This is a genomic window from Methylorubrum aminovorans (genome assembly GCF_022179725.1).
GTDB classification, from domain to species: domain Bacteria; phylum Pseudomonadota; class Alphaproteobacteria; order Rhizobiales; family Beijerinckiaceae; genus Methylobacterium; species Methylobacterium aminovorans.
The window spans coordinates 1-113,766 of the sequence record NZ_BPRC01000015.1 but is presented as its reverse complement, the minus strand read 5'-3'; the positions used below and the strand labels follow the sequence as shown (position 1 = coordinate 113,766).

General features: G+C 69.9%; 98 protein-coding genes, 1 tRNA gene and 1 pseudogene (1 of these 100 only partly in view). 60 read left to right on the top strand and 40 right to left on the bottom strand.

The features are described 5' to 3' along the window. The 3 genes from urtC to urtA form a co-directional block, all read right to left on the bottom strand. Positions 1 to 373: the start of an urea ABC transporter permease subunit UrtC gene (gene urtC / locus MFF24_RS18960; protein WP_238226399.1), read on the bottom strand. 809 nt of this gene lie to the left of the window's left edge; 373 of the gene's 1,182 nt are visible here — the first part of the coding sequence; the start codon lies at positions 371 to 373; the stop codon falls past the left edge of the window. A gap of 12 nt (positions 374 to 385) precedes the next feature. Further along, complete coding sequence (gene urtB / locus MFF24_RS18955) at positions 386 to 1,312, bottom strand: urea ABC transporter permease subunit UrtB (protein ID WP_108941173.1); 927 nt, start codon at positions 1,310 to 1,312, stop codon at positions 386 to 388. A gap of 109 nt (positions 1,313 to 1,421) precedes the next feature. Then, positions 1,422 to 2,690, bottom strand: a complete 1,269-nt coding sequence (gene urtA, locus MFF24_RS18950; RefSeq protein ID WP_238226397.1) for an urea ABC transporter substrate-binding protein — start codon at positions 2,688 to 2,690, stop codon at positions 1,422 to 1,424. Between the two features lie 444 nt (positions 2,691 to 3,134). Between urtA and MFF24_RS18945 the strand changes: the two genes are divergently transcribed. From MFF24_RS18945 to MFF24_RS18925, 5 genes are all read left to right on the top strand, one after another. Next, positions 3,135 to 6,386 (top strand): ATP-binding protein, encoded by a 3,252-nt coding sequence (locus MFF24_RS18945; RefSeq protein ID WP_238226414.1) that lies wholly within the window; start codon positions 3,135 to 3,137, stop codon positions 6,384 to 6,386. Then, complete coding sequence (locus MFF24_RS18940; protein ID WP_108941176.1) at positions 6,379 to 7,284, top strand: response regulator transcription factor; 906 nt, start codon at positions 6,379 to 6,381, stop codon at positions 7,282 to 7,284. Before MFF24_RS18945 ends, MFF24_RS18940 begins: the two co-directional genes overlap by 8 nt. Positions 7,285 to 7,602: 318 nt before the next feature. Next, positions 7,603 to 8,403, top strand: coding sequence for an invasion associated locus B family protein (locus MFF24_RS18935; protein ID WP_108941177.1), 801 nt, complete (start codon positions 7,603 to 7,605; stop codon positions 8,401 to 8,403). 531 nt (positions 8,404 to 8,934) lie between these two features. Beyond that, entirely contained in the window at positions 8,935 to 9,693 is a 759-nt protein-coding gene (gene cobF, locus MFF24_RS18930; protein WP_238226395.1) for a precorrin-6A synthase (deacetylating), read from the top strand. Between the two features lie 221 nt (positions 9,694 to 9,914). After that, positions 9,915 to 11,240: a COG3904 family protein gene (locus MFF24_RS18925; protein ID WP_238226393.1), complete on the top strand. Its 1,326-nt coding sequence runs from the start codon at positions 9,915 to 9,917 to the stop codon at positions 11,238 to 11,240. A 19-nt stretch (positions 11,241 to 11,259) separates the two neighbouring features. Here MFF24_RS18925 and MFF24_RS18920 read toward each other — a convergent pair whose 3' ends face one another. After that, positions 11,260 to 11,829, bottom strand: a complete 570-nt coding sequence (locus tag MFF24_RS18920; RefSeq protein WP_238226391.1) for a hypothetical protein — start codon at positions 11,827 to 11,829, stop codon at positions 11,260 to 11,262. Between the two features lie 359 nt (positions 11,830 to 12,188). Between MFF24_RS18920 and MFF24_RS18915 the strand changes: the two genes are divergently transcribed. From MFF24_RS18915 to MFF24_RS18905, 3 genes are all read left to right on the top strand, one after another. Continuing rightward, positions 12,189 to 12,866, top strand: coding sequence for a division plane positioning ATPase MipZ (locus MFF24_RS18915; protein ID WP_238226389.1), 678 nt, complete (start codon positions 12,189 to 12,191; stop codon positions 12,864 to 12,866). After that, the gene (locus MFF24_RS18910; protein WP_238226387.1) at positions 12,850 to 13,206 is read left to right on the top strand and encodes a ribbon-helix-helix domain-containing protein; all 357 of its coding nucleotides are present in this window, start codon (positions 12,850 to 12,852) and stop codon (positions 13,204 to 13,206) included. The genes MFF24_RS18915 and MFF24_RS18910 overlap by 17 nt, the downstream gene beginning before the upstream one ends. Before the next feature lie 440 nt (positions 13,207 to 13,646). Beyond that, positions 13,647 to 15,083, top strand: coding sequence for a septal ring lytic transglycosylase RlpA family protein (locus MFF24_RS18905; protein WP_238226385.1), 1,437 nt, complete (start codon positions 13,647 to 13,649; stop codon positions 15,081 to 15,083). A 51-nt stretch (positions 15,084 to 15,134) separates the two neighbouring features. Here MFF24_RS18905 and MFF24_RS18900 read toward each other — a convergent pair whose 3' ends face one another. Together MFF24_RS18900 and MFF24_RS18895 are read right to left on the bottom strand one after the other, a co-directional pair. Next, positions 15,135 to 17,033, bottom strand: coding sequence for an aq_1923 C-terminal domain (locus MFF24_RS18900; protein WP_238226382.1), 1,899 nt, complete (start codon positions 17,031 to 17,033; stop codon positions 15,135 to 15,137). A 137-nt stretch (positions 17,034 to 17,170) separates the two neighbouring features. Next, entirely contained in the window at positions 17,171 to 17,497 is a 327-nt protein-coding gene (locus MFF24_RS18895; RefSeq protein ID WP_108941183.1) for a HesB/IscA family protein, read from the bottom strand. Positions 17,498 to 17,624: 127 nt separating this feature from the next. On the opposite strand from MFF24_RS18895, the gene MFF24_RS18890 reads away from it, so the two are divergent. Continuing rightward, positions 17,625 to 18,878 carry a deoxyguanosinetriphosphate triphosphohydrolase gene (locus tag MFF24_RS18890; protein WP_238226380.1) on the top strand — a complete coding sequence of 418 codons (1,254 nt, stop codon included), beginning with the start codon at positions 17,625 to 17,627 and terminating at the stop codon, positions 18,876 to 18,878. A gap of 27 nt (positions 18,879 to 18,905) precedes the next feature. On the opposite strand, the gene MFF24_RS18885 is transcribed toward MFF24_RS18890, so the two are convergent. Continuing rightward, on the bottom strand, positions 18,906 to 19,421 hold the full coding sequence (locus MFF24_RS18885; RefSeq protein ID WP_238226378.1) for a hypothetical protein: 516 nt from the start codon (positions 19,419 to 19,421) through the stop codon (positions 18,906 to 18,908). Between the two features lie 140 nt (positions 19,422 to 19,561). On the opposite strand from MFF24_RS18885, the gene MFF24_RS18880 reads away from it, so the two are divergent. From MFF24_RS18880 to tatC, 7 genes are all read left to right on the top strand, one after another. Continuing rightward, a complete protein-coding gene (locus tag MFF24_RS18880) occupies positions 19,562 to 20,023 on the top strand; it encodes an acyl-CoA thioesterase (RefSeq protein ID WP_238226376.1) in 462 nt (153 codons plus the stop codon). A gap of 91 nt (positions 20,024 to 20,114) precedes the next feature. Then, complete coding sequence (gene argS, locus MFF24_RS18875) at positions 20,115 to 21,884, top strand: arginine--tRNA ligase (protein WP_238226374.1); 1,770 nt, start codon at positions 20,115 to 20,117, stop codon at positions 21,882 to 21,884. Between the two features lie 29 nt (positions 21,885 to 21,913). Next, positions 21,914 to 23,365, top strand: a complete 1,452-nt coding sequence (locus tag MFF24_RS18870) for an SPOR domain-containing protein (protein WP_238226371.1) — start codon at positions 21,914 to 21,916, stop codon at positions 23,363 to 23,365. A 244-nt stretch (positions 23,366 to 23,609) separates the two neighbouring features. After that, a complete protein-coding gene (nagZ, locus tag MFF24_RS18865) occupies positions 23,610 to 24,623 on the top strand; it encodes a beta-N-acetylhexosaminidase (RefSeq protein ID WP_238226369.1) in 1,014 nt (337 codons plus the stop codon). A 265-nt stretch (positions 24,624 to 24,888) separates the two neighbouring features. After that, positions 24,889 to 25,203 (top strand): twin-arginine translocase TatA/TatE family subunit, encoded by a 315-nt coding sequence (locus MFF24_RS18860; protein WP_238226366.1) that lies wholly within the window; start codon positions 24,889 to 24,891, stop codon positions 25,201 to 25,203. A gap of 118 nt (positions 25,204 to 25,321) precedes the next feature. After that, a complete protein-coding gene (gene tatB, locus MFF24_RS18855) occupies positions 25,322 to 25,783 on the top strand; it encodes a Sec-independent protein translocase protein TatB (protein ID WP_238226364.1) in 462 nt (153 codons plus the stop codon). Further along, a complete protein-coding gene (gene tatC, locus MFF24_RS18850) occupies positions 25,780 to 26,580 on the top strand; it encodes a twin-arginine translocase subunit TatC (protein ID WP_108941192.1) in 801 nt (266 codons plus the stop codon). The genes tatB and tatC overlap by 4 nt, the downstream gene beginning before the upstream one ends. 72 nt (positions 26,581 to 26,652) lie before the next feature. Here tatC and MFF24_RS18845 read toward each other — a convergent pair whose 3' ends face one another. Further along, the gene (locus tag MFF24_RS18845; protein WP_238226361.1) at positions 26,653 to 27,828 is read right to left on the bottom strand and encodes an MFS transporter; all 1,176 of its coding nucleotides are present in this window, start codon (positions 27,826 to 27,828) and stop codon (positions 26,653 to 26,655) included. Between the two features lie 424 nt (positions 27,829 to 28,252). On the opposite strand from MFF24_RS18845, the gene msuE reads away from it, so the two are divergent. The 10 genes from msuE to MFF24_RS18795 all read left to right on the top strand — a co-directional run bounded on the left by msuE (position 28,253) and on the right by MFF24_RS18795 (position 37,662). Then, positions 28,253 to 28,840, top strand: coding sequence for an FMN reductase (gene msuE / locus MFF24_RS18840; protein WP_108941194.1), 588 nt, complete (start codon positions 28,253 to 28,255; stop codon positions 28,838 to 28,840). 8 nt (positions 28,841 to 28,848) lie between these two features. Further along, the gene (locus tag MFF24_RS18835) at positions 28,849 to 29,826 is read left to right on the top strand and encodes an aliphatic sulfonate ABC transporter substrate-binding protein (protein WP_238226359.1); all 978 of its coding nucleotides are present in this window, start codon (positions 28,849 to 28,851) and stop codon (positions 29,824 to 29,826) included. A gap of 8 nt (positions 29,827 to 29,834) precedes the next feature. After that, positions 29,835 to 30,680 carry an ABC transporter permease subunit gene (locus MFF24_RS18830; RefSeq protein WP_238226357.1) on the top strand — a complete coding sequence of 282 codons (846 nt, stop codon included), beginning with the start codon at positions 29,835 to 29,837 and terminating at the stop codon, positions 30,678 to 30,680. 24 nt (positions 30,681 to 30,704) lie between these two features. Next, on the top strand, positions 30,705 to 31,475 hold the full coding sequence (locus MFF24_RS18825; protein WP_238226355.1) for an ATP-binding cassette domain-containing protein: 771 nt from the start codon (positions 30,705 to 30,707) through the stop codon (positions 31,473 to 31,475). 29 nt (positions 31,476 to 31,504) lie between these two features. Further along, positions 31,505 to 32,680 (top strand): FMNH2-dependent alkanesulfonate monooxygenase, encoded by a 1,176-nt coding sequence (gene ssuD / locus MFF24_RS18820; protein WP_238226353.1) that lies wholly within the window; start codon positions 31,505 to 31,507, stop codon positions 32,678 to 32,680. Between the two features lie 16 nt (positions 32,681 to 32,696). Then, positions 32,697 to 33,686, top strand: a complete 990-nt coding sequence (locus MFF24_RS18815) for a sulfonate ABC transporter substrate-binding protein (protein ID WP_238226351.1) — start codon at positions 32,697 to 32,699, stop codon at positions 33,684 to 33,686. 126 nt (positions 33,687 to 33,812) lie between these two features. Continuing rightward, entirely contained in the window at positions 33,813 to 34,775 is a 963-nt protein-coding gene (locus MFF24_RS18810) for an aliphatic sulfonate ABC transporter substrate-binding protein (protein WP_238226349.1), read from the top strand. 39 nt (positions 34,776 to 34,814) lie between these two features. After that, positions 34,815 to 36,197 (top strand): FAD/NAD(P)-binding protein, encoded by a 1,383-nt coding sequence (locus tag MFF24_RS18805; protein WP_238226347.1) that lies wholly within the window; start codon positions 34,815 to 34,817, stop codon positions 36,195 to 36,197. Positions 36,198 to 36,516: 319 nt separating this feature from the next. After that, positions 36,517 to 36,726 carry a hypothetical protein gene (locus tag MFF24_RS18800; RefSeq protein WP_108941202.1) on the top strand — a complete coding sequence of 70 codons (210 nt, stop codon included), beginning with the start codon at positions 36,517 to 36,519 and terminating at the stop codon, positions 36,724 to 36,726. Between the two features lie 237 nt (positions 36,727 to 36,963). Beyond that, on the top strand, positions 36,964 to 37,662 hold the full coding sequence (locus MFF24_RS18795) for a DUF2147 domain-containing protein (protein WP_108941203.1): 699 nt from the start codon (positions 36,964 to 36,966) through the stop codon (positions 37,660 to 37,662). Between the two features lie 246 nt (positions 37,663 to 37,908). Here MFF24_RS18795 and MFF24_RS18790 read toward each other — a convergent pair whose 3' ends face one another. Continuing rightward, on the bottom strand, positions 37,909 to 39,069 hold the full coding sequence (locus MFF24_RS18790) for a zinc-binding metallopeptidase family protein (protein WP_238226345.1): 1,161 nt from the start codon (positions 39,067 to 39,069) through the stop codon (positions 37,909 to 37,911). A 323-nt stretch (positions 39,070 to 39,392) separates the two neighbouring features. Between MFF24_RS18790 and MFF24_RS18785 the strand changes: the two genes are divergently transcribed. Genes MFF24_RS18785 through MFF24_RS18775 form a run of 3 tightly spaced genes read left to right on the top strand, consistent with a single transcriptional unit; the run spans position 39,393 to position 46,170 of the window. Next, positions 39,393 to 42,677: a transglutaminase family protein gene (locus MFF24_RS18785; RefSeq protein WP_238226343.1), complete on the top strand. Its 3,285-nt coding sequence runs from the start codon at positions 39,393 to 39,395 to the stop codon at positions 42,675 to 42,677. Further along, positions 42,674 to 45,277, top strand: coding sequence for a circularly permuted type 2 ATP-grasp protein (locus tag MFF24_RS18780; RefSeq protein ID WP_238226341.1), 2,604 nt, complete (start codon positions 42,674 to 42,676; stop codon positions 45,275 to 45,277). The genes MFF24_RS18785 and MFF24_RS18780 overlap by 4 nt, the downstream gene beginning before the upstream one ends. Then, positions 45,274 to 46,170, top strand: coding sequence for a transglutaminase family protein (locus MFF24_RS18775; RefSeq protein WP_238226340.1), 897 nt, complete (start codon positions 45,274 to 45,276; stop codon positions 46,168 to 46,170). The genes MFF24_RS18780 and MFF24_RS18775 overlap by 4 nt, the downstream gene beginning before the upstream one ends. A gap of 10 nt (positions 46,171 to 46,180) precedes the next feature. On the opposite strand, the gene MFF24_RS18770 is transcribed toward MFF24_RS18775, so the two are convergent. Together MFF24_RS18770 and MFF24_RS18765 are read right to left on the bottom strand one after the other, a co-directional pair. Next, on the bottom strand, positions 46,181 to 47,347 hold the full coding sequence (locus MFF24_RS18770; protein WP_238226411.1) for a multidrug effflux MFS transporter: 1,167 nt from the start codon (positions 47,345 to 47,347) through the stop codon (positions 46,181 to 46,183). Between the two features lie 324 nt (positions 47,348 to 47,671). Beyond that, positions 47,672 to 48,271 carry a hypothetical protein gene (locus MFF24_RS18765; RefSeq protein WP_238226338.1) on the bottom strand — a complete coding sequence of 200 codons (600 nt, stop codon included), beginning with the start codon at positions 48,269 to 48,271 and terminating at the stop codon, positions 47,672 to 47,674. Positions 48,272 to 48,487: 216 nt separating this feature from the next. Here MFF24_RS18765 and MFF24_RS18760 point away from each other — a divergent pair, with 216 nt between their 5' ends. Together MFF24_RS18760 and adh are read left to right on the top strand one after the other, a co-directional pair. After that, entirely contained in the window at positions 48,488 to 50,350 is a 1,863-nt protein-coding gene (locus MFF24_RS18760; RefSeq protein WP_238226336.1) for a serine hydrolase, read from the top strand. A gap of 209 nt (positions 50,351 to 50,559) precedes the next feature. Then, entirely contained in the window at positions 50,560 to 52,083 is a 1,524-nt protein-coding gene (gene adh / locus MFF24_RS18755) for an aldehyde dehydrogenase (protein WP_108941209.1), read from the top strand. Between the two features lie 121 nt (positions 52,084 to 52,204). Here adh and MFF24_RS18750 read toward each other — a convergent pair whose 3' ends face one another. Next, positions 52,205 to 53,293: a substrate-binding domain-containing protein gene (locus MFF24_RS18750; protein WP_238226334.1), complete on the bottom strand. Its 1,089-nt coding sequence runs from the start codon at positions 53,291 to 53,293 to the stop codon at positions 52,205 to 52,207. Between the two features lie 117 nt (positions 53,294 to 53,410). Between MFF24_RS18750 and MFF24_RS18745 the strand changes: the two genes are divergently transcribed. Next, entirely contained in the window at positions 53,411 to 54,226 is an 816-nt protein-coding gene (locus MFF24_RS18745) for a recombinase family protein (protein ID WP_238226332.1), read from the top strand. 39 nt (positions 54,227 to 54,265) lie between these two features. Further along, complete coding sequence (locus tag MFF24_RS18740) at positions 54,266 to 54,574, top strand: hypothetical protein (protein ID WP_238226329.1); 309 nt, start codon at positions 54,266 to 54,268, stop codon at positions 54,572 to 54,574. A 42-nt stretch (positions 54,575 to 54,616) separates the two neighbouring features. Here MFF24_RS18740 and MFF24_RS18735 read toward each other — a convergent pair whose 3' ends face one another. Genes MFF24_RS18735 through MFF24_RS18725 form a run of 3 tightly spaced genes read right to left on the bottom strand, consistent with a single transcriptional unit; the run spans position 54,617 to position 57,697 of the window. Then, positions 54,617 to 55,903, bottom strand: a complete 1,287-nt coding sequence (locus MFF24_RS18735; RefSeq protein WP_238226327.1) for a type III PLP-dependent enzyme — start codon at positions 55,901 to 55,903, stop codon at positions 54,617 to 54,619. Beyond that, entirely contained in the window at positions 55,900 to 57,426 is a 1,527-nt protein-coding gene (locus MFF24_RS18730; protein WP_238226325.1) for an AMP-binding protein, read from the bottom strand. Before MFF24_RS18730 ends, MFF24_RS18735 begins: the two co-directional genes overlap by 4 nt. A 19-nt stretch (positions 57,427 to 57,445) precedes the next feature. Continuing rightward, a complete protein-coding gene (locus tag MFF24_RS18725) occupies positions 57,446 to 57,697 on the bottom strand; it encodes an acyl carrier protein (protein WP_096486293.1) in 252 nt (83 codons plus the stop codon). 354 nt (positions 57,698 to 58,051) lie between these two features. Between MFF24_RS18725 and MFF24_RS18720 the strand changes: the two genes are divergently transcribed. Further along, complete coding sequence (locus MFF24_RS18720) at positions 58,052 to 58,573, top strand: DoxX family protein (protein WP_238226323.1); 522 nt, start codon at positions 58,052 to 58,054, stop codon at positions 58,571 to 58,573. On the opposite strand, the gene MFF24_RS18715 is transcribed toward MFF24_RS18720, so the two are convergent. Then, positions 58,530 to 60,074 (bottom strand): MFS transporter, encoded by a 1,545-nt coding sequence (locus tag MFF24_RS18715; protein WP_238226409.1) that lies wholly within the window; start codon positions 60,072 to 60,074, stop codon positions 58,530 to 58,532. The genes MFF24_RS18720 and MFF24_RS18715 overlap by 44 nt on opposite strands. Positions 60,075 to 60,365: 291 nt before the next feature. Between MFF24_RS18715 and MFF24_RS18710 the strand changes: the two genes are divergently transcribed. Next, entirely contained in the window at positions 60,366 to 61,253 is an 888-nt protein-coding gene (locus tag MFF24_RS18710) for a DUF3313 domain-containing protein (RefSeq protein WP_108941216.1), read from the top strand. A 68-nt stretch (positions 61,254 to 61,321) separates the two neighbouring features. On the opposite strand, the gene MFF24_RS18705 is transcribed toward MFF24_RS18710, so the two are convergent. The 14 genes from MFF24_RS18705 to croR all read right to left on the bottom strand — a co-directional run bounded on the left by MFF24_RS18705 (position 61,322) and on the right by croR (position 77,382). Beyond that, positions 61,322 to 63,127 (bottom strand): adenine deaminase, encoded by a 1,806-nt coding sequence (locus MFF24_RS18705; RefSeq protein ID WP_238226321.1) that lies wholly within the window; start codon positions 63,125 to 63,127, stop codon positions 61,322 to 61,324. 87 nt (positions 63,128 to 63,214) lie between these two features. Beyond that, a complete protein-coding gene (locus tag MFF24_RS18700; RefSeq protein ID WP_108941217.1) occupies positions 63,215 to 63,931 on the bottom strand; it encodes an RlmE family RNA methyltransferase in 717 nt (238 codons plus the stop codon). Positions 63,932 to 64,053: 122 nt separating this feature from the next. Continuing rightward, the gene (locus tag MFF24_RS18695; protein ID WP_108941218.1) at positions 64,054 to 65,181 is read right to left on the bottom strand and encodes a Ppx/GppA phosphatase family protein; all 1,128 of its coding nucleotides are present in this window, start codon (positions 65,179 to 65,181) and stop codon (positions 64,054 to 64,056) included. 147 nt (positions 65,182 to 65,328) lie between these two features. Further along, positions 65,329 to 66,501 carry a glycosyltransferase family 2 protein gene (locus MFF24_RS18690; protein ID WP_238226318.1) on the bottom strand — a complete coding sequence of 391 codons (1,173 nt, stop codon included), beginning with the start codon at positions 66,499 to 66,501 and terminating at the stop codon, positions 65,329 to 65,331. Beyond that, positions 66,498 to 67,310, bottom strand: a complete 813-nt coding sequence (locus MFF24_RS18685) for a lysophospholipid acyltransferase family protein (protein WP_238226316.1) — start codon at positions 67,308 to 67,310, stop codon at positions 66,498 to 66,500. Before MFF24_RS18685 ends, MFF24_RS18690 begins: the two co-directional genes overlap by 4 nt. Before the next feature lie 11 nt (positions 67,311 to 67,321). Next, positions 67,322 to 68,860: a phytoene desaturase family protein gene (locus tag MFF24_RS18680; RefSeq protein WP_166060095.1), complete on the bottom strand. Its 1,539-nt coding sequence runs from the start codon at positions 68,858 to 68,860 to the stop codon at positions 67,322 to 67,324. Between the two features lie 69 nt (positions 68,861 to 68,929). After that, entirely contained in the window at positions 68,930 to 69,817 is an 888-nt protein-coding gene (locus tag MFF24_RS18675; protein ID WP_166060096.1) for a type 1 glutamine amidotransferase, read from the bottom strand. Between the two features lie 99 nt (positions 69,818 to 69,916). Next, positions 69,917 to 71,128, bottom strand: coding sequence for an ABC transporter permease (locus tag MFF24_RS18670; RefSeq protein ID WP_166060097.1), 1,212 nt, complete (start codon positions 71,126 to 71,128; stop codon positions 69,917 to 69,919). After that, on the bottom strand, positions 71,125 to 72,090 hold the full coding sequence (locus MFF24_RS18665) for an ABC transporter ATP-binding protein (protein WP_373322720.1): 966 nt from the start codon (positions 72,088 to 72,090) through the stop codon (positions 71,125 to 71,127). The genes MFF24_RS18670 and MFF24_RS18665 overlap by 4 nt, the downstream gene beginning before the upstream one ends. A gap of 10 nt (positions 72,091 to 72,100) precedes the next feature. Continuing rightward, positions 72,101 to 72,529 (bottom strand): DUF2141 domain-containing protein, encoded by a 429-nt coding sequence (locus tag MFF24_RS18660; protein ID WP_238226314.1) that lies wholly within the window; start codon positions 72,527 to 72,529, stop codon positions 72,101 to 72,103. Beyond that, entirely contained in the window at positions 72,529 to 74,121 is a 1,593-nt protein-coding gene (crtI, locus tag MFF24_RS18655) for a phytoene desaturase family protein (RefSeq protein WP_166060100.1), read from the bottom strand. Before crtI ends, MFF24_RS18660 begins: the two co-directional genes overlap by 1 nt. A 207-nt stretch (positions 74,122 to 74,328) precedes the next feature. Next, a complete protein-coding gene (locus MFF24_RS18650; RefSeq protein ID WP_108941227.1) occupies positions 74,329 to 75,831 on the bottom strand; it encodes a helicase HerA domain-containing protein in 1,503 nt (500 codons plus the stop codon). A gap of 112 nt (positions 75,832 to 75,943) precedes the next feature. Next, positions 75,944 to 76,759 carry a TrmH family RNA methyltransferase gene (locus MFF24_RS18645; RefSeq protein ID WP_238226312.1) on the bottom strand — a complete coding sequence of 272 codons (816 nt, stop codon included), beginning with the start codon at positions 76,757 to 76,759 and terminating at the stop codon, positions 75,944 to 75,946. A gap of 149 nt (positions 76,760 to 76,908) precedes the next feature. Further along, positions 76,909 to 77,382 (bottom strand): 3-hydroxybutyryl-CoA dehydratase, encoded by a 474-nt coding sequence (gene croR, locus MFF24_RS18640; RefSeq protein ID WP_056203233.1) that lies wholly within the window; start codon positions 77,380 to 77,382, stop codon positions 76,909 to 76,911. Between the two features lie 218 nt (positions 77,383 to 77,600). Between croR and MFF24_RS18635 the strand changes: the two genes are divergently transcribed. The 6 genes from MFF24_RS18635 to MFF24_RS18610 all read left to right on the top strand — a co-directional run bounded on the left by MFF24_RS18635 (position 77,601) and on the right by MFF24_RS18610 (position 81,626). Further along, positions 77,601 to 78,221 (top strand): cation efflux transmembrane domain-containing protein, encoded by a 621-nt coding sequence (locus MFF24_RS18635; protein ID WP_238226310.1) that lies wholly within the window; start codon positions 77,601 to 77,603, stop codon positions 78,219 to 78,221. 35 nt (positions 78,222 to 78,256) lie between these two features. After that, a complete protein-coding gene (locus tag MFF24_RS18630; RefSeq protein WP_238226307.1) occupies positions 78,257 to 79,105 on the top strand; it encodes a metallophosphoesterase in 849 nt (282 codons plus the stop codon). 96 nt (positions 79,106 to 79,201) lie between these two features. After that, positions 79,202 to 79,423: a hypothetical protein gene (locus MFF24_RS18625; protein WP_108941230.1), complete on the top strand. Its 222-nt coding sequence runs from the start codon at positions 79,202 to 79,204 to the stop codon at positions 79,421 to 79,423. Positions 79,424 to 79,547: 124 nt separating this feature from the next. Next, complete coding sequence (locus MFF24_RS18620) at positions 79,548 to 80,690, top strand: dienelactone hydrolase family protein (protein WP_238226305.1); 1,143 nt, start codon at positions 79,548 to 79,550, stop codon at positions 80,688 to 80,690. Positions 80,691 to 80,733: 43 nt separating this feature from the next. Continuing rightward, positions 80,734 to 81,345, top strand: coding sequence for a glutathione S-transferase (locus MFF24_RS18615; RefSeq protein WP_238226303.1), 612 nt, complete (start codon positions 80,734 to 80,736; stop codon positions 81,343 to 81,345). 68 nt (positions 81,346 to 81,413) lie between these two features. Then, positions 81,414 to 81,626, top strand: coding sequence for a hypothetical protein (locus tag MFF24_RS18610; protein WP_238226301.1), 213 nt, complete (start codon positions 81,414 to 81,416; stop codon positions 81,624 to 81,626). A 234-nt stretch (positions 81,627 to 81,860) separates the two neighbouring features. Here MFF24_RS18610 and MFF24_RS18605 read toward each other — a convergent pair whose 3' ends face one another. Continuing rightward, complete coding sequence (locus MFF24_RS18605) at positions 81,861 to 83,054, bottom strand: amidinotransferase (RefSeq protein WP_108941234.1); 1,194 nt, start codon at positions 83,052 to 83,054, stop codon at positions 81,861 to 81,863. Positions 83,055 to 83,265: 211 nt separating this feature from the next. On the opposite strand from MFF24_RS18605, the gene MFF24_RS18600 reads away from it, so the two are divergent. The 6 genes from MFF24_RS18600 (at position 83,266) to MFF24_RS18575 (ending at position 89,615) form a co-directional block, all read left to right on the top strand. Then, positions 83,266 to 84,399, top strand: a complete 1,134-nt coding sequence (locus tag MFF24_RS18600; protein ID WP_238226298.1) for an HpnL family protein — start codon at positions 83,266 to 83,268, stop codon at positions 84,397 to 84,399. After that, the gene (locus MFF24_RS18595) at positions 84,390 to 85,010 is read left to right on the top strand and encodes an MlaC/ttg2D family ABC transporter substrate-binding protein (protein ID WP_238226296.1); all 621 of its coding nucleotides are present in this window, start codon (positions 84,390 to 84,392) and stop codon (positions 85,008 to 85,010) included. The genes MFF24_RS18600 and MFF24_RS18595 overlap by 10 nt, the downstream gene beginning before the upstream one ends. A gap of 174 nt (positions 85,011 to 85,184) precedes the next feature. Further along, positions 85,185 to 86,381 carry a bacteriohopanetetrol glucosamine biosynthesis glycosyltransferase HpnI gene (gene hpnI, locus MFF24_RS18590; RefSeq protein ID WP_238226294.1) on the top strand — a complete coding sequence of 399 codons (1,197 nt, stop codon included), beginning with the start codon at positions 85,185 to 85,187 and terminating at the stop codon, positions 86,379 to 86,381. A gap of 52 nt (positions 86,382 to 86,433) precedes the next feature. Continuing rightward, on the top strand, positions 86,434 to 87,858 hold the full coding sequence (gene hpnJ / locus MFF24_RS18585) for a hopanoid biosynthesis associated radical SAM protein HpnJ (RefSeq protein WP_108941238.1): 1,425 nt from the start codon (positions 86,434 to 86,436) through the stop codon (positions 87,856 to 87,858). Positions 87,859 to 87,983: 125 nt separating this feature from the next. After that, complete coding sequence (hpnK, locus tag MFF24_RS18580; protein WP_238226292.1) at positions 87,984 to 88,826, top strand: hopanoid biosynthesis-associated protein HpnK; 843 nt, start codon at positions 87,984 to 87,986, stop codon at positions 88,824 to 88,826. Positions 88,827 to 89,099: 273 nt separating this feature from the next. After that, positions 89,100 to 89,615: a hypothetical protein gene (locus tag MFF24_RS18575; RefSeq protein ID WP_238226290.1), complete on the top strand. Its 516-nt coding sequence runs from the start codon at positions 89,100 to 89,102 to the stop codon at positions 89,613 to 89,615. Positions 89,616 to 89,637: 22 nt separating this feature from the next. Here the strand turns inward: MFF24_RS18575 and hpnN are convergent, their stop codons facing one another. Then, positions 89,638 to 92,286 carry a hopanoid transporter HpnN gene (gene hpnN, locus MFF24_RS18570; RefSeq protein WP_238226288.1) on the bottom strand — a complete coding sequence of 883 codons (2,649 nt, stop codon included), beginning with the start codon at positions 92,284 to 92,286 and terminating at the stop codon, positions 89,638 to 89,640. Between the two features lie 796 nt (positions 92,287 to 93,082). Between hpnN and hpnH the strand changes: the two genes are divergently transcribed. Then, positions 93,083 to 94,246 (top strand): adenosyl-hopene transferase HpnH, encoded by a 1,164-nt coding sequence (gene hpnH / locus MFF24_RS18565; RefSeq protein WP_108941242.1) that lies wholly within the window; start codon positions 93,083 to 93,085, stop codon positions 94,244 to 94,246. Positions 94,247 to 94,340: 94 nt separating this feature from the next. Here hpnH and MFF24_RS18560 read toward each other — a convergent pair whose 3' ends face one another. Together MFF24_RS18560 and MFF24_RS18555 are read right to left on the bottom strand one after the other, a co-directional pair. After that, complete coding sequence (locus MFF24_RS18560) at positions 94,341 to 95,018, bottom strand: phosphorylase (protein WP_238226286.1); 678 nt, start codon at positions 95,016 to 95,018, stop codon at positions 94,341 to 94,343. A gap of 30 nt (positions 95,019 to 95,048) precedes the next feature. After that, positions 95,049 to 96,215, bottom strand: coding sequence for a polysaccharide biosynthesis/export family protein (locus MFF24_RS18555; RefSeq protein ID WP_238226284.1), 1,167 nt, complete (start codon positions 96,213 to 96,215; stop codon positions 95,049 to 95,051). A 315-nt stretch (positions 96,216 to 96,530) separates the two neighbouring features. On the opposite strand from MFF24_RS18555, the gene MFF24_RS18550 reads away from it, so the two are divergent. The 4 genes from MFF24_RS18550 (at position 96,531) to rpmF (ending at position 99,409) form a co-directional block, all read left to right on the top strand. Beyond that, positions 96,531 to 97,073 (top strand): gluconokinase, encoded by a 543-nt coding sequence (locus MFF24_RS18550; protein WP_238226282.1) that lies wholly within the window; start codon positions 96,531 to 96,533, stop codon positions 97,071 to 97,073. Between the two features lie 11 nt (positions 97,074 to 97,084). After that, positions 97,085 to 97,888, top strand: coding sequence for a Cof-type HAD-IIB family hydrolase (locus MFF24_RS18545; protein WP_238226279.1), 804 nt, complete (start codon positions 97,085 to 97,087; stop codon positions 97,886 to 97,888). 250 nt (positions 97,889 to 98,138) lie between these two features. Then, complete coding sequence (locus MFF24_RS18540; RefSeq protein ID WP_238226277.1) at positions 98,139 to 99,038, top strand: transglycosylase SLT domain-containing protein; 900 nt, start codon at positions 98,139 to 98,141, stop codon at positions 99,036 to 99,038. A gap of 182 nt (positions 99,039 to 99,220) precedes the next feature. Further along, positions 99,221 to 99,409, top strand: a complete 189-nt coding sequence (gene rpmF / locus MFF24_RS18535; protein WP_003601373.1) for a 50S ribosomal protein L32 — start codon at positions 99,221 to 99,223, stop codon at positions 99,407 to 99,409. Positions 99,410 to 100,015: 606 nt separating this feature from the next. Here the strand turns inward: rpmF and phaR are convergent. Next, positions 100,016 to 100,630: a polyhydroxyalkanoate synthesis repressor PhaR gene (phaR, locus tag MFF24_RS18530; protein ID WP_238226274.1), complete on the bottom strand. Its 615-nt coding sequence runs from the start codon at positions 100,628 to 100,630 to the stop codon at positions 100,016 to 100,018. A 332-nt stretch (positions 100,631 to 100,962) separates the two neighbouring features. Here phaR and MFF24_RS18525 point away from each other — a divergent pair, with 332 nt between their 5' ends. The 3 genes from MFF24_RS18525 (at position 100,963) to MFF24_RS18515 (ending at position 104,257) form a co-directional block, all read left to right on the top strand. After that, entirely contained in the window at positions 100,963 to 102,147 is a 1,185-nt protein-coding gene (locus tag MFF24_RS18525; protein ID WP_108941250.1) for an acetyl-CoA C-acetyltransferase, read from the top strand. A gap of 275 nt (positions 102,148 to 102,422) precedes the next feature. Then, on the top strand, positions 102,423 to 103,151 hold the full coding sequence (gene phbB, locus MFF24_RS18520; RefSeq protein ID WP_108941251.1) for an acetoacetyl-CoA reductase: 729 nt from the start codon (positions 102,423 to 102,425) through the stop codon (positions 103,149 to 103,151). Positions 103,152 to 103,303: 152 nt separating this feature from the next. Further along, on the top strand, positions 103,304 to 104,257 hold the full coding sequence (locus MFF24_RS18515; protein ID WP_238226272.1) for a lipid A biosynthesis lauroyl acyltransferase: 954 nt from the start codon (positions 103,304 to 103,306) through the stop codon (positions 104,255 to 104,257). A gap of 169 nt (positions 104,258 to 104,426) precedes the next feature. Here the strand turns inward: MFF24_RS18515 and MFF24_RS18510 are convergent, their stop codons facing one another. The 3 genes from MFF24_RS18510 to MFF24_RS18500 form a co-directional block, all read right to left on the bottom strand. Next, positions 104,427 to 105,686 (bottom strand): aminopeptidase, encoded by a 1,260-nt coding sequence (locus MFF24_RS18510; RefSeq protein WP_238226270.1) that lies wholly within the window; start codon positions 105,684 to 105,686, stop codon positions 104,427 to 104,429. Between the two features lie 72 nt (positions 105,687 to 105,758). Further along, on the bottom strand, positions 105,759 to 106,052 hold the full coding sequence (locus tag MFF24_RS18505; protein WP_108941254.1) for a DUF2218 domain-containing protein: 294 nt from the start codon (positions 106,050 to 106,052) through the stop codon (positions 105,759 to 105,761). Between the two features lie 386 nt (positions 106,053 to 106,438). After that, positions 106,439 to 107,893 (bottom strand): FAD-binding oxidoreductase, encoded by a 1,455-nt coding sequence (locus MFF24_RS18500; RefSeq protein ID WP_238226268.1) that lies wholly within the window; start codon positions 107,891 to 107,893, stop codon positions 106,439 to 106,441. Positions 107,894 to 108,189: 296 nt separating this feature from the next. Between MFF24_RS18500 and MFF24_RS18495 the strand changes: the two genes are divergently transcribed. The 4 genes and pseudogenes from MFF24_RS18495 to MFF24_RS18480 form a co-directional block, all read left to right on the top strand. Next, entirely contained in the window at positions 108,190 to 108,885 is a 696-nt protein-coding gene (locus MFF24_RS18495; protein WP_238226266.1) for a fumarylacetoacetate hydrolase family protein, read from the top strand. A gap of 38 nt (positions 108,886 to 108,923) precedes the next feature. Beyond that, positions 108,924 to 109,400 (top strand): NUDIX domain-containing protein, encoded by a 477-nt coding sequence (locus MFF24_RS18490; RefSeq protein WP_238226264.1) that lies wholly within the window; start codon positions 108,924 to 108,926, stop codon positions 109,398 to 109,400. 117 nt (positions 109,401 to 109,517) lie between these two features. Then, positions 109,518 to 109,592, top strand: a tRNA-Gly gene (locus tag MFF24_RS18485). 698 nt (positions 109,593 to 110,290) lie between these two features. Next, positions 110,291 to 110,583, top strand: a pseudogene (locus MFF24_RS18480) (IS5/IS1182 family transposase); the annotation flags it as partial. Between the two features lie 452 nt (positions 110,584 to 111,035). Here MFF24_RS18480 and glf read toward each other — a convergent pair. Both glf and MFF24_RS18470 read right to left on the bottom strand, forming a co-directional pair. Further along, positions 111,036 to 112,199 carry a UDP-galactopyranose mutase gene (gene glf / locus MFF24_RS18475; protein WP_238226262.1) on the bottom strand — a complete coding sequence of 388 codons (1,164 nt, stop codon included), beginning with the start codon at positions 112,197 to 112,199 and terminating at the stop codon, positions 111,036 to 111,038. Positions 112,200 to 112,232: 33 nt separating this feature from the next. After that, the gene (locus tag MFF24_RS18470) at positions 112,233 to 112,580 is read right to left on the bottom strand and encodes a glycosyltransferase family protein (protein ID WP_238226260.1); all 348 of its coding nucleotides are present in this window, start codon (positions 112,578 to 112,580) and stop codon (positions 112,233 to 112,235) included. 250 nt (positions 112,581 to 112,830) lie between these two features. On the opposite strand from MFF24_RS18470, the gene MFF24_RS18465 reads away from it, so the two are divergent. Then, the gene (locus tag MFF24_RS18465) at positions 112,831 to 113,457 is read left to right on the top strand and encodes a glutathione S-transferase family protein (RefSeq protein ID WP_166060154.1); all 627 of its coding nucleotides are present in this window, start codon (positions 112,831 to 112,833) and stop codon (positions 113,455 to 113,457) included. The last annotated feature ends 309 nt before the right edge of the window (positions 113,458 to 113,766 follow it).

The following is a 113,766-nucleotide window of genomic DNA, read 5'->3' as shown; positions in this document are numbered from 1 at the left end:
TGATCTGGTTCCAGTCCATGAAGTCGGGGATGCCCGGCGTCGACTGGATCTTCGTGTTCTCGACGCTGGACGCTTCCAGCTTCAAGTACATCGCCATGCAGTAGCCGCCCAGCCCGAAGAACACGCCCTGGCCCAGCGAGAGGATGCCGGCATAGCCCCAGCAGATGACGAGGCCGAGCGCGACGAAGGCGTAGGTGAGATACTTGCCGACCAGGTTGAGGCGGAAGCCGTCGAGCATGAGCGGCAGGACGATCAGGATCACGCCGGCCAGCAGCGCGAGGCTGACCCACTCGACCGGCTTCATGAAGGGGTTGTCGTTGACGGTGACCGCCTTCGACAGGGATTGCATCGGACTTGTCTTCTGGCTCGTCATCTGGCGCGCTCCTCAGCGACGGACCTTGAGGGTGAACAGGCCCTGCGGCCGCAGCATCAGGATTCCCACCACCGCGAGCAGGGTGAGCACCTTGGCCATCGAGCCGGAGAGGAAGAATTCGAGGGTCGACTGGGTCTGCGAGATCGAGAAGGCCGAGGCGATGGTGCCGAGCAGGCTCGCCGCGCCCCCAAAAACCACGATCAAGAAGGTGTCGACGATGTAGAGCTGGCCCGAGGTCGGCCCCGTGGAGCCGATCATCGTGAAGGCCGAGCCGGCGATGCCGGCGATGCCGCAGCCGAGACCGAAGGTGGTGCGGTCGACCTTCTCGGTATCGATGCCGACCGCGCCCGCCATCGGGCGGTTGCTCATCACGGCGCGGATCTGCGCGCCGAAGCGTGAGCGGTACATCAGCACCGCGACGCCGAGCGTGATGAATGTGGTGACCGCGATCACGAACAGGCCGTTGATCTGCACCTCGATCGAATCGGTGACGGGGATCGAGCCCATCATCCACGAGGGCAGTTCGACGCCGACCTCGCGCGGGCCGAAGATGGTGCGGTAGGCCTGCTGCAGGATCAGCGAGAGGCCCCAGGTCGCGAGCAGCGTATCCAGCGGGCGCCTGTAGAGGTGGCGGATCAGCGCCCATTCCACCAGCATCCCCATCGCACCGGACGCCAGGAAGGCCAACGCCATGGCGACGAAGAAATAGGCGCCGAAGAGCGAGGGCAGATAGGTCTGGAAGAAGCTCGAGCAGAGATAGGTGACGTAGGCGCCCAGGATCATGAACTCGCCGTGGGCCATGTTGATGACGCCCATCTGGCCGAAGATGATCGCCAGTCCCAGCGCCATCAGGACGTAGACGGAAAACAGGATCAGGCCGGCAAAGCCCTGCATCACGAAGATCGAGCTGAGGTCTGCGAGCGAATAGTCGCCGAACATGGTGGTGGTCCCCGGCGGAATTTTCTGGGAGGGCGCAGCAAGTGTCGGGCCACGCCCGTCTTTCGCGGTCGTCCCCTCCCGCCAGGGGAGGGGACCGGAGCGTCCGCGACTACTGGTAGCCCTTCGGGAAGGGGTTCGGCTCGATCAGCTCGGGGCTCTCGTAGACCACCTCGAACTGACCGGTCGGCAGGGCCTTGGCGACGCGGGTCTTCGACCAGAGGTGATGGTTCGGGTGGATCTTCACGTAGCCTTCGGGCGCCTCCTTGAACTCGATCTCGGCGGACGCCGCGGCGACCTTGTCGACATCGAAGGAACCGGCCTTCTCCACCGCCATCTTCCACAGGAACGGCCCGAGATAGGCGGCCTGGGTCACGTCGCCGATGACGGTCTTGTCGCCCCACATCTTCTTGAAGGCGGCGACGAACTTCTCGTTGTTCGGGTTCTTCAGCGATTGGAAGTACTTCATGCAGGAATAGGCGCCGGCGATGTTGTCGCCGCCGATACCGTCGATCTCGTCCTCGGTGACCGAGATCGTCAGCAGGGTCTGCTTGTTGAGGTCGATGCCGGCCGCCTTGAGCTGCTTGTAGAAGGCGACGTTCGAGCCGCCGACCACGTCGGCGAAGATCACATCGGGTTTCTTGAGCTTGATCTTGTTGATGACCGAGTTGAACTGGGTGTGGCCGAGCGGGAAGTATTCCTCACCCGAGACCGTGCCCTTGAGCACGTTCTCGATGTGCTTGCGGGCGATCTTGTTCGAGGTGCGCGGCCAGATGTAATCCGAGCCGACCATGAAGAACGACTTGGCGCCCTTCTCCTTGGCCACCCAATCGAGCGAGGCGAGGATCTGCTGCGTCGCCTCCTGGCCGGTATAGATGACGTTCTTCGACTGCTCCAGGCCCTCGTAGAAGGTCGGATAGTACAGGAGACCGTTATACTGCTCGAACACCGGCAGCGCCGCCTTGCGCGAGGCCGAGGTCCAGCAGCCCATCACCGCGGCGCAGTGATCGTTGACGAGGAGCTTCTTGGCCTTCTCGGCAAACGTCGGCCAGTCGGAGGCGCCGTCCTCCTGGATCACCTTGATCTTGCGGCCGAGCACGCCGCCCATCTCGTTGATCTGGGCGATGGCGAGCTTCTCGGCCTGGATCGAGCCGGTCTCGGAGATCGCCATGGTACCGGTGGCCGAGTGCAGGATGCCGACCGTGACCTCCGTGTCGGTCACCGCGAGCCCGGTCGTGTTGACGGCGGAGGTCGGAGCGGCGGCGAACGCCCCTCGCGGCATCATCGCCAGGGCGGGAAGGCCCGCCAGCCCCATGAGAAGCTTGCGCCGCAGGGCCGATTCCAGGCCCCTCTCGCGATCCTTGCCCTTATCGTCCGCCATCGTGCCTGAACCCCTGATCTGGCGTCGGCGCGGCTCTGCCGGTCGGCGGCCGTGCTCGAACAGGGCTTGAGGCTAGGCTTGATGATGCGGCGCACCCATACGCTGTTTTGCGTATGTCCGCCGGGCAGCCCGGGCCGTAGCGTGACGCTCTCGATTCCGTGAGCATCGACGTTTAGGGATGTCTCGTGCCGCGCACCGAGAGACAGGGCCGGCCTATCCGTTGCGAGCCGGTGATCCGCTCATCGTGAGGACGGCCCCCTGAGCGCCCGGTCCATCATCCCGATCCGCCGCGACTACAACCGCCTCGTCGCCGACGAGACGATGGAAGACTACGCCCTGCGTTTCACCGCCAAGAAGGCGCGGCGCTGGTCCCCCTTCCGCATCGCGCAGACGGCGCTCGGCTCGCTGTCGTTCCTGGCGCTGGAGGCGATCGGCGGCACGCTGGTGCTGGCGACCGGCTTCACCAACACGTTCGCCGCCGTGCTCGTCGTCGGGCTCATCATCTTCGCCACCGCCGCGCCGATCACGATCTACGCCGCGCGCTACGGGGTCGATATCGATCTCCTCACCCGCGGGGCGGGCTTCGGCTATCTCGGCTCGACGATCACCTCGCTGATCTATGCCGGCTTCACCTTCCTGTTCTTCGCCATCGAGGCGGCGATCATGGCGCTGGCGCTGCAGCTCTGCTTCGGCCTGCCGCTCTGGATCGGCTACATCGTCAGTGCGGGGGCGGTGATCCCGCTCGTCGTCTACGGCATCCGCCTGATCAGCCGCTTCCAGCTCTGGACCCAGCCGCTCTGGATCGGCCTCAACCTGCTGCCGCTCGTCTGCATCTGGCTCTCGGGCCCGGTGCCGTTCGAGGCCTTCACCGGCTATCCCGGCCTGGAGGCCGCGGGCGCGGGCTTCGACCTGCGCCTGTTCGGGCTCGCCTCCGGCATCCTGCTGGCGCTGCTGGCCCAGGTCGGCGAGCAGGTCGACTTCCTGCGCTTCATGCCGCCGCCGCAAGAGACCTCCGGCGGCAAGGGCGACTGGCGCTGGTGGACCGGGGTGCTCTCGGCCGGCGCCGGCTGGATCGTGCCGGGGATGCTGAAGATCCTGCTCGGCGCCTTCCTCACGGTGCTGGCGCTCGGCCACGGCGTCTCGCCGGAGCGCGCCGCCGAGCCGACGCAGATGTACGCCGTCGCCTTCGGCTACGTCTCGGCCTCGCCCGGCGTCGCGCTGGCGCTGACCGGCCTGTTCGTGGTGATCTCGCAGCTCAAGATCAACGTGACCAACGCCTATGCCGGCTCGATCGCGTGGTCGAACTTCTTCTCGCGCCTCACCCACAGCCATCCGGGGCGGGTGGTCTGGCTGGTGTTCAACGTCGCCATCGCGCTGCTGCTGATGGAACTCGGCATCGACAAGACCATCGAGAGCACCCTGCCGCTCTATGCCTGCGTGGTCTCGGCCTGGGTCGGGGCGCTGGCGGCGGACCTGGCCGTCAACAAGCCGCTCGGCCTCTCGCCGCCGGGCATCGAGTTCAAGCGGGCGCATCTCTACGCGATCAACCCGGTCGGCACCGGGGCGATGGTGCTCTCGCTCGTCGCCGGCGGCCTGATCCATGCCGGCCTGTGCGGGCCAGCGCTCCAGCCCTTCGCGCCGATGCTGGCGCTCGCCACCGCCTTTGCCGCGGCCCCCGCCATCGCTTGGGCGACCGGGGGCAGGCGCTATCTTGCCCGTGAACCGCAGACGGCCTGGGTCCGGCCGGAGATCACCTGCCGGGTCTGCGAGCACCCGTTCGAGGCCGAGGACATGGCCCATTGCCCGGCCTATTCCGGGCCGATCTGCTCGCTCTGCTGCTCGCTCGATGCCCGCTGCGGCGACCTGTGCAAGCCGCACGGGCGCCTGGAGAACCAAGCGCGCGAGACCCTTGCCCGCGTCCTGCCCGCCCGCACCGCCGCCTGGATCGGCGCGCCGCTCGGCCGCTACCTCGCCCTGATGCTGACGCTCGTCACGGTGATCGGGCTGATCCTGGCCATCGTCCATGCCGGCGCCGCCGCCGGGCATCCGGAGCACGCGGAGACGCTGCAGGCCGCGCTCACCAGCCTGTTCTTCATCCTGATCGTCATCCTCGGCGTGGTGGCGTGGCTGTTCGTGCTGGCGCAGGAGAGCCGCCGGGTGGCGCAAGAGGAGACAGCCCGCCAGACCGCCCTCTACGAGGCCGAGATCGCCGCCCACAAGGTCACCGACGCCAAGCTGCAGCAGGCCAAGGAGACGGCGGAGGCCGCCAATCTCGCCAAGAGCCGCTACGTCGTCGGCATCAGCCACGAGCTGCGCACGCCGCTCAACGCCGTGCTCGGCTACGCGCAGTTGCTGGAGGGCGATCCCGGCATTCCGGAGCCGCGCCGCAACGGCATCCGGGTGATCCGCCGCAGCGCGCAGCATCTCTCCGGCCTGATCGACGGGTTGCTCGACATCTCGCGCATGGAGGCCGGGCGGCTCCAGACCCACCGCAACGAGATCCGGCTCGCCGACTTCCTGACCCAGATCGTCGACATGGTGCGCCTGCAGGCGGAGGGCGCGGGCCTCAGCTTCCGCTTCACGAGGCCCGAGATCCTGCCGGCTGTGGTGGCGACGGACGAGAAGCGCCTGCGCCAGATCCTGCTCAACCTCCTCTCCAATGCCATCAAGTTCACGGCCCAGGGCGAGGTCGCGCTGGAGATGACCTATCGCGGCCAGGTCGCGGTCTTCACGATCCGCGACACCGGGCTCGGCATCCCGGAGGCCGATCTCGGCCGGATCTTCGAGCCGTTCGAGCGCGGCTCGATGCCCGCTGCCCGCGCCGCGCCGGGCACCGGACTCGGGCTCACCATCGCGGGTCTCTTGGCGCAGGTGATGGGCGGCGAGATCACCGTCGAGAGCCGGGTCGGGGAGGGCACCTGCTTCCGGGTGCGGCTGATGCTGGCCTCGGTGAACCGACCGGCGCCCGCGGCGATGCCGGCCCCGGCGGCGGTGACCCGGCCCGCCTTGGCCGAGCCCGGCCGCACCATCCTCATCGCCGACGACGACCCGGCGCACCGCGCCCTGATGCGCGAGATCCTGGAACCCCTCGGCTTTACGGTGGCCGAGGCGCCGGACGGCCCCGCCTGCCTTGCCCTGGCGCGGGAATGCGAGCCGGCGCTGGTCCTGCTCGACATCGCCATGCCGGGCATGACCGGCTGGGAGGTGGCGCGGACGTTGCGTGAGACCGGCTTCACCGCCCGGATCGCGATGATGTCGGCCAACGTCCACGAGATCAGCCCGATCCGCGGGGCGGACGCGCCGCACGACGACATCATTGCCAAGCCGTTCGACATGCAGGATCTTTTGGAGAGGATCACGGGGCTTCTCGGCACCGCCCGTCCGCTGCCCGGCCCGGAAGCCCACCCGATCGTACCGCCCGGCCATGCTGCCGACGCACCGGCGGGCGAGAACCCGGCGGGAGACGCCCCGAACGGAGCGGCCGCGAGCGGCGCGATGGTGCCGGCGGAGCACATCGCCGCCTTGCTGCGACTCGGCCGCATCGGCCACGTGCGCGGTATCGAGGCCAAGCTCACCGAACTGGAGAGCGATGCGGCCGTGCCGGCCGCCTTCGTCGCGCGGATGCGGGGACTGGTAGCCGCCTACGACATGCGCCGCTACGTCGGCGTGCTGGAGGGGCTGGCCCGCGATGCCTGAGGCGCAGCGCGACATCGTCCTCGTCGTCGATGATTCCCCCGACACCCTCAGCTTCCTCACGGAGGCGATCGAGCGCTCGGGCGCCACCGTGCTGGTGGCGGTGGGCGGCGACCTCGCCCTCGACCTCGTCGAGGAAATCACCCCCGACATCATCCTGCTCGATGCGGTGATGCCGGGCATGGACGGGTTCGAGACCTGCCGCCGCCTCAAGGCCAAGGGCCGGCTCGCCCACGTCCCCGTCATCTTCATGACCGGCCTGTCCGAGACCGAGCACATCGTGAAGGGGCTGGAAGCGGGCGGGATCGACTACGTCACCAAGCCGATCGCCCCCGACGAGATCCTCGCGCGCATCCGCGTGCATCTGGCCAATGCCCGCTCGGCCCAGAGCGCGCGGGCCGCGCTCGACACCGCAGGGCGCACGCTGTTCGCCGTGGACGCCGCCGGCTCGGTCCTGTGGTGCACGCCGCAGGCCGCGCGGGTGCTGGCCGTGCTCGGCGAGCCCGAACCGTTGAGCCTGCCGCCGAGCGGGCGCGACTGGCTGCGCAAATGCCTCGCCGGCAGCACCACCGCGCCGTTGGCCCTCACCGATGCGGAGGGACGCGCCCATGCGCTCAGCTTCATCGGCCGCACCGGCCCTGAAATTCTGCTGCGGCTGTCGGGCGATCCCACGGCCGCCGGCCTGGAGCGCCTGCGCGAGCACCTGCCGATCACCGGCCGCGAGGCGGAGGTGCTGCTCTGGCTCTCCCGCGGCAAGTCGAGCCGCGACATCGGCGAGATCTTGGGTCTCAGTCCTCGCACGGTGACGAAGCACCTGGAGGGCATCTACGCCAAGCTCGGCGTCGAGAACCGCACCGCGGCCTCGGCGGTCGCGGCGCGGCACCTGCGCGATTTGGATTGAACGCTCTCGTCGCTCGTCGGGCGATCATCGTTCAGCGAATTGAGCAAACGACTTGAGGCATCGCATGCAGGGGTGTACGGCGCAGGCGTCATGCCTTCGCCGCATTCCACGGGGAAGCAGGCCGCCGTCTCGTTCGGGCAGGGATCGTTCTGCAATCGTGCTGCGCCCGAGGCAGCGCACGGTGATCCGGCGCACCGCGCCAGGAAGGCCGCGCCTCGGACCGACCGGCCGGGCCTGCCATCCCGCGGGGCTGCGGCGGCCCGAGTGAGCACTGCGTCAGAGATTTACGCGCCATCCGTTGAAGGGGTCATAACGCCGATGTTCCTTGCCAAGTCTTCCATGGCCAAGCCTTCCGCGCGCCCGCTGCGCGTGGCCGCGTTCCTCGCCATGGCGGGGCTGGGCGCCGGCCTGGGCGGGACCGCCTTCGCCCAGGCGAAGAAGCCGGCCGCCCCGACCCCGGCTCCCGCGCAGGCCCAGCCTGCGGCCCCCGCCCAGCAGCAGGCGCAAGGCGCCGGCCCGCAGCTCATCAACGTGAAGTCCGAGCCGAGCCAGGCCGATTGGACCAAGGTCTGCGGCAAGGATCAGGGCTCCGGCACCGATGTCTGCTACACCACCCGCGACTTCGTGTCGGATTCCGGCCAGCCGGTGCTCGCGGTCGCGCTCTACGACATGAAGAACGCCGCTACGAAGCAGGAGGTGAAGGTCGTCCGCTTCCTGCTGCCGCTCGGCCTGATGCTGGCCCCCGGCATGCGCTTCGACGTCGACGGTAAGGAAGTGACGGGCGGCAAGTTCGCGGTCTGCTTCCCGAACGGCTGTTTCGCCGAGGCCGGCGGCGTCTCGAACGAGCTGCTGAACGGCTTCAAGAAGGGCACCACCCTCAATGTCCGGGTCCAGAACCAGACCCAGCGCGAGGTGGTGTTCGCGGTGCCGCTCGCCGGCTTCGGCAAGGCCTTCGACGGCCCGGCCATCGACCCGAAGGTGCTGGAGGAGCAGCAGAAGAAGCTCCAGTCCGAGATGGAGAAGCGCAGCGAAGAGATGCGCAAGAAGCTGGAGCAGCAGGGCTCGGCCGGCGCCGCCCCGGCTCCCGCCGCTCCGGCCGCCAACGCCGCGCCGAAGTAAGCCGTCCGCGCGAACCGTCTTCAGAAAAGAGCCCCGCCGTGGTCGCCACGGCGGGGCTCTTCATTTTTGCGCATTATGTCTGCGGAGGTCAGGCCGTTGGGGCCTGCAACCATGGACGGCTCTCCGCGTTCAGCATGTCCGAGATCATCCGGGCGGCAACAGTCAACGGCCAAGTTGTCGTTAAGGATGTTTCGTCCGCTTGTCGGTGGGATTGCGTGAGCAACGGTGACGAAACGCACCGCGCAATCCCCCTGCACAAGGTTAGGGGTTATTTAACGGATCGAGGCGGCCACGAAGGAGCCGCGACGGAGTTCAGGCGATGAGCCAGCGCATCGAAGACATCAAGTTCATGGCGACGATGACCTTCGTCACCCTTTTCGGCACCTGCCTGACGGCGCTGGTCGGCTGACGCTCGTTCGATCCGGACGCTCCCCTTATGACCCGGATCCGTTAAGAAGCCGCTTCCCTCTCTTCCTCCGCGGGATTCTGCGGGGATGTCGCCGGGACCGACCCCAGCCGGAAGCGTGAACCTTGCGACACATCCACGTCATCGGCATCGGAACCGGCAATCCGGAGCACCTGACGATTCAGGGCATCCGCGCGCTGCAGGCGACCGACGCCGTCTTCGCCCTCGACAAGGGGGAGGCCAAGGCCGGGCTCCTCACCCTGCGCCGGCAGATCTGCGACCGCTACATCGAGGGCCGGCCCTACCGCTTCATCGAGGCGTCCGACCCCGAGCGCGACCGCCGGCCCGCGGATTACGGCGTGGCGGTGGACGATTGGCACGCTGCCCGCGCGGCCCTCTACGAAGGGCTGATCGTCGAGCATCTGCGCGAGGACGAGCGCGGCGCCTTCCTCGTCTGGGGCGACCCCTCCCTCTACGACAGCACCCTGCGCATCTTGGAGCGCGTGCTCGCCCGCGGGCGTGTCGGCTTCACCCACGACGTCGTTCCCGGCATCACCTCCGTGCAGGCGCTCGCCGCCGCCCACCGCGTCCCGCTCCACCGGATCGGCGAGCCGGTGCAGATCACCACCGGCCGCCGGCTGCGCGACGGTTTGGGCGACGTGCCCGGCGCCACCGTGGTGATGCTCGACGGCGACCCGCGCTTCGAGGGGCTCGACCCGGATCTGACGATCCACTGGGGCGCCTATCTCGGCACGCCGGACGAACTGCTCGTCGCCGGCCGGCTCGGCGACGTGGCGGACGACATCCGCCGGGTGCGCGCGGAGGCTCGCGCCCGCCACGGCTGGATCATGGACATCTATCTGCTGCTGAGACCGGCGGCCTGAGCCCGCGACCGGGTCGCTTTCGCACTGCGGCATGGTGTCAGGGCGAGGGAGCGCCTCCCACGACGAGCCTGTCTCAGGCCGTTTTCTTCCGTCGCGTCTCCGCACGCTGGCAAGAGCATCTCCGCCCGCATTTTGTCCCTGGCAGGGGCCTTGCTTCGCCGCTCCCGCGAGGGACACTTCGAGGGTCGAACGAAGTTCCGACCATCCTTTGGGGGCGAGATATGGCGGCTGGCTCGCGGCGGGCCGTGCGCGGTGTGGCTTGCGCTTCGATCGGGCTGGCCGCCGCGCTGCTGGTGGGGGTCCTGTTTTCGGGACAGGCGGGTCCGCGCGGAGCCCTCGATCCGGCCGACGTTGCACGCGTCACCCACGCCGCTCCCCAGGCACCCGCGCCGGAGGAGCGGCCGACCCGCATCCGACTCGGGCCAAAGGGGCGCGACGTGCGCCTGTCGGGCGAATTGACCGAAGGGGCCGCCGAACGTCTCGCCCGGCTCCTCGACACCCATCGCGGGATCGAGCGCATCCATCTCACCAGCGAGGGCGGCTTGGTCGATGAGGGCGCGGCCATCGGCGCGCTGATCGCGGCGCACGGCCTCGTCACCTACGTGCCGGATTACTGCGTCTCCGCCTGCACCCTGGCGTTCGTGCGCGGACGCGAGCGTCTCGTCCGGGCGGATGCGCGGCTCGGCTTCCATGCCCCCTACGAGACCGACCCGGTCGGCGTCGAGATCGCGGTCGACAGTGCCCCCGAGCGCGCCGCCTATCTCGCCGCAGGCGTTCGGGCCGAGTTCGTCGATGCCGCGCTCGAAGTCCGCCCGGACGATCTGATGATTCCCGGCACCGACATCCTGGTGGAGGCCGGTGTCGCCACAGGCATCGTTGATGCCGACCGCTTCCCCGATTCCAGTCTGGACGACAGCGCCGACCCGGACCGGGCCCGAGCCGTGGTGCTGTACGACGTGCCGCTGCTCGACGCGGTGGAGGCGGGCGCACCCGGGACGATCGCGCCAATCGCTGCGTGGTATCTTGACGGCTACCACAGGGGCCGCCCGGAAGGGGAGGCGGTGGACGGCGTCCGCCGCATGGCCGCCCATGCCCTGGCGCGAAGCCTCGGCGAGGCCGATCCGGAGACGCTGGTCGAACTCGGCCGGATGATCGTTCGGGCGATGCAACGCTCGCACCCGGGCAGGACACGCGTCTGCGCGGCGGCCAGGGACGGGGCGGGAGCCGTGTTGGCCCGGCTGCGGCTCGACCGAACGCAGCTCGCCACCGGCCGGATGATCCTGTCGCGCGCGCTCGGATTGCGGGCTGCCGATGAGACGGAGGCTCCTGGGGACGCGCGCGGAGAGGATCGGGTCGGGTCCGTTGAGGTCCAAGCGACGTCGGCGGGACCGATCCGGAGACGCGGCTGCACGGCCCTGCGAAAAGCCTTCGCGGTCGCCCTGGCCCGGCCTGTGCCCGAGGCGGCCCAGGCCCTGCGCCCGCTCCTGTTCCCTGCAGCGCCGGCCCGTGATCGCCCGGCGCTGGAAGCCTCCGCGCTGCCGCAATGATCGCTTGAGGCCTGCAGCCTCAATGCATCTGCCGTTCTCCGGTGCCGCGAAGGCGGCGGGCGAGTTCGTGACCGATCTCGACGGCCACCTCGTCGACGAGGCGGGCCAGCGGCGGATTGCGCAGGCCTGCGACCAGTCCCTTCATTGCGGCCGCATGGTCGGCGAGACGGTTGGCCTGCCGCTGGGCTTGGTCCCCCTCCGAGCCTACGGGGCGCCGCTCCTCCGTCAAATCGAAGGCGAGCCCCTGCGTCGTGCGCGCGCCCGTATCGGGATCGCGGCGGCATCGCCCCATCAGGCGCAGCCAGCGCGCACCGCCGGGCCCTGGGCGCGTGCGGAACTCCGCCTCGAAGGGTCGGCCATCCTCTCCCGCCGCCCGTAGCACGCTCTCCAGGCGGACGGCGTCCTCGGCCTCCACCGCCGCCAGCGCCAGCGTCAGCGGCGCTCCCGCCGCAGCATCGTCGGGCACCGCCAGCAGCCGCGCCAGGATCGGCGATAGGGCAAGCCGGTCGGAACCCGGATCGTGGGCCCAGGCCCCCAGGCAGGCGGAACTCGCGAAAGCGGAAGGAAGGTCAGGTTCGAAAGCCGGCATCTCGGAACTCGGCACGACGTCTCCAGGCACGAACGGCCGCAACCGGCGGCTCGACAGCGAGCCGCGGCTTCACTCGACCAGGGCGGCGCTTGCAGCGAAGTCGGATCACAAAGGCAACCTCAGGTGATTTTCTGCGCCGCATCGCCCTTAAGGTATGTTAATCGCCCTAGGCCCGACGCGTAAAGAGCTGAGGTAGCATTAAAAGATTAAACCAACTTCAGGTGAACAAAGCGCGCAGATCGCGGGCGCCCATCCTTTAACGGCCGGTTAACCATGATCGGCGAAATCCGGGATCTGGGCATCCCGGCATCACAGGACCGGACAGCCTGCAAAAAACCGAAAACGGTGGGGTGGCCGGCATGAAAGCGATCACGTTCGTCACGCAGAAGGGAGGCAGCGGCAAGAGCACCCTGTGCATCTCGCTCGCGGTCGCGGCGCAGGAAGCCGGACACGCCGTCTGCATCCTGGAAATGGACCGGCAGGCCACGATCACCGACTGGCTCGACCACCGCACCGCCGACGGCCCCGAGGTGGCGCAGATCGACGCCACGCAGATGGACCTCGTGATGGAGCGGCTCGCCGAATCCTCCTACGACTACGTGTTCATCGATACCCCCGGCGTCGATTCCAACGGCACGCTCTCGGCGATCCGCGCAGCGGATCTCTGCATCATTCCCTGCCGGCCGACCCCCGCCGACCTGCGCGCTTTCAAGCCGACGCTCGCCGCCGTCTACCGCCTGGAGAAGAAGTTCGCCTTCGTCCTGAACCAGACCCCGCCGCGCTCCTACCGCATCCGCGACGCCGCCGACGGGCTCGCGGTGCTCGGCATCCTGCCCGACGTCAACATCGTGGCGCGCAACGATCATCAGGACGCCATCGGCGTCGGCCAGGGCGTCACCGAGTTCAACCCGAAGGGTCAGGCGGCGGGCGAGATCCGCCGGCTGTGGAGCTGGATCGAGCGCCGCATGCAGGCGGCGGTGCAGCGGCCGGCCAGGGCAACGGGCAAGGACGTGAGAAAGCATGTCAAGGCCGCCTAAGCTCGACCTCGCCTCGATCGTCGCTTCCGCCGGCCCGGCCGGCGGGCCGCGAAAGGCCGGCACCCGATCGGCTGCGAAGGCCAACGCGCCGACGGGGGCGGAGGTCGTCCGCCTCGACCTCGCGTCCTCGGACCCGTCCCCGGCCCGCGCCGGGACGCTGAAGGAGCGCGCCAAGCAGATGTCGGTCTATCTGGAACCCCCCGTCTACGACCAGTTGCGGGATCTGGCTTACGCCGAGCGCACCAAGATGCACGCCCTGATGCTCGAAGCGCTCGATCTGCTGTTCAAGCAGCGCGGCGCCCGCTCGATCGAGCAGGTGCTGGGCGAGAACCCGCGCTGAGTCGCGCTCAGATTGGGCCTCGTGCAAGGCACGCTTTACGCCGCCTTCACGGCACGATGCACAAATGGGGTGCGGAGACATCCGCACCACGCCGGCCCGCCCCGATTGGGGGAGGCACGAGGCACCGAGGGTTGCCCGCCCGCATTGCCGCTTCTCGGGTCGAGGCTTGTGCGCCGCGTCTGCCGAGTGAGGCGGGCCGGTCCACCGGAAAACACAGTGGTCTTTTCCCCAATCTCAGAACCGCTTGCGGGGCTTTGCTCGCGCGACGTATCCGCTTTTGCGCTGGGTCGGCGCGCCGTTCAGCCTTCCTTTACCGCGTCTGGACGATCCTCTGGGGACGGCCGGACGTCTTCCGGCCGGAGTGAGGCGTGATCCCCTGAGGCCCAGCTTTCCGCGGTCTCGCGGGAGCCTGTGGCGTAGGCGGGGAGCGGGCGGGCGACATGACCCATGTCATGCCACGGGATTGGGCACGGGGCGGGAAGACCCCGGAGGATCCGGCGCGAAGTGCGCGGCCGGTCCTTCGGCCGGCCCTGCAATTGCTGGCGGTCTGCGCGGTCGCGCTGACCACCGCCAACTGCGCCAACAATCCGGCCAAGCTCGCGGGCGCGGCCACCTCGTCGGGCAGCGAGATCGATCCGAAATACGGCGTGAAGGCGAGTCGCCGCCTCTACAACGAGGGCGACGTGATCCCGAAGGGCGGCGGACGCCGATTCTCGGGCAAGCCCTACGTCGTGGCGGGCAAGACCTACGTGCCCCGCGAGGATGCCCGCGGCTATGTGCGCGAAGGCCTCGCCTCCTGGTACGGCAGCGCCTTCCACGGCCGCGTCACCGCCAACGGCGAGATCTTCGACCGCCATTCGATCGCCGCCGCGCACCCGACGCTGCCGCTGCCGAGCTATGTCCGGGTGACCAACCTCGACAACGGCAACTCGATGATCCTGCGCGTCAACGACCGCGGGCCCTACCATGCCGGCCGCCTAATGGACGTGTCCGAGGAGGCCGCCCGCGCCCTCGACTTCCACCGTCGGGGCACGGCGCGGGTACGCGTCGAGTATGCCGGAAAGGCCTCTGTCGCAGGCAGCGACGACCGCAAGCTGCTCGCGACCCTGCGCACGGACGGCCGGCCCGCCGCGATCGGACGGGCACCGGTCATGATGGCCGATCTCGGCCCCTCCGAGCCCGATCCCGCGCCCGAGCGGCTCGAACGCACCTCCCGCGCGCTCGCCTTCCGCCCGGCGGGCGAACGCGACGACGATGCCACGGAGACCGCGAGCCCTGCCACGCGTCCGAGCCGGCCGGCGCCGGTCGTGCTGGCGAGCGCCGCCGTCGCCGTCCCGGCCGCCGTTCAGCCGACCGCCGCCCGCGCCGCGCCCTTCCGCCCAGGCCCGGTGGCGGTCGCCGCCGCCCCCTCCGCGCCCGCCAAGCCGACCGAGCCGCGCACCATGGTGGCCGAGGCCGGCCGCTCCGCCTCGCCGATGCACGGCCGGTTCAAGGAAGCGCCCAACCCGGTCACGCCTACGCGTGTAGCCGCCACGCCGGCCAAGGGCCTCTCCGCTCCCGTCCGCACGGCGCAAGCGGTGCCGATCAAGCCGGCCGCGATGAAGGCGGCGCCGGTCCAGCAGGTAGCGGCCAACAGCGCTCCCAAGGGCGCGATCAAGTCCGCCGGACGGGCCACCGCCGCGGAGCCCGCTCCGCGCCTCGCGGTGATGCCCGCCCCCTCGAAGCAGGCGATCGCCAAGCTCGCTGGCGCCGCCCCGGCGCCAGGCGCCAAACTCGCACACCCTGCCGCCAAGGCAGCAACCAAGACGGCCGTCGCTCAAGCCCCCGGCCCGTCCGGCGCCAAGCTGAAGCGCTCGCAGGTGGCGGCAGCGAACTGACGCCGCCCCGCTTCGGGCGGCGTGCCGATGCGGTGCGCCGACCCGAAACGACTACTCGGCCTTGGCGTTCACTTCGAGCTTGTCGAGCACTGCCGCCGGGGTCGGGGCGGTGCTGACATCGACCATGCCGAGGCCCTCGCCGTTCTTCGCCTTGGCGCTGATCGAGAGGGTGCCGGGCTTGGCGACGAACTTGCCCATCGCCGCGCCGATCGCCTTGGCGGCGGCCGAGTTGCCGAGGATCACCGGCACGCCGATCACGCTGGCCGTGACGTATTCCTTCCGCAGCTCGTCGGGTTTGAGGCTCAGCACTTTGGCCTGGGCGTCGATGAAACGCTCGAACAGGCCGCCATTCTCCAGCGTCAGGTCGAGCGCCTTGGCGGTGGCCGAGAGCATGGCGAAGCCCGACACCGCGGCATCCGGATCGAACACTTCGGGGCCGATGCCGCCGAGCGTGGCGTTGAGGTGGAGGCGGCCCATATCCTTGCCGGAGAGCGACAGCTCCTTGAAGCTCAGCTCCCGGCTGTCCTCATTCCATGCGGTGTCGGCTGTGGCATCGAGGTCGAGGTCGCGATAGCCGTAGAGGCCGAGGGAGCCGAGGCCGGGCACGCCCTCGACGGCGGAGGCCGGCAGGGTGAGGCCGGTCAGGCTGAAGCGGGTTTGCGTCGGCACGCCGTCCTTCGGCGGCCCGAAGCTCATGCTGGCGCCGCGCAGGCCGATCCGGAGCGGCGGGAGCGCAATCAGCTTCGGTGCCTTGAGCGGATCGCCCGAAACGACGGGTCCAGGCACCGTGCCCGCCTGGGCGAGATCGAGCCCGAGATCGGACAGGGTCAGCGTACCGATGACCGGCGTCAGGCGGCGCAGTTCCGCCTCCTGCAGGTCCGGCGCTGGGGCGGCACCCTTCGGCAGGGTCTTGTCGGCAGCGGGCGGCACCTGGGAGAGGCGGCGCAGGGCGGCGATGGTCGGTTCGAGGGAGAAGCCGGTGAGCGTGAGGCGCCCGACCTTGCCCTGCGCCTCCTTGGCGCCGAAGCCGATCTCGGCCAGCGTGATCCCGGCCTCGGTTCCGCCTGCGTAGCTCATGCGGCCGATGCTGAAGGAGAGCGGGTCCTCGCCCTTCACCTCCTTCACCGTCAGGCCCGTCGCCTCCAGGCTGCCGACGGAGACCGATTCGGCGAGATCCGCGAGCAGGCCGGCGGCGCGGGCGCGCTTGGCCCGGTCGTCCTCGGCGAGGCCGCCGTCGCCCAGGGCCTCGACGGCGCCGCGCCAGGTCGCCGGCGTCTGGCGTCCGGCGAGGTCGCGGCCGGTCAGGCGGGCGATCGACACCGTGGTGCCGCGCTCATCGATGAAGGCGATGCTCTCGACGGACAGAGCCGCGTAAAGGCGCTGGAACGGGCTGCCCGCGTTTCCGGCCTCGCTGTACAGGCGCGCCAGCGCGGTGAGATCGACCTCCTCGGCACGGATCCGGCCGTAGCTGCCGCTGCCCGACTGCGGCGCGCCCTCGACGGAGAGCGTCGCGCCGGCCGCGGTCAACTCACTGATGCGCCCGGCGCGAATCGTCCGCGCCGTTACCTCGCGATAGGTCACCACCTGCCGTTTCTCGCCGTCCCGACGCTCGACCCGCAGTTCCGGCATGGTGAGGCTGCCGGCATCGAGGCGCTGGAGCCGGGCGGGCCAGGACTCTTTGGGATCTTTGCCGTCCTTGGCATCGGCCTTGAGGATCGCGAGCAGGTCGTCACGCGACAGGCGCGTGCCGCTCACCGTCACCTTTGGAGCGGTGACGAGCGTGTCGCCGAAGGCGAGGCTCACGTTGTCGAGGACGAGATCCTGGACGGCGGAGGCCGCTTCCTGCGCGATGGCCGGCGCCGATGGCACGGGCCCTGTCAGCAGCGCCACCGCGCAGGCCGAGGCGAGCAGTGCCCGCATGAGGACGGGACGGCGCGTCGATGACGTCATGGCTGGGTTGGATCGCAGGCTGGCGGGAGAGCGGGATGGACCGTGAGGCGTCCATCCCTGCCGGTTTTCCACAGGCCTGGCAATTGCGGCCGCGCCACGCGGCGGACGCTTCGCCTCCCGTATTCGATCACGCCGCCTCAGATCGCGAAGGAGGTGCCGCAGCCGCAGGACGCCGTTGCCAGCGGGTTCTCGATCTTGAAGGACTGGCCGATCAGGTCGTTCACGAAATCGATGGTCGCGCCGCCCATATATTCGAGCGAGACCGGATCGACGAGCACGGTGGCGCCATCGCGCTCGATCACGATGTCGTCGCCCTCACGGGCGCGGGTGATGTCGAAGGCGTAGGAGAAGCCCGAGCAGCCGCCGCCGTTGACGCTGATGCGCAGCGACGAGCCGGGGGGCTCGGAGCCCATGATCTCGTTGATGCGCTTGGCGGCGCGGGCAGTGAGGATGATGTCGGCCATCGTGGTACGGCCCCGTTCGTAAACCGGTGTCATGAAGGGCGAGCGCCCGCGATTGCCGCGGGCGTCGCACCACACAAGATATGAGGCGCGAGGGCCGGCCGCAACGCGGCGAGAAAGGGGATCGACTGTGCAGGTGCGGCAGAACGGCGAGCGCTGGCGGGCGCCCTACGCCACCGATCCGGCGGCGACCCGCGGGCGCCTGATCCCCGAGGCGTTCTCGCCGACCCGCAGCGACTTCCAGCGCGACCGTGACCGGATCATCCACTCCACCGCCTTCCGGCGGCTCAAGCACAAGACCCAGGTCTTCGTGCATCACGAGGGCGACCATTACCGCACTCGGCTCACCCACAGCCTGGAAGTGAGCCAGATCGCCCGGGCGCTGGCCCGCGCGCTCGGCCTCGACGAGGATCTCGCCGAGGCGTTGGCGCTCAGCCACGACCTCGGCCACACCTGCTTCGGCCATACCGGCGAGGACGCGCTGCACGCCTGCATGGCCGCTTACGGCGGCTTCGACCACAACGCCCAGGCGCTGCGCATCGTCACTCGGCTGGAGCGGCGCTATGCCGGCTTCGATGGGCTCAACCTGACCTGGGAGACGCTGGAGGGCCTGGTCAAGCACAACGGCCCGCTCCTCGACGCATCGGGCGCACCAGTCCGGCGCTACGCCGAGAGCGGCATCCCGGCGGCGGTGCTGGAGTACAACGCCGGCAACGACCTCGAATTGTCGCGCTTCGCCGGTCCGGAGGCGCAGGCCGCCGCGCTCGCCGACGACATCGCCTACGACGCCCACGACCTCGACGACGGCCTGCGGGCCGGGCTGTTCGACCTCGCCGACCTCGCCACGGTGCCGTTCCTCAAAGGGCTGCTCGACGAGATCGACGCCCTGCATCCCGGCCTGGAGCCGTCGCGAAAAATCCACGAACTGGCGCGGCGCGTCATCACCCGCTTCGTGGAGGACGTGATCCGCGAAAGCGAGGCGCGCCTCGCCAGGCTGGCGCCGGGCAGCGTCGGCGACATCCGCGCAGCCTCCGAGCCGGTGATCGCCTTCTCGCCCGCCATCGCGACGGCGGATGCCGACATCAAGCGCTTCCTTTTTGCGCGGATGTACCGCCATTTCGAGGTGATGGCGGTGCGCGCCAAGGCCGCGACCATCGTCGGCGACCTCTTCTCGGCCTTCCGCACCGATCCCGCGCGGATGCCGGCGGAATGGTCGGAGGGCCTGGAGAATGCCAGCGAGGCCCGCATCGCCCGGCGCATCGCCGACTACATTGCCGGCATGACCGACACCTATGCGGTGCTCGAACACGGCAGGCTGTTCCCGGTGACGCCCAACCTGCACTGGAGCCCGCCGAGCCGAGGGCTGCCGCTGACGGAGCCGTGAGGCCCCGTCGGCGGCGTCGAATGCCCGTCAGTCGCAGACGCAGTTCAAGCCGTAGCCTGTGTTGTAGAGCGGGGCGTAGCCGGTGGTGACGGGCGCGTAGCCATAGCTGTAGCCGTAGGCCGGCGCCGCGTAGCCGCCGTAGCTGCCCGTCAGCGCGCCCCCGGCGAGACCCAGGCCCAGACCGATCCCGGCCCCCGCGAGGCCGACCCCGACACCTCGGCCGTAGCCGTATCCGCGGCCGTAGAAGCCGCGCGCGGCGTAGCCACGGTATCCGTAACCGCCCCGATCGCCGAAGCCGCGATGCGCGAAACCGTGACGGTATCCGGCGAACCCGCCGCGATAGCCGCCGACTCGGCCGGCATGACCGAAGCGTGCGCCGTAGCCGTGATGGCCGTAGACGCCATGGGAACGGCCGCCGCCGACATAGCCGCCATGACCGCCGAAATCGCGGGCCTCGGCCGTTGCGAGAGCGAGGACGAGGGCGGAAAGAGCCGTGGCGGCGAGGGCGGAAAGAGCCGTGGCGGCGAGGGCGAAGCACTTCATCGGGTGGCCTCCATAGGGGATCTCACCCTCGACAACGCCGCCATTCGCGCGCTGCGTGCAACGCTGCATTCTACCGAGAGGAAGCGTTGTCCCCGCGGCGACGAGGGATTGGGACCGGACGACCGTTTGCGGAGGATCGATTGAGCGCCGAACACCGAGCCCCGCGCGAGACCCGCGCCGCCTATCCCCGGCTCGTGCCGCTGACGACGCGTTGGGGCGACAACGACGTCTACGGGCACGTCAACAACGTCGTCTACTACGCCTTCTTCGACACGGCGGTGAACGGGATCCTGGTGGAGGCGGGCGCCCTCGACATCGCCCGCTCGCCGGTCATCGGCCTCGTGGTGGAGACCGGCTGCCGCTACTTCGCGTCCGTCGCCTTCCCCGACCGCATCACCGCCGGCGTGCGGGTGGCCCATCTCGGCCGCACCAGCGTGCGCTACGAGATCGCGATCTTTCGCGATGATGACGGGGAGGCGGCCGCGCAGGGGCATTTCGTCCATGTCTACGTCGATCGAGAGACCCGCCGGCCGGCGCCGCTGCCGGAGCGGCTGCGGGCGGTGCTGACGGAACTCGCGGCCGACACTCCTCCGGTGCCGTGACACTCCCGCCCGCCATTGCTATGCCGCCCCGACGCCGGCCGCCCGACGCGCGAGCCGGCCGGCACGCTGAAACGACGAACACCTGAGCCCCATGAACATCTTCGCCCTCTTCGAGACGCGCGTGCGCGAGGCGCTCGAATCGCTTACCCGCTCCGGCGGGCTGCCCGAGGGGCTCGACCTGTCGCGCGTGGTGGTCGAGCCGCCGCGCGACCCGTCGCACGGCGATCTCGCCACCAACGCCGCCCTGGTGCTGGCCAAGGAGGCGAAGCAGAACCCGAAGGCGCTCGGCGAGGCGCTGGCCGAGGCGCTGCGCAGCGATCCGCGCATCGTCGAGGCGAGCGTGGCGGGGCCAGGCTTCATCAACCTGCGGCTCGCGCCGGAGGTATTTCACGAGGTGATCCGGGCTGCGCTCCGCGAGGGCGAGGATTTCGGGCGCGGACACATGCCGGGCGGCCCGGTCAACATCGAGTACGTCTCGGCCAACCCGACCGGGCCGATGCATGTCGGCCACGGGCGCGGTGCGGTGTTCGGCGACGCGCTCGCCAACCTGCTCGCCGCCGCCGGCCGGCCGGTGACGCGCGAGTACTACATCAACGATGCCGGTGCGCAGGTCGATGTGCTCGCCCGCTCGGCCTTCCTGCGCTACCGCGAGGCGCTCGGCGAAACGATCACGATCCCCGAGGGGCTCTATCCGGGCGACTACCTCAAGCCGGTGGGCGAGAAGCTGGCGCAGACGCACGGCCGGGCGCTGCTCGACCGGCCCGAGCACGAGTGGCTGCCGCTGGTACGCCGCTTCGCCATCGACGCGATGATGGACACGATCCGAGCGGATCTTGCGGCGATCGGCATCCGCCACGACGTGTTCTTTTCCGAAGCCACGCTCCAGGGCGGAAACGGCGACCAGGGGAGCAACCGGGTCGCGGAACTGCTCGAGGCGCTGCGCGAAAAAGGCCTCGTCTACGAGGGGCGCCTGCCGCCGCCCAAGGGGCAGTTGCCCGAGGATTGGGAGGACCGGGAGCAGACCCTGTTCCGCTCGACCCAGTTCGGCGACGACGTGGACCGGCCGCTGCTGAAGTCCGACGGCTCCTACACCTACTTCGCCTCGGACATCGCCTATCACCGCGACAAGTGGCTGCGCGGCGCCAACGAGCTCATCGACGTGCTCGGGGCCGACCATGGCGGCTACGTCAAGCGCATGCAGGCGGCAGTGAAGGCGGTCAGCGACGGCGAGGCTCGGCTCGACGTCAAGCTGTGCCAGCTCGTGCGGCTTTTGCGCGCAGGCGAGCCGGTGAAGATGTCGAAGCGGGCCGGCGAATTCGTGACCCTGCGCGACGTCATCGACGAGGTCGGGCGCGACGCGATCCGCTTCATGATGCTCTACCGCAAGAACGACGCGACGCTGGATTTCGACCTCGCCAAGGTCGTGGAGCAGTCGAAGGACAACCCGGTCTTCTACGTGCAGTACGGCCACGCCCGCCGCTTCTCGGTGCTGCGTCAGGCCCGCGAGGCACTGCCCGGCGAGGATTTTTCGCGCGAGGCGCTTCTCGCCGACGCGGACCTCGCGCTGCTCACCGATCCCGGAGAGATCGAGATGATGCGGCTTATTGCTCAGTATCCGCGGGTGCTCGAATCAGCGGCGTCGGCGCACGAACCTCACCGAATCGCGTTCTACCTCTATGAAACGGCCAGTTCGCTTCATAGTTTCTGGAATAAGGGCAAAGACTTGCCGCAATTACGGATTGTTAATCCAACCGACAGAAAGTCCAGTCGGGCCCGCTTGGCCCTCGTGGAGGCCTTGGGCGGCGTTCTTGCCTCCGGCCTCGCGGTTTTGGGCGTCTCCGCACCCGACGAGATGCGGTGACCGAGGACGGCTGTTGAGAGGATGAGGCCATGACGGGACACGCTTCGCGCGCGACGGTCGATTTCGACGCCTTCGAGCGTGAGCTGCGTCAGACGTCGCAGGAGGCGATCCGGGCGAAGGCGCCGCAGGGAGCCCCCAAGGGCGACCCGCTCGCCGAACTGGCCCGCATCGTCGGGCAGGACGATCCCTTCCGCGCCCTGCTGGAGGCGCGGGAGAAGAACACGGCCCAGGACGCGCCGGCCCAGCCGGCACACTCCGCTCCGGCGCCACGCGCAGCCGAAACGGGCCGTCCGGCGCGGGTCGAGCCGACCTTCGTGGATGCGCACGGCCCGGCACACGGGCAGATCCAGGCTCCGCTGCAGGGCTCGTCCCAGCACCCATCCCAGAGCCCGGCGGACGCCTTCGACCAGTATCTCGCCTCCGTCGAGCAGGGCATGTACGCCGAGGGTCCGGCCGATCCGGCCGCCTTTGCCCAGTCCGATGAGGGCTATCGCACGGGCCGGGCAGAGCGTCCGCGCGCCCGCAACCGCCTCGTTCAGGTCGGGGCCGGCCTCGCGGTGGTGGCCGTCTGCGTCGGCGGCGCCCTGGCCTGGCGCGGTACCCACGGCATCGGCGGCAGCAGCGGCCCGATCACCGTGCTCGCCGACAAGACGCCGCTGAAGGTGCAGCCGACGGCCACCGACGGCGTCGAGATTCCCGACCAGAACAAGCAGATCTACGACCGCAATGCCAAGGACGGTCAGATCAAGATCGTGAACCGCGAGGAGCAGCCCCTCGACGTCAATCAAGCCGCCCGCACCGCCGCTGCGCGCAGCGAAGGTGCGGAGCTGGGGCAGGGCGGGGCGACCCCCGGCCAGGGCAGCACGCCCTCCGACCAGTTGTTCGGGGAGCCGCGCCGGGTGCGCACCGTCTCGGTCAAACCGGATATGCCGGTGCATCAGACCGAGCAGGCTCAAGCCCAGGCGTCAGCCTCGCCGATCCCGACCATGACGATGCCCGATCCCTCCGGCGGCACCACGCCGGCGGCGGAGCCCCGGAAGCCCGCCGCGCTGCCCTCGCGCACCCTGGCCTCGAATCCGGCTCCGGCTCCGGCGGCGCCCGTCGCCGAGGCGCTGCCGGAGGCACCCGCCGCGCCGGCCGCGCGTCCGAAGGCCCCGCAGCGCCTCGCCTCCGTCTCGCCCGAGACCACCGCCAGCACCACCGAGCCGGCACCCGCCTCCGCCTCGCTCACGGCGCCGGTCAGCGGCTACTCCGTGCAGCTCGGCGTGCGCGGCAGCGAGAGCGAGGCGCGAGCCGCCTTCCGTGAGATGCAGGGCAAGTACAGCCAGCTCGCCGGCAAGCCCGAGCTGATCCGGCAGGCCGAGGTCAACGGCAAGACCCTGTTCCGCGTCCGCGTCGGGCCGCTGGCCAAGACCGAGGCCGCAAGCCTGTGCAGCGCGCTCCAGGGCGCGGGCGGCCAGTGCTTCGTCGCCAAGAACTGAGGCGGGAGCCCGCCGCATCAGCCGGCTCGACTTCGACCGTCCCATTCGATCCCTCATCCTGAGGTGCCCGCGTCAGCGGGCCTCGAAGGATCCTCCAGCCATCACGCGGGATCTGGAGGATCCTTCGAGGCCGCTTCGCGGCACCTCAGGATGAGGGCGTGAATGGGATCGAATCCGTGCTCTGCCCTTGTGACGGCTGCACGTCAGCCTCTTCCGTCCTGCCCATCCGTGGAATGCCGGTCCCATGACCTCAGCCTCCCCGCCTCGCGCCGTCATCCTCGGCTGTTCCGGCACGGTGCTGACACCTGAGGAAACGGCCTTCTTCCGCGATCTGCGGCCGTGGGGCTTCATCCTGTTCAAGCGCAACATCGGCACGCCCGACGCGGTGCGTGCGCTGACGGCCTCGCTGCGCGACACGCTCGGCCGGGCGGATGCGCCGATCCTGATCGATCAGGAGGGCGGTCGGGTGCAGCGCATGGGTCCGCCGCACTGGCCGAAATACCCGGCCGGCGGACGCTTCAATGCCTTCGGGGAGAAGGCCGCGGACATCGCCCGGCTCGGCGCCCGGCTGATGGCCCACGATCTGGCGCAAGTCGGCATCAACGTCGATTGCGCGCCGATGCTCGACGTGCCCGTGGCGGGCTCGGACAACATCATCGGCGACCGGGCCTACGGCGACACGCCGGAGCGGGTGATCGAACTCGGCCGCGCGGTGGCCGAGGGATTGATGGCGGGCGGCGTGCTGCCGGTCATCAAGCACATCCCCGGTCACGGCCGGGCGACCTGCGACAGCCATCTCGACCTGCCCGTGGTCGGGGCCGACCGGACGAGCCTGGGCGCGAGCGACTTCCGGCCGTTCCGGGCACTCGCCGACCTGCCGCTGGCCATGAGCGCACACGTGGTCTTCACAGCCCTCGACCCGGAGCGGCCGGCGACCCTGTCGGAGCGCGTGATCCGCGAGGTCGTGCGCGGCGAGATCGGCTTCGACGGCCTGCTGATGACCGACGACCTGTCGATGCACGCGCTCCAAGGCCCGTTCCGTGAGCGCGCCGAGGCGGCCTACCGCGCCGGCATCGACGTGGTTCTCCATTGCAATGGACGCATGGACGAGATGCGGGCGGTGGCTGAAGCCACCCCCGACCTGATGGGGGAGGGCGCCCGCCGCGCCGAAGCCGCGCTCGCTTGCCTCGCGCCGCCAGACGCCTTCGACGTCGCTGAGGCCCGCGCTCGCTTCGAGGCGGCCTTCGCGGTCGCGTAACAGCGGTTACGCCGCTTCTTTTCTAGCCTCAAACGGCGGCAGTTGCTTCAGCAGCCTCGGCTTTCGCTCCACGGGGGTTCTTCGTGCCCGATGGTCCGGCGGCCCGCCCGGTCACCAGGCAGAATGCGACAAAGTAGGGCAAGGTCTGCGCGGCCTTTGCCCGCGCGTGCGCCCTGCGCTGCTTGTGTTCGCGCCACTCGATCCCTAGGTTCGCCCCAATTCACGTGGAGGCGCCGCCGGAGTTCGTGCGGTGCAGGAGGTTGCCATGGGCAGCATGAGTGTCTGGCACTGGGTCATCGTTGCGGTCGTCGTCATGCTGCTGTTCGGCCGCGGCAAGGTGTCGGAGCTGATGGGCGACGTCGCCAAGGGCATCAAGGCCTTCAAGAAGGGCATGGCCGACGACGAGACCCAGCCGAGCACGACGACGGCCGTCCCGCCGGTGGGTCCGAACGATCCGGTCCGCACGCTTCCGCACCAGGGTGCGCCGGGCACCGCCCCGCAGCAGACGCATGTTCAGCCCCAAGTCGTTCAGCCCCAGGTGCAGCCGCACGTGCCGGCGGGCGACCACAAGGCCGTCTGAACGACAGCGCGCAAGGGCTGGACGGTGGTCGGGCACGGTTGAAGATCGGCTCCGGGCAGGATAGCGCGGGCCGCGCGCCCGTCCACATCAGGCGCGGCCCCGCGGGACGGACGACGCAATGCTGGACATGAGCTGGGGCGAGGTGATGCTGATCGGCGGCGTCGCCCTGATCGTCATCGGACCCAAGGATCTGCCGAAGGCCCTGCGGACCCTTGGCCAGATCACCACCAAGGTCCGGCGCATGGCCGGCGAGTTCCAGTCGCAGTTCAACGAAGCGATCCGCGAAGCGGAGCTGGAAGAGGTCCGCCGCGACGTCGAAGGCGTCAAGCGCACCGTCGATGCCGCCCGCCCGAGCTTCAATCCCGTGGACACCATCCGCAACGAGATCCGCAGCGCGGTCGAGAGCCGTCCCGGCGCCGGCTCGAAGGACGCCGGGGCGAAGGATACCGGCAGCTTCGACGTGCCGCGGCCGACGCCCGAACAGCAAGCGGCGCAGATGCACGGCGCTTCGGCGTCTTCCGCCGCCGAGGCATCTCCCGCCACCCCCGGCACCAAGACCGAGACAGGCCCGACTCCATGAGCGACGAGCGCGATGAGGCCGAGATCGAGGCCTCGCGGGCACCCCTTCTGGAGCACCTGATCGAACTGCGGTCGCGACTGATCAAGTCGCTGCTCGCGTTCATCGTGATGTTCTTCGGCTGCTTCTTCTTCTCGAAACAAATCTACAACGTGCTCGTGCACCCCTACGTCTCGATCGTAGGGCCGCAAAACGCCGAGCTAATCGCGACCCACTTCCTCGAACAGGTCTTCACCAACATCAAGCTCAGCGTGTTCGGCGCGGGCTTCCTCGCCTTTCCGGTCATCGCCACGCAGGTCTACGCCTTCGTCGCGCCGGGCCTCTATCGCAACGAGCGGCAGGCCTTCCTGCCCTATCTCGTCGCCACGCCGGTTTTCTTCCTGCTCGGCGCGCTGGTCGTCTACTTCCTGGCGATGCCGCTGCTGATCCAGTTCTCGGTCTCGCTGCAGCAGATCGGGCAGCCCGGCGAGGCGACGATCCGGCTGTTGCCGAAGGTCGACGAGTACCTCTCGCTGATCATGACGCTGATCTTCGCCTTCGGGCTCGCGTTCCAGATGCCGGTGATCCTGACGCTTCTGGGCCAGATCGGCGTGATCGATGCGGCCTTCCTGCGGGAAAAGCGGCGCTACGCCATCGTGCTCGTCTTCGTCGCCGCGGCGATCCTGACGCCGCCAGACGTGATCTCACAGCTCTCGCTCGCGATTCCGATGCTGCTTCTCTACGAGGCTTCCGTGTTCTCGGTCGCCCGCATGGAGAAGATCCGCGCCGCCCGGCGCCGGGCGGCAGGGATCGAGGATTGAGGGCGATCGGAAGCCTGATCCGGCGTCCGGTCGATCACCGTGGGTCTCACGCCGTTTCGTAAATCGCCAGCGTCACGACCGTCCCTGGTTGCCGGCCAGGGACGACCAGAGTGGCCGCGCCGCCGCCGTGGCGGCGAGCCCAAGCCCGAGCAACGAGACAATTGCGGCCAGGGCCGGCAGCTCCGCATAGCCCGCGCCGAGCGTGAGCGCCGTGCCGCCGAGCCACGCGCCCATCGCGTTGCCGAGATTGAACGCGCCCTGGTTGAGGGTCGAGGCGAGGTTCGGCGCGTCGCTCGCCGCCTCCACCACCCAGACCTGGAGCGGCGAGACCAGGGCGAAGGCGAGCCCGCTCCACAGCACCAGCACCGCGAGCGCCGGCACGGGGAAGGGCGCGACCAGGGCGAAGGCGACGAGGACCGCGATCAGCCCGACGAAGCTGCCGAGCACGGTGCGCATCAGGCTGCGGTCGGCCAGCCAGCCGCCGGCGAGGTTGCCAACGGTGAGCCCGAGGCCCGCCGCGAACAGCGCGCCCGTCACGCCGCCGGGCGTCAGATGCGTCACGGTAAGCAGGAACGGTGCGATGTAGGTGAAGACGGTGAAGAAGCTCACCGAAGCCAGGGTCGAGACCAGCATCGGCCGCAGCACCGGCCAGCGCCCGAGCGCCCGGAACTCCCGCGCGAGCCCGCCGCGCGTACCCGGCATCCCGCCCGGCAGGGCGAGCGCGATGGCCGCCCCCGCCGCGAGCCCGATGACGACCACGGCCCAGAAGGTCGAGCGCCAGCCGAACGCTTGGCCGAGCGCGGTGCCCAGCGGCACGCCGAGCACGTTGGCGAGCGTCAGCCCCGCGAACATCAGCGAGACCGCTTGCGTGCGCTTCTCCCGCGGCACGAGGTTGCGGGCGACGATGGCGCCGATGCCGAAAAAGGCGCCGTGCGCGAAGGCCGTGGCGACCCGCGCGGCCATCAGCCACTCGTAGCTCGACGCCAGGGCGCAGGCGAGGTTGCCCAGCGTGAACACCGCCATCAGGGCGAGCAGGGCCGCCTTGCGCGGCAGGGGCGCGGTGGCCATCGCCACGATCGGCGCGCCGACCACCACGCCGAGCGCGTAGCCGGAGACGAGGTGGCCCGCTTGCGGGATGGTGACGTCGAAATCGCGCGCCACCTCGGGCAGAAGCCCCATGATGACGAACTCGGTCGTGCCGATGCCGAAGGAGGCAACGGCCAGCGCGAGAATCGGCAGGGGTACCATGCGGGATGCTCCGAGGCGGCGCAGTTGCTGCGCTGCAAGATGAGCGCCGCACCATGGTCATCTGCCGAACGCGCGACACCCGCGTGACCGGGAGGCAGGCCTGCGCTCAGGTCAGGCCGTTCAGCGCGGGCCTCCGCCTCGGCAGCGCGCCTGACCCGGTGATCGAGACCATCCGGGAGCATCACTCGCGAGCGGAAAGATTTTCCCTGCGCCAGCGAGCGCAACGGTAGAACCATCCTCCGACCTACAAAAACAACGCAAAAACAATCCGTTGATTTGACCCATCTTAGGTCTCTACATTTCAGGGCAACAACGACCCAACAACACGCCGCATATTCTCGAATATCGAAGCTTCGAAATGCTCCTGCCGGAGATTTCGAGCGTCGGTCCTTCGTGACTGCGGTCCTGCCTCGGATCTTTCGCAATGCCCGCACGGATCGTTGCCTTTTCCGGCAACACGCACCGCCCGTCCCGCACCCGCACCCTGGTCGAGGCGGTGGCCGCCGAATTGTCGCGCCAGCGGCCGATCGACCTCAAGGTCTACGATCTGGTCGATGCCGGCACCGGCATCGCGGTGGCGAGCCGCTCGGCCCTGCCGCTGCCGGCTGCGCGGATCGTCGAGGCGATCGAGACGGCCGACGCGCTGATCGTCGGCTCGCCGGTCTACAAGGGCAGCTATGCCGGGCTGTTCAAGCACCTGATCGACTTCGTCTCTCCCGAGGCGCTGATCGGAAAACCGGTGGTGCTGACCGCGACCGGCGGAGGCCCGCGCCATGCGCTTGTGGTCGAGCATTCCCTGCGCCCGCTCTTCGGCTTCTTCTCGGCGCAGACCGCGCCGACCGCCGTCTATGCCGGCGACACCGAGATCAGCGAGGGTCGCGTCGCCGACCCGATCGTGCGCGAACGCGTCGCCCAGGCCGCCGCCGAACTCGCCCGCCTCCTCGATGTCGCCCAGGGCGCCGCCCGATCCACCGCGGCGTCCGCGCCGCTCGCCACCGCCGCCGCGCGCTGAGCCCTGCGATGCTCAACCGCCGCCTCGTCCTCGCCGCCGGCCTCGCCGCGGCCGGCACCGCGCTCCCGCGCCGCCGCGCCCGCGCAAGCGAGCCGGGCGTGATCCGCATCGGCTACCAGAAGAACGGCATTCTGGCCGTTGCCCGCGAGCAGGCGGCGATCGAGGCCGCGCTGAAGCCGCAGGGCGTGGCTGTGCGCTGGGTCGAGTTCTCGTTCGGGCCGCCGCTCTTGGAGGCGCTGAACCTCGGCGCGATCGATTTCGGCCAGACCGGCGACGCTCCGCCGATTTTCGCCCAGGCCGCGGGGGCCAACCTTGTGTACGCAGCGGCCCAGCCGAACGGCGGCTCGGGTTCGGCGATCCTGCTGCCGAAGAGCTCCCCCATCGCCTCGCTCGCCGAGCTCAAGGGCAAGCGCGTCGCCTTCGCCAAGGGATCGAGCGCGCACAACCTCATCGTCGCCGCACTGGAGACAGCGGGCCTCACCTACCGCGACATCACTCCGGTCCTGCTCGCGCCGGCCGATGGTGCGGCGGCGTTCGCCGGCGGCACGATCGACGCCTGGACGGTGTGGGATCCCTACTTCGCCATTGCAGAGGAGGGGCAGGGCGCGCGCATCCTCGTGCAGGCCTCGGAGATCACCCCCACCAATAACTTCTTCCTGGCGAACCGCGCCTTCGCCGAGGAGCGGCCCGAGGTACTGAGGGCGGCCATCGCCGCGCTCGGCGAGGTCGCGATCTGGTGCGAAGGCAACCGCCCGAGCGTGGCGGCGAGCCTGTCGAAGATCACCGGCGTGCCGCTCGCCGCCACGCGCCGCGCCGTGGACCGTATCCGCTTCGTCATCGCGCCGATGGATGCGGCGGTGACCGCTGAGCAGCAGCGGATCGCCGACCGCTTTCACGCCATCGGCGTGATCCCCCGCCCGGTGCGGGTGTCCGACATCATCTGGACGCCGGCCGGGACCCCGACCAAGACCCAGAACAACGGGTGAGCCGAGCCATGGCCGATTCCGCCGCGATCCGATCGCTCCCCGGCCGCGCGCACCGCGCCGAGTCCGCCGCACCGCTACGCAAGCCCCTGCGCCTGCCGACGGCGAAGCTCCTGCCCTGGCTCCTGCCGACCCTCGTCATCGTTGGCTGGCAGGCGGCGGCCTCGCTCGGGCTCGTCTCGACTCGGTTCATGCCGGCGCCGCTCGACGTCGCCGCCGCCGGCTGGCGCCTCGCGCAGACCGGGGAACTCTGGGAGAACCTCTGGGTCAGCTTCGCCCGCGCGGCCGCCGGCTTCCTGATCGGCGGCGGCATCGGCCTGTTCTTCGGGCTCGCCAACGGGCTGTCGAACCTGTCCGAAAGGCTCACCGACACCACGCTGCAGATGGTGCGCAACGTGCCCCACCTGTCGCTGATCCCGCTGGTGATCCTGTGGTTCGGCATCGACGAGGGCGCCAAGCTCTTCCTCGTGGCACTCGGCGTGTTCTTCCCCGTCTACGCCAACACCCTGCACGGCATCCGCTCGGTCGATCCGCAACTGATCGAGATGGGCCGGGTCTACGGCATGAACCGGCGCGAACTGTTCTGGCGCGTGGTGCTGCCGGGCGCGCTGCCCTCGATCTTCGTCGGCATCCGCTACGCGCTCGGCATCATGTGGCTGACGCTCATCGTCGCGGAGACGATCTCGGCCAATTCCGGCCTCGGCTACATGGCGATGCAGGCCCGCGAGTTCATGCTGGTCGACGTCGTGGTGCTGGCGATCCTGATCTACGCCGCGCTGGGCAAGCTCGCCGACAGCCTGACGCGGGCGCTGGAACGCACCTGCCTCGCCTGGAACCCGGCCTACCGCAACGCCTGATTTCTTGTCCCGCGAGTGACCCCCATGTCCGCTGCCCTGCGCGTCGAAGACGCATCCGCGAGAGACCGCGATGCCGGCCTCGCCATCACCCTGCGCGGCCTTTCGAAAAGCTTCGAGGGGGGCGCCCCCGTCATCCGCGGGCTCGACCTGCACATCCCCGCCGGCCAGTTCGTGGCCGTGGTCGGCCGCTCGGGCTGCGGCAAGAGCACCCTGCTGCGCCTGATCCTCGGCCTCGAAGAGCCGAGCGCCGGTCGCGTCGCCATCAGTGGCGACCGGAGTTCGAAGCGAATCATGTTCCAGGAGCCGCGGCTGCTGCCCTGGGCGCGGGTCGCCGACAACGTCGCGGTCGGGCTCGGACGCGACACGCCCCGCGCCGAGCGGCGGCGACGGGCGCTCGCCGTCCTCGACGAAGTCGGGCTGGCGGCAAAAGCCGGCAACTGGCCCGCGACCCTGTCCGGCGGCCAGCGTCAGCGGGTGGCGCTGGCCCGCGCGCTCGTCAGCCGACCGGCCCTGCTCGCGCTGGATGAGCCGCTCGGCGCGCTCGACGCGCTCACCCGCATCGAGATGCAGGCGATGATCGAGCGCATCTGGCAGGACCAGGGTTTCACCGCGATCCTCGTCACCCACGATGTCGGCGAGGCGGTGGCGATGGCCGACCGCATCCTCGTGGTCGAGCAGGGCGCCATCGCGCTCAATGTCGATGTCGACGTGCCGCGCCCCCGCCGCCGCGGCGACCCGGCGCTCGCCGAACTCGAAGGCCGCATCCTCGAACGGCTTCTCGGCCACCGCGCCTGAATTTCTGCATTTCTTTGGAGCGTATTTCCATGAGCGTACAGACCGACGGCAAGACCGACGTTCTCTGGTTCCTGCCCACCCACGGCGACGGCCGCTATCTCGGCGCCTCGGAAGGCGCCCGCGACGTCTCGCTGCCCTATCTGCGCCAGATCGCGCAGGCCGCAGACGATTTCGGCTATTACGGCGTGCTTCTGCCGACCGGCCGCTCCTGCGAGGATTCCTGGGTCGTCGCCTCGGCGCTGGCTCCCCTGACGCAGCGCCTGCGCTTCCTCGTCGCCGTGCGCCCCGGCCTGCAGGAGCCCTCCGTCGCCGCGCGCATGGCCGCGACGCTGGACCGGATCTCCGACGGGCGCCTCCTCATCAACGTTGTGACCGGCGGCGACCCCGTCGAACTCAGGGGCGACGGCGTCTTCCTCGACCATGACGAGCGCTACAGCGTCACCGACGAGTTCCTGCAGATCTGGCGCGGACTGATGGCCGGCGAGACCGTGAACTTCGAGGGTAAGCACCTGCGCTCCGAGAACGGCCGGGTGATCTTTCGGCCCGTCCAGGCGCCCTATCCGCCGCTCTATTTCGGCGGCTCCTCGCCCGCCGGGATCGAGGTCGCGGCCGAGCATTGCGAGGTCTACCTCACCTGGGGCGAGCCCCCGGCCGGCGTCGCGGAGAAAATTGCCCGCGCCCGCGAGGCGGCCGAGAAGAAGGGCAAAAAATTCTCCTACGGCATTCGCCTGCACGTCATCGTGCGTGAGACCGAGGCCGAGGCCTGGGAGGCGGCCGACCGGCTGATCTCGCGGCTCGACGACGACACCATCGCCCAGGCGCAGGCCACCCTGAAGCGCCAGGATTCCGTGGGCCAGAGCCGGATGATGGCCCTGCACGGCGGCGACCGCAACAAGCTCGTCGTCTCGCCCAACCTCTGGGCCGGCGTCGGCCTCGTGCGCGGCGGCGCGGGCACGGCGCTCGTCGGCTCGGCGGATCAGGTCGCCGACCGGATGAAGGAATACATCGATCTCGGCATCGACCGCTTCATCCTCTCCGGCTACCCGCATCTGGAGGAGGCCTACCGCTTCGCCGAACTGGTCTTCCCGAAGCTACCGCTTCGCGCGACCACTGGCACCACCCCGAGCACGGCCCGCAACAACGGCCCGTTCGGCGAGGTCATCGCCAACGACATCGTCCCGACCCGCCGCGTCGGCGCCCACTGAGCCAGGGGGACGTTCGATGCCTGCCCGCACCCGCGCCGTCCTCGCGCCTTCGCTCCTGCCGCGCCTGTGGCTGGCGCTCGCCGCGCTGATCTTCGCCAGCCTGACGCTCGCTGCCCACGCGCAAGAGAGCCGACAGACGGAGCGGGTGGTGCGGGTCGGCTACCAGAAATACGGCACGCTGGTCCTGCTCAAGGGCCGCGGCACCCTGGAACCGAAGCTGAAGGCGCTCGGCTACCGGGTGCAATGGTCGGAGTTTCCCTCCGGCCCGCCGCTGATGGAGGCCTTGAACGCGGGCGCGGTCGATTTCGGCTCTGCGGGCGAGACCCCGCCGATCTTCGCCCAGGCCGCCAGCGACGCGCTGACTTACGTCGCCCACGAGCCGGCCGCGCCCAAGGGCGAGGCGATCCTGGTGCCCAAGGCGAGCCCGATCCAGTCGGTGGCCGACCTGCGCGGGAAGAAGGTCGCGCTCAACAAGGGCTCGAACGTGCACTACCTGCTGGTGCGCGCCATCGAGGCGGCCGGGCTGACCCTCGCCGACATTACTCCCGTCTACCTCGCGCCCGCCGATGCGCGGGCGGCGTTCGAGCGCGGCGCGGTCGATGCCTGGGTGATCTGGGACCCTTACTTCGCCGCAGCCGAAGCCGGCGGCAATGCCCGGGTGCTGGCCGACGGCACCGGCCTCGTGCCCAACCACCAGTTCTACCTCTCGTCCAAGAGCTTCGCGACCGAGAACGGCGCGGCGCTCGACGCCATCGTCGCGGCGGTCGCCGAGGTCGATGCCTGGGCGAAGGACAACACCGACGCGGTGGCTAAGGAGCTGAGCCCCTCGGTCGGCATCCCGGCGCCGATCCTCGCCGTCGCCCTCAGGCGCCAGACCTACGGCATCCGCCCCCTCGACGAGGCCGTGACACGGGAACAGCAGCGCATCGCCGACACCTTCCACGGGCTCAAGCTCGTGCCGAAGACCGTCGATATCGCCGGCGCCGTGCGCAAGCCGGGAAGCTGAGCAGGCGCTTCGCCGCCTGCGGCGAGGCGCCGAAGGCACCGCACTTCCTCATCCTGAACCACCCCCACCCCTGGCTCCTCCCTGCAAGGGGGAGGGGCATCGTCCGAGAGCCATCGAAAGCCCACCATGAACCGCCGGTCCGCCGCCCGCCTCGTCCTCGCTGGTCTCGCGCTCAGTTCCGCCTTCGGCCTCAGCCCAGCCGCGGCGGAAGAATCCACCCTGCGCATCGGCTATCAGCGCTCCTCGGCGCTGATCTCGCTGCTGCGTGAGGACGCGGCCTTGGAAACGGCCCTGAAGCCGCTCGGCGTTACCGTCTCCTGGCACGAGTTCACCAGCGGCCTGCCGATCATGGAGGCGCTCAACGTCGGCCGCATCGACGTCTCGGCGGATGTCGCCGACACCGTGCCGGTCTTCGCGCAGGGAGCGGGGGCCAAGATCACCTACATCGCCCAGGAGGCGGCCTCGCCGGAGGCGCAGGCGATCCTGGTACCGGGCGATTCTCCGCTGAAGACGGTGGCGGATCTCAAGGGCCGCAAGGTCGCCGTGACCAAGGGTGCGGGCAGCCACTACCTGCTGCTTGCCGCGCTCAAGGCCGAGGGGCTGCCGTTCAAGAGCATCACCCCGGCCTATCTCACCCCGGCGGACGGACGCAGCGCGCTGGCCGGCGGCAGCGTCGATGCCTGGGTGGCCTGGGACCCGTTCCTCTCCGCCGCGCAGATCCAGGCCGGGGCACGCATCCTGCGGGACGGCACCGGGCTCTCGGCCTACAAGCGATACTATCTCGCCTCCGACGCCTACGCGGAAAAACGCGCCGACGTCCTGACCCTGCTCGTCGCCCGGCTGCGCGAGGCCGGTACTTGGGTGAAGGCCAATCCCGACGCGGCGGCCGCGCGGCTCGCCGCCCTGTGGAAGATCGAGCCCGAGGTCGTGAAGCGGGCCAATGCCCGCCGCTCCTACCGGGTCGAGCCGGTGAGCCGCGACGGGCTGTCCGAGCAGCAGACCATCGCCGACGCCTTCCGCGCCGAGGGGCTGCTGCCGCGCGCCGTCGATGCCGCCGCGCTGCCGGTCTGGGAGCCGCCGTCGCGCTGAGCGTCGCGATAAGGAAGAGGGAGCTTGAGGACCTTCACGATGACCCGTCAGGCGAGCCTGCCCCCCATCGCGGTGATCGGCGCGGGGTTCAGCGGCACCATGGCCGCGCTCCAGTTGCTGTCCGTGCTGCCGCCGGAGCGTCCGGTGCTGCTGTGCGAGCGCTCGGGGAGTTTTGCCCGAGGCCTCGCCTACGGCACCGGCAATCCGGCGCATCTCCTCAACGTGCGCGCGGCCAACATGAGCGCCTTCCCCGACAGGCCGGGCCATTTCGAGGAATGGCTCTCAGGCGCCGATCTCGGCGAGGGCGTGGTGAAGACCCCGGCCGGCACCTTCGTGGCGCGGGGCCATTACGGCAGCTACCTCACCGATCTGCTCACCGCGGCGGTGACCGGACCGGGCGTGCCGCGCCTGCGCCTCGTCCACGACGCGGTGGTCGATCTGGAGCCGCGCGGCGGCGGCTTCGTGCTGCGCACCGAGGGCGGGCAGACCCACCGGGTCGCCGGGGCCGTGCTCGCCATGGGCAACCTCGCCTCGGCGGCCCGCAGGAGCCGCCACAGCCTCGACCCTTGGGCGCCCGAGAGCTTCGGGCGCCTCCACCCCCACGCGCCGGTCCTCATCGTCGGGACCGGCCTCACCATGCTCGACGCGGTGGCAAGCCTGCGGGCGCAGGGCTTTGCCGGCGCCATCCTCGCCCTGTCGCGCCGCGGCCTGCTACCGAACGCCCACGCCCCCGCCGCCGCCTGGCCCGCTCCGGATCTGACGCCGGCCGACCTCGCCTCCCTGAGGCGGCTCGTCGCCCACATCCGCGGGGAGGTGGCGCGGGCGGCGCAGGCGGGGATCGGCTGGCACGGCGTCATCGACGCCCTGCGTCCGCTCACCGACACGATCTGGCGCAGCCTGCCGCCGCGCGAACAGGCCCGGTTCCAGCGCCACCTGCGCCCGTTCTGGGACGTGCATCGCCACCGCACCGCTCCGCCGGCCGCCCGGACGATCGCCGAGGAGATCGCCCGCGGCGCGCTCACCGTGCGGGCCGGGCGCCTGCTCGCGGCCGAGGACGAGGCGGCACAGGCGGTGGTGACGCTGCGCCTGCGCGGCGCCGAGCGGCCGGAGCGACTCGCTGTCCAGGCGATGATCGACGCCACCGGCTTCGGTCACCTGAAGGAGAGCCGCGATCCGCTGCTGCGTCGCCTGCTGGAACGGGGTTTCGTGCGCCCCGGCCCGTTCGGGCTCGGCCTCGATGCCGGCGCGGATTACCGGGCGGTCGGCGGAGCGGTCGGGGAGGGCGGGGGACCGCTCTGGATCCTCGGGCCGCTCCTGCGCGGCGTCCTGTGGGAATGCACCGCGGTGCCCGACATCCGCAACGAGGCGGCGGAACTGGCCGGCCTCGTCGCCGCCGATCTTGACCGCGCTGCCGCGGCCTGACCCAGCCATCAAGGCATCGTCCCGAAGCGGCGGAGAGTCCGGCTCTCCGCCGCTTCACGCATTCGTGACAACCCCAGATCGTAGCGGCGGCTCCGGCGTCCGGTGAGTGCCGAAGCATAAGCGGCTGCCTTCATTGCCCTTTCGCGCCCGGATGCGGCGTCACTGTCCATTGCCGTCTCACAAATCGGAATCGTTCTAAAGAGCTGGACGAGAGTTTGGACTTGTTCTAATTAAGAACCGTGAGGGCGGGACACCGGAGCCGAGGGCTCAGGGTCAGGAACCGCCGACCCGCGACGACCAAACGAAACGGAGAGAGATCATGGCCACCTCGAGCAACGCCGCCTGCCAGAGCTGCCGCTTCTTCGACGACCACAAGACCAACGGCGCCCAGGCTGCGGGCGACCAGGGCCTGTGCCGCTACAACCCGCCGGTGAGCCAGCCCGATCCGCAGAGCCAGGGCCTGTGGCCGGTCGTCGCCTCCAAGGATTGGTGCGGCCACTTCACCGCCGACCTGACCCCGGCCGAGTAAGTCAGGGTCCGAGAGTCTTAGTCTGGAAGGGCCGGTGCCTCGCGCACCGGCCCTTTTTGCGTGCGTCGCGCAAACACCGGCGAATTGCGTCGCAACCGCCCCGCGGCGGTCATGATCCGGTCACCTTCCGATTCGATGGCTGCGGCGAAGGGGCAACGGTCCGTCAGCGGACGGCCCAGCCATCAGGTTGAACGGCGTGGCCCGCACGTGCCGCCGCGCCCGAGTGGGGATGATTGCATGATCTTCGGACCGATCGGTGCAGGCGCGCCTTTCCTCCGCACCGGCCGCGCCGCGGCCCTCGCCGCCGGTCTCGCTGGCCTGGCTGCCCTGTCGGCGGTTCCCGCCTCGGCGGCCGCACCCGCCCGTGACCCGAGCGGCACGTGGCTGACTCAGGACGGCAAGGCGCGCATCCGCGTCGAGAAATGCGGCCCGCAGGAGAAGAACCTGTGCGGCTACGCCGTGTGGCTGAAGACGCCGCTCAACGACGAAGGCAAGCCGCGGGTCGATTTCCGCAACCCCGATCCGAAGAAGCGCACCCGCGCCTCCCTCGGCCACCAGCTCATCCTCGGCCTCAAGCTGAACGACGAGGCCCATTACGAGGGCAAGATCTACAACGCCGAGGACGGCAAGTTCTACGATGTGACGATCTGGTCGGATGAGCCGGAGGAGCTGACGGTCAAGGGCTGCCTGATCGCCTTCCTGTGCCAGTCGCAGAGCTGGAAGCGGGTGAGCGACGCGCTGCCCGGCCAGCTCACCGGCCCGACCAACGGTCCGAACGGCCCCCGCGCCGACGCGGAATGGGCGCCCAAGGCCGCCCCCGGCGCGACCGCCAACGGCCCGGCGGCCACCGGCACCGCCGGCCAGGCACCCGCCGCCAAGCCGGCTCCGAAGCCCGCCGCGCCGAAGGCCCCGGCCGCGCCGGCCCCGGCGCAGTAAGCGGCCCGTTGCTCCCGGCACAGCGTCAGGGCTGCGACGGCGGGTTTGAGGGATGCGCTTTCTGAACGCAGCGTCCCTTTCGTACCACCCCATGCCTGTCATTCCGGGTCGCCACAGGCGAGCCCGGAAACTATGACTGGCCTCGATGCCATGCCGCGGGGCTACATCTTCGATGCCGCATCACGGGTGGGTTCCGCTCCGCGGCCCCGGAATGACGGTGGTGGGGGACCGGAGGGGGCTGAAAAATCACGCCGTCGGTGCCGCCACGCGCTGGCGCAGGCCGGCGATCACCGCCTTCAGCATCTCGTCACTGGCCGTCTCCGAAAGGCCGCCGGGCGTGCGCGCGGCGTAGATCCGCTCGTGCACGAAGGCGAGCTTGGCGATCACCGCGGGCGTCAGTTTGAACGGGTAGAACGGCGGCTGGCCCATGGAGCGGCTGAGCGAGTTCACCGCGTAGGTGAGCGGGATCCACGCCTCCACCACCCGCTCGAAATCCGGCGTCTCGTAGGGATCGAAATCGACGCAGGTCGATGGCGCCTCCGGCTCGGCCGCCACGCGCAGCTTCGGCTTGATGCGGATTTCAAAGGCGCTGCCGGTCTCCAGCGTATCAATGATGTGCAGGTAGTGGGCGAAGGTCTCGGCGAAATCCTCCCACGGATGCGCGGTGGCGTAGGACGAGACGAAGGAGTCCTGCCAATCGGAGGGCGGTCCTTCGGTGTGATGACGCTGGAGCGCGGCGCCGTAATCGAGGGTCTCGTCGCCGAACAGCACGCGGAACATCGGCAAGCTCGGATCGAAGCGCACCAGCAGGTTCCAGAAATAGTGCCCGATCTCGTGGCGGAAGTGGCCGAGCAGGGTGCGGTAATACTCGCCGAACATCTTGCGCCGGCGTTCCCGCTCGACGTCGTCGGCCTCGGCGATCGACAGGGTGATGAGCCCGTCGAGATGGCCCGTCATCACCGGCGGCCCGGCCGACTCGGCGAGGAAATCGAAGGCGAGGCCGTCGGAATACTGCGCCCGGGTCACCAGCGGCAGGTCGAGGCGCAGCAGCGAGTAGAACAGCCGGTGCTTGGCCGCCTCGATCTGGCGCCAGCGGTCGAGGTTGGCCGCCACGCTGAGGTCCGGCACCACCCGGTTGTGGCGGCAGGTGACACAGTAGGTCTCGGGCGAATCCTCCGGCACCATCCAGTTGCAGGCGTCATGGGCCGCGTTGGCGCAGAGGCGGTACTTGCCGCCCGGATGGGCGTAGGCGCGGAAGAGGGAGCCGCGGGCATCCTCGCCGCAGGGCTCCAGCGCCGAGACCTCGTGACGGTCGCAGACATAGCCGAGCCGGCGCTCGCAGCTCTCGCAGACCGTGCTCTCGAAGGAGACCGGCTGGTCACAGGCCTGACACTGGAAGATCTTCATGGAACGCCCCGCTCCGGCCGCGGCGGGGACCAGACAAGAACCGGGCCGCAGTCAGACCAAGGGTCGTGAGCCGGGTGAGGTTCCGCAGGGCCGTGCCGCCGCGCGCAGCCCCCGGCGGCTGCATGGTTCTTGCTTTTTCGGTCGCTCCATTCCGATCAGCGGGATGTATAAGCGTCTCTCACAAAACTCCCGCTGCGCCGTCCTTGCCAGAGTGACGACGGTCAGAGACCGGGAGTCGTGTGAGGCACTCTAACGCGCGCAACCAGCGGCAGAGCGCGCCGCCCCCATCGCGTCGAGAGACCGCGAAGAAGTCCGGAGCCTCCGTGTCGATCCAAGCCGCCCTGCACCACGTCACGCATTACCGCTACGACCGGCCGATCGCGCTGGGGCCGCAGACCATCCGGCTTCGTCCGGCGCCGCATGCCCGCACGAAGGTGCCGGCCTACGCGCTGAAGGTGACGCCGGAGAACCACTTCATCAACTGGCAGCAGGATCCGGCCGGCAACTGGCTCGCCCGGCTCGTTTTCCCGGAGAAGACCACGGAGTTCCGCGTCGAAGTCGATCTCACCGCCGAGCTCGCGGTCATCAACCCGTTCGACTTCTTCGTCGAGCCCTACGCCGAGCGCCGCCCGTTCGACTACGAAGCGGACCTGAAGGTCGCGCTCGCGCCCTACCTCGTCCTCGATGAGGCGCAGGGACCGGAGATCGATGCCTTCCTCGCCGATGTCCCCGAGGAGACCCACACGGTCACGTTCCTCGTGGCGCTCAACGAGAAAGTGCGCGCGCACGTCGCCTACGGGGTCCGGATGGAGCCCGGCGTGCAGACGGCGGCTGAGACGCTGACGCTCAAGAGCGGCTCCTGCCGCGATTCCGCGTGGCTGCTGGTGCAGGTGCTGCGCCGGCTCGGCTTCGCCGCCCGCTTCGTCTCGGGCTACCTGATCCAGCTCGTGCCCGACACCACCGCCGTCGACGGCCCGGCCGGCACCACCACCGACTTTACCGACCTCCACGCCTGGGCCGAGGTCTACCTGCCCGGTGCCGGCTGGATCGGCTTCGACGCCACCTCCGGCCTGCTCACCGGCGAGGGGCACATCCCGCTGGTCGCCACGGCGCATTACAACGCCGCGGCGCCGATCTCCGGGCTCGCCGAGCCGGCCAAGGTCGAGTTCGCCTACGAGATGACGATCAGCCGCGTGGCCGAGGTGCCGCGCATCACCAAACCGTTCTCGGACGAGATCTGGGCAGCGATGGACCGGCTCGGCGAGCGGATCGACGTCGATCTCGCCGCCCAGGATGTGCGCCTGACCATGGGCGGCGAGCCGACCTTCGTCTCGGTGGACGATTTCGAGTCGCCCGAATGGAACGTCGCCGCCGTCGGCCCGACCAAGCGCGGCCTCGCCGACAAGCTGGTCCGGCGCCTGCGCGACCGCTTCGCGCCCGGCGGCATGCTGCATTACGGACAGGGCAAGTGGTATCCCGGCGAGAGCCTGCCGCGCTGGGCCTTCGCCCTCTACTGGCGCAAGGACGGCGTGCCGGTCTGGAAGAACGCAGACCGGATCGCGGTGGAGGAGGGTCCGAAGACGGCGACCATCGCGGATGCCGAGCGCCTGATCGGGGCGCTGGCCGAGCGGCTCGGACTCGCCCGCTTCGTCTTCCCGGCCTACGAGGACGCGGTCTACTGGCGGGCGCGCGAGAGCGAGTTGCCGGTCAACGTCACGCCCGCGGCGCCGCAGACCGGCAGCCCGGAGACCGATGCCCGGTTCAGCCGCGTGTTCGGCCGCGGCCTCGACACGCCCGTCGGCTACGTGCTGCCGCTCGCCAACCTCGCCTTGGGCGAGGGCCGCGCCTGGATTTCGGAAGCCTGGGCCTTCCGCCGCGGCGGCGCCTACCTCAACCCCGGCGACTCGCCCCTGGGCTTCCGTCTGCCGCTCGGCTCGCTTCCCTATGTGCCGCCGGATTCCTACCCCTATTACCACCCGCAGGATCCGATGGAGGCGCGCGGCGACCTGCCCGCCGAGCCCGGCGGGCTCAAGGATGCGCCGCTGCCCAAGGGCTCGGACCGCGCCAATGGCGGCGGCATCGAGGGCGTGGCGGTGCGCACCGCGCTGGCGGTCGAGCCCCGCGAGGGCGTGCTGTGCGTGTTCATGCCGCCGATGGAGCGGGCGGACGAGTATCTCGATCTCGTCGGGCATCTGGAGCACGCCGCGGAGGCGATCGGCCAGCCGATCCATATCGAGGGCTACGAGCCGCCCTACGATCCGCGCCTCTCGGTCATCAAGGTCACGCCCGACCCCGGCGTGATCGAAGTCAACGTCCACCCCGCCGCCTCCTGGCGCGAGGCGGTGGACATCACCGCCGGCCTCTACGAGGAGGCCCGCCAGACGCGCCTCGGCGCCGAAAAGTTCATGATCGACGGGCGCCACACCGGCACCGGCGGCGGCAACCACGTCGTGCTCGGCGGCGCGACCCCGGCCGACTCGCCGTTCCTGCGCCGGCCCGACCTGTTGAAGAGCCTCGTGCTGTTCTGGCAGCGGCATCCCTGCCTGTCCTACCTGTTCGCCGGCCTCTATGTCGGCCCGACGAGTCAGGCCCCGCGCATGGACGAGGCGCGCCATGACGGGCTCTACGAGTTGGAGATCGCGCTCGCCCAGGTGCCGGGGCCGGATCAGGCCAACATCCCGCACTGGCTGGTGGACCGGCTGTTCCGCAACATCCTCGCGGATGTGACTGGCAACACCCACCGGGCCGAGATCTGCATCGACAAGCTGTTCTCGCCCGACGGGCCGACGGGGCGCCTGGGCCTCCTCGAATTCCGCTCCTTCGAGATGCCGCCGGACGCGCGCATGAGCCTCGCGCAACAAGTCCTGCTGCGCGCCATCGTCGCCTGGCTCTGGCGCGAACCGCAGACCGGCGGCTGTGTCCGCTGGGGCACGGCCCTGCACGATCGCTTCATGCTGCCGCATTTCCTCTGGGCCGACTTCCTCTCGGTGCTGGAAGACCTGCGTGCCGGCGGCTACGACTTCGACCCTCAGGCCTTCGCGGCGCAGGCCGCGTTCCGCTTCCCCGTCTTCGGCCGGGTGGAGCAGGGCGGCGTGAGCCTCGAACTGCGCCAGGCGCTCGAGCCCTGGCACGTGCTGGGCGAAGAGGGAACCGCCGGGGGAACCGTGCGCTTCGTGGATGCATCCGTCGAACGGCTTCAGGTGAAGGTCGAGGGCTTCGTCCCCGGCCGGCACGTGATCGCCTGCAACGGCCGGCGCCTGCCGATGACGCCGACCGGCGCCAGCGGCGAGGCGGTCGCGGGCCTGCGCTTCAAGGCGTGGCAGCCCGCCTCCTCGCTGCACCCGACGATCCCGCCGCACGGGCCGCTGACCTTCGACATCCTAGACGCCTGGAGCGGCCGCTCGCTCGGCGGCTGCCGCTACCATGTCAGCCATCCGGGCGGGCGCAACTACGACAGCTTCCCCGTCAACGCCTACGAGGCGGAGGGGCGCCGCCTCGCCCGGTTCGAGGCGATGGGCCACACTCCCGGCCGCATCGCGATGCCGGCCGAGGAGCGCACGGGCGACTTCCCCCTGACCCTCGACCTGCGCACGCCCGCGCCCCGATGAGTGCCGGAGCGCTCTCCGTCGAAGTGGTCACCGGTTCGTCGCAAGAGAGCGCGACAAGACAAGAACCTGGAGGCGCCCTCGCGGACGGGCTCCCGCCCGACGCCTCCGCCTGGGCGGCCGACGATCCGGCCGCGCGCATGCGCCGCTGGACGGAAGGCTACGCGCCCCGGCCCGGCCTCGCCGACGCGCTGATGGAGGCGGACGGGACCCTGCGCGGCGGCTGGCCGCGCTTTCTCGAACGTCTCGCCCGGCTCGACGACCGCGAGGTCGCCGCCCGCTTCCTCTCCGCCGAGCGGCATATCCGCGACGCCGGCATCTCCTACCGGGTCTACGGCGACGGGCGCGAGCATCCCTGGCCGCTCGGCTCACTGCCGCTGGTCATCGACGCTGCCGACTGGGCGGAGCTGTCCGCCGGCATCGTCCAGCGCGCCGGCCTGATGGAGCGCATCGTCGCCGACATCTACGGGCCGGGCCGGCTCGTCGCGGAAGGCTTCCTGCCCGCGGGCGTCGTGGCCGGACACCCGGAATTCCTTCGGCCCGTCCACGGCATCGCGCCCCCGGGCGGGCGCTGGCTGCCGATCTACGCGGCGGATGTCGGTCGCGGGCCGGACGGGCGCTGGCAGGTGCTGGCCGACCGAACCCAGGCGCCCTCCGGCCTCGGCTACGCGCTGGAGAACCGGATGGTGCTCGCCCGCGCCTTCCCGGACCTGTTCGCCGACCTCCACGTCGAGCGCCTGCCCGGCTTCTTCCAGGCGTTCCGCGCCGGTGTGGCCGCGGCGTGCGAGCGAAGCGACCCGCGCATCTGCCTGCTCACCTCCGGCCCTTACAGCAGCACCTATGTCGAGCAGGCCGCGCTCGCCCGCTATCTCGGCTTCCTGCTGGTCGAGGGCGACGACCTCGTGGTGCGCGACGGGCTCCTGCACGTGCGCACCATCGCCGGCCTCAAGCGCACCGACGCGGTCTGGCGGAGGATCGACGCGGACTATCTCGACCCGATGGAGCTGCGCTCGGATTCACGCCTCGGCGTGCCCGGCATTCTCCAGGTGCTGCGCCGGGGCGGCACGGTCGTCGGCAACATGCCGGGCTCCGGCGTGCTCGAATCGGCCGCGCTCAGTCCCTACCTGCCGGCCATCGCCCGACGGCTCACCGGCGAGGAGCTGCGGCTCACCGGCCCCCGCACGTGGTGGTGCGGCGATCCCGGCGGCCTCCATCATGCGCTGGCCAACCTCGACAGCCTCACGCTGCGCCCCGCCGCGACCCCACTGCGCGGCCCGGAGCGGGACGCGATGCTCGCCGGCCCCGCCCTCGACGCCGCCCGCGCCCGCGCCGTGGCATCCTTGCGCGAGCGCCCGTTCGACTGGGTGGCGCAGGAGGCGGCCCCCCTCTCGACCATGCCAGCATGGCAGGACGGGCGCTTGGCGCCTCGTCCGTTCGTGATGCGCGTCTTCGCCGCCGCGACACCGGAGGGCTGGCGCGTGCTGCCGAGCGCCTTCTGCCGCGTCGCCGAGCGCGAGGGCGCCGATCCGAGCGAGATGCGCGCCGGCATCCGCTCGGCCGATGTCTGGGTTCTGTCCGACACCCCCGTCGACACGCCGACCCTCGTGCACGCGAGCACGCCCCGCATCCGCCGCATCGCCGGCCACCTGCCGTCGCGAGCGGCCGACAACCTGTTCTGGTTCGGGCGCTACCTCGAGCGGGCGGAGGCGGTGATCCGCCTCGTCCAAGCCCATCTCGGCGTGTTCAGCGAGGCGGTGGCCGCCGATGCCTCCGGCGCGGAGGGCGCGCCGACCGCGCTCACCATCCGCGCGCTGCTCAAGGATTGGGGCTCGGTCAGCGCCGCCGATCTCAGCCCCGCCGCGCTCGCCGGGGAGGCGCTGTCGGGTAAGGTCGTCTACGGCTCGGCCCTGTCCCACGTGCTGGAGGCGCGCCGCATCGCCGCCTCCTTGCGCGAGCGGCTACCGACGGAATCCTGGCGGGCGCTGGCCGACCTGCGCGACACCCTGGTCTACACGGAGGCCTGGGCGCCGAACGAGGCGCAGCTCTTCGGCAAGGCCGAGCGGGCACTGGGCCATCTCGCCGCTCTGTCCGGCCTGATCCACGAGAATATGGGCCACGCCGCCGGCTGGCGCTTCGCCGATATGGGCCGGCGCATCGAGCGGGCGATCAACACCTGCGGCTTCGGACTGCGCTTCTGTGCTCCGGATGCCGGCGCCGAGGATCTCGGCGTGATGCTCTCGCTGGCCGATTCGCAGATCGCCTACGGCGCGCGCTACCTCGTCGGCGTGAGCCGGGACGCGGTCTGCGACATGGCGGTACTCGATCCCCACAATCCGCGCTCGGTCGCCTACCAGCTCCAGGCCATCACCGCGCATCTCGACGCCCTGCCGGCGCTGGCCGCCGACGGGCTGCCCGAGCCGCACCGCCGCCGGGCGCTGACGCTGGCCGCCACGCTCCAGACGGCGGAGGCCGCCGCGTTCGACGCCGAGGCGCTGGAGCGGTTCGAGACGGATCTGGAGGGCCTCGCCGACGGAATCGCCGGCCGCTATTTCCCCAATGGCCCCGACGCGCTCAGGCCCGAGAAGCTCACGGGTCTCGCGTGATCTACAGCTTACGTCACCTGACGACCTACCGCTACGCGCGGACCGTCCGCTTCGCGCGCTGCAACCTGCGCCTGCGCCCCCGCGACGGCGAGGGGCAGCGGGTGCTGGAGAGCGCGCTGCACGTCACGCCCGAGCCGACCCGCCGCCTGGAGCGGCGCGACTTCTTCGGCCTCGACACGCTGACCCTGACGCTGGACGAGCCCCATCGCGAATTCGCGGTCGAGGCCGTCTCCCGCGTCGCGGTGGAGCGGGCCGCCCCGCCGCCGCCCGAATCCGGCCTCGCCTGGGAGCGGGTGCGGGAAGCCGCCCTGACGCTGCCGTCCCTCGGATCGGACGCGCCGGCGCATTTCCAGTTCCCGAGCCAGCGAGTGCCCCTCATCGCCGAGGTGACGGACTACGCCCGCAAGAGCTTCTCGCCGGGGCGCAGCGCGCTGAGCGGCGCGGTCGAGCTGATGCACCGCATCCGCGACGATTTCCGTTTTGACGCCAAGGCCACCACCGTCTCGACGCCGCTGGCGGAGGCCTTCACCCTGCGCGCGGGCGTCTGCCAGGACTTCGCCCACGTGATGATCGCCGGCCTTCGCGGCCTCGGCCTGCCGGCGGCCTATGTCAGCGGCTACCTGCGCACCCGGCCGCCGCCCGGCCGCCCGCGCCTGCGCGGAGCCGATGCCAGCCACGCCTGGGTCGCCCTGTGGTGCGGACCCGATGCAGGGGAGGGCGGCTGGATCGGCCTCGACCCGACCAATGCCTGCATCGTGCGCGACGACCACATCGTCGTGGCCCGCGCCCGCGACTACGCCGACGTGGCGCCGGTCGACGGGATCGTCGCCTCGGCCGGGGCGCAGAAGCTGACCGTCGAGGTCGACGTCATCCCCGAGGATGAGGCGGCCTGAGGGCCGCCGATCAGCCCGAGACGCCCGCGCGGTAGAGCCGTCCGCGCTCGGTCCAGGCGACGGTGGCGAGGGCGAGCCCGCCGAGAACGGCGTAGCCGTAGGCCACCGGCATCACCGTGCCGTCGAAGGCGTGCCCGATCAGGAAGCCGCAGAAGGCGCCCAGGATCGTGGTGTAGAACCCGAGGAACGACGAGGCCGTGCCGGCGATGGCGCCGAGGGGCTGCAGCGCCAGCGCGTTGAAGTTCGGCAGGGCGAAGCTGATCAGGAATTGGTTGAGCGCCAGCACCGCGAGGAACAGCACCAGGGGCGGATGCCCCTGGTAGTGCAGGCCGATGCCGACCTGGATCACCCCCACGGCCGTGAAGGCGGTGACGCCGGCATGCGAGAGCGTGCGCATCCCGAGCCGGCGCACGAGGCGGGAGTTGATCAGCGTCGCCGCGCCCATGGCGCCGGCCACCATGCCGAAGGCGACCGGGAAAAGCCCGCCGAGATGGTAGAGCCCGGTGTCGAACACCTGCTGGGCCGAGCCGACATAGCCCATGATGCAGCCTGTCAGCAGGCCGAGCGCCGTGGCGTAGCCGATGGCCGCGCGGGTGCGCAGCACGGTCAGCAGGGCTTGGCCCGTCGACCGGAGCGAGAGCGGGCGGCGGTACTCGGGATGCAGCGTCTCGGGCATGCGCAGGGCGAACCACAGGGTCAGCACGCCGCCGAGCGCCAGCATCGACACGAACACGTAGATCCACGAGCCGAGCAGCAGCATGGTCGCACCGATCGCCGGCCCGAGCATCGGCACGATCAGGAACACCATCATGATGAGCGACATCACGCTCGCCATCTCGCGGCCCGAGAAGCGGTCGCGCACGATCGCTGTCGAGAGCACGCGACCGCCGGCGGCGCCCATGCCCTGGATGACGCGGGAGGCGAGCAGCCACTCGTAGCTCGGCGCCAGCATCGAGAGGATGCAGCCCGCTGTGTAGATGCCGAGGCTGATCAAGAGGGTCGGGCGCCGTCCGAGCGCGTCCGAGACCGGCCCGTAGACGATCTGCGCCACCCCGAAGCCGATCATGTAGACGTAGACGAGCAGTTGCAGGCTGTTGGGGTCGGCGACCGCGAACCGCTCCTGGATGGCGGGGAAGGCCGGCAGCAGGTTGTCGATCGACATGGCGGTGACCGCCATCATCAGGGCGACGATGCCGACGAACTCGGCAAAGCCCGGCCCGGCCCAGACGGGCGCACCGGTGGATGCGGCCTCGGGGGCGGGGCTGCCGGGCGCGGGCCGAGGGGAGGGTGTCACGGTTGGGGATGCTTTCAGCGGCGGTGCCGGCCGGGTTCGGGTGCCGGTGTCTTCAACGTTCGGGAGCGAGGCGCTTTCCACGTCCCCTCTGCGGAAGTGGGTGGCCTCCGAAGAGGGCCGGGTGAGGGGCGCACCGTTTCCGCAAAGACCTGAACCGGCCCCGCTGCGGCCTGCTCCCCAAAAGGGAGGAGCGTTCGATCGTCGCGCTTACTTCTGCGTACCCTCACCGTCCCCCATCGCCGCGCTGAGCGGCGCGTAGTTCTTCGTCACCAGCGCGATATTGCCCTGCGAAGGCTTGGCCGACTCGCCCGCAGCCAGCGCCGCCTTGATCTCCTTGACCGCCTCGGCCTTCTCCTTGGCAGGCATCCCCTTGTCGGCCTGAACCGCGGCGAGCTGCTTCTTCAGGAGCGCCGTGGGGCCGACATAGCTCTTGGTCTCGGGATCGATACCGCCGAGCACCGCATCGACGGTGTCGCTGGCATCCTGGAACGCTTCGAGGCTCTCGAAGCCGTTGCGCTTCACGATCGCCTCAGCTTGACCCTGGGCTTGCTCCTCGGCCTTCGGATCGGGCTTGTCGGGCGCAGCGCCGGACAGCTTGGCCAGTTCGGGCTGCGCGGCGAGGAGACCGTCGATCTGCGCTTGCGTCAGCGCGATCTCCTTGCCCGGCTCCGGCGCCCCGGCCGGCACGCGATCCGGCGCCGGAGCGGGGGGCCGGGCCTGGGCGAGCGCCGTTGCGGGGGCGAGCACGGCCCCGGTGAGGAGGGCGGAGAGGGAAGCGGCGCGGAAGGCGCGCGAAAAGATCGTCATGATCGTCGGCCTCTGATGACTCGTCGGCTGCACCGGGCCTCGTTCCGCACGCGTGATGCGGCTCCGGCCTCGGGCTGCGCGCTTCTTGCAACGGCTCGCGGCGAAACCGTGATCGCAGGCCCGCGCCCACCCGCAGCACGGGGACGGACCGCGCCACGCCCCGGCCGCAAAGGCCGCCTCTGCTCGCTTCGCCTGCCGAGAGGAGACAAGAGCCCCGTGAGCCAGACCTCCGTGAGCCAAACCTCTTGGAGACCGGAATGCCGATGGCCCAGCGCCCGCCCGCACCGCGCGCTGTTTCGCCTCGCCGTTTGGCTCGCCGCCCTGCTTGCTGCCCTCACGCACGGGGCGCTCGCTCCGGTGCGCGCCGAGGACTTCGCCGAGCGGGCCCACGCCCTCGTCACGCCCTATATCGAGGCCGGCCTGTTCTCGGGCGTCATCCTCGTGGCGAAGGACGGGCAGCCGGTCTTTCGCCGCGCCTATGGGCTGGCCGACCGCGAATGGGAGATCCCCAACACGCCGCAGACCCATTTCCGCATCGGCTCGCTGACCAAGGCCTTCACCGCGGCCGCCATGCTGAAGCTCGCGGAGGCGGGCGGGCTCGGGCTCGACGATTCCGTCCGCCGCTGGGTCCTCACCGTGCCGGAGGCCTGGGCCGGGGTGAGCCTGCGCCACCTGCTCCAGCACCGCTCCGGCATCATCAACTTTACGGCGCTGCCGAACTACTACGACCAGATCGCGCGGGTCGATCACACGCCCGCGCAGATCGTGGCGCTCACGGCGGGCGACCCGCTGCTGTTCCCGCCGGGCGAGCGCTTCGAGTACAGCAACACCAACTACGTGCTGCTCGGCATGGTGATCGAGGCCGCCTCGGGCCGGTCCTACGAAGCATATCTGCGCGAGACGATCCTGGCGCCGCTCGGGCTGAAGCAGACCGGCTACGACGACCTGACCGCGATCCTGCCGCGGCGGGCGGCCGGCTACCGGCGGGGGCGGGCGCAGTGGCGCAACGCGATGCCGATGGCGGCCAGCTCGGCCTATGCCGCGGGCGCGCTCTACTCCACGGTCGACGACCTGCTCGCCTGGGACGAGGCGCTCGCCGGCCCGCGCCTGCTCTCGGAGGCCTCGCGCACGGCGATGTTTGCCGACAACGGCACCGGCTACGCCCTCGGCTGGTTCGTGTCCCGCGTCTTCGGCAAGCCCGGCGCCCCAGCGAGCGGCCACCGCCTCGTCGGCCATGCCGGGTCGATCCCCGGCTTCCTCTCGATCAACGACGTCTATCCCGACGACCGGCTCACCGTGATCGTGCTCTCGAACACCGAGACGGCCCCGGCCCAGAAGATCGCCCGCGACCTCGCCGCGCTCCATCTCGGCCATTACGAGGCGCCCGACGCCATCGTGCTGGAGGACGTGATCCTCGACCGCTATCCCGGCACCTACCGCCTCGGTCCGCGCGCCGTCCTCACCGTCGCCCGCGAAGGCAAGGGCAAGGGCTTGGGCAAGGGTTTGACGGCGCGGCTCGACGGGCCCGGCCTGCGCGAACCCGCCTTTCCCTTCGTGCCCGAGAGCGACCGCACCTTCGTCTCGCCGGTCGCCGACATGCGCCTGACCTTCGAGACCGAGCCCGACGGCACGCCCACCGGGGTGATCCTGCACCGCGACCACCGCGACCGGACCGGGCCGCGGGTGAGCGAAGCGGAGGCGATCGCCGTGCTCGCGGAGCCGCCGCGGGAGCACAGGGAGGTCGCCATCGATCGCTCCGGCCTGCCGGCGCTCGCCGGCCGCTACGCCCTGGCGCCGGGCTCCGAGATCGCGGTGAGCGTCGAGGACGGGCGGATCTTCGCGCAAGGCACGCGGCAACCGCGCAACGAGCTTGTCCCGGAGGGCGAGCGCGCCTTCTTCCTGCGCACGCTCGACGCGCAGATCACCTTCACCGCCGACGAGGCGGGCCGCATCACCGGCCTGATCCTGCATCAGAACGGCCTCGAGACCGAGGCGCCTCGTCTGCCCGAAGAGGGCAGCCCGGCCTCGCGCCTTGGACCAAGGGCGGGGTCGCCACCAAACCCGAAAAGGTCTAACTGAAGGACATGCCGCCACTCGCACCGGCGGTCTTCCCGCCCCCCGGCGGCAAGAGACAACAATTGCGAAAAGTGTTGCGAAAACGATCAAGTCGGCGGCCGCCAGAAGCCGCGTTGGCCCAAAGTCCAGCTTGATCAGACGGAGCGACTGCTCTTGTCTCCCGCGATAACGCGGCAGTGCGGTCGATGAACGAGCGCAATGGAGGAAACGCGATGAACAAGCCCGAATTCCTGGCCGACGCCAAGACCAAGTCGCCGTTCTCGGCGCGTTACGACAACTTCATCGGCGGCCAGTGGGCCGCTCCCGTCGGCGGCCGCTACTTCGAAAATACTTCCCCTATTACCGGTAAGGTGATCTGCGAGGTCGCCCGCTCCGACGCGCAGGACATCGACAAGGCGCTCGACGCCGCGCACGCCGCCAAGGATTCCTGGGGCCGCACCGCGCCGGCCGAGCGCGCGCGCATCCTCAACAAGATCGCCGACCGGATGGAGGAGAACCTCGATCTGATCGCGCTCGCCGAGACCTGGGACAACGGCAAGCCGATCCGCGAGACCACCGCCGCCGACATCCCGCTCGCCATCGACCACTGGCGCTACTTCGCGAGCTGCGTGCGGGCGCAGGAAGGCGCGATCTCCGAGATCGACCACGACACCGTGGCCTACCACTTCCACGAGCCGCTCGGCGTCGTCGGCCAGATCATTCCGTGGAACTTCCCGATCCTGATGGCGGTGTGGAAGCTGGCCCCCGCGCTCGCCGCCGGCAACTGCGTGGTGCTCAAGCCCGCCGAGCAGACCCCGGCCTCGATCCTCGTGGTCATGGAACTGATCGGTGACCTGCTGCCGCCCGGCGTGATCAACGTCGTCAACGGCTTCGGCCTGGAGGCCGGCAAGCCGCTGGCCTCCTCGCCGCGCATCGCCAAGATCGCGTTCACCGGTGAGACGACCACCGGCCGCCTGATCATGCAGTACGCCTCGCAGAACCTGATCCCGGTGACGCTGGAGCTGGGCGGCAAGTCGCCGAACATCTTCTTCGGGGACGTGGCCAACGAGGATGACGACTTCTTCGACAAGGCGCTCGAAGGCTTCACCATGTTCGCCCTCAACCAGGGCGAGGTCTGCACCTGCCCGAGCCGCGCGCTGGTGCACGAGTCGATCTACGACCGCTTCATCGAGCGCGCGATCAAGCGCGTCGAGGCGATCACGCAGGGCTCGCCCCTCGATCCGGCGACCATGATCGGCGCCCAGGCCTCCTCCGAGCAGCTGGAGAAGATCCTCAGCTACGTCGATATCGGCAAGCAGGAGGGCGCCGAGTGCCTCACCGGCGGCGCCCGCGGCACCCGCGAGGGCGATCTCGCCGACGGCTTCTACATGCAGCCGACGGTGTTCAAGGGCCACAACAAGATGCGGATCTTCCAGGAGGAGATCTTCGGGCCCGTCCTGTCGGTGACCACCTTCAAGGACGACGAGGAGGCGCTCTCCATCGCCAACGACACGCTCTACGGCCTCGGCGCCGGCGTGTGGACCCGCGACGGCACCCGCGCCTACCGCTTCGGCCGCGCGATCCAGGCCGGCCGCGTCTGGACGAACTGCTATCACGCCTACCCGGCCCACGCGGCCTTCGGCGGCTACAAGCAGTCCGGTATCGGCCGCGAGACCCATAAGATGATGCTCGATCACTACCAGCAGACCAAGAACATGCTGGTCAGCTACTCCTCGAAGAAGCTCGGCTTCTTCTAGGATTGCCAGAAGTTCGAGACCGACTTCAGCCCCGGCCGCAAGGCCGGGGCTTTTTTTCGTCTCACCGGATGGGCCTGCGACGGGGGCGCGGCGAGCCCGGAGACGCTCGGCCCCCGTCACCTCACCGGCCTGAAAGTCCACCGCGTGACGCGGACTCCGCCAGGCCATCGGCCGCTTCCGGACCGGCAGGCCGGTAGCCGGAGGTGCCCGCGGCACGCGTCCTCACGGCGGCGATCAACGCGTCGAACGCCGAGCCGGCGAGGGCGCGGCTCGCGGCGAGGTAGTACGTCTCCCAGCCGACCGACAGGAAATCGAGACCGAGCCTCTCGGCCGCCGCCCGCACACCGAGCCCGGCATCGGCCGCGCCGCAGGCGATCACCGCCGCCACCGCCTGATGCGTGAACTCCTCGTCCGCGTAGCCGTGGATCGCGTCGGGCGAGAGGCCGGTCTCTGCCAGCATGCGGTCGAACCAGTTGCGCGTGCCCGATCCCCGCTGGCGGTTGACGTAGCGCACGCCCTCCGCCGTCAGGTCGGCGAGGGTGCGGATGCCGAGGGGGTTGCCGGGGGCGAGCAGCAGACCCTGCTCGCGCTCGAACAGCCTGTGCGTCACGAGCCCGGCGCTCGTTGCCAGCTCCGAGAACGGCGCATCGGCCTGTTCGGGATCGAGCACGCCGCAGTGGAAGCCCGCCGCATCGACCCCGCCGTCGAGGAGGAGCTTCACCGCCGCGCTGCTGCCCATCACCGACGGTTCGATCGCGCCCTGCTCGGCCGGGATCTCGCGCAGGACCGCGATCAGCAGCGGATCATGGCTTGCTGCGAGCCTCAGCGTGCCGGCCCGGCCGGTGAGCAGGCGCCGCACACGGTGCTCGATGGCGCGGGTCTCGCGCCCGAGGCTCGCATCGAGCCCCGGAACCGCAGAGGTGAACGAGTCCGCCAGAGCCGCTCCGAATTCCGTGAGTTCCGAGCCCTGGCCGCGGGTCTTACGCACGAGTGGCTGCCCGAGAGCCGCTTCATACGCCTGCAGCCGCGCCCAGGCCGCGCGATAGGAGAGGCCGAGCGTGTCGGCGAGGCCCTTGATCGACCCCGTCCGTCGAATGGCGTCGAACACCACGAGAAGATCGAGCACCTCGACCCTGTTCGCACCGATCTGCAGCGTACCGCCAAGCCTGACCGCCACAGCAACGGACACCCCATCGGCAAATTCGTTCATATTGATGGGCCTTCAATTGTCGAGCACATCAGATAGCTCAAAAGCTGAAGACCTGTCGCGGCTCGGCGCCCGGTATCCCCGCGCGTCGCCGCCGAGATGCATCACGGCCCCCCTCAGATGTTCTCAAACTCCTTCGTCGCCTATCTCCATACCGGCCTGTCCGGGGACGGCCGCACCGGCACGCCCCTGGCCGCCCAGCGCGCTGCGGTTGCCCGGTATCGGCGCGGCCGCGGGCTGCTCGCCGCCGAGATCGTCGAAACCGGTGAAAAAGGGCAGGGCCTGATCGGGCTGCGCCTGCGCGAAGCGTTGAGCCTGTGCCGCCGCCACGGCGCGACACTGCTGATGGCCGATCTCAGCGCCTTCGGCGAGGACGCCGCCTTCCTGCACAATCTCAGTGCCGAACTGCGCCGTCTGGATCTGCGCTTTGCCGCCGCCGACAGGCCCGAGGCCAGCGAAGTGACGCTCGGCATCATGGCGGCCCTGGCCGAGATCGAGGACCGGTGGGGCGTGAGCCGCAGCCCGGAGATGGTGGCGCGCCGCCATGCATTCTACGCGCGCATCACCGGCGAAGGGCGGGCGCTGCCGACAGCCGGCAAGGGCGCTGCCGCGGCCGCCGCAACGGTTCGACCGCGCGCCTCATCGGCGGGCTGCGGCCGAGCCGCAAGCGGTCTCGGAGCCAGCGGCCTGGCCGTCAGTGCGCAGCGCAGTCGAAGACGAGCGGAGGAGGTTGCGCCGATTTTGAGCGAGATCCGCGCCGCCGGTGCGCTGACGCTGGAGCAGGTCGCCAACGCGCTCAACGCCCTCGGAGTCCCCTCGGCGCGGGGAGACCGCTGGTATCCGATGCAGGTGACCCGGGTCGAGAAACGCCTGGCCGCCGAGGACCATGCGATGCGGCCCGCGCCCCCCGCGTTCGCACATTCCCTTCACGCCTGATTTCGCTGCGAAATCGGGATCGATCCGGATCCAGGAAGGATGGCTGCTTCTCTGACCGTCGGCGATCTCTTCAAGGCCAAGGCCGTCACCGATGAGCAGGTGAACGCGGCGGTCGAGCGGTACCTCGCCGCGCCTGAGACGTCGGCCCATCCGATTGCGGAGGGCTACACCGTCGATCTCGCCGCGGCCGTCGCGGGACATGGCTGGGCGAGCCGGGCCGCGGCCAATCCGCGAACCCACCCCTTGCTGAAGCGGGCCGCGGTTCAGACGGCGATCCTGCTGGCGCGAGCGCGCAAGGCCCGGACCGTGAGCAGAAAACCGCGAACCGATCCCCCGGCCCCGCGCTGAAGCGCCGAGCCGTCCGTGAGGCGAGGCTTCAGCGGGAACGCATCATTCGGACGGCCGGATCACCGTTGCCGCTCCCCCGTCGACCAGCAGTTCGGCCGGCATCGGATGACTCAGGAAGCCGGTGGGACTCGCGGTCAGCCCGTAGGCGCCCGATTGCAGCACGGCGACGAGGTCGCCTTCGGCGAGCGGCGGCAGGGGAGCGGCGCGGGCCAGCATGTCGAGCGGCGTGCATAGCGGGCCGACCACGGCCGTCGCCGCGCGCTCGCCGCCCGTCTCCGTCACGGCCGCCAGGGGGAAGTCGCGCTTGACGATCTGGCCGAGATTGCCGCTCGCGGCGAGGTGGTGATGCATGCCGCCGTCGGTGATGACGAAGCGGCTGCCGCGGGATTCCTTCACCGCCAACACCCGCGCCACGTAGAGCCCCGCCGGACCGGCGAGGTAGCGGCCGGGCTCCAGAACCACGCGGGCCCCCGCCAGCGACGGGTCGGCCCGCAGCGTCGCGATCAGGTCGGGCATCCCGGCGCGCAGCGTGGCGAGGTCGAGGGCGGCGTCGCCGGAGAAGTACGGGATGCCGAGGCCGCCGCCGAGGTCGATCGTCTCCAACGGGCGGCCGGTCCTGCCCGCGATCCGCGCGGCGAGGCCGAGGCCGTAGGCCCACTGACCGAGCAGGGTCTCGGCCTTCAGCCCCTGCGTGCCGGCGAAGAGATGAAGCCCAATGAGGCGAAGCGGGCCTTGCGCCTCCACCGCATCGATGGCGGCCTCCATCTCCTCCTCGTCGAAGCCGAAGGGGGAGGGCTTGCCGCCCATCCGCATCGCCCCGCCCTGGGCGGCGGCACCGGGATTGATCCGCAGGGCCACCCGCACGGTGACACCGTGGCGCTCCGCCGCCGCCGCGACGCGGAGAATCTCCTCGCGGTTCTCGAGGTGGATCTCACCGATGCCGCCGGCGACCACCCGGTCGAGATCGGCCGCGCCCTTGCCCGGCCCCGCGAACAGGATCTTTTCGGGCGGGACGCCGGCCTCGAGGGCTGCCGCGAACTCGGCGCCGGAGGCGATCTCGGCGCCCGCCCCCTCCTCGTGGAAGACGCGGATGACGGCCGGGTTCGGGTTCGCCTTCACGGAGTAGTCGATTTCGGCGAAGCCGGCCAAAGCCGCGCGCAGCGCCCGGTAGGTCCGGCGCATCACCTCGGCATCGTAGACGAAGAGCGGCGTGCCGAATTCCTCGGCGAGATCGGTCAGCGGCAGGCCGCCGACATGGAGAACGCCGCCCCCATCGCGCGAAAAATTCTCGGCGATCAGCGCGGCGGCGAGGTCGGGAGCATCGGTCATCGGCGCTCGATTTCCGCCGCCGCCCGCTCGGCGGTCAGGCGCTTGTAATCGACCTTGCCGTTGGGCGTGGTCGGGAGCGCAGCCACCGCCTCGATGGTGCGGGGCACGAGGTGGGGCGCCAGCGCTGAGCGCAAGCGCTGCAGCACATCCGCCGTGCCCGGTGCACCCTCGGCCGGCACGGTGACGGCGTGGATGCGCTGGCCGAGGCTCGGATCGGGCAGGCCGATCACGGCGGCCGCGCGGAAGGCGCCGGTCTCCATCAGCGCCGCCTCGACCTCAGTCGGACTGACGCGGAATCCTTGCGTCTTGATCATCGTGTCCTCGCGGCCGATGAATCGGAAGAAGCCGTCCTCATCCTCCACCACAAGGTCGCCGGAACGGCAGACGAGGCCCGGCGCGGAACCGGGCGACGGGAACGGATCGCGCACCAGCACGCGGGCGGTATCCCCCGGCCGCTTCCAGTAGCCCATCGAGACGGTGGGGCCGCGATGGTGCAGGATGCCGGGCTCGCCCGGCCGCGCCCGCCGTCCGTCGTGGGTGAGTGCGAAAATCTCGGTCTCGGGGATGGCCCGGCCGATCGAATCCGGCCGCCGGTCGATCTCTTCTGGCGGCAGGTAGGTCGAGCGGAAGGCTTCCGTGAGGCCGTACATCAGCACGATCGCCGTATGGGGCAGCCGCGCGCGCAGGCGCGCGATGGTCGGCAGGGCGAGGCTGCCGCCGGAATTGGTGATCGCGCGCAGCGCCGAGAGGTCGGCCTTGGCCAGATGCGGTGCGGCGCGCGTCAGCAGCGTCCACAGCGTCGGCACGCCCGCGAGCAGGGTGATGCGGTGCGCCTCCAGCGCCCGCACCACGTCGTCGCCGAGCCGCGGCGTGAGGAGCACGATCCGCGCGCCCTGCTCCACGCTGGTGAGGAGCTGGTTGAGGCCGTAATCGAACGAGAACGGCAGCACCGAGAGGATGCGGTCGGCGGGATGGATCCCGAGATAGGTCCGCACGATGCGGGTGCCGGCGATCAGGTTGGCGTGGGACAGCATCACGCCCTTGGGCAGGCCGGTCGAGCCCGAGGTGTAGAGGATCGCCGCCAGCCCGTCGGGCGCCGGCTCGCCGGGCCGGAGGGCGGCACCGTCCTCCCCCACCTCCTCGGTCAGGACGCGCAGGTCCGGAAGGTCGTCGAGTGCGCCCTCCAGCCCGGCGGCGTGAACGGGATCGGTCAGCAGCACCCGCGCGCCGCTGTCGGCGGCGATATGGTGGACCTGGCGCGGGCGTAAGGAGGGATGGACCGGCACGAACACGCCGCCGGCCGCGCTGACGGCGAAGATCGCGACGCATTCGCGGATCGATTTCGGCAGCAGGATCGCGACCCGGTCGCCCGGCGCGAGCCCGAGGGCGCGCAGACGTTGCGCCAGCGCGGCGACGCGAGCCCGGAAGCCGCCATAGGTGAGGGTCTCGGCCCCCTCGACGATGGCAGAGGAATCGTCCGCGCCGGCTCCTTCGAGCAGGTGGTGCAGCAGCGTCGGGGCCATGGGACGGATCAGGCGGGGATCAGACGTCGGAACGCCGGTCGTCGATGAAATGGGCCAGCGTGTCGACGCTGGCGAAATTGGCGAGGTCGAAGCTGTCCTCGTCGATCTCGACGCCGAAGCGATCACCCAGATGCATCATCAGGTCGAGGATGCCGATCGAGTCGAGCGCGTCGCTGGTCACGAGGGACGTCTCCCCGGTGACGGCGCCGGAGGGAAGGCCCGGGTTGCGGGCCGCGATGAAGGCGAAGATCGCCTCCCGCACGTCGGCCATCGACTGAACCACGGCTTCTCGACCCCTCGAACCGTCCCGCGCTGGTCTCGGTTTGCGGGCTTAAGCCCATCGAGCGGGCAAGTCCATGGCCGGCCGAACCCCTTCGCGACTGCCGAAGCCGCGCGCAGCGGGCTTTTCAGGATGGTTGTTCTGAAAAGCATAGAGCGAAGCGAAAGCCTAAGCCCGCGAAGGCGGGCGCCGGCGACTCAGGCAGGGAAAAACCAGAGCGATCGTCTCGAGCGACGACTCTGCACGATCCCCAGGCATCCGCGCCTTCGCCCGGTCCGCTTAACCCGTGATTCACGCTGAAACCCGAGGCTTGCCGGGCATCCTCTCTCCCGGAGTCCTCGGCCCGTGTTCGGTTCTGCCCAGAACGGCGTGCTTCTCGCCGCCCGTCTCCTCATGGCCTCGGCGCTGTTGCCGACCGGCATCGCGCGGGCGCTCAACGTCTCCGGCTTCGCGGTGACGCTGGCTGGCGCCGGCTGCCCTGCGCCGAACGCGGTCGCAACCGCAGCGGTGATCGTGCAGGTGTTCGGGCCGCTCGCGGTGATCCTCGGCGTGATGCCGCGGATCACCGGGCTCGTCATGGCCGCTTTCGTGGCCGGCATGGCGGCCCTGCTGCACCCGTTCTGGCTCCATGTCGGCGCCGCGGCGGTCACGGAGCGCAGCTTCCTGCTGGCCGATCTCGGGCTGGCCGGCGCCTTCCTGATGTACGCGATGACCGGACCCGGCGCCTGGGGCTGGCAGGGCTTTTTCCGTACGGGCGGCGCACCGGCGCCGGCAAGCGTCAAGGCGGCACAGAAGGCCCCGGCACGACCGAGATCCGGCAGCGTCAAGCGGACGGGCGGCCGGGCTCCGGCGCGGGCGGCGGCGTGAGCGGCGCCAGGCTCTCGCTCCTTGTTGTGGCATCGTCCTTTTTCGAAAGCCGATCACCACCTTTCGGGACGAGGCTCTGAGGCGAACCATCGGCGGGACGCGGCACGGACTCCGCGACCCGTCGCTGGCCCGAGACCTCGGCGCCGGCATCCGGCGCCAGCCGCCGGAACACGAAGAACGAGCCCGCCGAGATCACGGCCACCCCGAGGAAGGCGAGGGGGAAATCCCCCGCCTCGATTCCGGAATGGCCGTGCCAGGAGGCGGCGCCCTCCAGAGCCAGGGCGCCGATGGAGACGCCGAGGCTGAGCGAGAGCTGCTGCGCTACGCTGGCCAGACTCGTCGCCGCGCTCATCTCGCGCGATTCGAGATCGGCGTAGGCGATGGCGTTGACGCAGGTGAATTGCAGCGAGCGCACGCAGCCGCCGAGCAACAGCACGCTGATGATGATCCAGTGCGGGGTCTGCGCCGTGAACAGCCCGTTGACGGCCAGAAACGCCGAGGCGAGCAGCGCATTGATCACCATCACCCGGCGAAACCCGTGGGCGCGCAGGATGCGCGGGCCGATGATCTTGATGAGCAGCGCGCCAGCGGCGGCGGCGAAGGTGATGAGGCCCGAATGAAGCGGGTCGAGCCCGAAGCCGATCTGCAGCATCAGCGGCAGCAGGAAGGGGATCGCCCCCGTCCCGATCCGGAACAGGCTGCCCCCCGTCACCGCCGCGCGGAAGGTCTGGTGCTTCAAGAGATCGAGGCGGATCAGCGGGTGGTCGGTGCGCCGCGCGTGGCGCAGGTAGAGCCCGACCAGGACGCCCCCGCCGGCCATGCAGGCCCAGGACACGCCGTCCGGCAGGAGATGGCGCCCGGTCGAGGCGAAGCCGAGCATCAGGAGCGCGAGGCCGCCGCCCGAGAGAAGGAAACCCGTCACATCTAGCGGCGGACGCGTCTCCTCGCGGATATCGCCGAAATACAGGGTCGCCAGCACGATGCCGGCCAGCCCGATCGGGATGTTGATGAAAAAGATCCAGCGCCAATCGGCGTAGGTGGTGATGAAGCCGCCCAGCGGCGGCCCGAGGATCGGGCCGATCAGCGCGGGGATGGTGAGGTAGGCCAGCGCCCCGACGAGTTCGGATTTCGGTACGGAGCGCAGGATCACGAGGCGGCCGACCGGTACCATCATCGCCCCGCCGATCCCCTGGACGAAGCGGGCGGCGACGAAGCCGGTGAGCGAGTTGGCGGCAGCACAGGCGAGCGAGCCGGCCATGAACACGCACAAAGCCGCGCGGAAGACGTTGCGCGCACCGTAGCGGTCGGCCGCCCAGCCCGAGATCGGAATGAAGATCGCCAGACTGACGAGGTAGGCGGTCAGCGCCAGCTTGAGGGCGATCGGGTCCACGCCGAGGCTCGCCGCGATCGCCGGCAGAGCCGTGGCGATCACCGTCGAGTCGGTGTTCTCCATGAACAGCGCGGTGGCGACGACGAGGGGGACGATCTGGGCGGGACGCATCGGCAGGGAGAAGCGCACGACGCGCCGAAGGGTTGCGCCCCTGTATCGGAGGGGCGACGGAGGCGTTGTGCGGACTGGGGGGCTGAAACCTCGCGTCGCAGGGGCGGATGAAACGCCGTGGCGGAACGGTCACAGGCACGCGGGATACGCGCGCCGCCGCCCGCCGGATCCTTCCGGGACCGCCGCCTTACAGCTAGGCTTCCGCCCGAAAAGCGATGCTGTCCGGCCTCGGCAGGGCGCGCATCCCCGAGCGCCCGACGGCGCCGGCCCTACAGCCCGCGAAAGAGCCTGATGCCCCTGCGGTCGAATCATCGTTCCGGCTTCTCCCGCCTCGCACTCGCCGCGTCCCTGCTCGCCGGGCTCGCCGGCTGCGGCGACGTCGTGCTCACCGACGGCGGCTCCCTCTCGCGCCGCGACCAATTCGTGACCAGCGGCGCGGTCGCCTCCGAGTCGAAGCTGTTCATCGACCCGACCCTGCCGCAGACCGTGCGCACCGTGCGGATCGTGCCGACCGTATTCACCGAAGCGGTCTCCGGCCCCGGCCTGACGCCGATCGAGCGGCGCGTGATCGCCAACGCCGCAGACCGGGCGCTCTGCTACGACCTGTCGCTGCGCTACGACATCGTGTCCTCGGGGCGCGCCGACCTCACAGTGCGCTCGGCGATCACGCGGGTCGATGTCACCAACGTGCCGGCGTCGAGCGCGACCGTTGCCGCGACGACCGCGATTTCGGTGGCCGGTCAGGTCGGCGTCGGCTTCGCCAACTCGATCGGCCGGATCCCGGTGCCGCGGGTGCCGATCGGGCTCGGCAGCCTGACCATCGAGGCCGAGGCGCTCGACGCCCGCAACCGCCAGCGCGCGGCGATGATCTGGGCCGGTGCGGCCAATTCCTTCACCAACCAGGCCCGTTTCTCCGCGGCCGGCGATGCCTACGACCTCGCGGGCGAGTTCGGCCAGGATTTCGGTTCCTACCTCGCCACCGGCAAGGACCCGTTCAAGGGCGAGTTGCAGCTGCCCACCTACGACCGCATCCGCATCACCACGCTGGGCGAGGCGCCCCTTGACCCGGATTGCGAGGCCTTCGGCCGGGCGCCCGGCTTCGACGGCATCCTCGGCGACATGATCGGCCTGCCGCCGGAATGGACCGACAAGGGGCCGGGCGTCTCCGCAGCGCGCTGAAGCTCGGTTCGATCGCCTCATCCACTTCCCGTCATCGCGAGCGTCAGCGAAGCGATGACGGAAGCCATTCAAGCCGCCTCGAACAGCGGCACCTGCTGCATCTCCGGCACCAGCACCAACCCCTTGTCGGTGATGCGGATCTGCGGGATCACCGAGAGCGGGATCAGGTTGAAGCCCATATAGGGGATGCTGCAGCCGGCCTTCTCCCAGGCCCGCTTCAGAGCCCGCATGTCGTCCGCGACCATGCCGATGCGCTGGTCGGAGAGAAGACCCGCCACCGGCAGCGGCACCATCGCGACGACCCGTCCGTCCTCGACGACGCAGACCCCGCCCTGTCGCGCGGCGATGGCGTCGAGGGCCACCCGCATGTCGGCCTCGTTCAGCCCCGCGACGATGAGGTTGTGCGAATCGTGCCCGACGCTGCTCGCCACCGCGCCGCGCTTCAGGCCGAAGGCGGAGAGCAGCCCGTGGGCGACCCCACCGGAGCGGCCGTGCCGCTCGATCACCGCGACGTGGCAGAGATCGTGCGCGGCAAGCGTCTCCGGCCAGTCGGCGCCGGGGACGAGCGCGACGCGCTCGTGGGTCAACTCGATGCCCGGCAGCGTGGTGCGGATCGCGTTGACCGTGCAGGGCCCGGCGGGCAGCGGCGGAAGCAGTGCGGGCAGGGGGTCGGGCAGGTGCACGGTGGCGTAGGCCGGTGCCGGATAGCGGTAGGGCCGGGCGAGCGCCTCTTCGAGTCGCGGCGTCGGCTTGCGGTCCGCCACCACGAGTTCGCCGCCGTACCACGTCGCCTGGGGCACGAGATCGTCGTTCAGAAGCACGAGGTCGGCCCGCAGCCCGCCGCCGAGGCCGCCGACCTCGCTGTCGAGGCCGTAGCGGGTGGCGCCGTGCAGCGAGCCCATCGCCCAGGCGGCGGGCTTCGGAATGCCGCGGGCCACCGCCTCGCGCACCACCCAATCGAGACCGAAGGCGAGAAGGTCGTCGGCGTCGCGGTCGTCGGTGCAGGCGCAGACCCGTTTCCAGGCGGCGCCGTACTCGGTCACCGTCCCGATCGCCTTCGGCAGGGAGTGCCACGGGGTCGTCGGCGGGCCGCCGCGCAGGAAAATCCAGAGACCGGCCTCCAAGAGATCGTCGGCAATGTCGGCGTCCACGGCCTCGTGGGTGTCGGTGACGCCGCTCGCGGCATACGGCGCCACGAAGTCGCGGCCGTAGACGTGGCCCGAGACCGGGCGACCGCGTTCCAGGGCGGCGCGGAGGATGGCGTGCGCCCGCTCGTCGCCGCTCGCCACCGCGACGAAATCCATCTTCTCGCCCAGGCCGATCGCCTCGGGCCAGGCATCGAACAGTCCGGCGATCTTCTCCGCCGTCAGGTCGCCGCCCGCGGTCTCGAGATCCGGCGTGGTGGCGGGCACGGTGCTCGGCACGGTGAGGAAGATGTTGAGCGGCGCCGCCCGGGCGTCCTCCAGCATCCATTCGACGCCGTTCACGTCGAGGACGTTGCCGATCTCGTGGCTGTCGCAGACGATGGTGGTGGTGCCGTTGACGAGCGCGGCCTCGGCGTAGGCGCAAGCCGTCACCATGCTGCTCTCGATATGCAGGTGCGGATCGACCAGACCCGGCGCGATCAGGCCACCGCGCGCGTCGTAGCGCGGGGCGCCGCCGCGATGCCGGCCCGCCGGCTTCACCGCGGCGATGCGCCCGCCCGCGATCCAGATCTCGCGGTCGGGCAGGATGCGCTCGGAATAGGTCGAGAGCACCCGCGCCCCGGTGACGACGAGATCGGGCTCGGCGCGGGCCGAGGCGACTTCGGCCAGGCGCCGCGTCATCTGCGCCAGCGGGGCGACAGCAAATCGGTTGAGGGGTTTGGCGGTCATCGGAACCTGCACGGTGCGCGTTGGTCGGAAGCGACCCCGCCGGCATCGTGCCATGGAAGCGGACGGGGTGCAGCCGCCCGCGACGCGTCAGTCCGCGTCGTCTGCCGCAGCGTCGCCGGGCTGCCCGCGGAAGCCGGTGGCGAGCACGTAGAGTTCGCTCGAATCGGCCCGGCTCGCCGCCGGCTTGACGTGGCGGACAGTCGCGAAGTCGCGCTTCAAGTCGGCCAGCAGGCCTCCCTCGGTGCCGCCCTGGAACACCTTGGCCAGGAAGGCGCCGCCCGGCGCCAGAATCTCGGCGGCGAAGGCGGCGGCGGATTCGGCCAGCCCGATGGTGCGCAAGTGATCGGTCTTCTTGTGGCCGGTGGTGTTGGCGGCCATGTCGGACAGGACGAGATCGGCCTTGCCCCCCAGAAGCTCGGTCAGGCGCCCGGGGGCGCTGTCGTCGAGGAAGTCGAGGGTGATGAAGGTGGCGCCCGCCATCGGCTCGACGTCGAGCAGGTCGATGCCGACGATGCGCCCGCTCTCGCCGACGATCTTCGCCGCCACCTGCGACCAGCCGCCAGGTGCGGCGCCGAGATCGACGATGCGCTGCCCGGGCTTCACGAGCTTGAAGCGCTCGTCGATCTCGATGAGCTTGAAGGCCGCGCGGGAACGGTAGCCCTCGCGTTTGGCGCGGGCGACGTAGGGGTCGTTGAGCTGGCGTTCCAACCAGCGCTTCTGGGAGAGGGTGCGCCCGCGGCCGGTCTTCACCCGCTGCTTCAGGTCGCCGCGCAGGCCGCCCGTTCCGCCTCGCCGGTCGGTCATGATCTCGATTCCTTCACGGGCCCGTCCCTATCCCGGTCCGCCCGGTCCGTGAAGTGCGCGAGAGCTTTGATGCCGCCGCATTGTCTTACGCCGAACCGGCGCCCACGTCGGCGGAACATGGTCTAGCGGTAATGCCCGCGGCGCCAGACGCCGTCCTCGCGCATCATGTTCATCAGGAGGCCCTCGCGCAGGCCGCGGTCGGCGATGCGCAGGCGGTCCGAGGGGAAGACCCGGCGGATCGCCTCCAGGATGGCGCAGCCGGCCAGCACGAGGTCGGCGCGGTCGCGGCCGATGCAGGGATTGTCGGCGCGCTGTTCGAGGCGGGTGTCGAGCAGGTCCTCAATCGCGTCGCCGACCTCGCCGTCGCTCATCCAGAGCCCGTCGACCCGGCGCCGCTCGTAGCGGGCGAGGCGCAGGTGCATGGCGGCGAGCGTGGTGACGGTGCCCGAAGTGCCGAGCAGGTGGAAATAGGGCGCGGTGGCCGCCGCCGCGGCGCGGATCGCGAACGGGGAGATGAGGTCGCCGACCTCCTCGACCATGCCCTCGAAGGTGCGGCGCGTGACCTCGGTGCCACCGTGGCGCTCGGCCAGCGTCACCACGCCGACCGGCAGCGAATCCCAGGCGCGGATGCGCAAGGTCGGGTCGGTCGAAGGGTTGGCCGCGGCCCCATCGAGCCACGCGATCTCGGTCGAGCCGCCGCCGATATCGAAGATCACCACCGATTCCGCCCGCGGGTCGGCGAGCGCGGCGCAGCCGGTCACCGCGAGATAGGCTTCCGTCTGACGGTCCACGATCTCGAGGTCGAGCCCGACCTCGGCGCGGACGCGGTCCACGAACTCGGCGCCGTTGACGGCGAGCCGGCAGGCTTCGGTGGCGATCACCTTGGAGCGGGCCACCGCACGGGACTTCATCTTGCCGCGGCAGATGCGCAGGGCCTCCACCGTGCGCTCGATCGCCGCCTCGGTGAGGCGGTTCGAGTTGCCGAGGCCCTCGCCGAGGCGGACGATGCGGGAAAACGCGTCGATCACGCGGAAGCCGTTGGGAGTCGGCTCGGCGATCAGCAGGCGGCAATTGTTGGTGCCGAGATCGAGCGCGGCGTAGGCGTCGCGGCGGCCGTGGCGGCTGGTCTCGTAGCGCGAGGGGTAGCTCTCGATCGGGCGTCCGCCCGTGACCGTGCGGGATCCCTCCCGCGATGTCTGCGGGTCGGCGGTGGGGCGGGCCGACACGGCGGCGGCGCTCTCATCCCTCATCGACGCGACCGAACTTCCTGGCGATGCGGCCCGGCAAGGCGCCGGGCCATCGTGGCACCAAGGCTACAGGCGTTATCCGGGAACTGCAAAGGCTGGATGGGCGGCCTCACACGATTTGCCGCATGGATTGTCCCGCGTTGAAAGGGATCAGCCCGGCTCCCGCTGCGGCTTCGGCGCTCCACCGCCCGCTCCACCGACGGCGTAGCTGCGCCCCTTCCACACCGCCCGCCCGGCGCGGGCCGGGCGCAGCAGCACGTTCCACTGGATCGCCAGCGCCGTGGCGACCGTAAGCGGGTGGAGGAGGATCGTCACCGGGGGCTCGGCGACCCGCAGGGTGATCGCCGCGCGGGTGGCGAGCGAGACGAGGGAGGCGATGCCCGCGACCGTCGCCGCCGTGCCGGCGCCGAGCGCGAGGGCTACGGCGAGGACGAGCCAGGGCAGGATATGGCCACCGAACAGCAGCAGCGTCCAGACGGGGAGGGCGGCGGGCGTCGCCATGCCCTCATGCGCGTTCTTCGAGAAGCCGGCCCAGGACTGCGCGAAGTCGCGGTACATCCGGCAGGCGGCGAGTGCGTGGCCGGCGACGAGATCGGTGCGAAAGCCGCGCTCGCGCAGGAGCCGCGGCAGGCGCACCCCGTCGTGCAGCGAGGTGCGGATCGCACCGTGCCCGCCGGTGACGACGTAGGCCTCGCGCGCGATCAGGATCATCTGACCGCAGGCGGCGCCGAGCGAGGTCCGGGGCGAGGCCCGCATCATGGCGATCGGCAGGTAGCCGATCATCAGGAAGTCGATCATCGGCACGGTGAGGCGCTCGCCGAGGGTCTCCATCACCTGCCGCGGCACGCCGCTGACGAGATCGGCCCCGCTCCTGCCCGCGTGCGCGGCGAGCGCCGCCGCGCCGTCCGGCGCCAGCGTCACGTCGGCATCGAGAAACAGCAGGCGCTCGCCCCGCGCCGCCGCGGCGAGGCTGGCGCAGGCGTGGTTCTTGCCGGTCCAGCCCTCGGGCAGATTGGGCACCGAGATCAGCCGCAGGCGCGGATCGCTCGCGGCGACGCGCGCGACGATTCCCGCGGTGTCGTCGGTCGAGTGGTCGTCGCCGACCAGAACCTCGACCGGGACGCCGCGGCTCGCCAGCGCGGCCCGCACCGTGCCCTCGATCACCGCCGCCTCGTTCCGGGCCGGAATCAGGATCGAGACGAGTGCGTCGGTCGGCGTCGGCTCAGGCGTGCGAAGGATCGCGAGGTTGACTGCCGCCAGCACCGCCGGGAGCAGGGCCAGCGCCAGGGCGACGAAGGCGAGGATGAGAAGCGCCAGCGTCATCGGGTCCGCGTCTCCGCACCATCGTCGTTCCGGTGTCCCGGCTCGAAGCGTCGGCCGGCCAGCGCGGCCGCGAGCCGCCGCCAGCCGTCATAAACGCCGCCGACCCCGCGCCGGCCCGCCAACAGCGTCTCGAATCGGTCGGGGTCGCGGATCATCACATCGTCCGAGAGCCGGTCGAGGGTCGCGGTCAACGCCGCCTCCAGCCGGGCGAGGCGCTCCGGGCGGGGCAGGGCCAGCAGCGCGGCGGCCGACAGTGGGGGGCCGAAGGCGAGAAAGGCTTCCGCGCCGCGCTCGTCCCAGAAGGCGTATTCCACGGCGAGCGGCAGGAATGTCGCTTCCGGCGCGATCTCGGCAAGCCGGGCGACGCCGGGCTTCAGCCCGAGAGGCCGGACGCGCACGTCGGCGAAGCGGCCCTGCGCGGTGATCCAGATCGCACGGTTCGGCGCGCCGAGGATCCCGCGGGAGGCCGAGAGGAACTGCGCGCCGCCCCGGGCGCTGTCGAGATCGACCGCGAAGGCACCCATCTTGCGGAAGATGCCGTATTTCTCCAGCATCGCGGCGTCGATCGGCGCGAAGCTCTCGCGCCCGGGAAACAGGCGGTCGGCGGCGACGATCAGGATCGCCGCGTCCCACCACGCCGGGTGGTTGGCGTAGATCACCAGTGGCCCCGCGCCCGTCACCTCGGCCGGAACGCCCCAGCGGGCGAGCCGCAGGGCGTTCAGGTGGCGCCGCACGAAGCGGTCGAAATAGGCCGCCATGAACCGCCAGAACCGTGGTGAGCGCTCGGGCGGCTTGATCGACCGCGGCATGACGGGGACGCTCAGGCGCTCTTGCGCAGATCCGGCTCGGCGCGACTGCGAAAATCCTGATCGAGGGCATCGGCGGCGATCCAGCCGGACATCATCACCATCGGCATGCCGGGTCCCGGATGGGCGGCGCCGCCGGCGAGATAGAGGCCGCGCACCTCCCGCGAGCGGTTGCCGGGCTTGAACGCACCCATCATCCGCCCGTGCGAGGCCAGCCCGTAGATCGCGCCGTTCAGAACCTTGTAGCGGTCGTGGATGTCCTGCGGCGTGAGGTGGCGCTCGACGACGATGCGCTCCTCGATGTCCGGCATGCCCCCGGTGCGCTTCAGCTTCTCCAGGATCGTCCGGCGATAGGCCGGGAACATCTTCGACCAGTCGTGGTGAGGGCGCAGATACGGCGTGTGGACAAGGACGTAGAGCGCCTCGCCGCCTTCCGGCGCCACGCTCGGATCGGTGGAGGAGGGGGCGGCAAGGTAGGCGGTCGGATCGGGGGCCGGCTCGCCCTTGCGGTAGATGAAGTCGAACTCTTCCTCCGGATCGCGGGAGAAGACGAAGTCGTGGTGGGCGAGGTGCTCGTAGCGCTTGTTCAGGCCGAGATAGAGCACCACGCCGGAGCAGGCCGGCTCGAAGCTCTTCTTCTCGTAGGCCTTGCCGACCTCGCCGCCGACGAGTTCGCGGTAGGTGCGCACCGAATCCATGTTGGAGATCACCGCGTCATAGGCGCTGATCCCGTCGCGGGTGCGCAGTCCGCGCAAGCTTCCATCCGCGATATCGAGGCCGAGCACCTCGTCGGCGGGCTTCATCGTGGCGCCGAGTTCGGTGGCGAGCCGCATCAGCCCCTCGGCCACCGCGCGGGTGCCGCCCATCGGGTACCACACGCCTTCCGCCGTCTGCATATGGGCGATGGCGCAGAGCACGGCGGGCGCGCCATAGGGCGAGGAGCCGACATATTGCACGAAGTGGTCGAGCATCTGCGCGAGGCGGGCATCCTTGACCTTGCCGCGGATGGTGCTCGCGACGGTGGCGTGCATGCGCAGGCTGAGCACGTCGCGCAGGGTGCCGGGGTTCATATTGGCGCGGATGTCGATCGTGTCGAACAGGTCCTGCACCGCCTTCCAGAAGAAGAAGCGCTCCGAGACGCCGTGCAGGTGCTCGGAGACGGCGATGAACTTCCTGTAGCCGTCGCCCACCCCTTGGCCCGGCGCGAACCGGTCCATGGAGGCGGCCATGGCGTCGACATCCTCGATCAGGTCGATGCGGGAATTGTCATCGAAGAAGCAGCGCCATTGCGGGTCGAGACGGCGCAGATCCATGTAATCGTGGACTGACTTTCCGGCCTCGGCGAAGATGCGCTCCAGCACGCGGGGCACGGTGAGGATGGTCGGCCCCATATCGAAGCGGAAGCCGCCCTCGTGCAGCACCGCGGCCTTGCCGCCCATCCAGTCGTTCTTGTCGTAGACCGTGACGCGATGCCCGCGGGCCGCCGCCACGCAGGCGGAAGCCAGACCGCCGAGCCCGCTGCCGACAACGGCGACCGAAGAACCCTGGCTCATTGAAAACGCGTCTCCCGCGATGCCCGAAGGAAGGTCATCAAAGCAAAGCTAGACGCGGATGGGGGCGGGTCAACGTGCCACCCGGTCGCGCTCCGGCCATTCGAGGCCGCGGGCTGTGGACAGCGCCTTTAAAAAGTTGCCGATTTCCCGGCGCCGCTGCCCGGATTCGAGCACATCGGTGCCGATCCCGAGGCGCCACGCGCGCCGGCGGCGAGCGGGCCCGTCGTCGTCGGCCAGGTCCGCAACCTCCTGCGCATAGGCCTCGACCGCTGCATGGTCGGCGGCGAGGCCGGCGGCGACGACGTTTTCGGCGCTCAGCCGCAGCATCGCGGCAAGTTCGTCGAGATCGGTCTCCGGATGGTATTGCGTGCCCCAGAACAGGCCGCCTCCGTAGCGGATCTCGATTGCCTGCACGTCGAGGACGGCGTTGGCGGCGAGCACCCGCGCGCCGGGCGGGGCGCCGATGACGGCATCGAGATGGATCGCGGGCGCGTCCCAGGCGGGGCCACGGCCGGCGAGCAAGGGGTGTGCGGCAGCCTCTTCGGGCCGCGCGATGCGTCGGGCGAAGCCGTATTCCGGCCCGCGCGGATTGGCGCCGACATCCCCACCCGCCACCGCCGCAGCGACCTGCATGCCCCAGCACGAGCCGAAGACTGGCAGGCCGGCCTCCAGCGCCGCGCGCATCAGGTCGAGCTGACGCCGCACCGCCGGCCCGTCCTCGGCGAGCCGCAGGGTCGAGCCGGTGAGCACCATCCCGTCGAACCCCTCGAAATCGGCCCCGCACACGGTCTCGGCATCAGCCGGGTTCAGCAGCGTGCAGGCCGCCTCGGGCGCGAGATCGGCCACCACGGCGGCAAAGGCCTGCGAGGTCGTCTGGCCGACCGCCTCCGCGCGCTTGGCGCGACCGTCGCGGTCGTTGCCGTCGGCGATCAGCAGGCGCAGCATCGGTTTCGTCATGGAAATCGGGCGGTTCCGAAAGAGACAGGTCGGGGGCCGTGCGTCTGCCTGATCCAAGCCCTTAGGTCGCGGCCGCAGGTCGCCGCGGGGCGATCCGCCTCAGATGCGCCTGCGCCCTACCACTGCGAGCGCCACCGCCAGCCCCGCCATCGCCAACGCCGCCAGCACACCCCAGGCCGGCAAGGCGGCGGAGACGCCGTCGCCGAGGGCCGCCTGATAGGCTTCGATCGCCCAGGCGTTGGGGGTGAGCCAGCCGGCCTGCTGCAGCCAGGGCGGCATGAGGAAGCGGGGCACCATGCTGCCGCCCACCGCCGAGAGCAGCAGCACGCCGAAGGTCGCGGCCAGATGTGCCTGCTGGCGGGTCGCCGAGAGGGCGCAGGCGGCCAGCGCGAGGCCGGCGGCCATGGCGGAGACGAGAATCGAGGTGACGATCCAGCCGAACCAGTGGCCGGAGACATCGACGCCGTGCAGCAAAGCGGCGGCGGCGAAGATCAAGCCGGCCTGGACCATGCCCTGACCGAGCAGGAACAGGAATTTGCCCAGCACGATCACCGGCAGGCCGCCGGGGCCGGCGGCGAGGCGGTCGGCCAGCCCGCCCTCGCGCTCGTCCACCAGGGAGAGCGCGCCCTGCATCGCCGCAAACAGCAGGAACACGGCGGCGATGGCCCCCGCGTAGTAGCTCACCCGCTCGTTGCCGCGCCCGCTCGCGGTGGTGCGGGTCTCGACGAGACGGGTGAAGGAGAACGGCTCCTTCTTCGCCCGTTGCTCGGCAAACGCCTCATCGAGGAAGGCGCGCTCGTCCGGGCCGATCTTGCCGGAGCGCTCCACGTCCGCGACGATGCGCGAGAGCACGACGTCGGGCAGGGCGTCGTTGAGGGCGCGCTGGAGCTGGCCGAGTGCGATCGGCGTGGCGAGCGCGCGAGACGGGCTCTCGATCAGCAGAACCGGCTGGCTCGGCGCCGCTTTTGCCTGCTCCGCGCCTGCCGGTGCCGCGAGGTCGCCGCGCAGCACAAGGGCGACATCGACCTCGCCGCGGCGCACGGCGCGGAGGGCACCGGCCTCATCCGCCACGTTCAGGCGCTCGATGCGTAAGGAAGGCTCGGCTTCCAGCGCGGCGACGAGGCGCTGCGTGGTAGCGGTGCCCGCGAGGTCGGCGAGCCCGAGATGGATGCGGATGCGGTCGCCGATCGCGCCGGAGAAGATCGCCGCGAAGATCGCGAAGATGACGGTCGGCAGCACGAAGGCCATGGTCAGCGCCGCGCGGTCGCGCAGCAGCGAGAGCCACATCACCCGGAAGGCCGCCGCGATCACGCTGCCGTCTCCAGGCTCGGCCCCTCGGCGAGGGCATCCCGATACAGGGTTTCGAGGCCGGGGCGGCGGACGCGGATCTCGGCGGCCGGCACGCCGTTCGCGCGGAGCGCCACGAGGAGGGCAGCGCCGTCGAGCCCGCCCGCCGCGCCGTGATCGGCCCGCCAGAACCGCGCATCACCGCGCAGCGGCGCGAAGCCGGAGCGACGCAGGGCCGCCTCGGCCGCCGCATCGGGGGCCCCCTCCAGCACCGCTTCATGCTCGGGCGGAGCAGCTTCGAGCGGGCGCATCAGCGCGGCGAGCGGGCCCGTGAGCCGGATCCGCCCATCGGCGAGGATGGCGACGCGGTCGGCAAGGCGCTCGGCCTCGGAAAAATCGTGGGTGCTGACGACGAGGCCAGCGCCAGCCGCACGCAGACCGGCCAGCACCGCGTGGATCGCCGCACGCGCTTCGAGATCGACGCCCTGCGTCGGCTCGTCGAGCAGGATCAGGTCGGGGGAGGCCAGCAGGCTCGCGGCGATGTTGACCCGGCGCTGATAACCGCCCGAGAGCGTGGCGACGACGCGCCCGGCCACCTCGAGGAGGGCACAGCGCCCGATCGCCGCCGCGACCGCCCCGCACCGCTCGTCCCGCTTCAGGCCGGCGAGCCGGGCGAACACGTCGAGGTTCTCCGCGACGGTGAGGCGGGGATAGAGCGCGATCTCCTGCGGCACGAAGCCGATCTTTCGTCGCGTCGCCCGATCCGCATGAGGATCGCCGCCCAGCACGCGCACGGAGCCGGCATCGGGCCGAAGCCGTCCGGCGAGCAGGCGGATCAGGCTGGTCTTGCCGGCCCCGTTCGGGCCGAGCAGCGCCAGCGTCGTCCCGCGGACAAGGGTGAGGTCGAGCCGGTGGAGGGCCGCACGGCCGCGATAGGCGAAGGCAGCCCCCTCGACGGCGGCGAGGGGCGTGTCCTCGGTGCGCATCACTCGTCCGTCAGCGCCGCGGCAGGGGGCGGGCGAGGCGGACCCGCACCGCGGCGCCGGGTTCGCGCAGGTCGAAACTCGCGCTGAAGAAGTCCGGCCGGGCCCGCCGCCCGACCGCGCCGGAGAAGCCGTAGGGCTCCAGCGGCAAGCCGAGGCCCGTCCGGTCGAGGCGGCCATTGCCGTTCTCGTCCTGGAAGGCGGCGACCGCCCAGACGCCCGGCGGCACGTCGGTGAAGACGAAGCGCTCGGCACCGCCGCGGGCCGGGACGCTGCGGCCGATCGGGCAGGCGGCCTCGCTCAAGCCGCCCTGGCACAGGGTGACGTAGAGTTCGCCCGGCCCCGGCTCCGCCCCCTCGACGTTGACCTCCAGGCTCGCCGCCCGCGCCGGGCCCGCCAGCGCGGCCAGCACAACAAGGCCCGGAACAAAGACCGCCCGCATCAGCTCGGGTCGCCCTGCGTGGCGAGCGGCGAGGTGGTCGGCAGGTCCGCCAGGATCGCGGGCGCCTTCTCCTTGGCGAGATCCTCGATCAGGAGCCGGGCGGAGATGCGCGCGCCCTCGTAGATGACGGGCAGGCCCGAGCCCGGATGGGTGCCGCCGCCGACGAGGTAGAGCCCCGGCCCGAAGCGGTTGTGGGGTCTGAACCACAGCATCTGCATGAGGTCGTGGGCGAGGTTGAAGGTCGCGCCTTCGTGGACGGCGAACTCCTCCTGCCAATCGCGGGGGTCGATCACGCGCTCGTAGCGGATCCGGCTCTCGATATCGGGCAGGCCCAAGAGCTTCAGGCGCTCCAGCACCAGCTTGCGGTAGCTCGGCCCCACGGCTTCCCAGTCGATCCCCGACTTGAGGTTGGGCACCGGCACCAGCACGTAGAGCGCGGTGTGGCCGGGCGGCGCCATGCCGCCATCGGTGAAGCCGGCATGCTGCACGTAGATCGAGGGCTGCATCGGCAGGGTGCCGCCGGTGATCTCGTTGATGTTGCGCTCGTACTCCTTTGACAGCAGGATCGTATGGTGCCCGAGGCTCTCGGGCATTTTGCCCTCGATCCCGAGGTAGAGCATGTAGGTCGAGCAGGAGAGACGGGCCTTGCCGATCTTGGCATCGCGCCAGCGCGGGCGCCGCTCCTCCGGCACGAGGTCGCGGATCACCTTGGCGAAGTCGCCGTTCACGACCACCGCGTCGGCCTTCAGCGTCTCGCCGTTCACGACCACGCCGTTGGCGCGCTTGCCCTCGAACAGCACCCGCTCGACCGACTGCCCGAGGCGGATGTCGACGCCCATGCGGCGGGCCAGCCCGGCCATCGCCTCCGAGACCGCGCCGCAGCCGCCGACCGGATGATAGACGCCGTGCTCGTATTCGAGGAACGAGAGGATCGTGAACAGGCTCGGGCAGCGGAAGGGGCTCATCCCGAGATATTTGGTCTGGAACGAGAAGGCGAGGCGCACCCGCGGGTCCGCGAAGTAGCGCCTGAGATCCTTGTCCACGCTGCGGCCGGGGTGGAGATGGGGGAGCGCGGCAAGCATGGCCGGGCTCGCCATCGACAGGAAGTTGTCGAAGGGCTGCTCCAGCACCGGCTTGAAGTAGTTCAGCTTGGTCCGGTTCTCTTCGAAGAACTTTTCGACGTTCTCCGCGTCGGCCGGGGCGAGGCGGGCGATCTCCTGCTTGAGCCGCGGCACGTCCCCGGTGGCGCGAATCTGCCCCGAGATGCCATTCTCGCCCTCGAAGACGAGGTTGTACTGCGGATCGAGGCGCTCCAGGCGGACATGGTCCTCCAAGCGCTCGCCGCAGGATTCGAAGATGTCGGCCAGGATCTGCGGATAGAGGAAGAAGGTCGGACCGATGTCGAAGCGGTAGCCGCCCGGCGCCTCGACGGTCTTTGTGCGTCCGCCGACGGCCTCATCCCGCTCGATCACGGTGACGTGCAGCCCGGCCTTGGCCAGGAGCAGCGCCGTGGCGAGCCCTCCCGGCCCCGCCCCGACGACGATGACGCGGCGGCCCGACAGGGTGCGCAACCCTTCACGCGACTGTAACAACGCCCCCAAGGCTCCTCGATCGGCACGAAAACGTGAGGCCCAATCTTGGCCGGAAGCGCTGAGGCGGCAAGGGGTGCGGATTGTCGCGCATCCCCGGCCTCAACAGCTTCCAACCGTTAACCCTGATCGGGACCACCCGGATCGAGCCCGCAACCTCCACCGCTCGGAAGGTTCGAGGCCATGCGCCGGACCGCAGAGCGACGGAGCTCAGGTCCGCCCGCGCCGCCGCAGGGGTACCACCGCGGCGGCACCGATCTGCGGCCCTGTCTCGGCATCGAGATCCGGCACGGCAATGATCGGCGCGCCGCGCAGGTCCCGGCGCATGACGATAGCGCCCCGCTCTTCGAGATAGCCGAGCATCCGCCGGGCGCGGCCCGCCGAACTCGTGCCGTAAGCCTCGGCCAGTGCCGCGTCGGACGGGCAGGGCGAGCCTTCGAGCGCCGTGCGGGCGATGAGCAGGAACAGCCCGGCGAGATCCTCGGGCAGAGACGCCGCGATCTCCTGCGCCCGCTCCCAGCCCGGCCCTTCGGCGGTGGCGCCCTGGACGCCGGCCCGCGCCACGGCGAGCCGCCGCTTGAACTCGGGCAGGCCCATCGCCTCGCCGCCGATCCGGCGGATGCGGCAGCGGACGGTGAAGTCCTGGTAGAGCGTGGCCGGCGTGCAGGCGGCGGCGTCCGAATCCGCCAGGACCGAGGCGAGGATTTCGGCCATCGCCGCCTCGCGCTCGGCCGGGTCCATCGGCTCCTCCTCCGGCAGGTCCTCGCGCACCGGCGGGCGGTAATTGGCGAGCTGGACCAGCACGTCGGGGCCCGGAGCACGCACCGGCTTCGGCCGGGGCGCGGGCAGGGGCCGTGCCTCCTCTTCCGGCGACGCGGTGAGGATCAGGGCGCGGGCCTCCTCGCCCATGGTCGGCAGCGGCAGCAGGGCAGGGGCGGCGTTGCGGCTCTCGGTCACCGTCGGGCCGATGGCGATGGGAAGCGGGCGCTTCGAGATCGCCGGTCCGAGGCCCACGAAATGCCCGCGGGCGAGATCGCGGAAGGTCTCGGCCTGGCGGCGGTCAAGGCCGAGCAGGTCGGCGGCCCGCGCCATGTCGATATCGAGGAAGGTGCGGCCCATCAGGAAGTTCGAGGCTTCCGCCGCGACGTTCTTGGCGAGCTTGGCCAGCCGCTGTGTGGCGATGATGCCGGCCAATCCGCGCTTTCGCCCGCGGCACATCAGGTTGGTCATGGCGCCCAGCGACAGGCGGCGGGCCTCGTCCGACACCTCGCCCGCGGCGGCGGGGGCGAAGAGCTGCGCCTCGTCCACCACCACCAGCATCGGGTACCAGAGCGAGCGGTCGGCATCGAACAGGCCACCGAGGAAGGCGGCGGCGGCGCGCATCTGGTCCTCGGCGTCGAGCCCTTCGAGCGAGAGCACGACGGAGACCCGGTGCTCGCGAACTCGGGCGGCGATGCGTAAGAGTTCGGCCTCGTTGCCGTCGGCCTCGACCACGACGTGGCCGTAGCGCTCGGCCAGCGTGACGAAATCGCCCTCCGGATCGATGATCGCCTGCTGCACGAGGCCCGCGCTCTGCTCCAGCAGGCGGCGCAGCAGGTGCGACTTGCCCGAACCGGAATTGCCCTGGACGAGGAGGCGCGTCGCCAGCAGCTCGGTGAGGTCCATCGTCCCGGGCCTGTCGCCGGCCCGCCCCAGATCGATCTCGTAGCCCATCCCGTACCTCGCTGGCGCCCGCAGCTTCTAACATGCGCGGGGCGGGCGGGGTCCGCGGCGGCGCGGGCCGTCCACAGGCGGGAGGCCGCACGCGTCTCTCGAGAACCAGCCTTTAGCCCGCGAGCCGCCGCCCTGCCAGATGATGCAGCGCGATCGCCCCCGCCGTCGCGACGTTGAGCGAGTCGAAGCCCACCGCCATGGCGATGCGCAGGCAACGGGCACGCGCCATCACCGCATCCGGCAGGCCCGGCCCCTCGGTGCCGAGCAGGAGCAGTGCGCGGGACGGCGGCTCCAGCGCATCGAGGGTCTCATCGCCGCCGGGGGTCAGTGCGAGCGGCGTCAGGGCATGGCGCTCGGCGAGGTCCAGCAGCGCCGATCCGCTCGCCGCGCGGGCGAAGGGCATGGTCAGCGCCGCGCCCGCCGAGACGCGAATCGCCTTGCGGTAGAGCGGATCGCAGGTCTCGGCGTCGAGCCAGACCGCGTCGGCGCCGAAAGCGGCGGCGTTGCGGAACAGGCCGCCGACATTGTCGTGGTTGGTCAGCCCGACCAGCCCGACGACGAGGGCCGGGGCGGGGGCCGGCGGGATCAGCGCCGCGGGCGCGGGCTCCGCGCCGCGAAGACCCACCGCCAGCACGCCGCGATGGATCGGGAAACCCGCCACCGCGCTCATCACGTCCCTGCCGGCGAGATAGACCGGCGGCCGACCTGCGCGCTGCGCGAACAGGTCGGACAGGCCGGCCCAGCGCTCGGGCGCCAGCAGCACCGATTCCGCCGCGAAGCGGGCGCTGAAGGAGAACAGCAGCCGCAGGGTCACCTCGCCCTCGACGATGAAGCGGCCCTGCCGCCCCACGAGGTCGCGCTCGCGCACGAACCGGTAGGCGGCGAGCCGGGGATCGTCCGGATCATCGATGGCGATCGGCTCGAACACGCGCGGGTCGACTTTCGCTCTCGCATCGTCCTGCCCCGAAAGCCGCAACGGCCTTTCGGGACGAGGCTTGAGTGACTCCCACAAAGCTCCCGCTGCGCCGCCATGCCCGGAGGTTGGACGACGGGTGAACGGGAGTTTTGTGAGCACTCTCAGGCGCGGCCGCCGCCCATGCGCATGGCGAGCGGGTCGGCCTCCTCCTTCTTCGGCACCTTCACCAGGGCCTCGCCGTCGAGCACCACTTCGTCGCCGACGGAGCAGGTGCAGGCGAGCCGGGCGCGGCGGCGCTCGGGAATCAGCTCGGCTACCTCGACCTTCACCTCGACGACGTCGCCGATGCGCACGGGCGCGCGGAAGTTCAGGGTCTGCGAGATGTAGACCGCGCCCGGCCCCGGCAGGCGGGTGCCGAGCACCGCCGAGATCAGGCCGGCGGTGTAGAGGCCGTGGGCGATGCGGGTGCCGAAGGGCGTGCGCGCGGCGAAGTGCTCGGAGAGGTGGATCGGGTTGCGGTCGCCGGTGATCTCGGCGAAGCCCACCACGTCGGAGGAGGAGATCTCCTTGCGGAGGATCTCGGTGAGTCCGACTTCGAGATCCTCGAAATAGAGCACGCGCAGTTCGGGCAACATTCTCAAGGCCTCCCGGTCCGGAAAGCCGCTCGACGGGCGGCTTGGCTATCCTTTGGCAATCCCTTCGCCTTGCACAGCCGCGCGCGCAAATCCAGACGGACAAAAGGCCGAGCGGGGTTGCGGGGGTAAGGGCTCTTGGAAGGGCTTTCGGAAGTGTTCTCGACAGCGCCCGGCGCTTCGGGCAATCACCGGCGCGCTCCACCTTCGGGAACCCCTCGGTGCCTCGTCTGACGCCCTCGCCGGGCCTGCGCCCGGTCGTCGCCCGCGTGGCGGCGCTGAATCTGAGCTATTTCGGCATCGAGATCGCGGCGGCACTCGCCATCGGCTCGGTGGCATTGATTGCCGACAGCCTCGATTTTCTCGAGGACGCGGCGATCAACCTTCTGATCTTCGCCGGCCTCGGCTGGAGCGTGCGTAACCGGGCGCGGCTCGGCACCCTGCTCGCCGGCATCCTGCTGGTGCCGGGCCTCGCCACGGCCTGGGCGGCCTACGAGAAGTTTGCGGATTTCACCGCACCGGCCCCGGTGCCGCTGACGCTGACCGGCCTCGGCGCGCTGGGGGTCAACCTCGCCTGCGCGCTGATGCTCGCCCGCCACCGCGACGGCCACGGCAGCCTGACGCGGGCCGCCTATCTCTCCGCCCGCAACGACGTCGCCGCCAACGTGGCGATCATCGTCGCCGGCCTCGTCACCGCGGTGACGCTCTCGCCCTGGCCGGATCTCGTGGCGGCGGCCGGCATCGCCGTCCTCAACGCCGATTCCGCCTTCGACGTGCTCAAGGCCGCCCGCCGGGAATGGCGGGCCGCGGCCGAGGAAGCCGCGTCGCAGGCCCGTGCCTGAGCCTTCTTCCCCTTTCCTTCGACCCTGCGGACCCCGTGCTGCGCCTCTTCCCCCTCTCCGACCTGCATCTCGAACGGCGGCGCCCGGAAATGATCCCGCCGCCTTCGTCCCCCTTCGACGTGCTCGTCTGCGCCGGCGACCTGCACGAGGGCCAGCCCGAGGCCGGGCTCGCCACGGTGCGGGCCCTCGCGGGCGGGCGGCCGGTGGTGCTGGTGCCGGGCAACCACGAGCACTACGCCCCGACCGGCGACGGGCGCAGCGCGCCCGAACTCCTCGCCGCGCTCGAGCGCGAGGTCGCCCGGCTGAACGGGCTGGGAGCCCGCATCCACCTGCTCCAGGGCGGGCAGGCCGTCGTGATCGGCGGTGTGCGGTTCGTCGGCACGACCTTGTGGAGCGACTGGTCGCTCGCCGGGCGCTGGCTCACCGAGGACACGCCCGACCGGCCGGACGATCCGGTCGCCTTCGCCGCCGCGCGGATGACCGACCCGGTCACCGGCTCGCGAGAGTACCGCGGCTCGATCCGCCGCGCCGACGGTGCGCCCTGGTCGCCCGCGGACGCGATGGAGGCGCATGCCCGAGAGAAGGCGGCGCTGCTCGAAGCCCTGGCCCGGCCGCACGAGGGCCCGACGGTCGCGGTCACGCACCATCCTGCGAGCCCGCGCGCCGCGGACGCGTTCCGCAACGCGCCCGGCGTGCCTTGGTGGGTGCCAGCCTTCTACGCCACCACCGTCCTCGACGATCTCCCCGACGCGGACCGCCCCGATCTCTGGATCTCGGGCCACTTCCATGCCGGGCACGACATGCGGATCGGACGCACCCGCTGGCTCGCCAACCCCGTGGAAGGAAAGACGTTTCGCAGCGACCTTATCGTCGAGCTGGGATGACGCGCCCGATCGGCGCAACCCGATGACGACATCGCGCGTAAGCTCCCGGCCGCCGCCGAGCAGGCAAAACCGACAAGAAAACCCGGGAGATTCGCCATGAACGCCTTCATCGCCGTCGTGCTCGTCTGCGCCAACGCCATCCCGCAGCCGGATTGCACCGACGAGCGGGCGAGCGAGGTGCGCAAGGTGCGCGTCGCGAATGAACTCGGCTGCACCAGCGGCTGGCAGGAGATCATCGCCCGCACCGATCTGCGCGACGAGGTCGGCAAGACGAGCTACCTCAAGACCGAGTGCCGCCGGGTGAAGCAACGCGAATAGCGCGGACCGTTGCCCGTCCGGCGTCGCCACCGCGCCGGAATCTGCTATTCAGGCGCGGCCGAGTCCTGAATTCCGCGTGAGCGGGTGGGTCCGGCACAGATTTTCGCCGATCGTCGAGAGACTGATGCGCCTGAAGTCCGGACTCGCTGCCCTGCCTTGGCCCGCCCTGGGCCTGCTGGCCGCCCTGTCCGTCGCCGGACCGGCCCTCGCCGCCGCGCCACCGGCCCAGCCGACGGAGGGACCGGGGGGCGTCGGTGACAAGGCCGCCACGATCACCAAGCGCGCGGTCGGCAAGGCCAGTTCGGCAACGTACGCCTTCTACAAGGCGGGTCCGGCGCCCGAGGGCGGACGGCCGGTGGCGGTGTTCCTGCACGCCTGGGGCGCGCCGAACCCGCAGGCCTACGGCGCCTGGATCGACCACCTCGCCCGCCACGGCTGGCTCGTGTTGTTCCCGCGCTTCCAGGAGGTGAACCGCACCCGGCCCTCCGACGCGCCGGCCATCGCCGCACGCCTGCTCAAATCCGCGTTCGCCGAACTGGCGAGCGATGCCGACGCGAAGCCGGATACCGGCCGCCTTGCCCTGATCGGCCATCTGGCCGGCGCGCCGCTCGCCGCCCACCTCGCGGCGGAAGCCGGGCAGGAGGGCCTGCCGGCGCCCAAGCTCGTCTACGTCGTGATGCCCGGCGGCATCGCCCGGGACGCCAAGTCCCGCGGCATCCCGCTCGGCGATCTCGACGGCATGTCGCCCAAGACCCTGCTCGTGACGGTGATCGGCGACCGGGATGCCCGCGCCGCCGACGCCGCCGCCCGCCGCATCCTGCGCGACGCCCATACCGTGCCGCCGGAGCGCAAGCTGTTCGTGCGGGCGCTCTCCGACGATCACGGCTTCCCGGCGCTGACCGCGACGCTGGCCTCGCCCGCTGGGCTCGATACCGCCTACGACAGCGGGGCGATCAAGCTGCCGCCCGATCCGCCGGGCGAGAAGCCGCCGCCCTTCCGCTGGTCGGCCGACATGGCGCTCTCGGGCGAGCAGACGACGCTGGTCTCGCAGATCAACAACGCCCGCGCCGACAGCCTCGATTTCCTCGCCTTCTGGCGCACCTTCGACATGGCGGCGACTGCCGCCTTCGCCGGCAAGGACGCCCAGAGCCTGAAGAACGACCCCGCCTTCAGCGACATGCGCCGCTGGGGCGACGGCTGGCCGGTGAAGCGCCTCGGCGTCGAGACGCCGAAGGTGCCGGCAACGCCGGCCGCCGTGCAGCGCTGAGCACCGCATCCCGTTCGAAACCGCAAAGGATTGTTTGACGCCGATGAAGCTGTTCCACTCGCACAGCTCGCCCTTCGTGCGGAAGGTGATGGTGGTCGCCCACGAACTCGGCCTGGCCGAGCGGCTGGAGTTGCTGCCGAGCGCCGTCCACCCGGTCAAGCGCGACCGCTCGGTGCTGGCGCAGCACCCGCTCGCCCAGGTGCCGACCCTGATCCTCGACGACGGCGAGAGCCTGGCCGACAGCCGGGTGATCTGCGAGTATCTCGACGTGCTGGGCGGCGGGCGCCTGTTTCCGGCCGAGGGGGCCGCACGCTGGCGGGCTCTCAACGAGCAATCCACCGCCGACGGCGTGCTCGATGCCGCCCTGCTGATCCGCTACGAGTTGACCGCGCGGCCGGAATCCGAGCGCTCGGCCGCCTGGATCGAGGGCCAGACCGCCAAGATCGAGAGCGCGCTGGCATGGTTCGAGGAGCATGCCGAAAGCTTGGATGAGCGTGTCGATATCGGCACCATCGCGCTCGCCTGCGCGCTCGGCTACCTCGACCTGCGCTTCTCCGACATCGCCTGGCGCGACGACGCGCCGAAGCTCGCCGCGTGGTTCGCCCGCTTCGGGGAGCGGCCCGCCATGGTGGCCACGCGCCCGCCGGTGGGTTAGCCCATCGGGGGTCTTCCGGCTGGCTCGGCCCTTGCTAAGCTTGGGCTGTCCCATCCGGGAGGCCCGTCATGCCCGATTTCGTCGCCGCCGCACTCGCATCCGCCGTCTTCTGCCTTGCCGTCATCGCGCTCAATGCGCTGACCCGCCTCGCGCTCCAGGCTCATCTGGCACCGGACGGGCTCGCCGAGAACGGGTTTCTGCAATACGGCGGCGCTCTGGTGCTGGCGCGGACGACCTATCGGCGGGCGACGCGGGTGCCGGACCAGCTGCTGGGCGAGTGATCCGCGCCTGCGGGTAAAACTCTTCTAACCAAGCAGCTTACCCTGAAACGTTGCGCTTCTGGATCACTTCGCCGACGCTCGCGATGACGGGGCGGTTGATCCAGGCCGTCATCCTGAGGCGGAGCCGAAACAAGCCGGGAGCACGACGGCGACCGAACATGAAGAAGCCCGTCGCGAGGCGTTCGCGGCGGGCTCCGGTCGATGAAAGCCCCACCCCGCGGGCGAGGCGATCGCTCAGAAGTACGACTTCAGCACGCCGCGGCGGCGCACGTCGAGCGTGGCGCAGTGGAACGAGCCGCCGAACGGGCCGTAGGACAGGAACGGGGCCGGGATCGGATCGAAGCCCCAATCCTTCAGGGCCTTGATCAGGGTCGGCTGGCTCTGATCGACGACGATCTTCTTCTCGTCGATGGCGAGCACGTTGATCGAGGTCCAGGGCGAGCACATCGAGATCTTGCTCATGAAACCCGAGACCGGGTCGGGGCGCGGCGCGATCAGCACGTCCCACTTCTTGAGCACCGCCGGGAGCTTCTCGACGTCGATGTAATCGGGGTTGACCAGCACCTTGCCCGGCGCCAGCGGCATGAACGACGAATCGATGTGCATCGGCTGCGGGCAGCGGCTCTCGATCTCGTGGATGCGGAAGCCCGGGCCGAGATGGCGGCGCAGCCACTCGATGCCCATCAGGTTCGTCACGTTCGAGCGGGTCACGAACAGGTCGCGGCCGCAGCGCACGAAGTCGGCGGCGTCGAAGACCGGCTCGAACTCGTTGACCGTGAACTGCATCGGCTCGCCGGCCTTCAGGTTCGGCACCCGGTAGTCGTAGTTGTAGAGGTCGTCGGTGAGCTGCGGGCGCGGCGCCGAGGTCCAGCGCGCGCCGGCGCGGAAGTATTCCTTGAACAGCGAGCGGTAGGCGTCGCCCTCGAAGTAGCGCGAGCGCCAGCACATCGGGCTCTCGATGATCTCGTCACCGATCACGAGGTACGGGTCGCGCGGGCAGGCGACGCAGAAGCCGCGCGAGGTCCAGCGCGGCGCCTTGAACTTCTTCGAGAAGTCGACCGGATCGGGACGGCGCACCTTCACGCCCTCGCCGGCCAGGATCGAGATGAAGTTGTCCAGCTCCTGCTGAGCCAGCTTCTTCATGAACTTCGGATACTTCCAGCCGGAGGCGAAGCGGTAGAACGGCTGGGCCGCCCGCGGCAGGTTGAAGATCACGGTGAGGTGATGGGTCGGGATCGTGGCGCCGTCGAGCGAACCGACGATCACCTCCTCCAGCGGATCCCACTCGTTCCAGGCCATCACCGGGCTGCGGGTGGCGGGCGAGCGGCCTTCCAACGCGTGGCGGCCCTCGTAGCCCTGCGAAAAACCGTTCGCCGAGGCGTCGTCGATCAGGGCGGAATCCGCCGTGATCTGCGGCTCGCGATCCATTTGAGGCTCCCTAGAAGCGGCATCGCGCGACAATCGTCGCCAGCGTCCACCGCGGGCGCCGCTTTGCTCCCCGGTGTGTCAATCGGGTGATAGACAGGGCTGGGCAAAGCTGCAACCTGCCGGAACGCTTCCCGCCACCGGCTAAGCTTCGATGGTCGCTTCGGGTGGGATTTCGACAACACAAGCCTTGGCGATCACTCGAAAGAGGCTGATGAAGCGTCTCACAACACTGGCATCGATCGTGGGACTAGGCACGGCGCTCGCGCTGTTCCTGTCTTCCGGCGTGTCCGATGTCACGGCCGCCGTCGTCAGCGCGGGCTGGGGAACGCTCGCCGTCGTGCTGGCCCGCTTCGCCGCCGTCGCCTGGGCTGGTTTCGGCTGGCACACGGTGTTCCCCCGCGGCGCCGGGCCGACCCTGCGTGACTGCATCTCGCTGCGCTTCGTGCGCGAGGGCATCAACACGCTGCTGCCGGTGGCGCAGGTCGGGGGCGACTTCATCGGCGCGCGCCTGCTCACCCGCCGCGGCACGCCCGGCGGCATGGCCGGCGCCAGCATGTTCGTCGACCTGATGACCCAGGCGGTCACGCAGCTCGTCTTCACCATCGCCGGCCTCCTCCTGCTGATGCAGATCACCGGTGACGGGCCGCTGGTCCGCACCGTCGCGGGCGGCGTGCTGCTTGCCATCCCGGCGCTCGCCGCCTTCTACGTCGTCCAGCGCCGCAGCGGTCACCGCCTGATCGAGGCGGCGCTCAGCCGCTTCGCTGCCGGCCGCGAGTGGCGGGCGCTCGGCGCGATCGACGTGCTCTACCAAAACCTGCGCCGGCTCTACGGCAACCGCGCCCGCGTCGGCGCGGCGCTGCTGATCCACCTCGTCGGCTGGGTCGTCGGCACCGTCGAGGTGTGGATCGCGCTGAACGCCATGGGCTATTCCATCAGCTTCGTCGATGCCCTGGTGATCGAGAGCCTCGCTCAGGCCGTGCGCGGCGCCGCCTTCGTCGTGCCCGGCGCCATCGGCGCCCAGGAAGGCGGACTGATCGCGCTGGGCGCCCTGTTCGGCATCCCGCCGGAAGCCGCACTTGCTCTGTCTCTGGTCAAGCGCGTCGCCGACCTCGCCGTCGGCCTGCCGAGCCTCGCCCTGTGGAACCTGATGGAGCGCAAGACCGCGGTGTCGACCGAGCCCGCTGGCGCCGACGCCGTCCGCGAGGGACTCGGTGCGATCCGGGCACGGCTCGGCCGCCGCCTCGCGCCCGCTCCCCTGGCTCCCGCCTACGGCTTTCCCGCCGCCCGGAATCCGGCCACCCTCTCCCCCGACAACGAAGCTGGAGCGCTCCAGAAGTGCGCCTGAACCGCCGCACCCTCCTCGCCGCCGCCGCGGTCCTCGCCGCTGCGGGGGCGCCGCAGATCGTCCGTGCCGCCGAGGATCCGGCGGTCGAGCCGATCAAGCGTCTCTACGCCAAGTTCGAAGAGGCTCTGAAGAACGGCGCGGGCGACCTCAAGAGCCGGCTGGCCATCGTCGGGGACACCCTGGCGGCGACCTTCGACACGCCCGCCATGGTGCGCACCGCCGTCGGCCCGAAGTGGAAGACGTTCAAGCCCGAACAGCAGGACGCGCTGACCGAGACCTTCGGCAAGTATTTCGTCACGCTCTACGCCAACCGCCTCTCGCAGGCGGCCGGCGGCAAGTTCGAGGTCAAGCCGCAGAGCGAGGCGCGCGGTCCCAACCGCGTGGTCTTCACCCGCGTCTCGAACAAGGACGGCGACGAGTCGGACGTCGATTACGTCGTCAACGCGAGCAACCGGGTGCAGGACGTGCTGCTCAACGGCAATGTCAGTGAAGTCGCCTCGATGCGGGCGAGCTTCTCCGATCCTCTCAAGGGCGGCGCCGACGGCCTGTTGAAATTTATGCGCGAACGCACCGACGGAATGCTCGCCGCCAAAGTCTCGCCCCGAGAGTAGGGGCTTAGAAGCTAGCCCTCCCGCGGAAGCGCCGACCGATTCGGCGGCAACGCGACCGTCAGGACAAAGGCCCGGAGCCGACCGCGACCCGGTTGGGGCGGCATCCGGGCCTTGACCGATTCAGGCCGCCGCCCGCGGCCCCCGACCCACGACAGCAGCGAGCAACGCCGCGCCATGGACCTGAACGAGCTGCCGGCCTGGATCGCACCCGTGCTTCTGCTGACGGCGCTCGCCGGCTGCGTCTATGCCCTGCTCGCCGCCGTTCTCGTCGGCCGCTTCGCCGCCCAAGCCTCGCCGCCTCTTGCAAAAGACGCGCCGCGGCCGAGCGTGACGATCCTCAAGCCGCTCTGCGGCCTCGAGCCGGACCTGTTCGAGAACCTCGAAACCTTCTGCCGCCAGGATTATGCCGGCCCGCTGCAGGTCGTGTTCGGCGTCCAGAACGCCGCCGACCCGGCGCTCAGTGTGGTGCAACGCCTGCGCGAAGCCCATCCGCGCTTACGGATCGACCTCGTGGTGGATGCGAGCCAGCACGGCTCGAACCGCAAGGTCTCCAACCTCATCAACATGTCGGACAAGATCGCCCACGACGTCGTAGTGCTGGCCGACAGCGACATGTCGGTACGGCCCGACTACCTCGAGCGCGTCGTCGCCGCCCTGTCGCAACCGGGCGTCTCCGGCGTGACCTGCCTCTATCACGGCGTGCCGGGTGACCGCGGCGTCTGCGCCCAACTCGCGGCGCTCGCCATCGACGTGCAGTTCGTGCCCAATGTCATCCTCGGTACCACCTTCGATCTCGCTCGGCCCTGCTTCGGCTCGACCATCGCCATGACGGCGGCCTCGCTCGCCCGCATCGGCGGCTTCCGCGCCTTCAAGGATGATCTCGCCGACGACTACGCCATCGGCGAAGCCCTGCGCATTGAGGGCGGCACCGTGGCGATCCCCGCCCTGACCATCGGGCATGCCTGCGTCGATACCGAACTGTCGGGCCTGTGGCGGCACGAGCTGCGCTGGAACCGCACCATCCGCAACGTCGATCCCAAGGGCTATGCCGGCTCGGTTGTCACCCACGCTTTCCCGCTGGCGCTGCTCGCCGCGCTGATTCCCGGCGCCGGGACCGGTGCGCTGGCGGTGGCCGCCCTGGCGCTCGCCTGCCGCATCGGGCTCTGCCTTCGCATCGAGCGCGCCTTCGGGCTCGCGCCCCACGCCTACTGGCTGTTGCCGATTCGCGACATCCTCTCCTTCGTCAACTTCACCTGGAGCTTCGTCTCGGGTGCGGTGACATGGAAAGGTCACGATTACCGTGTGGTTGCGGACGGTACGCTGATTCCGGAGCACGGCCTCGGTCGCGAGTCGCGCGCCACCTCGGTCTGAACTCCTAAAACCTCACATCAATACTGTCTCGAGCCTTGAGGCCTTGAACCCCATGCGCACGCTTTTCCTGCAGGCCCCCACCTTCGACGGCTTCGACGGCGGCGCCGGCTCCCGCTATCAGGCCAAGCGCGAGATCAAGTCGTTTTGGTACCCGACCTGGCTGGCCCAGCCGGCCGCCCTGGTGCCGAACTCGAAGTTGATCGACGCGCCGCCCCACAACATCAAGCTCGACGAGATCGTGGCCCAGGCCAACGATTTCGACCTCGTCGTGCTCCACACCTCGGTCCCGTCCTTCAAGTCGGACGTGAAGACCGTCGAGGCGCTCAAGGCCGCGAACCCCAAGCTCATCGCCGGCCTGATCGGCGCCAAGGTCGCGGTGGATGCCGCCGGCTCGATGGCGCAGGCGCCGGTGATCGACTTCGTCGCCCGCAATGAGTTCGACTTCACCGTCAAGGAAGTCGCCGACGGCGTGCCGATGTCGGAGATCAAGGGTCTTTCCTATCGTGATGCCAACGGCGTCGTGGTCCACAACGAGGACCGCGAGATCATGACGGACATGGACCAGTTGCCCTTCGTCACGAGCGTGTACAAGCGCGACCTCGAGATGGAGAAGTACTTCATCGGGTACCTCAAGCACCCCTACATCTCGTTCTACTCGGGCCGCGGCTGCAAGAGCCGCTGCACCTTCTGCCTGTGGCCGCAGACCGTCGGTGGGCACACCTACCGCACCCGCTCGGTCGCCCACGTGATCGAAGAGATCAAGTACTGCATGAAGGAGTTCCCGCAGACGAAGGAGTTCTTCTTCGACGACGACACCTTCACCGACAACCTGCCGCGCGCGGAAGAGATCGCCCGCGAGTTGGGTAAGCTCGGCGTCACGTGGTCGTGCAACGCCAAGGCCAACGTGCCGCGCGAGACCCTGAAGGTTCTGAAAGAGAACGGCCTGCGTCTGCTTCTGGTCGGCTATGAGTCCGGCAACCAGAAGATCCTGAACAACATCAAGAAGGGCATGCGCGTCGAGGTGGCCGAGAAGTTCACCAAGGACTGCCACGACCTCGGCATCGCCATCCACGGCACCTTCATCGTCGGCCTGCCCGGCGAGACCAAGGAGACGATCCAGGAGACGATCGCGTTCGCCAAGCGCATCAACCCGCACACGATCCAGGTCTCGCTGGCCGCGCCCTATCCGGGCACCTTCCTCTACAAGCAGGCGGTGGAGAACGGCTGGCTCGACGTCGAGAACGCCGAGCTGGTTGATGAGAACGGCGTGCAGATCGCGCCGCTCCACTATCCGCACCTGTCGCACTCCGAGATCTTCTCGGCGGTCGAGGAGTTCTACCGGAAGTTCTACTTCCGCGCCCCGAAGATCGCCTCGATCGTCAACGAGATGGTCCGCTCGCCCGAGATGATGAAGCGCCGTCTGCGCGAGGGCGTCGAGTTCTGGCACTTCCTGCGGGACCGCAAGGCCGCCGCGTAACGCCGATCAGGGACGTTCAAAACCGGAATGGCCGGGCCTTGGGCCCGGCCATTTCCGTTTCCAGGGCTCCGCCCTGGACCCGCGAGAGGGCTTGCCCTCTCGACACCCGAGAGAGGGGGCAGAGCTTGAAGCGACTGGTCGTCACCGCGGACGATTTCGGCCTCAGCCGCGAGGTCAACGAGGCCGTCGAGCAGGCCCATCGCGAGGGCATCCTCACCGCTGCCAGCCTGATGGTGTCGGCACCCGGTGCGGCCGATGCGGTCTCCCGTGCGCGGCGCACGCCGTCCCTCCGGGTCGGGCTGCACCTCGTCCTGGTCGAGGCTTGGCCGACCCTCCCGCCCGCGGAGCTGCCCGACCTGACGGACGGGCAGGGGCTGATGCGGCGCGACATGGAGCGTCTCGGCCTCGACCTCGCCCTGAAGGCGCCGGCCCGGCGGCAGCTCGCCGCCGAGATCCGGGCGCAGTTCGAGGCGTTCCGCGCGACCGGGCTACCGCTCGATCACGTCAACGCGCACAAGCACTTCCACATCCACCCGCTGATCGCCGGCCTCGTGCTGCGGATCGGCCGCGATTACGGGATGCGGGCGTTGCGGGTGCCGCGCGAGCCGCGCGACCTGCTGCGGCGCGCCGAGCCCGGCTTCCAACCGAAACCCGCCCTCGACACCGCGCCCTGGGCGGCGCTGCTCGCCGTGCGCGCCCGGCAGGCTGGCCTGCTGATCCCGACCCGGACGCTCGGCCTCGCATGGTCGGGCGCGATGACGCCGGAGCGCGTCACCGCCCTGTTGCGCCATCTGCCGGACGGGCTGACCGAACTCTACACCCATCCCGCGACGGCTGGCGGCTTCCCCGGCGAGGCGCCGGGCTATCTCTATGCGGCTGAGCGCGACGCCCTGATCGCACCGCAGGCGCGGGACACCGCCGAGCGCAGCGGCGCCGAGCGGGGCGGCTTTTCGGATTTTCTTGCCTGAGCCGTGTCGCGACGGGACGGCCGGCATCGGTGTGGAGCCGCGGCACGTGAGAGCCCGCATTCCGCCTCTTGAGACACCCCGGACATCATCGAGCGGACCGCCCTCGAGCGCAGCCTCGAGATACGGGCGGGCCGGATCCGGTCAGAGCCACCGTCGAACGCTGATCGAAATCAACGCCGTTCGACGCGCCGGGAGGCATCCTGAGCAGGAAGCCGCGCCCCGAAGATCGACGGCGTCAGGACGCGCCTGCGCGGGCCGGGAGAACCCAGATCCATGAGACGACGCGCCATCCTTGGATCGCTCGGCCTCACGGCGAGCCTGGCCGTTGCGTTGGCGGCTGCGCCCGCCCGATCCGCCGGCCTCGATTGCGGTCCGCCCTCGGCGCCGCAACCGGAGGCCGATACCGTCCTGACTCAGGCGATCCTCTCGCCGCGGCTCGACGAGAAGGCGAGCACGGCCCTCGCGTCGGCGGTCCGGCGTCTCACGAGCGCGGGCGTGCCCCGTGCGGTCATCGTCGACCGCGCCGTCGCCGCCTATTGTCCGCTGGTCGCCCGCGACGGGAGCCTGACGCTCGATCGCCAGCGCGAGGCGGTCCGCCGCTTCGCTTCCACGCTGACGATCCTCGTCTACGATCCTCCCGAACCGAACCAAGGCGAGACCGCATTCATCCTGAGCCTGCCGGTCAGGCCGGCGCTGTCGCTGCAGATCGATGCCGCCGCCGCCAAGGCGGGGAAGACCCGCGACGCCTGGATTCTGGAGGCGATCCAGGCGCGGCTGGCGGGCGACTAAGGCCACCCACCCAACCGAGCTTCTACTTCACCGCCGCGGGCTCACGCGTCACCTCGCCGGCGGGCCGGCCGGCTTCCGTGCCTTCGGGACGGTCGACATCCGGATGCTTCGGCGGCGGCCCGAGGAAGGCGGGCACCACGAAGAACGCCGCGATCAGGGTGAAGAACAGCGACAGCGCGAGCAGCTCGCCCATGCTGGCGGTGCCGGGATGGCTCGACAGGATCAGCGAGCCGAAGGCCGTGCCCGTGGTCATCGCCGAGAAGAAGATCGCCCGCGTCAGGCTGGACGCCAGCATGTCGACGACGCCGGCGCGCCACGCGATGACGTAGTAGATGTGGAAGGCCACGCCGACCGCGAGCATCAGGGGCAGGGCGATGATGTTGGCGAAGTTCAGCGGCATGCCGATGACCTTGAGCGCCATCAGCGTCCACAGGGTTGCCAGCACCAGCGGGCCGAGCGTCATCGCCACGTCCCAGGGTTTGCGCAGGGCCACCGAGAGCAGGATGAAGATCAGCGCGAGCGCAGTCAGGCCCGCCTGCACGAAGGCGCCGAGGATGGTGTAGCTCGATTCCGTGGTCGCGATCGGGGCGCCCGTGGCGTGGGGATCGACCGTCTGCACCTCCTTGGCGAAGCGGCGCAGCACCTCGTCGTCGTTGGAATCGCCCTTCGGGTGAACCTCGATGCGGGCACGCCCGTCGCTCGTCACCCACTCGGCCTTGAGCGGCTTGGGCAGGTTGTCGAGGGTGATCTTCTTCGGATCGAGCAGCCCCGCCAGGCGGCTCATCAGCGTCTTCAGGTCGGTGGTGAGCGCGACGCTGGCCGCCTCGCGCTTCTCCGCCGGGGCGGCGGCCAGCGTGTCGAGTGTGCCAGACAGGCGATCCGCCGCCTTGGCGCCGGCCGAATCGCCGCCCGCGATGGTCTTCAGCGCCGCGGCGGTGTCCTTCAGCGCCTTGACGTTCTCGGCATCCGTCGGCGGCGGCGGCTTGCGCGCCGGGTTGAGCGCCGGGCCGAGGAGTTGCGCCGTCTCCTGGATGGTGGCGAGCTTCTGATCCTGGTCGCGCGGCACGAAGGTATCGATCGAGATCACCTTGGCGACCGCGTCGAGCCCCTCCAGGCGCTTGGTCAGTTCAGGCACCGCATCGACGTTCGGGGCCAGCACGTCGATCGAGTTGGGGCTGGTCGCCGGATCCTTGATCAGGTCGAGATAGGTCGCGATCGATTCCACCTTCGGGCTGCGAAGGTGCATCGGGTTGGAATCGAACGGCAGCTTCAGGAGCAGCGGGATGCCGGCGACGGTGATGAGGCCGACGAAGATCAGCACCCACTTGCGGTGCTCGATGATCCAGTGATCGACCCCCGCCATCCACGTCGTCTCGACCGCCCGCTTCTCGCCGCGCGGGTTGAGCACCGCGATGAGGGCCGGGAGCAGCGTCAGCGAGAACAAATAGGCCACGATCATGCCGACGCCGGCGATGAGGCCGAGTTCGGACACGCCGCGGAACTTCGTGGGCAGGAAGGCGAAGAAGCCGGCGAGCAGCGAGATCGCCGCAAGCGTCAGCGACCAGCCGACGCCCCGCGCCGCGCCGCGAAGCGCGGAATCGACGTCACCGAGTTCGTAGCGGTCGGCCCGGTAGCGCACGGCGAACTGGATACCGAAATCGATGCCGAGGCCGACGAACAGGGCAGCGAAGGCCACCGAGATCGGGTTCAGCTCACCCACCATGAGGAGGCCCAGAGCCGCCGTGACGACGAGGCCCGAGAAGGTGGTGATCAGGACCGCGACGACGAGCGGGCCGGAGCGCAGGGCCAGCCACAGGAATAGGACGATGGCCGCCGTCGTCAGCGAGTAGTTCAGGAAGGCGTCGTCGGCGAGGGTGGCGAACTCGTCGTCGGCCACGGCCACCGGGCCGGTCAGGCGGATGCGCAGGCCGTGGGCCGCGTCGATGTTCTGCTCGGCGGCCACGCGCCGGATCAGCTTGGTCGCCTCGCGGCCCGGCTCCAGCGCGTTGTAGTCGAGCACCGGCTGGATCATCACGAACTTGCGCTTGTCCGTGGTCTCGCTGCGCCCGCCCGCGAGCAGGGTCTGCCACGACATGCGGGCGCGCTGCCCGTCGAGAGCCTTGCGCAGCGTCTCGTCGATCTGCGTCATTGGCTGGGCGAGGTCTTCGAGCTTGGCGTCGCCGCTCTTCACGCCCTTCACGCCGAGGCTGAGCACGCGCATCACGCCGCGCAGCGACGGGTCGGCGGCCAGCGGCCCGAGAAGGCCCTGCTGCTCGATCAGGCGCTGGGTCGTCTGCTCCAGCTCCTCCTGCGACATCAGCAGGAGGCCGTTGCGATCGAAGAACGGGCCGCCATCGGGCCGGTAGACGGTCTCGATCTCGGAGCGGTGCGATTTCAAGGCCTCGGCGAAGCGCGCGGCCCCCTCCTCGGCGATCTCCGGCGTCTCGCCGTCGATGACGGCAGCCACGAGGTTCGTGCGCTGCGGGAACGCCTTCTCGAAGGCGATCTCGTCCTGGCGCCACGGGACGCTCGGCTCGATCAGCCGCTCGACATCGGTGTTGATGCGGAACAGGTGGGCGGCGGCGCCCGCGCCCGCCACCGTGAGGAGCGCCGCGGCCACCAGTACCAGCCAGCGGCGCCTGACGGAAAACGCGACGAGACGTTCGATCACGTAAAACCCTGCCTGCCTAACGATCCGGCCTGTCCCCGCGTGACGACGGGCCGGGACATTCGAAGTCCCGTCCTCCCCGCGACACAGAACGCGGCGTCCTCAAGCAGGCGGCGACGCGCCGAATCGATCCTCGTCATGGCCCGCGGGACGTGACCCTCGCGAGCGAGAAATCCGGATGGGGACCACCGGCCGGCAGCCCCTCGTCCAGCGGACACGAAAGACGCGAGGAGACGCGAACGGACTCCACTCCGATCATCCGTGTCGTTGGCGCGCTACCTACTTGCCCCGGCGGGGGAATGCAACGCGCCCCGGCAAACCGGCCCGCTCCTGTGGGGTGGGTGCGATTGCGCACTGCACCCGGATTGCGCAGGATTATCGCTTCGCACAAGCGTTCCGGCTGATGTCGACACAACGTCGACCCGATGCGACGCCGTGACGATCCGCTCGGGTCGGGCAGGGATGGGCCGCGGGAACCGGCACGAGGCATGCACGAGAAATCGTGAACTCGTTCGGTCCTATGCAGTTTGCCTGTGCAGTTTGGCATGCGCGCGAAAAGGTCAAAAATCCGCCGCAGAAGGCGGAAATCAGAAGGTTATTCCGCTCCGGATCGCACGGCCGCGGGCTTCATCTCCGAAGCCGGCGGACGGCCGCGAAACCGGCAGGCCACACTCCCTCGAAATCGCGCCTGACAAGCGCCCTTTGGGAACAGTTCCAGCCTAATGCGCTGGAATTCCTGTCCTTCTCACGCTAAGCAGCCCGGCTAAGTCCGGAACCACAGCATCTAAGGAGCCGCGTCTTGGGAATCCCCATACGGTACGTCGCGAAGATCGGCGGCTACATCCTCAAGCAGCACATCACGGGGCGGAAGCGCTACCCGCTCGTCATGATGATGGAGCCGCTGTTCCGCTGCAATCTCGCCTGTGCCGGTTGCGGGAAGATCGATTACCCCGACGAGATCCTGAACAAGCGCCTGCCGGTGGACGAGGCGCTGGAATCGGTGCGCGAGTGCGGCGCCCCCGTGGTCGTGATCGCCGGCGGTGAGCCTCTCCTCCACAAGGATCTGCCGCAGATCGTGCAGGGCATCATCGCGCAGAAGAAGTTCGCGATCGTCTGCACCAACGCGCTGCTGCTTGAGAAGAAGATCAAGGAGTACAAGCCGAGCCCGTACTTCACGTGGTCGATCCATCTCGACGGCGACAAGGAGATGCACGACCAGTCGGTGTGCCAGCGCGGCGTCTACGACAAGGCGGTGGCGGCCATCGCCAAGGCCAAGGAGATGGGCTTCCGGGTCACCATCAACTGCACCTTCTTCAACAACTCGTCCGCCGACAAGATCGCCGACTTCTTCGATTCGGTGACCCGCATGGGCATCGACGGCATCACCGTCTCGCCGGGCTACGCCTACGAGCGCGCGCCGGACCAGAAGCACTTCCTCAACCGCAAGGCGACCAAGGACCTGTTCCGCGGCGTGTTCCGGCACGGCAAGGAGAAGGGCCGCGAGAAGTGGACCTTCCAGCAGTCGGGCCTGTTCCTCGACTTCCTGGCCGGCAACCAGTCCTACCACTGCACCCCGTGGGGCAACCCGACCCGCACCGTGTTCGGCTGGCAGAAGCCCTGCTACCTGCTCGGTGAAGGCTACGCGGCGACCTTCAAGGAGTTGATGGAGGAGACCGACTGGGACGCCTACGGCACCGGCAACTACGAGAAGTGCGCCGATTGCATGGTCCACTCGGGCTACGAGGCCTCCTCGGTGGTCGATTCGGTCAAGAAGCCGTGGAAGCCGCTGGTGCACGCGATCCGCGGCATCAAGACCGAAGGCGACATGGCGCCGGAGATCTCTCTCGAGAACCAGCGCCCGGCCGAGTTCGTGTTCTCGCGCAACGTCGCCCAGAAGCTCTCCGAGATCAAAGCCTCGGGCGTCGATACCAAGCAGGAAGCCCGCAAGCGCACCGCTGCCTGAGCCCAGCTTTCCAACGCATGCAAGAAGACCCGCGCGGTACCGGCCGCGCGGGTCTTCTCGTTTCCGGATTCTCGCTCGGCGACGAGGCGGCCGTTCACGCCACTCCGAGATCGGGTCCGAGCCGGGTGCGGCAGCGGGCGAGCGACGCGAAGGCCGCCGAGGAATCGCGGCCGAGCCGGATCAGCTCGCTGATCCGGGCGCGGCCCCGCAGGAGCGCGCCGAGCACGGCCCGAATGTCGGGCTCGCCCTCCGGCGTGAGGGCCGTGGCCGCGAAGGCGGGCAGGGCGCGCTCGGCCGGGTCGCAGACGACCCGAAGCGCCGCGAAGGGGAGGGCGTGGCGGGCCGCATAGGCGGCGGCCACGTGCGACTCCATATCGACCGCCAGGGCGCCGGTACGCGCGTGCAAGCTCGCCTTGTCGGCAATCGTCATGACCGCGACGTCGGAGCCTGCGAGGCCGCCGGCGACGACGCGGCCCGGCAGCCCGTGCAAGGCTTCGAACAGGCGGCGGCCGATCGCGGGATCGGCCGGAAACCGCGTCTGCGCATCGAGATGCGTGGCGACGATGACGTCACCCGGCCTCAGGGCAGGATCGAGGCCGCCGGCGATCCCGAAGCTGACGACCGCGCGCAGGCCGTGCGAGGGACGCTCGTCGAGCGCCCGCCTCAGGCGCGCGGGATTGCCGCCGGCCTGGATCGTCTCGACGCCGGAGCCCGCGGCGATGCGGGCCTCGCGGGCAAGACCCATCACCGCCAGAACCGTACCGGGTGCCATCCCCGCGCCCTCGCGAACCGCGACGCCGGATCAGCGGGTGACGGTGTAGAGCGAGGCGCCGGCTGAGACCGGCGCCGTCACGGTCGAGAATACGCTCAGCACCTTGCCCAGCTCCGCGAACGGTGCGCTCGACACATAGACGAGGTCGCGGTTGCGCATGCGGAAGCTCTGGGCCAGGAACAGGCCTTGCGGATCGCGCAGGTTCACCCGGTACACCACCGGCACCTGCGGCGAGGCCAGAAGCGGCGAGTTCGGCCGCAGCCGGCGTACCACCGCCGCCGGCTCGTAGCGGAAGATGAACACGCCTGCCGGATCGGCCTGGGTCTCGCGCAGGCCCGACGCGCGGGCCAGCGCCTGCGACAGCGTCAGACCGTCGGCGGAGAACGGCACCTCGGTGGTGGCGCCGAGCGCGCCCACAGACAGGAAGGTCTGCGGATCGCGCACTAGCGTCAGCGTATCGTTCGGCCGCACGAAGATGTTCTCGCGCGGGTTGGCGACGACCGTGCTCATCGGAACGGTGACGGTGCGGTTGCCGCGCGACAGTCGCACGAAGGTCTCGGCCACGGGCGTGCGCACGCCGCCGGCCTGGGCGATGACGTCGAGCAGCCGGTCGCCGCGACCCGAGAGCGGCACGCGCATGCCCATCGCGCCCTCGCCGGTGACGGTCGCCGATTGCGAGATCGGCTTGGTGACCGAGACGAGCACCTGCGGCTGGATCGCCTTGCCGGCGAGCTCGGTCTCGATCAGCGCCTGGACGTCCTGGGTGCGGCGTCCGACGACCTTGATGCGGCCGGCATAGGGAACGGTGATGCCGCCGTCGGGCCCGACCACCTGCTCGGGGATCATGGCCGACTTCGAGCCGGCGGAGAAGCGGTCGGCGACCAGCGGACCGGAGAACAAGCCGCCGGAGCCCGCCTCCCAGACCTGGACCGCCACATAGTCGCCGACGCCGATCACGGGCTCAAGGGCCGGCCGGTTGTCTCCGAAGGTGACGAGGAGGCTGTCGAGGGGGCGGGTGCGCAGGGATTCGACGAGGGCAGGAGTAACGTCGATGATCTCGTAGCGGGCGAACAGGCCTTCCGCGGTGGCGATGTCGGCGCCACTCTCGATTGCCGAGGTGGTCGGCCCCGCCGCCGGCAGGATCGAGCACCCCGACACCGCCGTGGCGGCGAGGAGGGCAAGGGCTAGAGCGCGCATTCAGGTCGCCTGACGGTTTCTCTCATCGGGTGGGTAGCCGAAAGTGGCCAAGCTGTCCGTGGCGAGGCCGCCACACCGGACGCGGGAGCAGGGAATGCGTCGGCCTGTCCCCGATGCCCACACTTCTCCCGCGCGCTCCGGATGGCGGCTCCCGCCTCTCCGAGAACGAGACGGGCGCGTGAGGATGGTCCTGCCGACAAGATCCACTAACTGTCCGCGTCCAGCCAAGCCGGCGCCGACCGGCGCGTGTCCGTGTCGCGCCCCCCCCGGACACGCGCCGCAACCGTTCTTCCAAGAAGCCGGGCAGGGAGCCGGATGACCGATCCTCGACCCACCGCCCCGACCGTTCTCGTCGTGATGGGCGTCTCCGGCTCCGGCAAGAGCACGGTGGCCGCGCTGCTGGCCGAGAGGCTCGGCTGGACCTTCGCCGACGGCGACGATTTCCACACACCCGACAGCATCGCCCGCATGCGGGATGGGCACCCCCTCGACGACGCGGCGCGCCAACCCTGGCTCGGCCGCATCCGCGCCTGGATCGACGCCCGACTCGCGGCCGGAGAGAGTGCGGTCGTCGCCTGTTCGGCCCTGAAACGCGCCTATCGCCGGACCCTGATCGGTGCCTCCCCCCGCATCCGCCTCGTCTTCCTGGAGGGGAGCCGGGAGCTCATCCAAGATCGGATTCGGGCGCGTCACGGCCATTTCATGCCGGCCACGCTCCTCGATAGCCAGTTCGCTGCCCTCGAACCGCCGGGACCGGACGAAGACCCGATCACCGTCGGCATCGAGGAGGGCCCCGACGCCATCGTCGCGGCGGTTGCCACGCGGCTCGGCATCCCGGCCGGCGACATCTGCGGATAGGTATGAACAGAATGGACATCGCCCTCGTCGTCTCCGACGTCGACGGAACGCTCGTCACCGACGACAAGCGGCTCACGCGGGCCACGATCGATGCGGCGCGGCGGCTCGGCGCGGCGGGGATCGGCTTCACGCTCGCCTCCAGCCGACCGCCGGTCGGCCTGCGCTCACTCGCCGAAAGTCTCGACCTGCGCCTGCCGATGGGCGCCTTCAACGGCAGCACCGTCTGCGCGCCCGATCTCCGGCCGATCTCGGAGCGGCTGATCCCCGAGGCGGTCGCCCGCGAGGCGGCCGCGCGCCTCGACGCAGCCGGGATCGACATGTGGGTCTTCGCCGACGGCGCCTGGAACCTGCGCGACGCGCAGGCACCCTATACCGACCTCGAGCGCCGCACCCTGCAAACCGATCCGACGGTGATGCCGGACCTGTCGCCCCTCCTCGGGCGAGCGGCCAAGATCGTCGGCGTGAGCCGCGACCATTCCGGCCTTGCGCGGCTGGAGGCGACGCTCGCGGCGGAGCTGGACGGGCGGGCGGCCGTACATTGCTCGCAGCCCTACTACCTCGACGTGACGCCGCCCGGCATCGACAAGGGCAGCTTCGTCGCCGATCTCGGGCGGCAGCTCGGCCTTCCGCGGCAGCGAATCGCCACGCTGGGCGACGCGGCCAACGACATCGCCCTGTTCCGCGAGAGCGGATTGTCGATCGCCATGGGCAACGCCGCCGCCACCGTGCAGCGGGCGGCTTCCGCGGTGACCTTGGGCAACAACGAGGACGGATTTGCCCGCGCGATCAACCGATTCGTGTTCGGGGACACCTGAGGCCCGTGCCTCCGGCCGCGGCGGGCGGCTGTGCCTCTTCTGCGACAGGGTCGGGGCCGCGCGCCCCGGCATCCGCAGGGATTTGCGCGGGCTCCACGTTCCCGCCTCATTTGACCCCGACCCAGGTGAGACAAACTGAGCCGTAACGAGTGACCCTCGCGAGGCTCCCGCGGCAGCCGCTCCCCGTCAGGGGTGGGCCGCCGGTCTACGGGAGGCTGAAGCGAGGCACCCAAAAACGACCGGGTCCCCCATGCGTCTTCTCCTCGCCGCCCTGCTTGCCGCCGCCCCGGCGTCGGCCTTCGCTCAAGCGGCGGCGCGGGACAACATCGATGCGCTGATCGCCGAGCAGGCCCGGGCCAACAAGGTGCCCGAGGCGTTCGTCCATCGCGTGGTCAAGCGGGAGAGCAACTACAACGCCCGCGCCAAGGGCGGCTCGGCGCTCGGCCTGATGCAGATCAAGCACGCCACCGCGCGGGGCCTCGGCTACAACGGCGACGCGGCCGGGCTGTTCGATCCCGAGACCAACCTGAAATACGGCATCGCCTATCTCGCCGGCGCCTACCGCGCTGCGAAGGGCGACGTGGAGCAGGCCTACCGCTACTACAGCCGCGGCTACTACTACGCCGCCAAGCGCCTCGGCATCGACGCCACGCCGCCCGACGATGCGGGGACGACGACCGTGGCCTCCGCCGCGCCGGCCGCCGGCACGAGCGCCCGCTCGGCCAACGGCTTCGACGGCCTGTTCGCCCTTCGCGGCAACGCACCGGCCGCGGGCACCTCGCAGGCGCTGGCCTACGCCGCACCGGGGCCGGGCCCGACCGACGCCGTGGAGGTGCCGCTCCCGCCGCGACGGCCCGCCACCCTCGCCGCCGAACCGGCGCTGCAGGTCGCAAGCCTCGCCCAGCCCGCCGCACAGCCGCAGGCCGCCGCTCAAGCTACGGTTCAAGTACCGAGCCAGCCTCAGCCGATCCCGCAGGCTGCCGCCGGACAACATGCGGCCGTGTCCGATTCCGTCGAGGTGCCGCTGCCGCCGCGCCGCCCCTCCGAGACCGTGCTCGCGGCGATCGTCCGTGCGCCGATCGTGGTGGCCCGCAAACCCGCCGAGCCCGCCCCGATCCGGGAGGCCTCGGCGGCCCCCGCCACGCCCTGAACACGCCGTGCGCCCATCGCGCATCAGCCGCCTGTCCATAGAGGAACGGGCGCTCTAGCCAGTCGCCCTTCCTGCGGTTATACAGCCCGCCTCGAATCTCCGTCACTCAACGCGGTGCCATCGGCGATCCCCCGATTAAGGGGATGGGCCTTGGGCGCCCTTTTTGCCTGAGGTACACTCCCATGGCCGTTCCGAAGCGAAAGACTTCCCCCTCCCGCCGCGGCATGCGCCGCTCCGCCGACGCCCTCAAGGCCCCGACCTATGTCGAGGACAAGGACTCTGGCGAGCTGCGCCGCCCGCACCACATCGACCTGAAGACCGGCATGTATCGCGGCCGTCAGGTTCTGAAGGTGAAGTCCGCCGAGGCGTAAGGACCGAGAGCCGCCGGACCTGTCCGGCGGCCACGGATCCGTTATCTGGAGGCCGCGGCCCGTGCGTAGAGCGCGGCCGCGGCCTTCGTGCGTTCCAGGCGGGCCGGACGCAGGGCAGGGTCGGCGCTGACGATCAACTGGGTCAGAAAGTTCGCCATCGGGCGACCGCCCCGAAGACGGGGGCCTGCCCCGGCAGATGACGGGGCCACGAGGGCGCGCGAGGAGGCTTCGGGACCGGCGGCTTCGCCTGAGGCGGTGTGGCCCTGATCGGCACAATCGGTCTTGGAACGGTCCATGTCGCGTCGCATCTCCGGCCCCGCACGCGATCTCGTGCAAGGCCTGGGCCGACGTTAACCGGATCTTAACGAACTGTCTCGCGCCGGCAGGTGCGGACGTTGAGGAATCGCTCGAAGAGCGATGGCCCTGCCGGCCGCACGCGGACACGCCCCACGCAGCACGTCCGAGGGGCCAGAACAGCCGGAGGGACGTCGATCGGAGCGGACGTCGAGGCTGTGGAGGCCACCGCAGGCGTTTGTGGTGAAACGAAGAAAAGGGGCATCGCCCTCGAGCGATACCCCTGGAAGACGCCGTTAAGTTGCCGCCGCGCTACTTGCGCGCCAGCGACTCCAGGCGGGCCTGCATCTCCGCCATCTGCTTCTTCAATTCGTCGAGGTCGTTTCCTCCGCCGGTAGCGGCAGGAACGGCGGCCGGCGGCGAGGCGGGCGCAGTTCCCGACACCGACGGCGGGGCAGGGGGGCCGAAACCGCCGGTAAACATCTTCATCGCATCGCCGAAGAAGGTCATGTTGGCCCGCACCTGCTCCTGCAGCGCCTGCTGGAAGGCGGAGGGGCCGAAGCTTTGAGCCATCTTCTCGCGAAGGCCATCCTGGTCCTTGGCGAAGTTCGCCATGGAGAATTCGAGGAAACTCGGCACCATCGTGCGCATGCTGTCGCCGTAGAAGCGGATCAGTTGCCGCAGGAAGGCCACCGGCAGCAAGTTATCCTCGCCGGCCTTGTTTTCTTGCTCGAAGATGATCTGGGTCAGGACCGAGCGGGTGATGTCGTCGCCCGAGCGCGCATCGTAGACGATGAAGTCCTCGCCGTTCTGCACCATCGTCGCGAGGTCTTCGAGCGTGACGTAGGTGGATGTGCCGGTGTGATAGAGCCGGCGATTGGCGTATTTCTTGATGACGGTCTGATGCGCCCTGCCGTTCTCGGCCATTGTTGCGACACCTCCCGCTTCGGTCATGAGTCTGCGCAAAGCTCAACGCTCCGCCATGATCGGCTGCCCGCCTGCGCAGGCCGGGTCCTGCATTCTTCGGCTCCGACCTTAAGGCTTACGCGACGCGGCGAAAACAGCAATTTATCTCTGTCCCCGCAGAATCCGACGGCACGTGTCTATGCCGGTGCGACGCGGTGCGACGTTCCGGCCATCTTGTCCGAAAGCACGCTTGACTTCGCGAGTGCTGCGCTCTTCATCCGGTGAACGGCAAGTCGCGCACCGGACATTCTGGTCTACCAAATATCGCGCAGCCGAACGAGGAGAACGTCACGATGGCAGCCAGCGAAGATATCGTCATTGTCGGGGCGGCGCGCACGCCGGTGGGTTCGTTCGCCGGCGCCTTCGGCTCGGTGCCCGCGCACGAACTCGGCGCGGTGGCGATCAAGGCGGCTTTGGAGCGGGCGGGCGTTTCGCCGGACGACGTGGATGAGGTGATCTTCGGCCAGGTGCTCACGGCGGCCGCCGGCCAGAACCCGGCGCGCCAAGCCGCCATCGCCGCGGGCATCCCGGAGAAGGCCACCGCCTGGGGCCTCAACCAGGTCTGCGGTTCTGGGCTGCGCACGGTCGCCGTCGGCATGCAGCAGATCGCCAACGGCGACGCCAAGGTGATCGTGGCGGGCGGCCAGGAATCGATGTCGCTTTCCCCCCACGCGCAATACCTGCGCGGCGGCCAGAAGATGGGTGACCTCAAGCTCGTCGACACGATGATCAAGGACGGCCTGTGGGATGCCTTCAACGGCTACCACATGGGCCAGACCGCCGAGAACGTGGCGCAGGCCTTCCAGCTCACCCGCGAGCAGCAGGACCAGTTCGCGGTGCGATCGCAGAACAAGGCCGAGGCCGCCCGCAAGGAGGGCCGGTTCAAGGAGGAGATCGTCCCCGTCACCGTAAAGGGCCGGAAGGGCGACACGATCGTCGACACCGACGAGTATATCCGCGACGGCGCCACCGTCGAGGCGATGGCCAAGCTCAAGCCCGCCTTCACCAAGGACGGCACCGTGACCGCCGCCAACGCCTCGGGCCTCAACGACGGCGCCGCCGCCCTCGTGCTGATGTCGGCCTCTGAGGCCGAGCGCCGGGGCATCAAGCCGCTGGCCAAGATCGTCTCCTGGGCGACCGCGGGCGTCGATCCCAAGGTGATGGGCACCGGCCCGATTCCGGCCTCGCGCAAGGCGCTCGACAAGGCCGGCTGGAAGCCCGCCGACCTCGACCTCATCGAGGCGAACGAGGCCTTCGCCGCCCAGGCTCTGGCCGTGAACAAGGACATGGGCTGGGACGACGAGAAGGTGAACGTCAATGGCGGCGCCATCGCCATCGGCCACCCGATCGGCGCCTCGGGCGCCCGCGTCCTCATCACCCTGCTGCACGAGCTGAAGCGCCGCGATGCCAGACGAGGCCTCGCCACCCTCTGCATCGGCGGCGGCATGGGCGTCGCGATGTGCGTCGAGCGGGTCTGAGCGACCGGCTTCGGAGGGGAGGGCATCCACTGCCCTCTCTTCCTCTGAAATGGCTTGCCCTGACCTCAAACTGAATTTGACGAAAACGGCTTGAGAGTTTGTGAAATTTAAATGCGGTGCCAGCGTCCGGTCGCCCGGTTACACAGACCGGGCAAGGCGCAGAGACCCGCTCCCGCCAAGGTGGTGACAGGATCCTTGTCCTGTCCGCCACACGCCTAGCGGGTGTTTCGCGAACCGGCTTAACAACAACCCGATACGGGAGCACGGAGGAAACCATGGCTCAGGAACGCGTCGCCCTCGTCACGGGCGGAACGCGCGGCATCGGCGCCGCGATCTCGAAGCGCCTGAAGGATAAGGGCTACAAGGTCGCTGCCAATTACGGCGGCAACGACGAGGCCGCCAACGCCTTCAAGGCCGAGACCGGCATTCCGGTGTTCAAGTTCGATGTCGGCGATCTCGCGAGCTGCGAGGCCGGCATCAAGGCGATCGAGGCGGAACTGGGCCCGATCGACATCCTGGTGAACAACGCCGGCATCACCCGCGACGGCGCCTTCCACAAGATGACCTTCGAGAAGTGGCAGGCGGTCATCAAGACCAACCTCGACTCGATGTTCACCTGCACCCGTCCGCTGATCGACGGTATGCGCTCGCGCAATTTCGGGCGCATCATCATCATCTCGTCGATCAACGGCCAGAAGGGCCAGGCCGGCCAGACCAACTACTCGGCGGCGAAGGCCGGCGTGATCGGCTTCGCCAAGGCTCTGGCGCAGGAGAGCGCCTCCAAGGGCATTACCGTGAACGTGGTGGCCCCCGGCTACATCGCCACCGAGATGGTGATGGCTGTGCCGGAGGACATCCGCAACAAGATCATCTCGACGATCCCGACCGGTCGCCTCGGCGAGGCCGACGAGATCGCCCACGCGGTCGAGTACCTCGCCAGCGACGCAGCCGGCTTCGTGACCGGCTCGACGCTGACGATCAACGGCGGCCAGCACTTCGTCTGATCGACGTCCTCGTCCCGCGCCTTCCCAAGGCCGCCGGTCCGCTCGACGGGCCGGCGGCCTTCGCCATTTTCGGGCAAGATGCTCGCTTGCCCAAGAAAAATACCTTATCCCGCGTTCCCACCTCCCCGAATCCTCCGATCGATGAACCGGCTGTGCTGCGCCTCGCGCTGATCCTGCGGCGGAACCTGCCCCGACTGGCGGGCCTCGCGACCATTCCGCTGATCCGGGCGGTGTTCCTTCTCGCGCGGATGCTTGGCACCGACCGGGCGAGTGCGGCCGGCGGCCGGCTCGCGCGTCTTGTCGGCCCGTTCCTGCCCTCTCACCGTACGGCGATGGCCAACCTCCGCGCGGCCTATCCAAAGGAGGACGAGGCGCGGCTGCGAGCAATCGCCGGGGAGGCCTGGGAGAATCTCGGGCGCACCGGCGCAGAATACGCCCATCTCGACACGATCTTCGATTTCGATCCCGAGAACCTCGCCACGCAGCGCATGGACGTGCGCGGGCTGGAGCAGTTCTTCGCGATCCGCGACGACGGCCGGCCGGGGCTGATCTTCTCGGCCCACCTCGCCAACTGGGAATTGCCGGCGATCTGCGCGGAGAAATTCGGCCTGGAGACCACCGCGGTGTTTCGGCCGCCGAACAATCCGGCCGCCGCCCAATTGGTGCAGGAGGTGCGTCGCAAGACCATGGGGGGGCTGGCCGCCTCCGGACCCGGCGCCGTCTTCGCCATGCAGGGGGTGGTGGAGCGCGGCGGCCATCTCGGCCAGCTCATCGACCAGCACTTCACCCGCGGCGTGGTGGTTCAGTTCTTCGGCCGCCCGGTTCTCGCCAACCCGCTGCTCGGCAAGCTCGCCCGGCACCACGATTGCCCGGTCCACGGCGCGCGGGTGGTGCGCAAGCCGGGCGGGCGCTTCCTGCTCGAACTGACGCCGCCCCTCGACCTGCCCCGCGGCCCCGATGGGCTCATCGACGTTCAAGGTGCGATGCAGGCGATGACGCATGTGGTCGAGGGATGGGTGCGCGAGCATCCCGGCCAGTGGCTGTGGATGCACCGCCGCTGGCGGCCCAACATGCTGCCGAAGGGGACATCGACGCACACCGCCTGACAGCGCGCCATTCCATCGCTCAGAGTGTGCGGCGCGGTGGCGACGCCCCGGCTTTCTGCTCTCTCCGTCATCGCGAGCGTCAGCGAAGCGATCCAGAGCGCGACTTCTCCGGAAGAGTCGCGCCCTGGGTTGCTTCGGCTCCGCCTCGCAAGGACGGACGCGAATCGGATCAGTCGGCCCATTCACCGCGGCGCATCACCGGCACGGCCTCGCCGGACGCCGTGATCCCGTCCACGTCGATCTCCGCCGAGCCGATCATCCAGTCGATATGGATCAGGCTGCGGTTGGCGCCGCGCGCGGCGAGATCGGCCTCGCTCAGGCCCTCGCCGCCGTTGCGGAAGCATTTCGAGTAGGCCTGTCCGAGCGCGATGTGGCTCGCGGCGTTCTCGTCGTAGAGCGTGTTGTAGAACAGGAGCCCCGACGCCGAGATCGCCGAGGAGGCGGGCACCAGCGCCACCTCGCCGAGACGGGCCGCGCCCTCGTCGGTGTCGAGCACTTTGGCGAGCACGTCGCTGCCGGTGCGCGCATGCGCCTCGACGATCCGTCCCTCCGAGAAGCGCACGCGGATCTCGTCGATCAGGGTGCCCTGATAGGAGAGCGGCTTGGTGCTGGCGACGGTGCCCTCCACCCGCAGGCGGTGCGGCGTGGTGAACACCTCCTCCGTCGGAATGTTGGCGTTGCAGACCACGCCGTTCTTGGCGGTCGTGGCGCCGCCGCACCATTCGTGGTCGTCGGCGAGGCCGACCGTGAGGTCGGTGCCGGGGCCGCGGAAGTGCAGGGCCGAGAAGCGGGATCCGTTGAGCCGCTCGGTGCGGCGGGCGAGATCGCGGTTGTGCTCGCCCCAGGCGGCCACCGGATCGGGCCCGTCGATGCGCGAGGCAGAAAACACCGCGTCCCACAGGCGGGCGACCGCCTCGTCCTCGGGCAGATCGGGAAAGACCGTGCGGGCCCAGGGCTTGGTTGCGGCCGAGACGATGGTCCAGTTGGTGGAGAAGCCCGCGATCAGTTCCAGGGCCGGCACGTAGGCCTGGGAGCGCGAGCGGTTGGCGCGGGCGACCTTGGCCGGATCCTGGCCCGCCAGCAGGGACGGGTCGTCGCCGGAGATGGCGAGGCGGGCCGCGCCGCTGCGGTAGGCATCGGCCATGCCGGCGTAGAGCCAGCCGGCGGCCTTGTCGAAGGCCTCGTCGGATGCGTGGGCGAAGCGGGCGAGGGTGGCGGCGTCGTCCGCGTAGAAGGTGGTGACCAGCGCGGCGCCGGCCTTGTAGGCGTGTTCGGTGATCGCGCGGGCGAGCGGCACCGCTTCGAGGGGCGCCGTCATCACCAGTTCCTGGCCCGGCCGCAGCCCGAGGCCGACCCGCACGGCGACCTCCGCCAGCCGGTCGAGGCGCTCGGTGAATGGGAGGGCGGCCGTTCCCGGCATCTGGCTCATGGGGCGATCCTCACGCTGTTTCGCCGCGCGCGATCCCCCGGCTCCGATGCGGGCGTCAGATCCTCACGCGGCTCAGGCCGCGCGCGACCACGTGATCTCGCCCAGATTCTCGCGGAAGGCAAAGCGCAGGAGGTGGTCGGAGACGACATTCTCCAGCCGTGTCAGGCCGGCGGGGTCGGGGGTCGCGACCTGCAGCAGCAGGGCCTCGGGGCTCGCCTCGAAGGTGCAGATGCGGTCCTCGCCGAACGGAACGCGGCCCTTGTCGCCGCTCTCCTCAACGGGGAACTTGTGGCTCCAGTGGCGGCAGAGCTGCTTGAGGTAGCGGCTCGCTTCCGCAGTCGGCACCCGGGCCTGCGAGATGGGCATCGATGGTCTCCTTCAAAGTCGGTGCAGTGGGGAGCGCGCGAAGAGCACGCCCGTGAATTCGGTCCCGGATGCTTCCCACTCCCGTTGCTGCAGCGCATCGCTTTTCGAGGAAACGACGCCGCAACGCAGCATATGGAATGAGGGACTAAAATCGTCATGCGACGAAACCGAGGCAGTCCCTTCCGCCTCGAGCCACCGCAGAGGGCGATTGTCGTGTCGCAGAGGTTAACGATCTCATCATCCGGCGCGCGATTCCGGTTGTGCGCAAGGCTCATCCCCTTCGCGGAACAGGGATCATGCCGCGCTCTTGTGCGTCGCACAATAACCCCTGAACAACACGCCGCGTTCCCACGTGTGGTCCGTCACACGGCGCCCGGGCCCGTACCTCAGACCGGGAGGGCCGGCGGTGGATCGTCCGAGAGGGCAACGACCTTGCCGGGATTGAGGAGATCGTGGGGATCGAGAGTGCCCTTGAGCCGCCGCATCAGGTCGAGGCCCACGGGATCGGCCGTGCGAGCGAGTTCGTCGCGCTTGATCAGGCCGATGCCGTGCTCGGCGGCGATGGAGCCGTCCATCCGCTCGACGATCCCATGAACGATGCCGTTGAAGCGGCTCCACTGGCTCAGAAACGCGGCCTTCTCCATGCCGAGGGGCTGGGTCAGGTTGAAGTGGATGTTGCCGTCGCCGAAATGGCCGAACGGGCAGGGGCGCAGGCCCGGCATCGCCGCCTCGCAGGCCGCGGTCGCCTCCTCCAGGAAATCGGCCAGCCGCGAGAGCGGCAGCGAGACGTCGTGCTTGATCGAACCGCCCTCCGCCTTCTGCACCTCGGGCAGCAACTCGCGCAGGCGCCACAGGGCGGCATCCTGCGCGGCGCTGCCGCCGATCACCGCATCCTCCACCAGCCCGGCCTCCATCGCTTCGGCAAGGAGAGCCTCCATCTCGGCGCGGCTGTCGGCGCCGGGGCGGGGCGAGGACAATTCGACGAGGGCATAGGCCGCATGGGCGCCGGCGAGCGGCGGGCGTACGTCGATGCCGTGCTTCAGGACGATTTCCAGGCCGAAGCGGGGCATGTATTCGAAGGCGGTCAGCCCCCGGTCGGCGCCGGCCCGCAGCCGCGCGAACAGGGCGAGCGCCGCCCGTGCCGAGGGCAGCCCGACGAAGCCGACGCAGGTCGAGAGCGGCCTGGGGAACAGCTTCAGGGTCGCGGCGGTGATGATGCCGAGGGTGCCCTCCGACCCGATGAACAGGTGCTTGAGGTCATAGCCGGCGTTGTTCTTGCGCAGCGCCTTGAGCCCGTTCCAGACCCGCCCGTCAGCGAGCACGACTTCGAGCCCGAGCACGAGGTCGCGGGCATTGCCATAGGCCAGCACCGCGAGGCCTCCGGCATTGGTGGCGATCCCGCCGCCGATCCGCGCCGTGCCCTCCGCCGCCCAGGAGAGCGGAAACAGCATCCCGGCCTCCGCCGCCGCCGCCTGGACGTCGGCGAGGATCATGCCGGCTTCCACCGTCATGCTGGCACCCAGCGGATCGATCGCCCGCAGCCGTGCGAGGCGGTTCAGGGACAGCACGATCCCGCCGAAGGGCACGCCGCCGCCGACGAGACCGGTATTGCCGCCCTGCGCCACCACCGGCACCCGTGCCTCGGCGCAGGCCCCCATCGTCAAGGCGACCTCCTCGGTCGAGCCCGGCGTGACCACGGCGAGGGCTTGGCCGCGATAGAGCCCGCGCGACTCGACCAAGTGCGGCGCGATCTCGGCCGGCTCGGTGCGGACGTGCCGCGCCCCGAGCCGCTCGGAGAGCGCGGCGAGAAGGCCGTCATGGGTGGGGCGGGCGTCGGTCATCGGCGGGCGGGCAAGAGCATCCTCCGCCCCAGATAGGCCGGGCGGACGCGGATTGCACCGAGGACCGTGGATGGCGGGGAGGCGTGAGCGAGAGCGCGTTCCGACGAAGTGGATGCCGGTTCGTCGAAAGAAGGCGCGACACGACAGGGCCTGGGAGCCGCCGACCTGATGCAATCGGGTCGAGCCCGGCTCTCGAGATGGCACGCTCCGGCCCCTCGCGGGTTTCCTTGCCGCGGCGGATCGCCGCCCGATCGATTCCGTATCGTCGTCCGACCGAAGACGAGGCTTGAGGCGCCATGCTGTCCGTGATTCCGAACCCGTCGCGCGCCACGCTGCCGATCCAGGGCTGCTCCGACCTGTTTCCCGTGCGCAGGGTCTATTGCGTGGGCCGCAACTACCGCGCCCATGCCCGCGAGATGGGCGCCGACGAGCGCGACCCGCCGTTCTTCTTCCTTAAGCCGGCCGATACGATCCAGGTCGTGCCCAAGGGTGCGACGGTCGAGCATCCCTACCCGCCGCGCACCGAGAACTACCATTTCGAGGTGGAACTGGTGGCGGCCCTGGGTCGCGGCGGTCGCGACATCCCGGTGGAGAGCGCCGGCACTCATGTCTACGGCTATGCGGTGGGCCTCGACATGACCCGGCGCGACCTGCAGGACGAGGCCAAGCGGCAGGCACGGCCCTGGGAGCTCGGCAAGGCGGCGGATTTTTCGGCCCCAATCGGTCCGCTCCGGCCGGCCGGCGTCATCGGCCATCCCCGCTCCGGCGCGATCACGCTGGCCGTCGACGGCGAGGAGCGCCAGCGGGGCGACCTGTCCGAGATGATCTGGTCGGTGCCGGAGCAGGTCGCGCTGCTCTCGACCTATTTCGAGCTGCATCCCGGCGACCTGATCTTCACCGGCACGCCGTCGGGCGTCGGGGCGGTGCAGCGCGGGCAGACCATGCGTGCGCGCATCGATGGGATCGGGACGATCGCGCTGCGGGTCGTGTGAGCGGGACGGGCGCGACGCCACCGTCTACAAGACCCGGCATGATCCTGAATCTCGACCGTCCCTGGCTGCACCGCCTGTCCCTGCGCGTCGCGCTCCTGACCCGCGGCATGACCTTGGGGGTGCGCGGCGTCGCCATCGACGGGCAGGGGCGGGTCTGCCTCGTGCGCCACACCTATGTCGGCGGCTGGCACCTGCCCGGCGGCGGGATCGATCCGGGTGAGAGCGCGCCCGCCGCGATGGCCCGCGAGTTCCGCGAGGAGGCCGAGATCATCGTGGCGCCCGAGGCGGTTCTGCGCCTGCACGGCTTCTTCCTCAATCCGGGTGCGATGCGCCGCGACCACATCGCCGTCTACGTCGTCCCGGCCTTCACCGTGGCGGGGCCGAAGCGGCCCGACCGCGAGATCGCCGAGGCCGGCTTCTTCCCCCTCGACGCGCTTCCCACGGACACCACCCGCGCCACCCGTGCCCGCCTCGCCGAAATCCGCGAGGGGCAGCCTCCGGCCGAGCTTTGGTGAGCCCCGGAAAAAATCTCGAACCTGCCCCGAACTTGGCGCTTGCATCCGCCGGCGGGATGGTGTTTACACACCTCCACCGACGGGGGCGCCCACGGCGCCGGACGGACGGACAAGAGAGCGGGTGTAGCTCAGGGGTAGAGCACAACCTTGCCAAGGTTGGGGTCGAGGGTTCGAATCCCTTCGCCCGCTCCAGTTTCCCAACCATTCCAAGCCTTTAGGGCTAATTCGGTCAGCGAAGCCGCGTCCCGAATATCTAGAGGCCTCACCGAGGCTTCACGTTTCTGCTCGTCGAAACGACGGCTAGAAGGTATAGGTCTAGCACCTCAGTCCTTTGCACCGGCATATTGGGGTGTTGTGACGCCTTGAGCGGCCCCGGTTGTCGAATGTGTTGATTCGCACCAGAGATCATTTCCGTTCCTTCAGTCCTTCGCTAGGATGGAACGGGACGCCGCTTATCTGCCCACATCGTGGCACCCGGCAGGCCGGCTGCCGCAGATGCCTCATGCCACCGGGTCGACGTCGGATGTGACCGACGAGGCTGGCGACGATTTCGCCCCCCTTGATCGCATTGACTGATCTGCTCCGGCTGCGGAAGTCGGTTTCAGGCGCGTCTTCCGGAGACAATCGGCGGCAAGTAGCCCTTCGGTGGAGCCCGCTTCAGCGCAGCAATTGCCGTTCGCAGAATCATGCGTATCGAGGTCACGATCTCGTCCCCCGTCTTTCCGAACTCGCCCGCAGCGATCCGTGAAGCATGATGTTCTCGCGCATGGCGCTGCCCTTGCAGGAAGCAATGCCGCAACTCGAGCGGCAGCGATTCCCGATCATCACCTCGTCGTCGCCCTCGAAGCGACGAAGCTCCGGTTGAGGACATCGACGGGGACATCCAGACCCTGGCCGACCACGGGCGGGCTGGACGCGAAGCCGGCTCGACCGGTGCCCTCCTCGATGCGCAGACCGCGCGCCCAGGCGGCGTCGGCGTCAGGGCGAGCGCGGCCGCGATCCGGCCCTGGGCGTGGTCGGCCGCAAGCGTCATGCACTCACCGGTACCTATGGCGCTCTGTCTCTGGCTACCGTCTCAACGGCCGGCCGCCGCGACAGCCAGGGCGGGGTTGCGCTGCAGCGGGCGTCCTGGCTGCTCTGGCCGTTCCTGGCCTCCTGCTTCGCCGTGCAGCCCCACGTTGGGTGATCGGATGGGACCCTTCAGCGGATCCGTTCGATGCTGCAGGTTCGTCCGTGTAGCCGCCTGTGAGACCAGAGCGGATGGTTGGTGTAACCGGCGCTGGGTCCACTCATACCGCAGAGCCGGGCAAACGGCGAGCGAACTCCTGACCCCTTCCGGACCTTCGGCACCACACACCTGAAAGTCCGCTTCAGGTCATGAAGGGGACCTCTCGTTCGCGTTCGCGAAAAAGTCTCGGCAGCTCTCATGCGCACTCAAAACGCATGCAGCCGGTGAATGATAGCTTCCTCATTTCGCAGGAGCCGGCCGTTCCCGCGGGCACCTTATCACAATGCAAGACGATCCAAGTCGCTGACTCATTTAGAGCCAGGCCCTTCCAAATTTAACGAAGCAAAACCCCTTTTTTATATAATTTGTATGTCTTGGACGATAGTCAGCCAGCCTAATCCGCTTCATCACGGCACGGTTGGCTGCGGCGCGGTGTAAAGCGGGCGCGCCGGTCGCGGCAGACTGGCGGAGGAACGGCCGAGTTGGGCGTCGATCCGTCGGTATGTTGCAAGTGCCTGCCCGACGATCTGGTCCATGTTGTAGTAGCGGTAGGTAGCGAGCCGACCAACGAACCAGACATCGGGCTGTGCGAGGGCAAGCCGCTCATAGCGCTTGAACAGGGCTTGATTTTCTTGCGTCGGCACCGGGTAATAGGGATCGCCTTCGGCGCTCGGATACTCGTAGGTCAGGGATGTCTGCGGGTGCGCCTGGCCGGTCAGGTGCTTGTACTCGGTAATCCGCGTGTAGGCCTCGCTCTGCGGATAATTTACCACCGCCACCGGCTGGTGCCGGTCGGTATCGAGTGTCGTGTGCACGAAGCGCAAGGAGCGGTAGGGCAATCGGCCGAAACGTAAGCCAAAATACTCATCGATGGCGCCAGTATAGATCAGACGCCGGTGGGGGATGAACTCGCGCAGGCTGCCGAAATCGGCATTGGTCATCACGCTGATGTTGGGATGCGCCAGCATCCGTTCGAACATCCGCGTATAGCCCTGAGCCGGCATGGCCTGGAACGTGTCGGTGAAGTAGCGGTCGTCGCGGTTCGTGCGGGTGGGCACCCGTGCCGTCACCTGCCGGTCGAGTTCGGAAGGGTCGAGTCCCCATTGCTTGCGCGTGTAGCCGCGAAAGAACTTTTCGTAGAGTTCCCGGCCGATGGCTGAGACAACGACGTCCTCGGAGGTCCGGATCTCCGCGATCGGTTCGGCGCGGGCGGCGAACCATGCTGCGAGTTCGTCCGAGGTGAGGGAAAGGCCGTAGAGGCGGTTGATCGTGTCGAGATTGATCGGGATCGGCACCAGCATCCCGTCCGCCATCGCCAGAACCCGGTGCTCGTAGGGCCGCCACGCGGTGAACTGGGACAGGTAGTCGACGACACTGTCGGCGTTGGTGTGGAAGATGTGCGGCCCGTACTGATGGATGAGGATACCCGCCTCATCGAGCCTATCATACGCGTTGCCGCCGACATGGTGGCGCCGGTCGATCACGAGGACGCGCTCGCCGCGCTGACTCGCCAGCCGCTCCGCAAGCACGCTGCCAGCAAATCCCGCGCCGACGATCAGCCAATCGAACATGGATCCCGACCTCCAGGGTTGCAGGGATAGAGCTCAGACCGCGGTTGTGGCCGAGTGCAGAAGCGGAGCCGCCAAGGCTCCGCTGCGGCGCTGGGCATCCGCCATGAGCGCCTGCATCGCGGCCCAGGTCAGGTCCCAGGAATGAGTCGCGAGGCGCTGGTCGACCGCTTCGAGCCAAGCGTCCTTTGACCGGAATAGAAGCGCCTCGGCGGAGAGGACGACGGCTTCCGGCGTCTCGGCGACAGCGACCAATCCTGCCTCTCCGTAATCCCGCAGCACGTCGACGATGGGCGTCGAGATCACCTGCAGCCCGGCGGCCAGGAATTCGGGGGTCTTCGTCGGGCTGATGAACCGTGTCGCCTCGTTCAAGGCGAAGGGCATCAGGCCGAGATTCCAGCTTCGACGGCTTCAACCCTGAAAAGGCGGCTGAAGCGGCTTAGGTCGAGGCCGGTGAACGGAACTGGCGGCAGTTGTGTTGGCTGCCGCCACCTCTTCTCCAGTCGAGGACTTCAGACGAGGGGGTTCCGGTCGACGGCATGGAATTGCGGCTCGGTACGACCGGGCTGTAGGAAGACCGTGACCCGCCGATCACGGTAGCTCCGGCAGATCGAAGACACTTGAGGAGAACGTCATGCCCACGCTCTACACGATGCCGGGTACCTGTTCGCTTTCGCCGAACATCGCCATTGCATGGCTCGACGCGCCGGTCGAAGTTCACAACATAGCTTACGGCGATCAGAAGAAGGCCGCCTATCTCGCCATCAACCCCAAAGGCCAGGTCCCAGCGCTACGCTTCGATGACGGTGATGTGCTGACGGAGGCGTCGGCCATCCTCGCCTGGCTTGGCGCGGCGCACGGCAAGGAGGGCTACGGCCGCGACACGAGGCTCGGCCGCAAGGAAGCCGAGGCGCTGTCGTACATGACTTCGGAGGTCCATGCCGCTTATGGGGGGCACTTCAATACTCAGAAGCTCGCCGAGAGCGAAGCCGCGCGGGAAGAGGTCAAACGAAAGACCTACGAAACCCTCATCGGTCACTATAAGCGGATGGATGGCATCCTGAGTGAGAACGGTGGCGAGTGGTATCTCGGGCAGCGGTCTTTTGCTGACACTTTCCTCTACGTACTGACGCGTTGGATCGAGAAGACGCCGCTATCCATTGAAGACTATCCGGCATTGAAGGCACATCGCGCACGCATGGAGGCGGACGAGGGTGTCAAACGTGCCCTCGCGCGCCAGGACATGGAGCCGATTGGCTGAGGGAGGGCCTATCAGTCCGATGTCATGTTCCGAGGTGACCCGAAGGCCGGCCGCCTGGGGATGTGCTGCCAGGTTGGTCGCCAACACGGGTCCCCCGGCAGACCGTCGAGCCAGCCCGAGGACGCGTGTGCGCTACGTCTGACCGCCCGCAGCCTCGATGTCGGTTTCCGGGCGCCAAGGCAGAGCCCGCTTTCCACCGAGACTGTGTGAGAACGCGTTTTGGTCGATCGGTGCGGGGCGGAGATGGTGCGCGAGGTGCGGCGTGCTCTCACGCCCGGAGGGTCGTGAGGAGCGGTTCAACTCCGAGGA

Excerpts from the sequence above, each read along its gene's own strand:
- urtB (WP_108941173.1), bottom strand. The coding sequence starts at position 1,312 with ATGTTCGGCGACTATTCGCTCGCAGACCTCAGCTCGATCTTCGTGATG.
- urtA (WP_238226397.1), bottom strand. The coding sequence starts at position 2,690 with ATGGCGGACGATAAGGGCAAGGATCGCGAGAGGGGCCTGGAATCGGCC.
- MFF24_RS18940 (WP_108941176.1), top strand. The coding sequence starts at position 6,379 with ATGCCTGAGGCGCAGCGCGACATCGTCCTCGTCGTCGATGATTCCCCC.
- MFF24_RS18935 (WP_108941177.1), top strand. The coding sequence starts at position 7,603 with ATGTTCCTTGCCAAGTCTTCCATGGCCAAGCCTTCCGCGCGCCCGCTG.
- MFF24_RS18925 (WP_238226393.1), top strand. The coding sequence starts at position 9,915 with ATGGCGGCTGGCTCGCGGCGGGCCGTGCGCGGTGTGGCTTGCGCTTCG.
- MFF24_RS18920 (WP_238226391.1), bottom strand. The coding sequence starts at position 11,829 with ATGCCGGCTTTCGAACCTGACCTTCCTTCCGCTTTCGCGAGTTCCGCC.
- MFF24_RS18915 (WP_238226389.1), top strand. The coding sequence starts at position 12,189 with ATGAAAGCGATCACGTTCGTCACGCAGAAGGGAGGCAGCGGCAAGAGC.
- MFF24_RS18910 (WP_238226387.1), top strand. The coding sequence starts at position 12,850 with ATGTCAAGGCCGCCTAAGCTCGACCTCGCCTCGATCGTCGCTTCCGCC.
- MFF24_RS18905 (WP_238226385.1), top strand. The coding sequence starts at position 13,647 with ATGACCCATGTCATGCCACGGGATTGGGCACGGGGCGGGAAGACCCCG.
- MFF24_RS18900 (WP_238226382.1), bottom strand. The coding sequence starts at position 17,033 with ATGACGTCATCGACGCGCCGTCCCGTCCTCATGCGGGCACTGCTCGCC.
- MFF24_RS18895 (WP_108941183.1), bottom strand. The coding sequence starts at position 17,497 with ATGGCCGACATCATCCTCACTGCCCGCGCCGCCAAGCGCATCAACGAG.
- MFF24_RS18885 (WP_238226378.1), bottom strand. The coding sequence starts at position 19,421 with ATGAAGTGCTTCGCCCTCGCCGCCACGGCTCTTTCCGCCCTCGCCGCC.
- argS (WP_238226374.1), top strand. The coding sequence starts at position 20,115 with ATGAACATCTTCGCCCTCTTCGAGACGCGCGTGCGCGAGGCGCTCGAA.
- MFF24_RS18870 (WP_238226371.1), top strand. The coding sequence starts at position 21,914 with ATGACGGGACACGCTTCGCGCGCGACGGTCGATTTCGACGCCTTCGAG.
- nagZ (WP_238226369.1), top strand. The coding sequence starts at position 23,610 with ATGACCTCAGCCTCCCCGCCTCGCGCCGTCATCCTCGGCTGTTCCGGC.
- MFF24_RS18860 (WP_238226366.1), top strand. The coding sequence starts at position 24,889 with ATGGGCAGCATGAGTGTCTGGCACTGGGTCATCGTTGCGGTCGTCGTC.
- tatB (WP_238226364.1), top strand. The coding sequence starts at position 25,322 with ATGCTGGACATGAGCTGGGGCGAGGTGATGCTGATCGGCGGCGTCGCC.
- tatC (WP_108941192.1), top strand. The coding sequence starts at position 25,780 with ATGAGCGACGAGCGCGATGAGGCCGAGATCGAGGCCTCGCGGGCACCC.
- MFF24_RS18845 (WP_238226361.1), bottom strand. The coding sequence starts at position 27,828 with ATGGTACCCCTGCCGATTCTCGCGCTGGCCGTTGCCTCCTTCGGCATC.
- msuE (WP_108941194.1), top strand. The coding sequence starts at position 28,253 with ATGCCCGCACGGATCGTTGCCTTTTCCGGCAACACGCACCGCCCGTCC.
- MFF24_RS18835 (WP_238226359.1), top strand. The coding sequence starts at position 28,849 with ATGCTCAACCGCCGCCTCGTCCTCGCCGCCGGCCTCGCCGCGGCCGGC.
- MFF24_RS18830 (WP_238226357.1), top strand. The coding sequence starts at position 29,835 with ATGGCCGATTCCGCCGCGATCCGATCGCTCCCCGGCCGCGCGCACCGC.
- MFF24_RS18825 (WP_238226355.1), top strand. The coding sequence starts at position 30,705 with ATGTCCGCTGCCCTGCGCGTCGAAGACGCATCCGCGAGAGACCGCGAT.
- ssuD (WP_238226353.1), top strand. The coding sequence starts at position 31,505 with ATGAGCGTACAGACCGACGGCAAGACCGACGTTCTCTGGTTCCTGCCC.
- MFF24_RS18815 (WP_238226351.1), top strand. The coding sequence starts at position 32,697 with ATGCCTGCCCGCACCCGCGCCGTCCTCGCGCCTTCGCTCCTGCCGCGC.
- MFF24_RS18810 (WP_238226349.1), top strand. The coding sequence starts at position 33,813 with ATGAACCGCCGGTCCGCCGCCCGCCTCGTCCTCGCTGGTCTCGCGCTC.
- MFF24_RS18805 (WP_238226347.1), top strand. The coding sequence starts at position 34,815 with ATGACCCGTCAGGCGAGCCTGCCCCCCATCGCGGTGATCGGCGCGGGG.
- MFF24_RS18800 (WP_108941202.1), top strand. The coding sequence starts at position 36,517 with ATGGCCACCTCGAGCAACGCCGCCTGCCAGAGCTGCCGCTTCTTCGAC.
- MFF24_RS18795 (WP_108941203.1), top strand. The coding sequence starts at position 36,964 with ATGATCTTCGGACCGATCGGTGCAGGCGCGCCTTTCCTCCGCACCGGC.
- MFF24_RS18790 (WP_238226345.1), bottom strand. The coding sequence starts at position 39,069 with ATGAAGATCTTCCAGTGTCAGGCCTGTGACCAGCCGGTCTCCTTCGAG.
- MFF24_RS18780 (WP_238226341.1), top strand. The coding sequence starts at position 42,674 with ATGAGTGCCGGAGCGCTCTCCGTCGAAGTGGTCACCGGTTCGTCGCAA.
- MFF24_RS18770 (WP_238226411.1), bottom strand. The coding sequence starts at position 47,347 with ATGGCGGTCACCGCCATGTCGATCGACAACCTGCTGCCGGCCTTCCCC.
- MFF24_RS18765 (WP_238226338.1), bottom strand. The coding sequence starts at position 48,271 with ATGACGATCTTTTCGCGCGCCTTCCGCGCCGCTTCCCTCTCCGCCCTC.
- adh (WP_108941209.1), top strand. The coding sequence starts at position 50,560 with ATGAACAAGCCCGAATTCCTGGCCGACGCCAAGACCAAGTCGCCGTTC.
- MFF24_RS18750 (WP_238226334.1), bottom strand. The coding sequence starts at position 53,293 with ATGAACGAATTTGCCGATGGGGTGTCCGTTGCTGTGGCGGTCAGGCTT.
- MFF24_RS18745 (WP_238226332.1), top strand. The coding sequence starts at position 53,411 with ATGTTCTCAAACTCCTTCGTCGCCTATCTCCATACCGGCCTGTCCGGG.
- MFF24_RS18740 (WP_238226329.1), top strand. The coding sequence starts at position 54,266 with ATGGCTGCTTCTCTGACCGTCGGCGATCTCTTCAAGGCCAAGGCCGTC.
- MFF24_RS18735 (WP_238226327.1), bottom strand. The coding sequence starts at position 55,903 with ATGACCGATGCTCCCGACCTCGCCGCCGCGCTGATCGCCGAGAATTTT.
- MFF24_RS18730 (WP_238226325.1), bottom strand. The coding sequence starts at position 57,426 with ATGGCCCCGACGCTGCTGCACCACCTGCTCGAAGGAGCCGGCGCGGAC.
- MFF24_RS18725 (WP_096486293.1), bottom strand. The coding sequence starts at position 57,697 with ATGGCCGACGTGCGGGAGGCGATCTTCGCCTTCATCGCGGCCCGCAAC.
- MFF24_RS18715 (WP_238226409.1), bottom strand. The coding sequence starts at position 60,074 with ATGCGTCCCGCCCAGATCGTCCCCCTCGTCGTCGCCACCGCGCTGTTC.
- MFF24_RS18710 (WP_108941216.1), top strand. The coding sequence starts at position 60,366 with ATGCCCCTGCGGTCGAATCATCGTTCCGGCTTCTCCCGCCTCGCACTC.
- MFF24_RS18705 (WP_238226321.1), bottom strand. The coding sequence starts at position 63,127 with ATGACCGCCAAACCCCTCAACCGATTTGCTGTCGCCCCGCTGGCGCAG.
- MFF24_RS18700 (WP_108941217.1), bottom strand. The coding sequence starts at position 63,931 with ATGACCGACCGGCGAGGCGGAACGGGCGGCCTGCGCGGCGACCTGAAG.
- MFF24_RS18695 (WP_108941218.1), bottom strand. The coding sequence starts at position 65,181 with ATGAGGGATGAGAGCGCCGCCGCCGTGTCGGCCCGCCCCACCGCCGAC.
- MFF24_RS18690 (WP_238226318.1), bottom strand. The coding sequence starts at position 66,501 with ATGACGCTGGCGCTTCTCATCCTCGCCTTCGTCGCCCTGGCGCTGGCC.
- MFF24_RS18685 (WP_238226316.1), bottom strand. The coding sequence starts at position 67,310 with ATGCCGCGGTCGATCAAGCCGCCCGAGCGCTCACCACGGTTCTGGCGG.
- MFF24_RS18680 (WP_166060095.1), bottom strand. The coding sequence starts at position 68,860 with ATGAGCCAGGGTTCTTCGGTCGCCGTTGTCGGCAGCGGGCTCGGCGGT.
- MFF24_RS18675 (WP_166060096.1), bottom strand. The coding sequence starts at position 69,817 with ATGACGAAACCGATGCTGCGCCTGCTGATCGCCGACGGCAACGACCGC.
- MFF24_RS18665 (WP_373322720.1), bottom strand. The coding sequence starts at position 72,090 with ATGCGCACCGAGGACACGCCCCTCGCCGCCGTCGAGGGGGCTGCCTTC.
- MFF24_RS18660 (WP_238226314.1), bottom strand. The coding sequence starts at position 72,529 with ATGCGGGCGGTCTTTGTTCCGGGCCTTGTTGTGCTGGCCGCGCTGGCG.
- MFF24_RS18650 (WP_108941227.1), bottom strand. The coding sequence starts at position 75,831 with ATGGGCTACGAGATCGATCTGGGGCGGGCCGGCGACAGGCCCGGGACG.
- croR (WP_056203233.1), bottom strand. The coding sequence starts at position 77,382 with ATGTTGCCCGAACTGCGCGTGCTCTATTTCGAGGATCTCGAAGTCGGA.
- MFF24_RS18625 (WP_108941230.1), top strand. The coding sequence starts at position 79,202 with ATGAACGCCTTCATCGCCGTCGTGCTCGTCTGCGCCAACGCCATCCCG.
- MFF24_RS18620 (WP_238226305.1), top strand. The coding sequence starts at position 79,548 with ATGCGCCTGAAGTCCGGACTCGCTGCCCTGCCTTGGCCCGCCCTGGGC.
- MFF24_RS18615 (WP_238226303.1), top strand. The coding sequence starts at position 80,734 with ATGAAGCTGTTCCACTCGCACAGCTCGCCCTTCGTGCGGAAGGTGATG.
- MFF24_RS18610 (WP_238226301.1), top strand. The coding sequence starts at position 81,414 with ATGCCCGATTTCGTCGCCGCCGCACTCGCATCCGCCGTCTTCTGCCTT.
- MFF24_RS18605 (WP_108941234.1), bottom strand. The coding sequence starts at position 83,054 with ATGGATCGCGAGCCGCAGATCACGGCGGATTCCGCCCTGATCGACGAC.
- MFF24_RS18600 (WP_238226298.1), top strand. The coding sequence starts at position 83,266 with ATGAAGCGTCTCACAACACTGGCATCGATCGTGGGACTAGGCACGGCG.
- hpnI (WP_238226294.1), top strand. The coding sequence starts at position 85,185 with ATGGACCTGAACGAGCTGCCGGCCTGGATCGCACCCGTGCTTCTGCTG.
- hpnJ (WP_108941238.1), top strand. The coding sequence starts at position 86,434 with ATGCGCACGCTTTTCCTGCAGGCCCCCACCTTCGACGGCTTCGACGGC.
- MFF24_RS18575 (WP_238226290.1), top strand. The coding sequence starts at position 89,100 with ATGAGACGACGCGCCATCCTTGGATCGCTCGGCCTCACGGCGAGCCTG.
- MFF24_RS18560 (WP_238226286.1), bottom strand. The coding sequence starts at position 95,018 with ATGGCACCCGGTACGGTTCTGGCGGTGATGGGTCTTGCCCGCGAGGCC.
- MFF24_RS18555 (WP_238226284.1), bottom strand. The coding sequence starts at position 96,215 with ATGCGCGCTCTAGCCCTTGCCCTCCTCGCCGCCACGGCGGTGTCGGGG.
- MFF24_RS18550 (WP_238226282.1), top strand. The coding sequence starts at position 96,531 with ATGACCGATCCTCGACCCACCGCCCCGACCGTTCTCGTCGTGATGGGC.
- MFF24_RS18545 (WP_238226279.1), top strand. The coding sequence starts at position 97,085 with ATGGACATCGCCCTCGTCGTCTCCGACGTCGACGGAACGCTCGTCACC.
- MFF24_RS18540 (WP_238226277.1), top strand. The coding sequence starts at position 98,139 with ATGCGTCTTCTCCTCGCCGCCCTGCTTGCCGCCGCCCCGGCGTCGGCC.
- rpmF (WP_003601373.1), top strand. The coding sequence starts at position 99,221 with ATGGCCGTTCCGAAGCGAAAGACTTCCCCCTCCCGCCGCGGCATGCGC.
- phaR (WP_238226274.1), bottom strand. The coding sequence starts at position 100,630 with ATGGCCGAGAACGGCAGGGCGCATCAGACCGTCATCAAGAAATACGCC.
- MFF24_RS18525 (WP_108941250.1), top strand. The coding sequence starts at position 100,963 with ATGGCAGCCAGCGAAGATATCGTCATTGTCGGGGCGGCGCGCACGCCG.
- phbB (WP_108941251.1), top strand. The coding sequence starts at position 102,423 with ATGGCTCAGGAACGCGTCGCCCTCGTCACGGGCGGAACGCGCGGCATC.
- MFF24_RS18510 (WP_238226270.1), bottom strand. The coding sequence starts at position 105,686 with ATGAGCCAGATGCCGGGAACGGCCGCCCTCCCATTCACCGAGCGCCTC.
- MFF24_RS18505 (WP_108941254.1), bottom strand. The coding sequence starts at position 106,052 with ATGCCCATCTCGCAGGCCCGGGTGCCGACTGCGGAAGCGAGCCGCTAC.
- MFF24_RS18500 (WP_238226268.1), bottom strand. The coding sequence starts at position 107,893 with ATGACCGACGCCCGCCCCACCCATGACGGCCTTCTCGCCGCGCTCTCC.
- MFF24_RS18495 (WP_238226266.1), top strand. The coding sequence starts at position 108,190 with ATGCTGTCCGTGATTCCGAACCCGTCGCGCGCCACGCTGCCGATCCAG.
- MFF24_RS18490 (WP_238226264.1), top strand. The coding sequence starts at position 108,924 with ATGATCCTGAATCTCGACCGTCCCTGGCTGCACCGCCTGTCCCTGCGC.
- glf (WP_238226262.1), bottom strand. The coding sequence starts at position 112,199 with ATGTTCGATTGGCTGATCGTCGGCGCGGGATTTGCTGGCAGCGTGCTT.
- MFF24_RS18470 (WP_238226260.1), bottom strand. The coding sequence starts at position 112,580 with ATGCCCTTCGCCTTGAACGAGGCGACACGGTTCATCAGCCCGACGAAG.
- MFF24_RS18465 (WP_166060154.1), top strand. The coding sequence starts at position 112,831 with ATGCCCACGCTCTACACGATGCCGGGTACCTGTTCGCTTTCGCCGAAC.